The sequence below is a fragment of the Kribbella sp. NPDC048928 genome (assembly GCF_043197975.1).
Classification (GTDB): domain Bacteria; phylum Actinomycetota; class Actinomycetes; order Propionibacteriales; family Kribbellaceae; genus Kribbella.
In genome coordinates, this window is record NZ_JBICUC010000007.1 from 336835 (window position 1) to 450092 (window position 113258).

107 protein-coding genes, 1 tRNA gene, 2 pseudogenes, 1 riboswitch and 1 other annotated feature (2 of these 112 only partly in view) are annotated in these 113258 nt (G+C 66.7%); of the genes and pseudogenes, 54 read left to right on the top strand and 56 right to left on the bottom strand.

Features of this window, described 5'->3' with window-relative positions; genetic code table 11:
- On the bottom strand, window positions 1-735 hold the 5' portion of the coding sequence (locus tag ACGFI6_RS29835) for an ornithine cyclodeaminase family protein (protein ID WP_393124350.1). It extends 279 nt beyond the left edge of the window; 735 of the gene's 1014 nt are visible here — the first part of the coding sequence; its start codon is at window positions 733-735; the stop codon falls past the left edge of the window.
- Between the two features lie 65 nt (window positions 736-800).
- Between ACGFI6_RS29835 and ACGFI6_RS29840 the strand changes: the two genes are divergently transcribed.
- Window positions 801-1511 (top strand): hypothetical protein, encoded by a 711-nt coding sequence (locus tag ACGFI6_RS29840; RefSeq protein WP_393124352.1) that lies wholly within the window; start codon window positions 801-803, stop codon window positions 1509-1511.
- A gap of 325 nt (window positions 1512-1836) precedes the next feature.
- Here the strand turns inward: ACGFI6_RS29840 and ACGFI6_RS29845 are convergent, their stop codons facing one another.
- The 3 genes from ACGFI6_RS29845 to ACGFI6_RS29855 all read right to left on the bottom strand — a co-directional run bounded on the left by ACGFI6_RS29845 (window position 1837) and on the right by ACGFI6_RS29855 (window position 3440).
- On the bottom strand, window positions 1837-2223 hold the full coding sequence (locus tag ACGFI6_RS29845; RefSeq protein WP_393124354.1) for a pilus assembly protein CpaE: 387 nt from the start codon (window positions 2221-2223) through the stop codon (window positions 1837-1839).
- A 94-nt stretch (window positions 2224-2317) separates the two neighbouring features.
- Window positions 2318-2683: a hypothetical protein gene (locus tag ACGFI6_RS29850; protein WP_393124356.1), complete on the bottom strand. Its 366-nt coding sequence runs from the start codon at window positions 2681-2683 to the stop codon at window positions 2318-2320.
- A gap of 19 nt (window positions 2684-2702) precedes the next feature.
- A complete protein-coding gene (locus ACGFI6_RS29855; RefSeq protein WP_393124358.1) occupies window positions 2703-3440 on the bottom strand; it encodes a M15 family metallopeptidase in 738 nt (245 codons plus the stop codon).
- A 176-nt stretch (window positions 3441-3616) separates the two neighbouring features.
- Between ACGFI6_RS29855 and ACGFI6_RS29860 the strand changes: the two genes are divergently transcribed.
- The 3 genes from ACGFI6_RS29860 to ACGFI6_RS29870 all read left to right on the top strand — a co-directional run bounded on the left by ACGFI6_RS29860 (window position 3617) and on the right by ACGFI6_RS29870 (window position 7004).
- Window positions 3617-4975, top strand: coding sequence for a sensor histidine kinase (locus ACGFI6_RS29860; RefSeq protein ID WP_393124360.1), 1359 nt, complete (start codon window positions 3617-3619; stop codon window positions 4973-4975).
- Window positions 4972-5712 carry a response regulator gene (locus ACGFI6_RS29865; protein WP_393124709.1) on the top strand — a complete coding sequence of 247 codons (741 nt, stop codon included), beginning with the start codon at window positions 4972-4974 and terminating at the stop codon, window positions 5710-5712. Before ACGFI6_RS29860 ends, ACGFI6_RS29865 begins: the two co-directional genes overlap by 4 nt.
- 209 nt (window positions 5713-5921) lie before the next feature.
- Window positions 5922-7004 (top strand): winged helix DNA-binding domain-containing protein, encoded by a 1083-nt coding sequence (locus ACGFI6_RS29870; protein ID WP_393124362.1) that lies wholly within the window; start codon window positions 5922-5924, stop codon window positions 7002-7004.
- Here the strand turns inward: ACGFI6_RS29870 and ACGFI6_RS29875 are convergent.
- Window positions 7001-7369, bottom strand: a complete 369-nt coding sequence (locus tag ACGFI6_RS29875) for an MmcQ/YjbR family DNA-binding protein (RefSeq protein WP_393124364.1) — start codon at window positions 7367-7369, stop codon at window positions 7001-7003. The genes ACGFI6_RS29870 and ACGFI6_RS29875 overlap by 4 nt on opposite strands.
- Before the next feature lie 40 nt (window positions 7370-7409).
- On the opposite strand from ACGFI6_RS29875, the gene ACGFI6_RS29880 reads away from it, so the two are divergent.
- The 3 genes from ACGFI6_RS29880 to ACGFI6_RS29890 are packed head-to-tail and all read left to right on the top strand — an operon-like array spanning window position 7410 to window position 10441.
- Entirely contained in the window at window positions 7410-8486 is a 1077-nt protein-coding gene (locus ACGFI6_RS29880; RefSeq protein ID WP_393124366.1) for an alpha/beta hydrolase, read from the top strand.
- A complete protein-coding gene (locus tag ACGFI6_RS29885) occupies window positions 8446-9192 on the top strand; it encodes an esterase family protein (protein ID WP_393124368.1) in 747 nt (248 codons plus the stop codon). Before ACGFI6_RS29880 ends, ACGFI6_RS29885 begins: the two co-directional genes overlap by 41 nt.
- Window positions 9193-9202: 10 nt before the next feature.
- Window positions 9203-10441 (top strand): RimK family alpha-L-glutamate ligase, encoded by a 1239-nt coding sequence (locus ACGFI6_RS29890; protein WP_393124370.1) that lies wholly within the window; start codon window positions 9203-9205, stop codon window positions 10439-10441.
- On the opposite strand, the gene ACGFI6_RS29895 is transcribed toward ACGFI6_RS29890, so the two are convergent.
- The 3 genes from ACGFI6_RS29895 to ACGFI6_RS29905 are packed head-to-tail and all read right to left on the bottom strand — an operon-like array spanning window position 10421 to window position 12284.
- On the bottom strand, window positions 10421-10756 hold the full coding sequence (locus ACGFI6_RS29895; RefSeq protein WP_393124372.1) for a hypothetical protein: 336 nt from the start codon (window positions 10754-10756) through the stop codon (window positions 10421-10423). The two genes, ACGFI6_RS29890 and ACGFI6_RS29895, sit on opposite strands and share 21 nt — an antisense overlap.
- Complete coding sequence (locus tag ACGFI6_RS29900; protein ID WP_393124374.1) at window positions 10753-11793, bottom strand: serine hydrolase domain-containing protein; 1041 nt, start codon at window positions 11791-11793, stop codon at window positions 10753-10755. The genes ACGFI6_RS29895 and ACGFI6_RS29900 overlap by 4 nt, the downstream gene beginning before the upstream one ends.
- A 2-nt stretch (window positions 11794-11795) precedes the next feature.
- Complete coding sequence (locus ACGFI6_RS29905; protein ID WP_393124376.1) at window positions 11796-12284, bottom strand: ArsR family transcriptional regulator; 489 nt, start codon at window positions 12282-12284, stop codon at window positions 11796-11798.
- Between the two features lie 51 nt (window positions 12285-12335).
- Between ACGFI6_RS29905 and ACGFI6_RS29910 the strand changes: the two genes are divergently transcribed.
- On the top strand, window positions 12336-13202 hold the full coding sequence (locus tag ACGFI6_RS29910) for an amidohydrolase family protein (RefSeq protein ID WP_393124378.1): 867 nt from the start codon (window positions 12336-12338) through the stop codon (window positions 13200-13202).
- Window positions 13203-13211: 9 nt separating this feature from the next.
- Here ACGFI6_RS29910 and ACGFI6_RS29915 read toward each other — a convergent pair whose 3' ends face one another.
- Genes ACGFI6_RS29915 through ACGFI6_RS29930 form a run of 4 tightly spaced genes read right to left on the bottom strand, consistent with a single transcriptional unit; the run spans window position 13212 to window position 16150 of the window.
- Window positions 13212-14189: a phosphotransferase gene (locus ACGFI6_RS29915; protein WP_393124380.1), complete on the bottom strand. Its 978-nt coding sequence runs from the start codon at window positions 14187-14189 to the stop codon at window positions 13212-13214.
- Window positions 14190-14191: 2 nt separating this feature from the next.
- Window positions 14192-14854 (bottom strand): cation diffusion facilitator family transporter, encoded by a 663-nt coding sequence (locus tag ACGFI6_RS29920; RefSeq protein ID WP_393124382.1) that lies wholly within the window; start codon window positions 14852-14854, stop codon window positions 14192-14194.
- Between the two features lie 3 nt (window positions 14855-14857).
- Complete coding sequence (locus ACGFI6_RS29925) at window positions 14858-15202, bottom strand: ArsR/SmtB family transcription factor (protein ID WP_393124384.1); 345 nt, start codon at window positions 15200-15202, stop codon at window positions 14858-14860.
- Between the two features lie 9 nt (window positions 15203-15211).
- Window positions 15212-16150 carry a TRM11 family SAM-dependent methyltransferase gene (locus ACGFI6_RS29930; protein ID WP_393124387.1) on the bottom strand — a complete coding sequence of 313 codons (939 nt, stop codon included), beginning with the start codon at window positions 16148-16150 and terminating at the stop codon, window positions 15212-15214.
- Window positions 16151-16340: 190 nt separating this feature from the next.
- Between ACGFI6_RS29930 and ACGFI6_RS29935 the strand changes: the two genes are divergently transcribed.
- Both ACGFI6_RS29935 and ACGFI6_RS29940 read left to right on the top strand, forming a co-directional pair.
- Window positions 16341-17075: a class I SAM-dependent methyltransferase gene (locus ACGFI6_RS29935; protein ID WP_393124389.1), complete on the top strand. Its 735-nt coding sequence runs from the start codon at window positions 16341-16343 to the stop codon at window positions 17073-17075.
- A gap of 149 nt (window positions 17076-17224) precedes the next feature.
- Window positions 17225-19030 carry a glycoside hydrolase family 2 protein gene (locus tag ACGFI6_RS29940; RefSeq protein ID WP_393124391.1) on the top strand — a complete coding sequence of 602 codons (1806 nt, stop codon included), beginning with the start codon at window positions 17225-17227 and terminating at the stop codon, window positions 19028-19030.
- On the opposite strand, the gene ACGFI6_RS29945 is transcribed toward ACGFI6_RS29940, so the two are convergent.
- Window positions 19015-20049 (bottom strand): YeiH family protein, encoded by a 1035-nt coding sequence (locus ACGFI6_RS29945; protein WP_393124393.1) that lies wholly within the window; start codon window positions 20047-20049, stop codon window positions 19015-19017. The two genes, ACGFI6_RS29940 and ACGFI6_RS29945, sit on opposite strands and share 16 nt — an antisense overlap.
- A gap of 188 nt (window positions 20050-20237) precedes the next feature.
- On the opposite strand from ACGFI6_RS29945, the gene ACGFI6_RS29950 reads away from it, so the two are divergent.
- Window positions 20238-21017: a GntR family transcriptional regulator gene (locus ACGFI6_RS29950; RefSeq protein ID WP_393124395.1), complete on the top strand. Its 780-nt coding sequence runs from the start codon at window positions 20238-20240 to the stop codon at window positions 21015-21017.
- On the opposite strand, the gene ACGFI6_RS29955 is transcribed toward ACGFI6_RS29950, so the two are convergent.
- Window positions 21003-21926 carry a LysR family transcriptional regulator gene (locus ACGFI6_RS29955; protein WP_393124397.1) on the bottom strand — a complete coding sequence of 308 codons (924 nt, stop codon included), beginning with the start codon at window positions 21924-21926 and terminating at the stop codon, window positions 21003-21005. The two genes, ACGFI6_RS29950 and ACGFI6_RS29955, sit on opposite strands and share 15 nt — an antisense overlap.
- Before the next feature lie 110 nt (window positions 21927-22036).
- Between ACGFI6_RS29955 and ACGFI6_RS29960 the strand changes: the two genes are divergently transcribed.
- From ACGFI6_RS29960 to ACGFI6_RS29970, 3 genes are read left to right on the top strand one after another with little or no spacing between them, the layout of a single operon-like run.
- Window positions 22037-22741 carry an SDR family NAD(P)-dependent oxidoreductase gene (locus ACGFI6_RS29960; protein ID WP_393124399.1) on the top strand — a complete coding sequence of 235 codons (705 nt, stop codon included), beginning with the start codon at window positions 22037-22039 and terminating at the stop codon, window positions 22739-22741.
- A 2-nt stretch (window positions 22742-22743) separates the two neighbouring features.
- Window positions 22744-23079 carry a hypothetical protein gene (locus ACGFI6_RS29965; RefSeq protein WP_393124401.1) on the top strand — a complete coding sequence of 112 codons (336 nt, stop codon included), beginning with the start codon at window positions 22744-22746 and terminating at the stop codon, window positions 23077-23079.
- Between the two features lie 39 nt (window positions 23080-23118).
- Complete coding sequence (locus ACGFI6_RS29970) at window positions 23119-23904, top strand: arylamine N-acetyltransferase (protein WP_393124403.1); 786 nt, start codon at window positions 23119-23121, stop codon at window positions 23902-23904.
- Between the two features lie 107 nt (window positions 23905-24011).
- Here ACGFI6_RS29970 and ACGFI6_RS29975 read toward each other — a convergent pair whose 3' ends face one another.
- Window positions 24012-24614: a flavin reductase family protein gene (locus tag ACGFI6_RS29975; RefSeq protein WP_393124405.1), complete on the bottom strand. Its 603-nt coding sequence runs from the start codon at window positions 24612-24614 to the stop codon at window positions 24012-24014.
- 67 nt (window positions 24615-24681) lie between these two features.
- Between ACGFI6_RS29975 and ACGFI6_RS29980 the strand changes: the two genes are divergently transcribed.
- Entirely contained in the window at window positions 24682-25359 is a 678-nt protein-coding gene (locus tag ACGFI6_RS29980) for an ArsR/SmtB family transcription factor (protein ID WP_393124407.1), read from the top strand.
- Between the two features lie 63 nt (window positions 25360-25422).
- Entirely contained in the window at window positions 25423-25659 is a 237-nt protein-coding gene (locus ACGFI6_RS29985) for a hypothetical protein (protein WP_393124409.1), read from the top strand.
- Window positions 25660-25990: 331 nt separating this feature from the next.
- On the opposite strand, the gene ACGFI6_RS29990 is transcribed toward ACGFI6_RS29985, so the two are convergent.
- The 4 genes from ACGFI6_RS29990 to ACGFI6_RS30005 form a co-directional block, all read right to left on the bottom strand.
- Window positions 25991-26653, bottom strand: a complete 663-nt coding sequence (locus ACGFI6_RS29990; RefSeq protein WP_393124411.1) for an anti-sigma factor family protein — start codon at window positions 26651-26653, stop codon at window positions 25991-25993.
- On the bottom strand, window positions 26650-27159 hold the full coding sequence (locus ACGFI6_RS29995; protein ID WP_393124413.1) for a sigma-70 family RNA polymerase sigma factor: 510 nt from the start codon (window positions 27157-27159) through the stop codon (window positions 26650-26652). The genes ACGFI6_RS29990 and ACGFI6_RS29995 overlap by 4 nt, the downstream gene beginning before the upstream one ends.
- A 103-nt stretch (window positions 27160-27262) precedes the next feature.
- Entirely contained in the window at window positions 27263-28093 is an 831-nt protein-coding gene (locus ACGFI6_RS30000) for a hypothetical protein (protein WP_393124415.1), read from the bottom strand.
- A gap of 63 nt (window positions 28094-28156) precedes the next feature.
- Window positions 28157-28576 carry a MarR family winged helix-turn-helix transcriptional regulator gene (locus tag ACGFI6_RS30005; protein WP_393124417.1) on the bottom strand — a complete coding sequence of 140 codons (420 nt, stop codon included), beginning with the start codon at window positions 28574-28576 and terminating at the stop codon, window positions 28157-28159.
- 52 nt (window positions 28577-28628) lie between these two features.
- Between ACGFI6_RS30005 and ACGFI6_RS30010 the strand changes: the two genes are divergently transcribed.
- Complete coding sequence (locus tag ACGFI6_RS30010) at window positions 28629-29216, top strand: TIGR03086 family metal-binding protein (RefSeq protein ID WP_393124419.1); 588 nt, start codon at window positions 28629-28631, stop codon at window positions 29214-29216.
- Between the two features lie 3 nt (window positions 29217-29219).
- On the opposite strand, the gene manD is transcribed toward ACGFI6_RS30010, so the two are convergent.
- Window positions 29220-30452, bottom strand: coding sequence for a D-mannonate dehydratase ManD (manD, locus tag ACGFI6_RS30015; protein ID WP_393124421.1), 1233 nt, complete (start codon window positions 30450-30452; stop codon window positions 29220-29222).
- Window positions 30449-31450, bottom strand: coding sequence for a LacI family DNA-binding transcriptional regulator (locus tag ACGFI6_RS30020; RefSeq protein WP_393124423.1), 1002 nt, complete (start codon window positions 31448-31450; stop codon window positions 30449-30451). The genes manD and ACGFI6_RS30020 overlap by 4 nt, the downstream gene beginning before the upstream one ends.
- Window positions 31451-31627: 177 nt before the next feature.
- On the opposite strand from ACGFI6_RS30020, the gene ACGFI6_RS30025 reads away from it, so the two are divergent.
- Complete coding sequence (locus ACGFI6_RS30025; protein ID WP_393124425.1) at window positions 31628-33259, top strand: glycosyl hydrolase family 79 C-terminal domain-containing protein; 1632 nt, start codon at window positions 31628-31630, stop codon at window positions 33257-33259.
- A 3-nt stretch (window positions 33260-33262) separates the two neighbouring features.
- Window positions 33263-34861, top strand: coding sequence for a hypothetical protein (locus ACGFI6_RS30030; protein WP_393124427.1), 1599 nt, complete (start codon window positions 33263-33265; stop codon window positions 34859-34861).
- On the opposite strand, the gene ACGFI6_RS30035 is transcribed toward ACGFI6_RS30030, so the two are convergent.
- A complete protein-coding gene (locus ACGFI6_RS30035) occupies window positions 34858-35682 on the bottom strand; it encodes an alpha/beta fold hydrolase (protein ID WP_393124428.1) in 825 nt (274 codons plus the stop codon). The genes ACGFI6_RS30030 and ACGFI6_RS30035 overlap by 4 nt on opposite strands.
- Window positions 35683-35774: 92 nt before the next feature.
- Here ACGFI6_RS30035 and ACGFI6_RS30040 point away from each other — a divergent pair, with 92 nt between their 5' ends.
- Window positions 35775-36206 carry a MarR family winged helix-turn-helix transcriptional regulator gene (locus tag ACGFI6_RS30040; protein ID WP_393124429.1) on the top strand — a complete coding sequence of 144 codons (432 nt, stop codon included), beginning with the start codon at window positions 35775-35777 and terminating at the stop codon, window positions 36204-36206.
- On the opposite strand, the gene ACGFI6_RS30045 is transcribed toward ACGFI6_RS30040, so the two are convergent.
- From ACGFI6_RS30045 to ACGFI6_RS30060, 4 genes are all read right to left on the bottom strand, one after another.
- Window positions 36207-36527: a hypothetical protein gene (locus tag ACGFI6_RS30045; RefSeq protein ID WP_393124431.1), complete on the bottom strand. Its 321-nt coding sequence runs from the start codon at window positions 36525-36527 to the stop codon at window positions 36207-36209.
- Between the two features lie 41 nt (window positions 36528-36568).
- A complete protein-coding gene (locus ACGFI6_RS30050; RefSeq protein WP_393124433.1) occupies window positions 36569-37216 on the bottom strand; it encodes a response regulator in 648 nt (215 codons plus the stop codon).
- A complete protein-coding gene (locus tag ACGFI6_RS30055) occupies window positions 37213-38415 on the bottom strand; it encodes a sensor histidine kinase (protein WP_393124434.1) in 1203 nt (400 codons plus the stop codon). The genes ACGFI6_RS30050 and ACGFI6_RS30055 overlap by 4 nt, the downstream gene beginning before the upstream one ends.
- A gap of 70 nt (window positions 38416-38485) precedes the next feature.
- Window positions 38486-40015: an alpha/beta hydrolase gene (locus tag ACGFI6_RS30060; protein ID WP_393124436.1), complete on the bottom strand. Its 1530-nt coding sequence runs from the start codon at window positions 40013-40015 to the stop codon at window positions 38486-38488.
- A gap of 240 nt (window positions 40016-40255) precedes the next feature.
- On the opposite strand from ACGFI6_RS30060, the gene ACGFI6_RS30065 reads away from it, so the two are divergent.
- The gene (locus ACGFI6_RS30065) at window positions 40256-40600 is read left to right on the top strand and encodes a TraR/DksA family transcriptional regulator (RefSeq protein ID WP_393124437.1); all 345 of its coding nucleotides are present in this window, start codon (window positions 40256-40258) and stop codon (window positions 40598-40600) included.
- An 81-nt stretch (window positions 40601-40681) separates the two neighbouring features.
- On the opposite strand, the gene ACGFI6_RS30070 is transcribed toward ACGFI6_RS30065, so the two are convergent.
- Window positions 40682-42784, bottom strand: a complete 2103-nt coding sequence (locus ACGFI6_RS30070) for a glycogen debranching N-terminal domain-containing protein (protein ID WP_393124439.1) — start codon at window positions 42782-42784, stop codon at window positions 40682-40684.
- Between the two features lie 68 nt (window positions 42785-42852).
- Between ACGFI6_RS30070 and ACGFI6_RS30075 the strand changes: the two genes are divergently transcribed.
- Entirely contained in the window at window positions 42853-43608 is a 756-nt protein-coding gene (locus ACGFI6_RS30075) for an SDR family NAD(P)-dependent oxidoreductase (RefSeq protein WP_393124441.1), read from the top strand.
- 2 nt (window positions 43609-43610) lie between these two features.
- Here the strand turns inward: ACGFI6_RS30075 and ACGFI6_RS30080 are convergent, their stop codons facing one another.
- The 5 genes from ACGFI6_RS30080 to ACGFI6_RS30100 are packed head-to-tail and all read right to left on the bottom strand — an operon-like array spanning window position 43611 to window position 49601.
- Window positions 43611-45395, bottom strand: coding sequence for an alpha-galactosidase (locus tag ACGFI6_RS30080; protein ID WP_393124442.1), 1785 nt, complete (start codon window positions 45393-45395; stop codon window positions 43611-43613).
- Between the two features lie 11 nt (window positions 45396-45406).
- Complete coding sequence (locus tag ACGFI6_RS30085; RefSeq protein WP_393124444.1) at window positions 45407-46432, bottom strand: zinc-binding dehydrogenase; 1026 nt, start codon at window positions 46430-46432, stop codon at window positions 45407-45409.
- A gap of 8 nt (window positions 46433-46440) precedes the next feature.
- Window positions 46441-47775 carry an ABC transporter substrate-binding protein gene (locus ACGFI6_RS30090; RefSeq protein ID WP_393124446.1) on the bottom strand — a complete coding sequence of 445 codons (1335 nt, stop codon included), beginning with the start codon at window positions 47773-47775 and terminating at the stop codon, window positions 46441-46443.
- A 27-nt stretch (window positions 47776-47802) separates the two neighbouring features.
- A complete protein-coding gene (locus tag ACGFI6_RS30095; RefSeq protein ID WP_393124448.1) occupies window positions 47803-48642 on the bottom strand; it encodes a carbohydrate ABC transporter permease in 840 nt (279 codons plus the stop codon).
- Window positions 48639-49601: a carbohydrate ABC transporter permease gene (locus ACGFI6_RS30100; protein ID WP_393124450.1), complete on the bottom strand. Its 963-nt coding sequence runs from the start codon at window positions 49599-49601 to the stop codon at window positions 48639-48641. Before ACGFI6_RS30100 ends, ACGFI6_RS30095 begins: the two co-directional genes overlap by 4 nt.
- Before the next feature lie 123 nt (window positions 49602-49724).
- Between ACGFI6_RS30100 and ACGFI6_RS30105 the strand changes: the two genes are divergently transcribed.
- The 3 genes from ACGFI6_RS30105 to ACGFI6_RS30115 are packed head-to-tail and all read left to right on the top strand — an operon-like array spanning window position 49725 to window position 52640.
- A complete protein-coding gene (locus ACGFI6_RS30105; protein ID WP_393124452.1) occupies window positions 49725-50549 on the top strand; it encodes an IclR family transcriptional regulator in 825 nt (274 codons plus the stop codon).
- Window positions 50546-51691, top strand: a complete 1146-nt coding sequence (locus tag ACGFI6_RS30110; RefSeq protein WP_393124454.1) for a mandelate racemase/muconate lactonizing enzyme family protein — start codon at window positions 50546-50548, stop codon at window positions 51689-51691. Before ACGFI6_RS30105 ends, ACGFI6_RS30110 begins: the two co-directional genes overlap by 4 nt.
- Window positions 51681-52640: a hypothetical protein gene (locus tag ACGFI6_RS30115; protein WP_393124456.1), complete on the top strand. Its 960-nt coding sequence runs from the start codon at window positions 51681-51683 to the stop codon at window positions 52638-52640. The genes ACGFI6_RS30110 and ACGFI6_RS30115 overlap by 11 nt, the downstream gene beginning before the upstream one ends.
- A 510-nt stretch (window positions 52641-53150) precedes the next feature.
- On the opposite strand, the gene ACGFI6_RS30120 is transcribed toward ACGFI6_RS30115, so the two are convergent.
- Entirely contained in the window at window positions 53151-54008 is an 858-nt protein-coding gene (locus tag ACGFI6_RS30120) for a hypothetical protein (protein ID WP_393124458.1), read from the bottom strand.
- A gap of 47 nt (window positions 54009-54055) precedes the next feature.
- Here ACGFI6_RS30120 and ACGFI6_RS30125 point away from each other — a divergent pair, with 47 nt between their 5' ends.
- Together ACGFI6_RS30125 and ACGFI6_RS30130 are read left to right on the top strand one after the other, a co-directional pair.
- Entirely contained in the window at window positions 54056-54721 is a 666-nt protein-coding gene (locus tag ACGFI6_RS30125; protein WP_393124460.1) for a hypothetical protein, read from the top strand.
- Window positions 54722-55151: 430 nt separating this feature from the next.
- Window positions 55152-55949, top strand: a complete 798-nt coding sequence (locus ACGFI6_RS30130; protein ID WP_393124462.1) for a hypothetical protein — start codon at window positions 55152-55154, stop codon at window positions 55947-55949.
- Between the two features lie 48 nt (window positions 55950-55997).
- Here ACGFI6_RS30130 and ACGFI6_RS30135 read toward each other — a convergent pair whose 3' ends face one another.
- A complete protein-coding gene (locus ACGFI6_RS30135; protein ID WP_393124463.1) occupies window positions 55998-56327 on the bottom strand; it encodes a hypothetical protein in 330 nt (109 codons plus the stop codon).
- A gap of 626 nt (window positions 56328-56953) precedes the next feature.
- On the opposite strand from ACGFI6_RS30135, the pseudogene ACGFI6_RS30140 reads away from it, so the two are divergent.
- Window positions 56954-58241: pseudogene (locus ACGFI6_RS30140) on the top strand (IS3 family transposase).
- Window positions 57231-57395 (top strand) — a sequence feature (AL1L pseudoknot). It overlaps the preceding pseudogene by 165 nt.
- A gap of 31 nt (window positions 58242-58272) precedes the next feature.
- Here the strand turns inward: ACGFI6_RS30140 and ACGFI6_RS30145 are convergent.
- Window positions 58273-59540 (bottom strand): annotated as a pseudogene (locus tag ACGFI6_RS30145) (IS1380 family transposase); the annotation flags it as partial.
- Window positions 59541-59923: 383 nt separating this feature from the next.
- On the opposite strand from ACGFI6_RS30145, the gene ACGFI6_RS30150 reads away from it, so the two are divergent.
- A complete protein-coding gene (locus ACGFI6_RS30150; protein WP_393124465.1) occupies window positions 59924-60790 on the top strand; it encodes a DUF1837 domain-containing protein in 867 nt (288 codons plus the stop codon).
- The gene (locus tag ACGFI6_RS30155; protein WP_393124467.1) at window positions 60775-62901 is read left to right on the top strand and encodes a DEAD/DEAH box helicase; all 2127 of its coding nucleotides are present in this window, start codon (window positions 60775-60777) and stop codon (window positions 62899-62901) included. The genes ACGFI6_RS30150 and ACGFI6_RS30155 overlap by 16 nt, the downstream gene beginning before the upstream one ends.
- Before the next feature lie 40 nt (window positions 62902-62941).
- Here ACGFI6_RS30155 and ACGFI6_RS30160 read toward each other — a convergent pair whose 3' ends face one another.
- Window positions 62942-63634: a hypothetical protein gene (locus ACGFI6_RS30160; RefSeq protein WP_393124469.1), complete on the bottom strand. Its 693-nt coding sequence runs from the start codon at window positions 63632-63634 to the stop codon at window positions 62942-62944.
- Complete coding sequence (locus ACGFI6_RS30165) at window positions 63597-64121, bottom strand: hypothetical protein (RefSeq protein ID WP_393124471.1); 525 nt, start codon at window positions 64119-64121, stop codon at window positions 63597-63599. Before ACGFI6_RS30165 ends, ACGFI6_RS30160 begins: the two co-directional genes overlap by 38 nt.
- Before the next feature lie 974 nt (window positions 64122-65095).
- Here ACGFI6_RS30165 and ACGFI6_RS30170 point away from each other — a divergent pair.
- Genes ACGFI6_RS30170 through ACGFI6_RS30180 form a run of 3 tightly spaced genes read left to right on the top strand, consistent with a single transcriptional unit; the run spans window position 65096 to window position 71180 of the window.
- Window positions 65096-66841, top strand: a complete 1746-nt coding sequence (locus ACGFI6_RS30170) for an N-6 DNA methylase (protein ID WP_393124473.1) — start codon at window positions 65096-65098, stop codon at window positions 66839-66841.
- Entirely contained in the window at window positions 66838-68046 is a 1209-nt protein-coding gene (locus tag ACGFI6_RS30175) for a restriction endonuclease subunit S (RefSeq protein WP_393124475.1), read from the top strand. The genes ACGFI6_RS30170 and ACGFI6_RS30175 overlap by 4 nt, the downstream gene beginning before the upstream one ends.
- Complete coding sequence (locus tag ACGFI6_RS30180) at window positions 68046-71180, top strand: type I restriction endonuclease subunit R (protein WP_393124477.1); 3135 nt, start codon at window positions 68046-68048, stop codon at window positions 71178-71180. Before ACGFI6_RS30175 ends, ACGFI6_RS30180 begins: the two co-directional genes overlap by 1 nt.
- A 24-nt stretch (window positions 71181-71204) precedes the next feature.
- Here the strand turns inward: ACGFI6_RS30180 and ACGFI6_RS30185 are convergent, their stop codons facing one another.
- The 5 genes from ACGFI6_RS30185 to ACGFI6_RS30205 form a co-directional block, all read right to left on the bottom strand.
- Window positions 71205-71471, bottom strand: coding sequence for a hypothetical protein (locus tag ACGFI6_RS30185; protein ID WP_393124479.1), 267 nt, complete (start codon window positions 71469-71471; stop codon window positions 71205-71207).
- 456 nt (window positions 71472-71927) lie between these two features.
- Complete coding sequence (locus tag ACGFI6_RS30190) at window positions 71928-72497, bottom strand: GNAT family N-acetyltransferase (RefSeq protein WP_393124481.1); 570 nt, start codon at window positions 72495-72497, stop codon at window positions 71928-71930.
- A gap of 184 nt (window positions 72498-72681) precedes the next feature.
- Window positions 72682-73080: an Imm1 family immunity protein gene (locus tag ACGFI6_RS30195; RefSeq protein WP_393124483.1), complete on the bottom strand. Its 399-nt coding sequence runs from the start codon at window positions 73078-73080 to the stop codon at window positions 72682-72684.
- Window positions 73077-73814 carry a DddA-like double-stranded DNA deaminase toxin gene (locus ACGFI6_RS30200; protein ID WP_393124711.1) on the bottom strand — a complete coding sequence of 246 codons (738 nt, stop codon included), beginning with the start codon at window positions 73812-73814 and terminating at the stop codon, window positions 73077-73079. Before ACGFI6_RS30200 ends, ACGFI6_RS30195 begins: the two co-directional genes overlap by 4 nt.
- Window positions 73815-73989: 175 nt before the next feature.
- Complete coding sequence (locus ACGFI6_RS30205) at window positions 73990-74250, bottom strand: hypothetical protein (protein ID WP_329005405.1); 261 nt, start codon at window positions 74248-74250, stop codon at window positions 73990-73992.
- Window positions 74251-74359: 109 nt separating this feature from the next.
- Between ACGFI6_RS30205 and ACGFI6_RS30210 the strand changes: the two genes are divergently transcribed.
- Window positions 74360-74884, top strand: a complete 525-nt coding sequence (locus ACGFI6_RS30210; protein WP_393124485.1) for a hypothetical protein — start codon at window positions 74360-74362, stop codon at window positions 74882-74884.
- Window positions 74885-74917: 33 nt separating this feature from the next.
- On the opposite strand, the gene ACGFI6_RS30215 is transcribed toward ACGFI6_RS30210, so the two are convergent.
- A complete protein-coding gene (locus ACGFI6_RS30215) occupies window positions 74918-75760 on the bottom strand; it encodes a class I SAM-dependent methyltransferase (protein ID WP_393124487.1) in 843 nt (280 codons plus the stop codon).
- Window positions 75761-76847: 1087 nt separating this feature from the next.
- On the opposite strand from ACGFI6_RS30215, the gene ACGFI6_RS30220 reads away from it, so the two are divergent.
- From ACGFI6_RS30220 to ACGFI6_RS30235, 4 genes are all read left to right on the top strand, one after another.
- Window positions 76848-77969, top strand: coding sequence for a helix-turn-helix domain-containing protein (locus ACGFI6_RS30220; RefSeq protein WP_393124489.1), 1122 nt, complete (start codon window positions 76848-76850; stop codon window positions 77967-77969).
- A 16-nt stretch (window positions 77970-77985) separates the two neighbouring features.
- A complete protein-coding gene (locus tag ACGFI6_RS30225) occupies window positions 77986-78561 on the top strand; it encodes an HD family hydrolase (protein ID WP_393124491.1) in 576 nt (191 codons plus the stop codon).
- Between the two features lie 307 nt (window positions 78562-78868).
- Window positions 78869-82483 (top strand): MobF family relaxase, encoded by a 3615-nt coding sequence (mobF, locus tag ACGFI6_RS30230; RefSeq protein ID WP_393124493.1) that lies wholly within the window; start codon window positions 78869-78871, stop codon window positions 82481-82483.
- Window positions 82484-82605: 122 nt separating this feature from the next.
- A complete protein-coding gene (locus tag ACGFI6_RS30235; protein WP_393124495.1) occupies window positions 82606-82944 on the top strand; it encodes a DUF3024 domain-containing protein in 339 nt (112 codons plus the stop codon).
- 1699 nt (window positions 82945-84643) lie between these two features.
- On the opposite strand, the gene ACGFI6_RS30240 is transcribed toward ACGFI6_RS30235, so the two are convergent.
- Both ACGFI6_RS30240 and ACGFI6_RS30245 read right to left on the bottom strand, forming a co-directional pair.
- Complete coding sequence (locus ACGFI6_RS30240; protein WP_393124497.1) at window positions 84644-86074, bottom strand: helix-turn-helix domain-containing protein; 1431 nt, start codon at window positions 86072-86074, stop codon at window positions 84644-84646.
- A gap of 245 nt (window positions 86075-86319) precedes the next feature.
- A tRNA-Lys gene (locus tag ACGFI6_RS30245) sits at window positions 86320-86392 on the bottom strand.
- Window positions 86393-86837: 445 nt separating this feature from the next.
- On the opposite strand from ACGFI6_RS30245, the gene ACGFI6_RS30250 reads away from it, so the two are divergent.
- The gene (locus tag ACGFI6_RS30250; protein ID WP_393124499.1) at window positions 86838-87236 is read left to right on the top strand and encodes a G5 domain-containing protein; all 399 of its coding nucleotides are present in this window, start codon (window positions 86838-86840) and stop codon (window positions 87234-87236) included.
- 8 nt (window positions 87237-87244) lie between these two features.
- On the opposite strand, the gene ACGFI6_RS30255 is transcribed toward ACGFI6_RS30250, so the two are convergent.
- From ACGFI6_RS30255 to ACGFI6_RS30265, 3 genes are read right to left on the bottom strand one after another with little or no spacing between them, the layout of a single operon-like run.
- Window positions 87245-87751 carry a YceI family protein gene (locus ACGFI6_RS30255; protein WP_393124500.1) on the bottom strand — a complete coding sequence of 169 codons (507 nt, stop codon included), beginning with the start codon at window positions 87749-87751 and terminating at the stop codon, window positions 87245-87247.
- A gap of 31 nt (window positions 87752-87782) precedes the next feature.
- On the bottom strand, window positions 87783-88196 hold the full coding sequence (locus ACGFI6_RS30260; RefSeq protein WP_393124502.1) for a pyridoxamine 5'-phosphate oxidase family protein: 414 nt from the start codon (window positions 88194-88196) through the stop codon (window positions 87783-87785).
- Between the two features lie 33 nt (window positions 88197-88229).
- Complete coding sequence (locus ACGFI6_RS30265; RefSeq protein WP_393124504.1) at window positions 88230-88631, bottom strand: hypothetical protein; 402 nt, start codon at window positions 88629-88631, stop codon at window positions 88230-88232.
- Between the two features lie 18 nt (window positions 88632-88649).
- On the opposite strand from ACGFI6_RS30265, the gene ACGFI6_RS30270 reads away from it, so the two are divergent.
- The 3 genes from ACGFI6_RS30270 to ACGFI6_RS30280 all read left to right on the top strand — a co-directional run bounded on the left by ACGFI6_RS30270 (window position 88650) and on the right by ACGFI6_RS30280 (window position 90819).
- A complete protein-coding gene (locus ACGFI6_RS30270) occupies window positions 88650-89591 on the top strand; it encodes a DUF5937 family protein (RefSeq protein WP_393124506.1) in 942 nt (313 codons plus the stop codon).
- A gap of 144 nt (window positions 89592-89735) precedes the next feature.
- A riboswitch (TPP riboswitch) is annotated at window positions 89736-89846 on the top strand.
- On the top strand, window positions 89840-90043 hold the full coding sequence (thiS, locus tag ACGFI6_RS30275; RefSeq protein WP_393124508.1) for a sulfur carrier protein ThiS: 204 nt from the start codon (window positions 89840-89842) through the stop codon (window positions 90041-90043). It overlaps the preceding riboswitch by 7 nt.
- 2 nt (window positions 90044-90045) lie before the next feature.
- Complete coding sequence (locus tag ACGFI6_RS30280) at window positions 90046-90819, top strand: thiazole synthase (RefSeq protein ID WP_393124510.1); 774 nt, start codon at window positions 90046-90048, stop codon at window positions 90817-90819.
- Here ACGFI6_RS30280 and ACGFI6_RS30285 read toward each other — a convergent pair.
- The gene (locus ACGFI6_RS30285; RefSeq protein WP_393124512.1) at window positions 90794-92650 is read right to left on the bottom strand and encodes a DUF6807 family protein; all 1857 of its coding nucleotides are present in this window, start codon (window positions 92648-92650) and stop codon (window positions 90794-90796) included. The two genes, ACGFI6_RS30280 and ACGFI6_RS30285, sit on opposite strands and share 26 nt — an antisense overlap.
- 81 nt (window positions 92651-92731) lie before the next feature.
- On the opposite strand from ACGFI6_RS30285, the gene ACGFI6_RS30290 reads away from it, so the two are divergent.
- Complete coding sequence (locus tag ACGFI6_RS30290) at window positions 92732-93118, top strand: RidA family protein (protein ID WP_393124514.1); 387 nt, start codon at window positions 92732-92734, stop codon at window positions 93116-93118.
- A gap of 161 nt (window positions 93119-93279) precedes the next feature.
- Here the strand turns inward: ACGFI6_RS30290 and ACGFI6_RS30295 are convergent, their stop codons facing one another.
- Window positions 93280-94152 carry a serine hydrolase gene (locus ACGFI6_RS30295; protein ID WP_393124516.1) on the bottom strand — a complete coding sequence of 291 codons (873 nt, stop codon included), beginning with the start codon at window positions 94150-94152 and terminating at the stop codon, window positions 93280-93282.
- Window positions 94149-95021, bottom strand: a complete 873-nt coding sequence (locus ACGFI6_RS30300) for a LysR family transcriptional regulator (RefSeq protein WP_393124518.1) — start codon at window positions 95019-95021, stop codon at window positions 94149-94151. The genes ACGFI6_RS30295 and ACGFI6_RS30300 overlap by 4 nt, the downstream gene beginning before the upstream one ends.
- Window positions 95022-95407: 386 nt before the next feature.
- On the opposite strand from ACGFI6_RS30300, the gene ACGFI6_RS30305 reads away from it, so the two are divergent.
- A complete protein-coding gene (locus tag ACGFI6_RS30305) occupies window positions 95408-96208 on the top strand; it encodes an MBL fold metallo-hydrolase (RefSeq protein WP_393124520.1) in 801 nt (266 codons plus the stop codon).
- A 7-nt stretch (window positions 96209-96215) separates the two neighbouring features.
- On the opposite strand, the gene ACGFI6_RS30310 is transcribed toward ACGFI6_RS30305, so the two are convergent.
- On the bottom strand, window positions 96216-96950 hold the full coding sequence (locus tag ACGFI6_RS30310) for a GNAT family N-acetyltransferase (protein ID WP_393124522.1): 735 nt from the start codon (window positions 96948-96950) through the stop codon (window positions 96216-96218).
- 55 nt (window positions 96951-97005) lie between these two features.
- The gene (locus tag ACGFI6_RS30315; protein ID WP_393124524.1) at window positions 97006-98391 is read right to left on the bottom strand and encodes a PLP-dependent aminotransferase family protein; all 1386 of its coding nucleotides are present in this window, start codon (window positions 98389-98391) and stop codon (window positions 97006-97008) included.
- Between the two features lie 85 nt (window positions 98392-98476).
- Here ACGFI6_RS30315 and ACGFI6_RS30320 point away from each other — a divergent pair, with 85 nt between their 5' ends.
- Entirely contained in the window at window positions 98477-99763 is a 1287-nt protein-coding gene (locus tag ACGFI6_RS30320) for an FAD-binding oxidoreductase (RefSeq protein ID WP_393124525.1), read from the top strand.
- Window positions 99764-99770: 7 nt separating this feature from the next.
- A complete protein-coding gene (locus ACGFI6_RS30325) occupies window positions 99771-100271 on the top strand; it encodes a tetratricopeptide repeat protein (protein ID WP_393124527.1) in 501 nt (166 codons plus the stop codon).
- On the opposite strand, the gene ACGFI6_RS30330 is transcribed toward ACGFI6_RS30325, so the two are convergent.
- From ACGFI6_RS30330 to nhaA, 3 genes are all read right to left on the bottom strand, one after another.
- On the bottom strand, window positions 100268-101110 hold the full coding sequence (locus tag ACGFI6_RS30330; RefSeq protein WP_393124529.1) for an SAM-dependent methyltransferase: 843 nt from the start codon (window positions 101108-101110) through the stop codon (window positions 100268-100270). The genes ACGFI6_RS30325 and ACGFI6_RS30330 overlap by 4 nt on opposite strands.
- 104 nt (window positions 101111-101214) lie before the next feature.
- On the bottom strand, window positions 101215-101679 hold the full coding sequence (locus ACGFI6_RS30335; protein WP_393124530.1) for a rhodanese-like domain-containing protein: 465 nt from the start codon (window positions 101677-101679) through the stop codon (window positions 101215-101217).
- A gap of 89 nt (window positions 101680-101768) precedes the next feature.
- Window positions 101769-103649, bottom strand: coding sequence for a Na+/H+ antiporter NhaA (gene nhaA / locus ACGFI6_RS30340; RefSeq protein WP_393124532.1), 1881 nt, complete (start codon window positions 103647-103649; stop codon window positions 101769-101771).
- A gap of 118 nt (window positions 103650-103767) precedes the next feature.
- On the opposite strand from nhaA, the gene ACGFI6_RS30345 reads away from it, so the two are divergent.
- The 8 genes from ACGFI6_RS30345 to fdhF form a co-directional block, all read left to right on the top strand.
- Window positions 103768-104466: a GAF and ANTAR domain-containing protein gene (locus ACGFI6_RS30345; RefSeq protein ID WP_393124534.1), complete on the top strand. Its 699-nt coding sequence runs from the start codon at window positions 103768-103770 to the stop codon at window positions 104464-104466.
- Window positions 104467-104613: 147 nt separating this feature from the next.
- Window positions 104614-105759 carry an ROK family protein gene (locus ACGFI6_RS30350; protein WP_393124536.1) on the top strand — a complete coding sequence of 382 codons (1146 nt, stop codon included), beginning with the start codon at window positions 104614-104616 and terminating at the stop codon, window positions 105757-105759.
- Between the two features lie 144 nt (window positions 105760-105903).
- The gene (gene alr / locus ACGFI6_RS30355; protein ID WP_393124538.1) at window positions 105904-107040 is read left to right on the top strand and encodes an alanine racemase; all 1137 of its coding nucleotides are present in this window, start codon (window positions 105904-105906) and stop codon (window positions 107038-107040) included.
- The gene (locus ACGFI6_RS30360) at window positions 107037-108002 is read left to right on the top strand and encodes a D-alanine--D-alanine ligase (protein ID WP_393124540.1); all 966 of its coding nucleotides are present in this window, start codon (window positions 107037-107039) and stop codon (window positions 108000-108002) included. The genes alr and ACGFI6_RS30360 overlap by 4 nt, the downstream gene beginning before the upstream one ends.
- On the top strand, window positions 107999-108634 hold the full coding sequence (locus tag ACGFI6_RS30365) for a M15 family metallopeptidase (RefSeq protein ID WP_393124542.1): 636 nt from the start codon (window positions 107999-108001) through the stop codon (window positions 108632-108634). Before ACGFI6_RS30360 ends, ACGFI6_RS30365 begins: the two co-directional genes overlap by 4 nt.
- 1027 nt (window positions 108635-109661) lie before the next feature.
- Complete coding sequence (locus ACGFI6_RS30370) at window positions 109662-110144, top strand: NAD(P)H-dependent oxidoreductase subunit E (protein WP_393124544.1); 483 nt, start codon at window positions 109662-109664, stop codon at window positions 110142-110144.
- A gap of 95 nt (window positions 110145-110239) precedes the next feature.
- Complete coding sequence (locus ACGFI6_RS30375; protein WP_393124546.1) at window positions 110240-111715, top strand: NADH-ubiquinone oxidoreductase-F iron-sulfur binding region domain-containing protein; 1476 nt, start codon at window positions 110240-110242, stop codon at window positions 111713-111715.
- Window positions 111712-113258, top strand: partial view of a formate dehydrogenase subunit alpha gene (gene fdhF, locus ACGFI6_RS30380; RefSeq protein ID WP_393124548.1) — the 5' portion only. 1276 nt of this gene lie beyond the right edge of the window; the window shows 1547 of its 2823 coding nt (coding positions 1-1547); the start codon lies at window positions 111712-111714; its stop codon lies beyond the right edge, outside the window. The genes ACGFI6_RS30375 and fdhF overlap by 4 nt, the downstream gene beginning before the upstream one ends.

Below are 113258 nucleotides of genomic sequence, written 5' to 3' on the forward strand. Positions count from 1 at the left end.
GAGCAGATCCAGCTCGACCGCCGAGACCGTCCCGTACGGCACGACGAATGCTCCCGGCCGGACCGCCGCCGTACGGAGCAGCGGCTCGGGCTCGGTCAGCCGGGTCGCCTCCACCAGTACGTCGGCGCCGTCGAACGCCTCCTCCGCGGTCGCGCACACCCGGATCGGCGTGGACAGCTCAGCGCTGAGCTCGGCCGCGAACTGCTCGCGGGACTCCGGCCGCCGCGACGTCACGCGGATCTCGTCCAGGTCGAACAGGTCGTCGAGCATCGTGACGTTCCACCAGGCGGTCCCGCGGGCGCCGGCGTGCGCGAGGATCTTGCTGTCCCGGCGGGCGAGGTGCCGCGCGCCGACCGTCGTCATCGCGCCGGTGCGGGCCGCGGTGATCATCGTGGCGTCCAGCACCGCCAGCGGTACGCCGGTGGTCGGGTCGAACAGCGTCGCCATCGCCAGCTCGCTCGGCAGGCCCTTGCGGTAGTTCGGGACGAAGTCGCCGACCACCTTCACGCCGCTGACCCCATGCTCGCCGAGCCCGTCGAGGTGCCCGCGGAGGACGTTGAAGTGGCCGATGCCGCCGTTGTCCGGGGTGAGGTGTACGCGCGGCTCGAAGGCCGTCCGCCCCTCGCCGTGCTCGCGGACCGCTTCCTCGACGGCGTCGACGATCTCCAGCCGGGTCAGCCCGAGGGCGTCGATGTCCGGTCCGCTCAGGAAACGCAGCCAGATTCCGTCAGCCACACCAGGCTCCTTCGGTTGCCGTCGGTCGATACTTAAGTTTCGCCCGGCCACGTTACGTTCGGCGCATGGGGTCGACTACTGGGACGCCGGAGAGCACGGTGATCGGGCACTCGACCGGCGACAAGGTGCTGTTGTTCGGCGGGCTGCCGCTGGCCGGGCTGGTGCTCGGGTTCTTCCTGCCGCGGCTCGCGGACTGGGCGGCCGGCCTTTCGTGGGTTCCGTTCCAGGGGGTGTTGCGGCTGATCGCGGCCTGGGACAGCTGGTGGGTCGTGGTGGTCTGCGTCGTCGTCGGGCTGGTGGCCGGCGTCGTACTCGCCGGAATGGCGCTCGACGACACCTTGAAGGTGACGATCACCAGCAGGTCGGTCGAGTTCCTGAAGCACCAGAAGACCGTGACGGTGCCGCGGGAGAAGGTGTCGGTCGCGTTCCTGGACGGCAAGGAGATCGTCCTGCAGGACGCGTCCTCCCGGGAGCTCGCGCGGGAGAAGCACGATCAGCTGAAGTCCGAGACCCCGAAGATCGCCGCCGCCTTCCGCGCGCACGGCTACCCGTGGTCCGAGGCGGGCGACCCGCACTCGGCCGAGTTCCGGCGCTGGATCGAGGACAACCCGGACCTGCCGCCGGCCGTGAACGCGATCCTCAAGGTCCGTTCCAGAGCCTTCGACGACGGCGACAAGGGCAAAGCCGACCTCCGCGAACTCCGCACCGAGCTCACCAACCTCGGCTACACCATCAAGGACAAAGACCGCAAACAGTACTGGCGACCAACCCCCTAACCACCCACATCTCCACCATCGCAGGGTTGACCCCCGAACTGGTGGTCCGCGCCCGGCACACCACCACTGCTGCCCGCCCGCCTACCGCGGCCCGCCCGGCTGCACTGAATGCGCTTGAGCCGCACCGGGCAAACCCACCATCCGAGGGGTTGACCGCCCAGATGGTGGGTTGCGGCCCGGCAAGACAGCAGGCCAACCCACAATCTCAGGGGTTAACCGCCCAGATGGGGGACGGTGTGGTTGCCGGGGGGTGACGTGATGGCGGGGACGGCGCGACGCGGGGTGGCGCGGGGCGGGGCGGGGCGGTGGGTGGGGTTGGGGTGGGTTAGGCGCCGAGCAGTTCGATGGCTGCGGCGGCGTAGGCCTGTTCTGCGTCGGGGGCGGTGTGGGTGGTTTCGGTCAGGGTGATGCGGTAGCCGTCGGGGGTTGCTTCCAGGGAGCGGAAGTGTGGACCGAGGAGCGCGCGGAGCTGCTCCTCGCGCGGGAGCCAGATCACCTCGCGCTGCTCGATGCTGTCCAGGGCCCATTCCGTGGTGCCGTTGAAGCCGATCACCTTGCTGCCCTGGTAGTCGTGCACCTCGACGGTCATGTCGCTCACCACGAACACGTCCTCGTCCATGTCCCGGTCCGGTACGACGAAACGATCCCCGGCCGTGGGGCTCCACAGCACCCCGGCCTTGCGCAGTCGTCCGGCCTGCTCGATCGTGATCACGCTTCCATCCTCCCCACGGGACCCAAATCCCGCAGGTCCGCGCGAGCCGCCACCACCGAGTTGCGGCTCACGCGGGCTGTCTGAGGCGGGTCGGTCAGCGGTCGAGGGCGGTGCGGAGTTCGACGGCGCGGTGGGCGATCCGTTCGCGACACTCGGTGGTCAGCGGGAGGTCGATCAACGTCGTCGCCTGCAGCTGGCTGAGCCCGAACTCGGTCCGCAGCCCGCGGACGGCGGCGGGGCGGTCGGCAGCGGACCGCAGTACGGCCGCCACCTCGTCGCGACGCTCGAACGCGGCCAGGATGCCGTCGTAGATCTCCAGCTGGGTGTGCGCGGAACGGTCCGGCTCCCGTACCGGCTGCTCGCTCCTGCCGGTCCGGACCACCTGACGCCAGAGGGCGGGTACGGCGAGCCGGGCGCGGGTGTAGCGCCGGGTCAAAGGCTGGGCGTAGGTCATGGTCATCTCGGTTTCCCCCTAGTTGTCAGTCGGCCTTGGCCACCGCGTGCGGTTCGCGCGGCGGGCACTTCGTGCCGGGCGTTGTGAGCGCCTCGAAGTGCCAGGGTTCGTTGTCGTACCGGCGGCACACGCCGTACCGCCAGCCGTTCTTGTCCAGCCACGTCATGGCGGCCGCGGGCGCGATGTCCACGGCCTTGCCCTGTACGTGGGCGGAGTACTTCGGCGGGAGCACCCACCGCACCGCCGCCTTGTACGACCCGTACTTCTTGATCGCCTCGTTCAGCAGGCGCTGCTGCTTGGTCGCGCTGCGCTTGCCGGAGTTGATCCGGATCGGGACGCCGGCGGCGCGGGCGGCCGCGAACGCCCGCTTCAGGCGGGCCCGCAGGGTCGGCGAGAGCGCGTCGATGTTCTCCTCGCGAGACGTCTGCGTGGGCTTCTTGGTCGGGGTCTTCGCCGGGGTCTTCGTCGGGGTCCGGGTCGGCGTCGAGGACGTCTTCGGCGGAGTCACCGGTTGCTTCGTCGTACGGCGGGAGGGCGTCGGTGTCGGCGTGCCGGCCGTCACCGGCGGCGCACCGATCGCCGGCGCGTTCACCGTCGACACCACCGGCCGCTTGTCCGCGCCGAGCCCGAGGGCGTCCCCGACCTCCTGGTGCCACAGCAGCAGCGATCCGGCGACCGCACCGACCCCGACCACGCCGATCACGGACAGCAACCGCGTCCGCACCGCGCTCTTCCGGCGCGGCGGCAGGTGGTCCTCACTCATGGGGTACAGCCTTTCGGATCGGGGCGGGGAACACATCCGTCCCAGGGACCGTCCTGCAGTCCCCTCTGTAGCCCCTGAGTATCAGTTCGGACGCTGAGCCTCCTCCAAAAGTTGGAGAGAACGCCCCTCCGCTCAGATGAAGCTTCGGTAAACGGGAACTGACTACGCTGGGCGACGTGACTGGTGTGTGGCGGCGATTGTCTCAGGGGCAGCAGGATGTGCTGCTCGCTGTGGTCGTCGGGCTGGTCTGGTTCGTGGCCCTGAACCTCATCAACGACACCTGGCTGCGCCCGCACAACCCGGCGGTCTCGGTGGTCACCGGAGTCTTCCTGGTCGGTACGGTCGCCTTCGCCCGGCGAATCCCCCGCACCACGCTGCTCACTGTCTCGGTCCTGTATCCGTTCCTGTATGCCGCGGCCGGTACCGGTCTGGCCGCCCAGCTCGGGCTGACGATCTTCGGCCAGCCTGAGATCAGCAACGCGGCGCTGCAGTCGGAGATCCACCTGGTTCCGTTGCTCGTCGTCGGGTACCTGGCAGCGTCGGCCGGCGTCCGGCGGTTCACCTGCCTGTTCTTCACGATGGGCAGCCTGGCCGGCCTGATGATCGGGCTGCCGATCGTGGTGGCGTTCGTGATCAGTCACGTCAACCGCGACGTACTGCACGGCCCGCGCTACAAGGCTCTCCCCCGCGACTTCGGCAGTCTGTACAGCTATATCGACGTGTCACTGTTCGTGTTCGCGGAGGCACTGATCTGTGGGATGGTGCTGCTCGGCGCGGACGCGCGGCGGCGCCGGAAGTCGCTGGCTCTGCTCGAGCAGCGGAACGCGGAGCTCGTCCGGCTGCGCGCGGTCGAGGCCGAGCGGGCCGCGGTGGCGGAGCGGACGCGGATCGCGCGCGACCTGCACGACGTGATCTCGCACCACGTCAGCGCTGTCGTGATCCGAGCGCAGGCCGCGGACCGGGTGGCCGACCAGCGTCCCGAAGTACTGCGCGAGGCGATCCGCTGGATCATTGCCAGCGGCAAGGAAGCGTTGACCGCGATGCGGGAGACGGTCCGGGTGCTGAACACCGCATCGCCGCAGGTCGAGGGCGACACCGGCTCGGGCGGCGGGACCGCTCCGGTGCCGGATCTGGCCGACGTGGCGCGGATGGGCGAGCGGCTGAAGGCGGTCGGCATCGATGTGACGATGGACCTCCCGCCCCGGCAGCGGCAGCTCACGTCGGCGACCGACCTGACCGCCGTACGGATCATCCAGGAGGCGCTGACGAACGTGATGGTGCACGCGAAGGCCAGCGCGGCGCGGGTGACCTGGCAGAGTGGGCCGCAGGGCGATCTGCTGACCATCGACGACAACGGCAACGGCGGGCCGCCGCCGGTGAACGTGCTGGAGACGGCGCGGCGCAAGGAGAGCGGCCGCGGCAACGGACTGATCGGGATGCGGGAACGGGCGACAGCGGTCGGCGGCACCCTCGCCGTCGCGGCCGGCCCCCTGGGTGGATGGAGAGTGCAGGCATGGCTGCCGCCGCAGAACTGAACGAGTCGATCCGGATCCTGGTCGCCGACGACCAGGGCGTGATCCGGATGGGTCTGGCGATGATCCTCGACCACGAGCCGGATCTGACCACGGTCGCCCAGGCCGAGAACGGCGAGGAGGCGCTCCGGCTGATCGACCAGTACGACCCGGACGTCGTCCTGATGGACATCCGGATGCCGGTGATGGACGGTCTGGTCGCCACCGAGCGGATCACCACCGCGAACCGCGCCGCCGGGCGGGCGCGTCCCGCTGTCTTGGTGCTGACGACGTTCGACGACGAGGCGTACGTACTGGCGGCGGTCCGCGCCGGGGCCTCAGGGTTCCTGCTGAAGGACACCGACCCCGATCTACTCGTGTCCGCAGTGCGCGCGGTGTACCGCGGGGACTCTCTGGTCGACCCGGCCTCGACGCGAGTGCTGCTCGAGCGTTGCATGGAGCTGGAACGCCAGTTCGACGGCGGTACGGCGAACCCGGCCCCGGCCCAACCCGATCCGCGCTGGGTCGGGCTGCTGGCGAGCCTCAGCGAACGCGAGCGGGAGATCCTGGTCTGGATGGCGCGTGGTCTCTCGAACCGCGACCTGGCGACGAAGCTGTTCGTCAGCGAGACCACGGTCAAGACCCACGTCAGCTCAGTACTGTCGAAGCTCGGCCTGTCCAGCCGGGTCCAGGCGGTCGTCGTCGCCTACGAAGCCGGAGTCGTCCGGCCGGGTGAGGCCGACGTGCGCTGGGATTCCTAGGTCAACAGGAAGAACGCAGCGGCCCCCACGGCGAGCAGAATCAGAACGGTCACAGCTTGGCTCAGCGCCGACGCCTTCTGGCGCCGGGGTAGAAAGTCCCCAGTCATGTTTCCAGAGTGCGTCGCGAACGCGGCATACCCATCGGCCGTCGGGATGGTTCTGCAGTACTACCTCAGGATGAGCGGCCACGCCTTTCGTAGGCTGGCGCGATGAACGCACCGGTTCTCAGTCGCCGTCAGCTCAATCGGGCGCTGCTGGAGCGGCAGCAGTTGTTGCGGCGGGAGACCGGTTCGGCCGCCGAGCTGATCGAGCGGCTGGTCGGGCTTCAGGCGCAGGCGCCGTTGGCGGCGTACGTCGCCTTGTGGTCGCGGCTCGAGGGATTCGATCCGGCCGAGCTGGCCGAGCTGATGACCGCGCGGGAGGCCGTCCGGGCCTCACTGATGCGGGCGACGATCCATCTGGTCACCGCCGATGACTGTCTGCGGTTGTGGACGATCATGCATCCGGTCGCGGATCGTGGGCTGCGCGGTGCGTTCGGCAAGCAGTTGGCCGGGGTCGACATCGACACTGTCGTTGCCTTCGGCGCCGATCTGCTGGGCCGGGAGCCGTACAGCCGCAGCCGGCTCAAGGGCCTGCTCGGCGAGCGTTGGCCGGACTGGGACGCGACGGCGATGGCGTACGCCGTGAGCTACCTGACCGCGACCGTCCAGGTCACGCCGCGCGGCGTCTGGGGCAAGACCGGTCAGGCCGCGCTGCAGACGATCGAGAGTTGGCTCGGCCGGTCGCCGGTGGCCGATCCTTCGATCGACGAGGTCGTCCTGCGCTATCTGGCGGCGTTCGGTCCGGCGAGCGTTGCCGACGTACAGCAGTGGTCCGGCCTGACCAAGCTGCGTGAGGTCGTGGACCGGCTCCGGCCGGGACTGCGCGTGTACGCCGACGAGGACGGCCGGGAGCTGTACGACGTACCGGACGGCCCGCTGCCCGACGCTGAGACGCCGGCGCCGGTGCGGTTCCTCCCGGAGTACGACAACCTGCTGCTCTCACACGCCGACCGCCGACGCGTGAACCCGGCCGCCCGGCCCGTACCGCTGCCGCCCGGCAACGGCGCCGCGATGGGTACGGTCCTGATCGACGGCGACTACGCGGCCGACTGGCGCCACCACCGCGGCGAATCCCTGCAGGTCACACCCCACGGACCAATCACTCCCGCCACCCGCACGGCAATCGAGGCGGAAGCCATCGAGCTACTCGGCTTGATCGGCAGCCCTGACACGCCGGTCGTGGTGAGCTAAAGGGTTCCGAAGTACTCCCTGCGGACCTTCTGCGGGACGCACAGCGACCAGGCGTCGAGGATCAGTTCGCGGAGTTCGTCGTAATCGACGGCCGCGAGGTTGAGCTCGATCCACTGGAAGCGTTCGTCGGAAGGGCGCGGCGGGAGGAACTTGTCCGGCTCGGCGGCCAGGGCTGCGGCGCGTTCCTCGCGGGGGAAGCCGAGGCCGATGGTCTGCTCGTCGGCCGCGACCGCCAGATAGACGATCTGGCCGACGCGGAACTTGATCCGGTCGCGAACCAGCACCTCGTAGCTGCGCGGGAGGTCCGCGGTGATTTCGCGGATATCGGTGAGATCGACCACCTTCCCACGATAGAACGCAATCACTGACACCACCTGTCAGTGATTCCGTCAGTACCGTGGTGGGATGCCCGAATCAGTGAGCGCGGTCGAGGGGGCCGAGGTGGTGTTCCGCCTCGGTGACGCTGCGCATGCGTTCCCGGGCGTTCGGTTGTGGCAGGAGCTCGGCCTGCCCGCGGAGCTGCTCGAGTTCAAGCCGGTCGAGTACGGCTGGGAGCTGCGCCTGCCGCGGCCCTCGGTGCACCGGATGGAGTACCTGTTCGACATCGCCGACCTCGGGATGCGGACCGACCCGACGAACCCACGGGTGGTCGGTGGCGCGTTCGGCGAGCATTCCTGGCTGCCGCTGCCCGGGTACGTCGAGCCGGCCTGGATCGGCCTCGAACCGATCGCTTCCACGCTCACGCCGCTTGCCGTCGAGTCGCCGGTCGGCCAGGTCGACGTCCAGGTCTGGGCCCCGGACGGGATCGCACCGGCGTTCGAGCTGCCGCTGCTGCTGTCCCACGACGGTCCCGAGTTCGCGTCGTACGCCGGTCTGACGCACTACGCCGGGGCGATGATCGCGTCCGGCAGCCTTCCGCCGTTCCGGCTCGCGCTGGTACGACCGACGGCGCGCAACCTCTGGTACGCCGCCAACCCGCAGTACGCCACCGCCTTGACGCAGCACGTCGTACCGGCGGTGCAGGCGCAGTACCAGAGCCGCCGGCCCGTGATGATGGGGGCGAGCCTCGGCGCGCTCGCTGCGCTGCATGCGGAATGGGCGTTTCCGAACACGTTTTCCGGGTTGTTCCTGCAGTCGGGCTCGTTCTTCACGCCCGCGACCGATCCACAGGAGTCGAAGTTCGAGTACTTCGCCGAGGTCACGGCGTTCGTGGAGCAGGTGCTGACGGCAACCGCGGCCCCGAGTACGCCCGCGGTCGCGATGACGGCCGGGACCACCGAGGAGAACGTCCACAACAACCGCGTCCTCGCCGCGCGGCTGGCCGAACTCGGGCTCGACGCCGTACTCGACGAGACTCCGGACATGCACAACTTCACAGCCTGGCGGGATGTGCTGGATCCTGATCTGACGAAGCTACTGCGACAGACCTGGGGTGGGGCCGATGGAACGGGAACAGGTCGAGTTGGAGGCGCCGGGGCTTGACCGCCGCGGCACCGTGATCCGGTACGGCCACTTCGGCCGCCCGGTGCTGGTGTTCCCGAGCGAGCAGGGGCGCGCCTGGGACTACGAGAACAACGGCATGGTCGACGCGGTCGCGGACCTGATCGAGGACGGGCGGGTCAAGCTGTACTGCGTCGACTCCTACGACCACGTCAGTTGGTCGGACCGCAGCATCCAGCTCGAGCTGCGCGCGCGGCGGCACGAGCTGTACGAGTCCTGGATCGTGAACCAGGTGGTGCCGAGGATCGGCGCGGACTCGCCGGGTGCCACGGACATCATCACGACCGGGTGCAGCCTGGGGGCGTACCACGCGCTGAACATCGCGTTCAAGCGCGCGGACCTGTTCCCGATCGCGATCTGCCAGTCGGGCAACTACGACGCGGCCAGCTGGCACGCGTGGGGCGAGCGCGGCGACACGACGTACTTCAACAACCCGGCCGACTACCTGCCAGGCTTGACCGGTGAGCACCTGGACTGGTTGCGCAGCCGGCTGTTCATCCTGCTCACGGTCGGTCAGGGCGACTGGGAGACGCATCCGACCGGCTCGCTCCCGTCGGCCCGCGCGACCGCCGCGGTGCTCGAGGAGAAGGGCATCCCGCATGAGCTGGACCTGTGGGGGTACGACGTAGCACACGACTGGCCTTGGTGGCGGCAGCAGCTGGCCCATCATCTGCCCCGGTTCTGTTGAGGAGATTCACGTGAGTGATAGGTCGCGCCATCTCATCGGATTGTTACTGGGCGCGGAGGAGGACTGGCCGCAGGCGTTCGAGGCGCTGCTGCAGCGGGTCGGGCCGGTCACACTCGACGGGCGCGAGCACGAGTTCGGGTCCCGGCGGCTGACCATCGAGCCCTTCGACCTGAACGATCCGGTCCGGGTCGGGCTCGTCATCGACCGGCTCGCGTACTGGTACTACCACCCGCGCGAATGGCTGAAGAAGGCCGCCCTGATGAACGGGACGTACCTGCTGAACTCCCCGTTCACGTTCCAGTCGATGGAGAAGCATTCGGCGTACTGCGCGATGCTCCGGCTCGGCCTGAAGATCCCGCGCACGGTGCTGGTGCCGTACAAGAACCCTGTCGACAACGTGCGCTGGGCATACACCTCGGCGACGTACAACCGGCCGTTCGACCTGGACGCGATCGCCGCGGACCTCGGGTACCCGCTGTACATGAAGCCGTTCGACGGCGGCGGCTGGCGGGGCGTGTCCCGGATCAACAACAACGACGACCTGCACCGGGCGTACGACGAGTCCGGCGAGATGCTGATGCACCTGCAGGCGACCATCGAGTACGAGAAGTTCGCGCGGGCGCTGTCGATCGGCGCCGAGACGATGGTGATGGACTTCCGCCCGGACGAGCCGATGCACAACCGGTACGCGGTCTCGCACGACTTCCTGTCGCCGTCGGCCGGCCACCAGGCGGTGGCGATCAGCCGGATCGTGAACGCGTTCTTCGGCTGGGAGTTCAACTCCTGCGAGATGCTCGTCCAGGGCGATTCGGTGCACCCGATCGACTATGCGAACGCCTGCCCGGACGTCGCACTCACCTCGCTGCACTACTACTTTCCGTGGGCGATCAGCGCGCTGGTGAAGTGGTCGGTGTTCTCGCTCGCGACCGGCCGGCGCAGTAAGGTCGACCTGCACACCGAGCGGTACTTCGAGATCGCGGACGACCCGGACCTCGACTACGACGCGAAGCTCGAGGGGTACCTGGCGCTCGCGGACGAGTACTTCGAGACCACGAAGTACCACGAGTGGTGTGCCGCGCACCTGCCCGACTTCGACCTCCGGGTCCGCGACTGGGTCTCCGGCCCGGACTTCGCCAAGCTGCTCCGCGAGACCGTCGCCGCGACGTACCCGGAGCACGAACAGGAGAAGTTCCTCGCCCATTTCACGGGCCTGACCGGCCTGTGGCTGTCAGACCAGCAGGACCGCTAGGGCGCCGACCACCAGCAACTGCAGTCCTGTCCAGGTGATCCGGCGTTTGTGATGCCACGCCGTGAACCACGGCAGGCCTGCCGCTTTCCGGACGGCGGCGACGCTCGCAACCACGAACAACAGCAGGCCGATCAACCACACCCAGGGCGGCGCGGCGGTCCAGTCGACCGTCGCGCGCGCGAACAACAACAGCAGTGCACTGATGGCGAGCAGGATCCCGTGGTCGGCACGATCCCGCAGCCGGCCGCTGCGCAGCTCCCACAGCACGAGCAGCGGACAGCCGAGGGCCGGGATGAGCGGCAGGAGCTCTCTCATGCGTCACTCTCCAGTAGCTCGGTCGCGATGTCGTCGACATCGGCAGCGACGTCGGACAGCATCACCACGGCACGGCCGCGCTCCAGGTCCAGCCCGATGAACGACCGGTAGCCCCCGGTGCCGCCGTTGTGCCAGGTCATCGTGCGATCGGTCCCGGGCAACGATCTCGTGAACCAGAACAGGCCGATGCGATCCTCGTCGTCGAACTTCTTCCGCGGCGCCAGTGCGGCGGCGCCCTGCCCGGTGAGGAGCTTCTGCGCGAGGTGCGCAAGGTCCTCCGCACCGGCGACCACACCGCCCGCGGGCGCGTACCCCTCCCCGATCCAGGGCGCCTGTTTGCGACCACCCGAGCCGTACCCGTCCGGCGCAGCATCCTGCTTGCGCGCAGGGATATGCGCGCCGGTCATCCCGTACGGCGTGAGCACGCGCTCCTGCAGCAGCTCGGCGTACGGTTTGCCGGCCTTGCGGGCGAGAGCCTGTCCGAGGAGCGCGCCGCCGAGGTTGGAGTACGTCGACGTACCGCGGTGCCGGGTCTTTGCGGCACGGGCCTGGTCGAGGAGTTCGTCGATGCTGAACGGGTACGGGTTGGCGGCGCGGAGGTTCGCGAAGTACGAGCGCAGCGCGGCCGACGGTTTGTGCGAGGTGTTGGGCAGGCCGGACGAATGCGTCGCCAACTGCTCGAGTGTCGCGTCCGCGACGTCGGAGTCGCCGAGCGGCAGGAGCGTGCCGACCTGCTGGTCGAGCGTGACCTCACCACGCCGTACGGCGTCCGCGAGCAGGAGCCCGGCCAGCGCCTTGCTGATCGAGCCGACCTCGAACCCGTCCCGTTCATCGGCCCCGCGGCCGGCGTACCGGACTCCGTCCTTGGTGACGACGGCGATCGACAGCCGATGCCCGGGGATGTCGAACTTGTCGTCGATGAATTGCTGGAGTCTCGGATCGCCGGTGCGGCCCGCCTCCAGCGACGGCGGCTGCGGGCGGATGAACCAGCCCCCGACGAGCAGGGTGAGCGCGAGTAGAACAGCGACGGGTTTCATCGTTACTTCTCCAGGGCTACGAGGATCGCGAGCAACGGCACCACTCGGGCCACGGGCACGGCGAACACTCCACGGGAAGGACTGTGCAGCCAGCCTTCGGCGGCCAGTTGCCGGAGGTGGTGGTAGATCTGACCGCTCGTGCCGACGCCTTCGATCTCGCCGAGTGCGGCAACGGTCGTCCGGCCGCGGACGATCTCCTGGAGCAGGGTGAGGCGGACCGGGTTCCCCAGGGCGGCCAGTGCCGAGGCGCGGCTGGCCCAGTCCACGTCCAGCACCGCGTCCGTCGGTCGGCCGAACTGCCACTCGGCGGTCTGCCCGTCCGGAAGCGTGACGGCTCCCGTGTAGGCGACCGCTCCGGGCTCGTCGATCCGCTCCTTCAGCGCGCGCAGGAGGAAGAACGGATCCCCGTCGACGGCCGGAACGGGTCGCTCGCCGCCCTCCAGGGCCGTCACGCGCCGCTCGAGGTCGGTCAGCCGTTCGTCCATCTCCATGGTGGCCATATTACGTATTTACGTAGTTATTGCAAATATAAGCTGTCTCTCGTGCGAGACAGCGACGTACCGGCGTGGTGGCAGCGGCTTGGGCTCGACGGGATCGTGGACGTGCATGTGCACTTCCTGCCCGACCAGGTACTGAACGCGGTCTGGCGGTACTTCGACCAGGCGACCGAGCACTACGGGACCGCGTGGCCGATCACGTACCGGACCCCGGTCGAGGAGCGGTTGAAGACGCTGGATGCGCTCGGAGTACGGGCGTTTCCGGCGCTGGTATATCCGCACAAGCCGGACATGGCTGCCTGGCTCAACGCGTGGGCGCGCGACTTCGCCGCCGCGACACCGGGCTGCGTGTCGAGCGGGACGTTCTTCCCGGAGCCGGGCGCCGCCGACTACGTACGTGAGGCGCTGGAGCTCGGGACGTCGATCTTCAAGGTGCATGTCCAGGTCGGCGACTACGACCCGCGGTCCGGCGAGCTCGACGACGTGTGGGGCCAGTTGGCGGAGGCCGGCGTTCCGGTCGTCGTGCACTGCGGATCCGGCCCGATCCCCGGGCAGCACACCGGTCCCGGGCCGATGGGCGAGGTACTGCGGCGGCATCCACGGTTGACCGCGGTGATCGCGCATCTCGGGATGCCGGAGTACGCCGAGCACTTGGCGCTCACCTCGTACCCGAACGTGCATCTGGACACCACGATGGCGCTGACGCCGTTCGTCGAGGCGATGATGCCGTTCCCGCGCGACCTCGTACCGCGGCTGGCGGACCTGCAGGACCGGATCGTGCTCGGGTCGGACTTCCCCAACATCCCGTACGAGTACGGCGTCCAGCTCGCTGCGCTGGAATCCTTGGACCTCGGGGACGACTGGCTCCGCGCGGTCTGCCGGGAGAACGGCGCCCGGCTGCTCGGTCTCTGAACTGGTTGCCTAGAGCAATTTCTGGAGCGCGTCGGACCGGCCTGGGAGGTCACGCAGGGTGCCGGTGATCGCGGCCTCGACGGTCGCGGGGTCGCCCATCCAGCGCGCGGCGGGCTCTTCACCGAGAGCGGCCCGGATCTGTTCGGCCAGGACCTGGAGCTGATTCCTGCTCACGCTGAGGAAGAGATCCGGCCCGGCCCATCCGAGGTCACCGCCGGCCGCGACGTACGCGTCCAGGATCTCGCGGACCTGATCGCGCCGACCGGCTCCGAAGATGTACGCGACCCGACCCGCTTCGAGCGCGGCGCTGTCCGTACGGACGCTGTCCCAGTCCACCAGCACGGGGCCGGACGGCGATCGGACGGTGTTGTGGGTCTTGAAGTCGCCGTGCGTCGTCACGAGATCGGGGACGTCGGCGCACAACTCCGTGATCCGGGCACTGGCCGCGAGGATGTGCGGAAGAGCAGCCTGGCTCAGGTCCGCCCACGCCGCGCCTTGCTGGTGGGCCTTGGTGAACCAGCCCTCCCAGGTCTCGGGTGAGCGGACCGACGGCCGCCACCAGTCCGGGAGGCCGGCGCGGCCGAGTGGTTCGAGTTGGTGCACCTGGAGCATCGTCCGGCCGAGCCAGGACGCGACGTTGCTGTCGGAGTTGTCGTGCTCGATCCAGCGATGTACGCGGAACAGCCGGTCCTCGATGCTGACGGTCCATTCCAGGAACGGATCGGTCGGTGAGATCGGCTCCGGCATGTCGACACCGGCCTCCAGCGCGCGGCGCTCGAAGGCCATCGCGACCGCCAGTTGGTCGGTCAGATGCTCGCCGTTGAACTGCCCGCCGGTGGCCGGGAAGTACCCCTTCACGAAGTAGCTTCCGGTCGAGGTCTCGAGGCGCCAGGCGTCGTTGTCGCCCCGCCGTACGTGGACCAACTCGCCGCGCGGCACGCCCAGGTCGAACGCGAGCGCGATCTCTTCTGGCGTCGGAGTGTGCATCGTCAAACCTTGCACGGTCCGCCAAGTGGCGAGCAGCAGCCCTCACCTCGCCACGCCTCGACGCCCTCACGGACGGCGACGGCGGCGATGATCAGGCCGGCGATCGGATCCGCCCAGGACCAGCCGAGGGTCGCGTTCAGGAGGAGGCCGACGAGCAGTACTGCGGAAAGGTACGTACAGAGCAGGGTCTGCGTGGAGTCCGCGACCACCGCGTTCGAACCAAGAGCTTTGCCGGTCCGTCGTTGCGCCCAGGAGAGGAACGGCATCACGATCAGCGACGCGATCGCGAGGCCGATGCCGACCGTTGAGGTCTCGGAGTGGGCGCCGGTGACCAGTGCGCGGATCGACTCGAAACCGACGTATGCGGCGAGTGCGAAGAACGAGAACGCCAGCAGCCGAAGGGCTTTGCGCTCGCGGGACTCGGGCAGCGGGTGCCGGAACTGCCACAGGATGATCAGCCCACTCGACACCTCGACGACCGAGTCCAGCCCGAATCCGACAAGCGCGACCGAGCCGGCGACCAGTCCCGAGGACACGGCAACGACCGCCTCGATCACGTTGTAGGTAACGGATGCACCGGCCAGCAGTTGCGCACGACGACCCAGCCGTTTGCGCTCGGCGGGATCGACAACCCACGCTGAACCGATCTGGAGGGGCTCAGGCATGACTCACAACCCGTAGTTGGGGCAGAGTGCGACCGCGTCGCCGGTCAGGTCGAGGAGGCGTTCGGCCGCGGCAAGCAGGTCGAGGGTTGCCTGGGGATGCGTCAGGCTGAACATCGAAGCGCGGCCTTCAGGGCGGGACTCGACCAGACCGCAGTCGCGCAGGCAGGCGAGGTGCTTCGAGACCGTCGACTGGGCGAGGCCGAGATGTTCGGTCAGGTCGACCACTCGGTGCTCGCCCAGCGCGAGGTGCCGCACGATCGCGAGCCGCGACGCGTCGCTGAACCCGTGGAACAAGCAGCCGGCGACGGCCAACGCCGCCGACTCGTCGATCTCCTGACTCATCGCCATTGGACGATGTTATCGGTTGGTGGCTGTTTTGGACAGTCGGGGGCCGGTGAGGACGTACGCGGTCGGAGTTGCGCCGTTGTAGCGGAGCAGGCGTTCGCGGACGAGTTTGAGCGCGCGTTGCTGGTCGAGCGCCGTGCGGAGCAGGCGCTTGTCCTCGGTGAGCAGGACGGCGCGGCCACTGTTGGTGAGTAGGCGATCCAGCTCCTTGAGTACGACGGGATAGAGGCTGCGGTTGTTGCGATGGCTGCCGACCTGTTTGCCGAACGGGAGGTTGGCGATGACCCGATCGATCGTGGCGGGAAGAAGTGGGAGCGCATCCGCCGAGGACCGGATCAACGGGCAGGGCGGCTTGTTGAGGGATAGAGCGTGTGGGTCGTGGTCGATGCCGATCGGGTGGACCGTCGGCTCACGGCGGCGTACGGCTCGGAGAATCGTGCCCGTACCGCAGAACGGATCCAGGACGCGGTCGCCGGGGCGGAGCTTGGCCAGCCGTACCAGTACTTCGGCGACGATCAGGTTGGTTGACCACGGCAACCTTTCGACACGACCGAAGCGCCGGGTCCAGGACAGCGGGCCGAACTGGACGGGCCCGGATCGTTCGAGGTTGACGTCCCAGTCCGCCGGCCGATTCATCCAGCCGAATCGTTGCTCGATCGCGGCAATCGTCTGTTGCCGGCAGACCGGGTCGGGATCGCCGACTCTGAAGCGGACAGGCTGTTCGAGGGTGCTGAGTACGCCGGCCCGCAGCGACGTCTCGAGATCACACACCTCGACCGTCGAGTACAAGGTGCAGGCGGCAAGCTGATCGAGCGAACCGTCGAGCACACACTCGACGGTCTCGGCCGAGGTCTGGCGGACGCCACGGATGGTTGGCAGCGCGCGCAGTTCTTCAACAAGGAGGTCCGCGGCACCGTCGACGGTACGCAGGACAAGATGGTCGGTGAGCAAGAGGGCTCCTGAAGGCTCGCGATCGACAGAACAGTCGAAGCGCGGCGCAGAAACGCTGCATCGCGGACCATCCTAGAGCCTCGAGCCGTCCCCGATCACCTGCTTTTACGATGCGAAAGTGGAGGACGATCCTCGGGAGTTGCAGCCCGGAACCCTCTGTTTTGCAAAGGTTTTCGGGTAGAATTCAGTGGTGACGGCACCTAGGATTTTCACTGTTGACCAACTGCTTGACGTGCTCGACCAGGTGGTGGATGGGAGCGGTCGTGGCGACCGGTCCACCAAGTCTGCGGCGGAGTTCTGGACGGGGTTGCTGAGTACGCCGGGGCATCCGCTGGCGACGCAGCTTCCGGATGAGCCGTTGGTGGACTGGCAGGAGCGCGGCCTGCTCGGGGAGCTCGCCGGTGCTCGCGTTCTCGACGTCGGTTGTGGTGGCGGGCGGAACTCCCGCTGGTTCGCCGAGCAGGGTGCGACCGTCGACGGCATCGACCTCGCCAAGGACCTGCTCGACCAGGTCCGGCCGGGCATGCCCGGTACGGTCACCTTGACCGCCCTCGACGTACTGCGGGATCCGCTGCCGGATCGTACGTACGACGTCGTGTACGACTCCGGCTGCTTTCACCACATCGCACCGCACCGCCGGATCACCTACCTGCAGCGGATCCTGCCGCTCGTCCGGCCCGGCGGGCGCTTCGGCATCGTGACGTTCGCCGCCGAGCGGATGGAGACGCCGAGCGACCTCGACGTCGTCACCACCGGCGACACGTACGGCGGCATGACCTTCTCGCTGGACGACCTCCGCACGATCTTCAGCCCCCTCACCCCCGTGGACCTCCGCCCCGTCCGCGAAGACCGCCCCAACACCTTCGCCCCGGACTTCCTCAACGCCGCCCTCCTCACCCAGCCCGAGACCCAGCCCGACGCCTGACCCCCACAGCCGTCGACTCGTGGATTTCGGCCGGCGACACGCCGTGACGACCGACCAGGATCCACGACTCGGCGGACCTGTTGCCCGGGCTATTCCAACGTTGTAAAGTGCTCGTGTCCCCGACCCTGATGAGCATCACGGGAGAGTTCATGACGCAGCCTCGTGCGGAGTACCCGCGTCCGCAGTTCGTCCGGCCCGAGTGGCTGAACCTGAACGGCGAATGGCAGTTCGAGATCGACCGTTCGGACTCCGGACTGGAGCGCGGTGTCCGCGAGCGCGAGCTCGGGCAGCGGATCGTCGTCCCGTTCGCGCCGGAGACCGAGTTGTCCGGGATCGAGGACGTCGACTTCATGGAGGCGGTCTGGTACCGCACCACGGTCACGATCCCCGCCGGCTGGAACGACAAGGACGCGGTCCTGCACTTCCAGGCCGTGGACCACGACGCCACCGTCTGGGTGAACGGCGAGGAGGTCGTCCGGCACCGCGGCGGGTTCACCCCGTTCAGCGTGAACCTGCGGCACGTCGCCAAGCCCGGTGAGCAGGCCACGATCGTCGTCCGCGCCCGCGACACGCACCGCGGCCCGCAGGCCCGCGGCAAGCAGAGCCAGCTCTACGCGAACCACTCCTGCCTCTACACCCGTACCACCGGCATCTGGCAGACCGTCTGGCTCGAAGCGGTGCCCACGGTGCACCTGAAGCGGCCGCGGATCACCCCGGACGCCGCGGGCTCGAGCTTCCACCTCGAGGTGCCGGTCTCCGCGAACAAGGCCGGCTTCAAGATCAAGGCCACCCTGAAGGACAGCGACGGCGAGGTGACGACCGCCGAGGTGCGCGCCGACCTCGACCTGGCGCCGCGGCTCACGCTGCAGGTGCCGGCCGAGCGCGTACGCCTGTGGGACACCACGGATCCGCACCTGTACGACGTCCGCCTCGAGCTGATCGATGCAGAAGGCAACGTCGTGGACGGCGCCGACTCGTACGCCGGCCTGCGCTCGGTGAGCATCAACGGCAAGGCGATCCTGATCAACGGCAAGCACGTCTTCCAGCGGCTCGTCCTGGACCAGGGCTACTGGCCGGAGAGCCTGATGACGGCGCCGTCCGAGGAGGCGATCGTCCGCGACATCGAGCTCAGCCTGGCGGCCGGGTTCAACGGCGCCCGCCTGCACCAGAAGGTGTTCGAGGAGCGGTTCCTGTACCACGCGGACCGGCTCGGCTACCTGGTCTGGGGCGAGTTCGGCGACTGGGGCTCCGGCGTCGGCAACACCGACACGGACAACCAGCAACCGACCGCGTCGTACGTCGGCCAGTGGCTGGAGGCGGTCGAGCGCGACTACAGCCACCCGAGCATCGTCGGCTGGTGCCCGCTGAACGAGACGCACCAGCTGCTGCACGACCGGATCACGCAGCTCGACGACGTGACCCGCGCGATGTTCCTGGCGACCAAGGCCGCCGACACCAGCCGCCCGGTGCTGGACGCCTCCGGCTACAGCCACCGCGTGCCGGAGACCGACGTCTGGGACTCGCACAACTACGAGCAGGACCCGGTCGAGTTCGCCAAGCAGATGGCGGATCTGGTGAACGACAAGCCGTACGGCAACACTCGTCACGACGACAAGCCGATCTCCCTGGCGTACGACGGCCAGCCGTACTTCTGCAGCGAGTTCGGTGGCATCTGGTGGAACGCGGAGAAGGCGGCCGCCGGAAAGAGCGGAAATTCCGCGGATTCCTGGGGCTACGGCCAGCGGGTCGCGAGCGAGGAAGACTTCTACACCCGGTTCGCCGGCCTGATCGACGCATTGCTCGACAACGAGTTGATGTTCGGCTACTGCTACACGCAGCTGACCGACGTCTTCCAGGAAGAGAACGGCATCTACAACTTCGACCGCAGCAACAAGCTCGACGTCCCCCGGATCAAGGCGATCCAGGACCGTCAGGCTGCCTACGAAAAAGACTGAAGTACGAGGCTGCCGGTGGCGACCAGGATCCAGAGGATGGCTCCGAGGAGGAGCGGCCTGGGTCCTGCGTCGCGCAGCTCGCGGGGGCGCAGTGAGAGGCCGATCGCGGCCAGCGCGGCCGTGATGAGGGTGCTGCCGATGACGGTGAGTGTCGGCAGCCACCCTTCCGGTACGGCACCCGCGGAGCGGAGGCCGGCGGCCGCGATGAACCCGATCAGGAACAGCGGGACGAGTTTGCGCCACGGCAACGGCTTCCGGATCGACGCCGTGGAACCCTCGTACGAGCCCTCGCCCGCAGCATCGAGTGCGCGCGTCGCCCGGTTCTCGCGGCGGATCTTCAGTGCGACCAACGTCAGTACGATCGGGATCAGGGTCAGCGACCGGGTCAGCTTCACGACGATCGCCTGATCGCCGGCCGCCTGGCTGTACGCGTACCCGGCGGCGACCACGGACGAGGTGTCGTTGACCGCCGTACCGGCCCACAGGCCGAAGGCCTCCGAGCTGAGCCCGAGCAGGTGCCCGAGCGGCGGGAACGTCAGCACAGCAACGATGTTGAACGTGAAGATCGTCGCGAGCGCATAGGCGACCGACGAGCGCTTGGCGCCGATCGCCGCCGTCGCGGCCGCGATCGCGGACCCGCCACAGATCGCGGTGCCGACGCCGATCAGCGTCTGGGTATCACCTCGTACACCGAGGATGCGGCCGAACAGCCACGCACCGCCGAGGGCGAGCGCGAGCGTGCCGAGCATCACCGGCAAGGACGAGACGCCGACCCGCGCGACCTGCTGCAGCGACAGTCCGGTCCCGAGAACGACGATCGACAGCTGGAGCAGGGTCTTCGAGGCGAAGTCGTACCCGGGACGCAAGGTCTCGGAGCGCAGGACCGGGATCAGGCTTCCGGCGATCACACCGATCAGGATGCCGAAGACCGGGCCGCCGACGAGTGGTACGAGGCGCCCGAGAGGCACCGCGACCGCAGTCACGCCGAGCACGACCAACAGCCCTCGCAGTCGCAACACGACGGGGCCGAGGCGACGGGCGGGCCGGTGCAGTGCGGCGGACAGGCGACGGTGTCGCGGAGCGGCGGAGTCAGGTCCTGGTGGCCTAACCTCGAGCTGAACCACTAGCCGGTTCCCTCCTGCGAAAAATGTACGTACATTCAAAGTAGGAGATGACCGGACATTTGGCAACTCCGGAAGGGACCCGCGTGCGGAAGCTTGAGCGAGGGAGCGGCGAGCCGCTCTGGAAGCAGTTGCAGGCGGATCTCGTCCGGCGGCTGCGGTCCGGGGAGTTCGACGACGCCTTTCCCGGCGAGCTCGCGCTGGTCGAGGAGTACACCGTCAGCCGGCACACGGTCCGGCAGGCGCTCGGGCAGCTGCGGACGGACGGGCTGATCATCGCGGAGCGCGGCCGGCAGCCGCGGGTCGCGACGGCGCCGGAGATCCGGCAGCCGATGGGGGCGCTCTACAGCCTGTTCTCGTCGGTCGAGGAGTCCGGCCTGCCGCAGCGCAGTGCCGTACGGGCCCTCGACGTCCGCGCCGACGGCGTGATCGCGGCGCGCCTCGACCTGGAGGCGTCGATCCCGCTGCTGTATCTCGAGCGCCTCCGGTACGCCGGTGACGAGCCGCTCGCACTGGATCGGGTCTGGCTGCCCGCACAGCTCGCCGAACCGTTGCTCGACGCGGACTTCACGCACACCAGCCTGTACAACGAGCTCGCCACCCGCGCCGGCATCACGCTCGACCACGGACGCGAGGACATTCGCGCCGTCGTACCGACCCCGGCCGAACGCACGCTCCTGCACTGCCCGCCCGAGGCCGCCGCGTTCTCGATCAACCGCCAGGGCACGTCCCAGAACCGTCCGGTCGAGTGGCGGCACACGCTGGTGCGTGGCGACCGGTTCGCGCTGTCGGCCGAGTTCTCCGCCAACATCGGTTACCGCCTCACACCAGCGCCGAACGCGGGCGCCCTGTCACAGGCCTGGTAGCTCCGCTCGGAACGGATCGTCGGCCGGCAACCAGCAACCGCGCGGATCGAAGTCCACCGTCACGTCTCGCGTCAACGCATCGACTGCAGCCAGTACGGCGGGACGCGTCTCGTCCCGGCGGGACACCAGGGCCCACGTCCACACCGGCACCGGATCGACGACCTGGCGACGGACGAACCCGCGCGGGAGCGGGGTCGCGTCGCGCTTCGGCGAACTGACGACCGGGCGGCCGAGCCGCCGTACGTGATCGAAGAAGGCGGGGCCGGTGATGCCGTGGTCCTCGATCCGCTCCACCGTGGCGCCGGTGGCTCGCGCGAACTCGACCGCGTAGATGTTCCACGAGGCCCACGCCTCGGTGTCCGCGTCGACCAGTACGACCGTGTCGCGCGCCCGTACCGGTGACTCGTCGCCGACCGCGACCGCGAACAGCCGGTCCGCGCCGAGCAGCCGGCCGTTCAGCTCCTGCTCCGCGAGATCGGTCGCGCGGACCCACGCGATCGCCAGGTCCACGCTCCCGTCCGCGACCCGGGCAGCCTGCGTGTGTGACGGCATCACCCACGCGTCGACGAGCAGCTGCGCGACTCCTGACACCCGCTCTGCCAGGTCGGGCGGCCGCCAGCTCACGTACCCCAGTCGCACCGGCTCGCTCGCCGCGAATCCCCGGGCAGTACGCCGCAACGCGTCGGCCTGCTCGAGCAATGCGCGCGTCGGCGGCAGCAGCGTCTCGCCGTGCGGGGTCAGCGTCACGGTCCGGCGATCGCGCTCGAACAGCCGTACCCCGAGGTCCCGCTCGAGCGACTTGATCTGCTGCGACAACGACGGCCCGGCGATCCGCAACCGCGCCGCGGCCCGCCCGAAGTTCAGCTCCTCGGCCACCGCCACGAAGTACCGCAACTGCCGCAACTCCACGGGGTGAAGCGTAGTAGGTCAGGCCTCCTAGCTGGGAGTCAAGCGGTCGTGGAAAACGGCGGATTGTTCGACAACTATCGAAGTACATCCACTCGTTGAAAGAAGGAACCATGAAGAAGGTTGCCGTGATCACCGGTGCGTCGCAGGGCATCGGGGCGGGGCTCGTGTCGGCGTACCGCAAGCTGGGCTACGCCGTGGTCGCGAACTCGCGGAACATCACGCCCGCGGACGACCCTGAAGTACTGGCCGTGGCCGGTGACATCGCCGAGCCCGGCGTCGGCACGCAGGTGATCGAGCAGGGCCTGCAGGCTTTCGGGCGGATCGATGCCCTGGTCAACAATGCGGGCGTGTTCCTGGCGAAGCCGTTCACCGAGTACACCGACGAGGAGTACGAGCAGATCGCCGGCGTGAACCTGCGCGGGTTCTTCGACATCACGCGGCGGGCCGTCGAGGCGATGCTGGAGAACGAGGACGGCGGCCATGTCGTCAACATCACCACCAGCTTCGTAGAGCACGCCTACACCTCCGTACCGTCTGCGTTGGCCTCGCTGACCAAGGGCGGGCTGAATGCGGTGGTGAAGTCGCTGGCCACCGAGTACGCCGCTCGCGGGATCAGGTTCAACGCGGTGTCGCCGGGCGTGATCCGTACGCCGATGCACCCGGAGGAGACCCACGCGTTCCTGGCGGCACTGCACCCGATCGGCCGGCTCGGCGAGATCGAGGAGATCGTCGACGCGGTCACCTACCTGGAGAACGCCAAGTTCGTCACCGGCGAAGTTCTGCACGTCGACGGCGGCCAGCAGGCAGGTCACTGAGCATGAACACCCTCATCAACGCCCTGGAGCAGTGGAAGTCGGGCATCGACGACCACGATCCCGAACGCGTCGCAGCCCTCTTCACCGAGGACGCCATCTTCCAGGGTCTGCATCCGTACGGCGTCGGCCGGGACGCGGTCGCCGCGTACTACGACTCGCAGCCGCTCGGGCTGTCAGCGCAGTACAAGATCCTCGAGACCCGGAAACTGTCCGACGAGCTGGTCCTCGCGTACCTGCTCGTCGACTTCACGTTCACCGATCGCCCGACGCTCACCGTCAACCTGAGCGTACTGATCGCCGACGGCCTGATCGCGCACTACCAGGTCTCGCGGTTGTAGCTTGACCTCAAGTGGGGTCGAAGTGTTGAGGTGGTTCGCATGTGGAACATCGAGAGCCTCGACCTGGATGCGTACCTTGCCCGGATCGGCCACGAGCGGGTCGCGCCGTCGGCGGACGCGTTGCGGAGCCTGCATCGCGCGCATGTGCTGGCGATCCCGTTCGAGAACGTCGACGTCGTGCTCGGGACCCATCCGGGCATCTCGCTCGACGCGATCCAGGCGAAGCTGGTCGGGCGGCAGCGCGGTGGGTACTGCTACGAGCACGCGCTGTTGTTCGGTGCCGCGCTGGAGCAGCTCGGATTCGATGTCGTACGGCGGGTTGCCCGGGTGCAGCCGCACAAGGCCGGGCCGCGAACGCATGCGCTGCTGAAGGTCGGCGTTGACGGGCAGGAGTTCCTGGCGGATGTCGGCTTCGGCGCCGGCCAGCTGTACCCGACCCCGCTGAAGGACGACGTCGTCGTCGACCAGGCGGGCTGGGACCACCGCCTCACCCTCGACGGCGACGTCTGGACGCTCTCGAAGCAGACCGCCGACGGCTGGATCCCGCAACACGCCTCGAACGACGAGCCCGTCCGCCCGATCGACTACGAGGTCTACCACCACTACGTCTCCACCCACCCCAACTCCCCCTTCACCGGCCGCCCGGTCGTGATGCGCGTCACCGACGGCGTAGTACGCCGCCTGGTAGGCGAAACCCTCACCACCGAACACGCCAACGGCCCCACCACCGAACGCCCAGTCCCCCCATCCGCCCTCCCCGACGTCCTCGCCTCCCTGGACGTCCACCTGAGCGACGAGGAGATAGACCGCCTCCGCCTGATGTAGCGGCGTACCGAAGAGCGGGTAGTGGTCGTACTCAGCCGTCCTCTGCCCGCTCAGTCCAGCGGAGCCGCGCGTGTTCCGGCCGACCACTACCCGTTCTTCGGTCCACCTCAGCGTGGCGTTTCGGTGCGGAAGGATTCGCCTAGTTCTTGGCCCAGGGCGTAGTAGTGGCGGAAGTTGTAGATCAGGGGGGACCAGGCGGCGGGGTCGACGTGGGAGGTTCCGGGGACGACCAGATGTTCGGCGGCGTGCACTCGGAGGACGCGGGCCTGCGCGATCAGGAAGTTGCCCTTGGCATCCAAGTCGGCCTGCACCACGGTGGCCTCGAACTGCAACGGGCATTCGGCCACGCGCGGCGGGGTGACGAGATCAGAGGCAGTGGGCGTCAAGCCGGCCGCGGTGAACTTGGCGCGGTCGTGGTGGAAGCGGTCCTGTTTGTGGGCCGGCACCGGATGCGCGCCGGTCAGCGGCGCCAAGCGCTCGACGGCCTGCCACTGATCCGGCGACGGGTAGTTGATGACCACCTCCGGGCGCGTCTGCAGGTTAGATGCCGTCTGACCGGCCACGCCGACGCCGAGTACGACCACGTCGCCGAGCGCCCACGCGGAGGACATCGGCGCCAGGTTGACCGTGCCGTCCTCGTTCAGGGTGCTGAGCAGCGCAACCGGTGTGCCGACGTACAGGATGGAGGGTTCGATCGTCAGATGGGTCACATCGATCCACGCTAGGTACGGGACCGTTCGGCGCCGGCCTAACCGTCCGGACGGCATCATGGGCGGTATGACTGTCGAGGGCGAGGAGCTGGCCGGCTGGGCACGGATGCTCGCGGACGCGACCCGGGCGACCGTGTGCCTGGCGCTGCTCGACGGGCGCGCCTGGACCGCGAGCGAGCTGGCGAGCCTGGCAAAGGTGTCGCGGCCGACGATCAGCGAGCACCTCAACCAGCTCGTGGACGGTGGGCTGCTGACCGAGGTACGCCAGGGCCGCCACCGGTACGTGAAGCTGGCCGGACCGGACACCGCGGAGCTGATCGAAGGACTGGCCGCGCTGGCGCCCCGCCGGACCGAGGTGATGAACAGCCTGGCCGCCGTGAGCAAGCGGGACGCGTTCGCGCGGGCGCGTACCTGCTACGACCATCTGGCCGGCAAGCTCGGCGTCGCACTCGCCGACGCGATGACCGGCCGCGGCCTGATCGACTGGTCCGACGGCATCACGCTGACGCCGGAAGGCCAAGCCTGGTTGAAGGATCTCGGCATCGAGCTCGAGGTACGCCGGGGCCGTCCGGCGCTGCGTTCCTGCCTGGACGTGACCGAGCGCCGCCCGCATCTGGCCGGCGCGGTCGGCGCCGCGCTCTGCTCCCACGCACTGCACGAGGGGTGGGTCACCCGCATCCCCGGCGGACGCGCCTTGAAGGTGAACGGCGCCGTACAAGCGTTTGGACTCGAGTCCGGAGTCTGAGAAGAGTGTGACGGAACACGCTTTCAGGAGGCGATGCGACCGAATTGCACCTAGCCTTCGGCCATGACTGAGTTCGAGCCCGGCACCGAGTTGGTGTCCCGTCTCCCTCTGCCCAGCCATGTCGTCGTGCAGGCAGACGGCACCTGGCGTCGCGGCTGGCTGATCGGCCGCGACCACGAGGATTCGGGATGGACCGCTCTGGTGCAGTACGAGGGCGACGACGGCAACGAGCGGACGGAACGCCTGCCGGCCGACCGCATCGCCCTGCCGTCGTCCGAAGGCACTGAACAAGCGTCCTAGGGAGGGTACGCACACTGCAAAGGCCCCCCGGGTGGGCATCACCGGGGGGCCTTTGCACGTAACGCTGCCGGCGCCTCATAAGCAGTCGAGAATCCCGGCCCAGGCCCTTCGGGCGGACGACCTGGGACGGGATTCTCAGTGGCGTTACACACGGTGTATCGCCGGTGACGGCGCGGGTGTTACAACTTTGCCCGAAGTTTCTTGCAGCCGGATCACGGCGTACGGCGGCCCCGGTGCACGTCCCTGAACACCGGGGCCTGAACCAACAGCCTCTCGAGCGGCCGCCGTTCTTGATCTTTCAGGTGCCCTGACATGCCACAGATATGCGTGATCAGAACCGAACGGCGAGCAACACCCGTCCGGTCTCCGAGCTGCGGATGTCCAGAGCCTGGATCTCGTTGCGTTTCAGCTTGGTGGTGGCGGCCGGCTTCACGGTGGTCCCGGGCGCGGAGGTCCAGCTCGCGATCAGCTGAACCTTCCCGGACGTGTCGGTGACGTACAGCTCGTAGCCGCGGGCCCGTTCGCTCGGCGTCGCGAGCTCGTCGTACCGGCAGCTGATCTCGATCGTCGTACCCCACGGCTCGGGCATCAGCCGGGCGTCGGCGGACAGCTTGCTCGACACGGTCTGCGAGAGGACGACGTAGTCGCCCTCCGGGTCATCGTGCGCGAACGGGAGCACCAGCACTGCACCGATCACCGCCGCGGCGACAGCGACCGCGGTCGCGAGCGCACCGAACCGGATCCGCTGCCGGCGCCGGTCGCGCTGGACGTCCCGGACCAGACCGGGCAGCAAGTTCGGCGGGTCGGCGGTGACCGTGGCGAGCGCGCGCTCGGTCGGCAACGCGGCCAGCATCCCCGGAACACCGGCCAAGGATCCGACAGCGGCCGAACACTCGGCGCAGGTGTGCAGATGCTCCTCGTACGCGTGCCGGTCCTTCGCCGACAGTGCGCCAAGCAGATAGGCCGCGTCCCACTCCCGGTACGGGTCCGTCATTGGCTCGTGACCCCCTTCTCCTGCAGTGCGAGCTTCAGGGCTCGCAGGCCGTAGTGCAACCGCGATTTCACGGTGCCCGACGGGATGTCCAGCTCCTCGGCGATGTCGGTGACCGTACGACGGCCGTAGTAGGCACGAACGATCACCTGCCGGTGGTCCTCGGACAGTTGCGCCAGCGACTCCGCGACCAGCCAGGCATCCAGTACGGCGTTGGCGTGGTCGGCGCTCGGATTCTCCGGGAGCTCGTCGCTGGCGATCTCCCGGCTGACCCGCGCGCTGCGCCGGTCGTCGATGACGAGGTTGCGCGCCACGGTGAACAGCCAGGCCCGGGCGCCCGCCTCGTCCTCGGTCAGGATGTTCGGCCGGCGCCAGGCCCGCAGCAGCGTCTCCTGGACGACGTCCTCGGCCAGCCGGTCGTCGCCGGTCAGCCGGACGACGAACCGCCACAGCGCGGGCGCGTGCACGTCGTGCAGCTCGCGCAGCAGCGTCGCCCGGTCGTCGGCCATCGGCGCTCCTGCTCTGTGGAAGGTCGGGTGGACCCTATTCTGCCCAGCCGGTAAAGCGTCGTTGCCCTGTGCCTGGTTCGAACGATTGAATGGCCTCGATGGTTCAACTGTGCGTGACGCGAAGATCACACTGCGAATCGTTTGTCTTCCGGGTGGCGAATTGGTATCCGCGGGTCGCGGCGGTCAGCCCGGCACCCCAGATGACGTACGCCGGGACCGAGACCCAGAAGAAGCTGTCCGGCAGGCCGACGTCGCCGTACACCGGCTCGCCCTGGATCGCGGCCACGATCATTTGGATCAGCCCGACGCTGAAGTACGCCGTCATGCCGGCGCCGAGCAGGTAGCCCGGGAGCAGCAGCATCCAGCGCGGGAAGAAACGTCCGAGCCGGTGTACGAGCAGGAACGGCAGCAGCGTACCGACGAGCAGGAACCCACCTTCGAAGATGATCAGCGCCAGGCTCCCGGCGTACGGGGTCTGGTCGAAACCGACGACTGCCTGCGCCCCCAGGCGGATCAGGCAGCCGGCGGTCGCGAGACAGGCTCCCGCGGTCGCGACCCAGGCCGGCCAGGGCACGGCGGGCGCTTGGTGCTCTCGAGCCAGGAGACCGAGCAGTACGGCACCGACGATCGCGCCGAGACGGCTGAGCATCCCGAGCGCGTCGAACGGGATGCCGAGACCGGGCAGGATGCCCGCGACCACGTCGAGCAGGATGAACGCGGCCGCAGCGAGCCAGCCCGCCGCCAGTACCCACAGGACCCGCGGACGGATCCGGAGGACAGCGACCGCGGTGAGGAGGCAGGCGACCACGGACACCCAGTTCGGGATCAGCAGGTCGTCCCCCGGCAGCTTCCAGTCTGGCGCGTGGCCCGTCGCGTACCAGACCCGCAGCGCACCGTACGCCGCCGCCCACATCATCACCGCTCGCCTCGTCATGCAGCCAGTCTGTTGAGACGCCGCCGCGGACGGATCACCCGCGCGGGGGAACGCGGTCCACCCTCAGCGTGAAGCGTGCAGCTTCTGCAGGAGCTGGATGAAGGTCTTGCGCTCGGCCGGTGCGAGGCTGTCGAGGACCTGGAGCTCCTCGGACTGGATGTCCTTGCGGACTGCCCGGCGCACCTTCCGGCCCTGTGGCGTGATCGACAGCAGCCGGACGCGGCGGTCGTCCGGGTCCGGGGTGCGCTCGATCAGGCCGGCCCGCTGGAGCTCGTCGAGGGTCCCGATGATCCGGGACTTGTCCGCGCCGATCGCCTCCGCGAGCGCCGCCTGCGTACGGACCGGGGTGTCGTCGAGCGCCGTCAGCACCGAGTAACCCCACATCGCGACGTCGTGGGCGGCGAGCAGTGGCAGCTCGATCGCGAGGAGTTCCCGCACCAGCGGATACAGCATCGCTGCCAGGTCGGGGCGCTCGGTTGCCATGGTCGAAAAGGTAACACTGGCGCAATCATATGCGAGCGCTTACGATAGGCGTATGCCTACTATTGACTACGTGGCGCTCGACGCCGAAGCCGTCCGGGCCAGCATCGAACTGGCGAACACCGCGACCATTGCCGACCTCTCCAAGCCGACGCCCTGCCGGGCCTGGACGCTCTACGGGCTGCTCGCCCACATGGCCACCCAGCACTACGGGTTCGCGGCAGCCGCCCGCGGCGACGCCGAGCCGGAGACGTGGAAGCTCCGCGACCTCGGCGACGACCCGGTGAAGGCGTACGTCGAGTCCGCCGAGCAGGTCCTGGACGCGTTCGCACAGCCCGGTGTCGTCGACCGGACGTTCGAGCTCGCCGAGTTCGGCGCAGCGTTCCCTGGAGCGCAGGCGATCAGCTTCCACTTCATCGACTATGTCGTGCACAGCTGGGACGTCGCGAAGTCCCTCGGTACGACGGTCTCGTTCAGCCCGGCCGTTCTCGAAGCCGCCCAGGGCGTCGCACAGGTCGTGCCCAGCGGCGACATCCGTCAGGTCCCCGGTACGCCGTTCGCGGTCGACATCCCGTGGTCCGGCAACGACCCGCTCGATGGCATCATCGCGTACCTTGGCCGCAGCCCGTCCTGGCCGAACTGATCGTCACCAGTCGTGGACGGTGCCGTCGTTCAGCCGGTTGTACGGCAGGTAGGCCCGCTCGTACGGGAATTTGGCCGCCGCGTCCTCGTCGAGGTCGACGCCGAGACCGGGCTGCTCCCCCGGGTGCAGGTAGCCGTCTTCGAAGGTGAACGACTGGCGGAACACCTCACTGGTGAGCGCGCTGTGCGGCATGTACTCCTGGATCCCGAAGTTGTGGATCGCCAGGTCGAGATGCAGTGCGGCCGCCATGCCGACCGGCGAGATGTCAGTCGGCCCGTGGATGCCTGACTTGATCTGGTACTGCGCGGCGAAGTCGAGGAGCTTGCGCAGTGCGGTGATCCCGCCGGCATGGGTCACCGAGGACCGCACGTAGTCGATGAGCTGTTCGCTGATCAGGGACTGGTAGTCCCAGACGGTGTTGAACACCTCGCCGATCGCCAACGGGGTCGTCGTGTGCCGGCGTACGAGCCGCAAGGCTTCCTGGTTCTCGGCGGGAGTGCAGTCCTCGAGCCAGAACAGGTCGTACGGCTCGAGGCTCTTGCCGAGCTTGGCCGCCTCGATCGGAGTCATCCGGTGGTGGCCGTCGTGCAGCAGCGGCAGCTCCGGACCGAACTCGGCGCGGACTGCCTCGAAGATGGTCGGCAGGTGCCGCAGGTAGGCGCGGGTGTCCCAGTCCTCCTCGGCCGGCAGCGGACCGCGCTGCGCCGGCTCGTAGTCGTCGGCGCGTCCGCCCGGTACGGCCGGTTGCGTGGGCACGCCGTACAGGGTGCCGATGCCGGGGACGGCGGTCTGCACGCGGATCGCGCGGAAGCCCAGCTCGAGATGATGGCGGATCGAGTCGAACAGCTCCTCGGTATCGCGTCCGGACGCATGCCCGTACGCGGTGAGGCCGGTGCGGGACGCACCGCCGAGCAGTTGGTACAGCGGCATGTCCGCCGCCTTCGCCTTGATGTCCCAGAGCGCCATGTCCACCGCTGCGATCGCGGACATCGTCACCGGGCCGCGGCGCCAGTACGCCGAGCGGTAGAGGAACTGCCAGGTGTCCTCGATGTTCCGGGCGTCGCGGCCGATCAGCAACGGCACTACGTGCTCGGTCAGGTAGGACGCGACGGCGAGCTCGCGACCGTTCAGAGTGGCGTCGCCGAGACCGGTGAGGCCGTCGGCCGTGGTGATCTTCAGCGTCACGAAGTTGCGGCCGGGGCTGGTCAGTACGACATCGGTCGCGACGATCTTCATCGCGGCTCCTTCGGGTCGGTGGCGGGACCGGTCGTCTGCCGGACGAGCAACTCGGTCGGCAACTCGGTCGTGAGCGGGGTCGGCGCTGACGGGTCGGCGAGGTGCTGGAGAAGCAGGTCGACCGCTCGACGGCCGGCCTGCTCCTTGGGGATGGCCAGCGTGGTGAGCGCCGGGTGCACCATCGCCGAGGTCTGGATGTTGTCGATGCCGACGACACTGACGTCGCGGGGTACGGCGATCCCCTGCTCGCGGAGCGCGCCGAGCAGTCCCATCGCCATCAGGTCGTTGTGCGCAACCACGGCCGTCACGCCGCCGATCACCACCCCTGCGGCCGCCTCGGCACCACCCTCGAAGGTAGGCGCGAAGTTGCCGAGCTCGACCAGCTGGACGGGCACCTTCGCGGTCGCGGCGCGGAGGCCGCGCAGGCGCTCCTTGGTGGACCAGCTCTGTCGCGGACCGGCGACGAATCCGATCCGCTTGTGGCCGAGACCGGCCAGGTGCTCGACGATCAGCAGCGTGCCCTGGGCGTTGTCCGCGGAGACCGACGGGATCGAGGCGGCCCGGCGATTCACCAGTACGACAGGTGCCAGCTCGGCCGCATCGCGGAGCTCGGCGGGCTTCATCCGGGGAGAGCACAAGATGATGCCGTCGACCTGCTTGGCCAGCGAACGTACGAGCCCCAGCTCGGCCGACACCTGCTCGTCGGTGTCGACGACGAACACCTGGTAGTCGCCGGCGTGCGCCTGGCTCTGGATCCCCTTGACCACCGAAGGGAAGAACGGGTTCGCGAGATCGGGCAGGATCAGGCCGAGGTTCCCGGTGCGGCCGGTGATCAGACCTTGCGCGGCCCGGTTCGGCCGGTAGCCGAGATGATCGGCGACCCGCAGAACGCGCTCGCGGGTGACGGCGTCCACGATCTCGGGGGACGACAGGGCGCGGGACACGGTCGACGCCGAGACCCCGGCGACCCTCGCGACGTCGCGGATCGTTACTGCCATCTTGCCTCCTCACCTCAGTCTGAAACCGATTGCAGATCACGTCAATGCTCAGGGTGAAACATGCCTTGATCGGTGAATGTCCAAAAATACAACGGGATTCAACGGTTGCCGTACCGGCGAAACTCATGCAACCCTTTTCAGCGCCGATGGGGGCCGCCCTCTCGAAGGAGAAGCATCGTGAGAACCGTCCGAGCAGTCTGCTCAGTCGTCGCCACCGTTTCGCTCGTCACCGCCGCTGCTCTTCCGGCTGGTGCCCTTCCGGCCGGGGCTGTTCCGGCCGGGCCTGACGGCGCTGGGACTCCGGTCTCGCTCAGTGCCACCGTGGACGGGCGGAACGCCGTACTCCCGTCCGACCTGCAGGGGTTCTCGGTCGAGTCCGCGGACCTGGCCCACGGCTTCCTCACCAGCCGGCTCCTGGCCCGCCGGCTGAAGACGCTCGGCCCGCACGGCGTGATCCGGATCGGCGGCTACTCGATGGATCTGGTCTGGCCGGCGTTCGGCGCCTGGGCCGGCGCCCCCGCTCCGGCCGAGGCGATCGGCGGCACCGTCGACCAGTCGGACCTCGACAAGCTCGCGCAACTGGTCCGCGACTCCGGCTGGAAGGTCAGCCTCGGCCTGCCGCTGAAGAAGCTCATCGATCCCGCGAAGATCAAGGACCCGACCAAGGACCCGTCGCCCGCGGTGACGCTGGACCAGGCGGTCGCCGAGGTCCGCGCCGCGCACGCGACCCTGGGACGCGGGCTGGTCGCGGTCGAGGTCGGGAACGAGTACGACAACGTGACGACGCTGACCGCGAGCGAGATGTGGTCGGAGATGAAGCGCTTCCAGGCCGCCATCAACGTCGCGTTGCCGCACGCGGGTATCAAGGTGATCGGGCCGTCCGCGAACACCGCGGTGACCAACACCCGGCTCGAGGACTTCATGACGGCGGTCACCACCGACACCCAAACCACTTCCGGTCGGGTGCTCGAGGAGATCTCCTCCCACCTGTACCCGGGCAGCCACTGCGGATCCTCGACGACGACGATCGCGGCGCTGCTGAGTACGGCGAAGTACCAACAGGTACAGGGGAAACTCGACGGGATCACCGAGCTCGGGTCGCAGTTGCGGCACCCGGTTCCGATGACGATCAACGAGTCGAACAGCGCGTCGTGCAGCGGCATGCCGGGCGTCAGCGACAGCTACGCGATGTCGCTGTGGTCGCTGGACTACCTGCTGCAGACCGGGCGCGCCGGCCTCGACCGGCTGCAGTTCCACACCAACACGGCAGCGATCTGCGGTGACTTCAAGGCCCGTACGTCGCCCGACTACCCGATCTCGTACCGCTACTACGGCGCCTTCTGTGCGCCCGATCAGCAGCACCTGGACGCCGAGCAACTCGCCGCATCGCCCTTGTACTACGGGCTTTGGGCGTTCCACCAGGTGCCCGTCGGCCGTTACCTGGATCTGGATGTTCCGCAGGACCAGCTCGGTGCCGTACGGGCATACGCCGTTCAAGGACGCGACGGCAAGGTGACGCTCGTACTGATCAACTTGCAGGATCCGGCTGCGGCCGAGAGCACGACGCAGGACGTGACCGTGCAACTGCCGGGAAGGTTCGCGCGCGGGACCGCCGTCACGCTGACCTCCGCGGACGCGGCCGGCCTGGCGTCGCTCGACTCATCCGCGATCACGCTCGGCGGCCAACAGGTCGACCCGTCGGGAGCGGTCACCGGACACCGTACGAGTAAGCCGGTTGCGGTTGCAGGCTCGCGGGCGACGGTGAACGTCGCTCCGGGTACCGCGCAAATCGTCACCCTGGTGCGCTGAGCCATGCGCCGCGCCGTTCTCACCACACTGTGTCTGGGCCTCGGTGTCCAGCTCGTCGCGACGCTCGCCGCACACGCCGAACCCGACGCACCGGCCGCCCAGGTCATCGTCCCGCCCGCGCATCAGCCGGGCGGGACGATCGGAGACCACTTCGTCGGGCTCAGCGTCGAGTGGTCGCTCATCGAGCGCTATATGGGCCCTGGCGCCCGGCCGGCGTTCACCAACCTGCTCAGTAACCTCGACGGCGGCGTGTTGCGGATCGGCGGCTCCTCGCAGGACGTGATGCCGTTCAGCGCGACGGCGCCGAACACCAACCGCGTGATCACGCCCGATGACATCGCCGCGATCCGCGCCACGATCGACGGCACACACAAACCGGGCGCGACCGGGTGGGCCACGGTGCTCGGTACGGCGATGGCACCGGCCACGACCACGTACCCATTCCGGTCGCCCGAACACACGCGGGACTTCGTCGAGCAGGGCGTCCGACCCGGATTCGCCGGCGCGGAGGATGATGTCGCCGGCATCGAGTTGGGGAACGAGCCTGACCTCTCGTACAAGTACGACGCGGATCGGTACCTGGGCGACTTCACCCGTTGGCGCGACGCGGGCGGCACCACGCCGTACACGACGATCGTGCCGGCCACCAGCAACGCGATCGCGAGCTGGCAGAGCATCCGCGACCAGACCGTCGAGACGCGCTTCTTCCATGACTGGCGGCAGATCCTGGAGACCACCGCGCCGACCCAGCGGGCCACCGCCGGACCGTTGGGCGCGTGGGCGGCCGACCATTTCTACCCGCTGGCCCGCACCTGTGCGTCCGACCCGTACCGCTGCCCGTCGATCCCCGCGCTGCTCGATCCGGCGCGGCGCGACAACCTCGACTACATCACGTACCAGCACGCGAAACTGGCGGCCGCGAACGGACTCGGGTACCGACTCGAGGAAGTGAACACCGCCGCCGGCCGCGGTGCTGCGGGGGTTAGCGATGTCGCGGCGAGCGCGGTCTGGGCGCTGGACACGATGTTCCATGTGGCCTGCCCGAACCCACCGGACGCCCCGGGCTCGAACGCCGACTGCCGTACGGGCGGCGTCGGCGTCAACTTCCACAACGCCGAGGTTCGGGCCTTCTTCTATCCCGAGGAGGGCAACGGCTACTACAACGCGGTCCGGTACGACCCGACATCGGCCATGGGCGCACCGACGGCCGCGCCGGAGTACTACGCGATGCTGCTGTTCGCTCGCTTCGCCCAGGGCCACGACGGCCTCCGACCGGTGCAGCTCGACGGCGACGTGTCCGGCTGGCGGGTCAACAGCGGGCCCGGGCAGTCACGGCTGTTCCTGATCAACCGCGGCCAGGGATCGACCGACGTCCACCTGCGAGCACCCGGCGCACGCTATCTGCTGGATCGAATGACGCCGTACGACAGCACCGGCGCGGGCCGGACGCTCGACGCTCCTGAGGTTCGGATCGACGGCCGCCAGGTCGCAGCCGACGGCACCTGGCCAGGCTTCGCCCCCGAAACCGGCAGGGTCCACCAAGGCCGCATCGACGTACACCTGGGCACCGGCGAGGCCGTCGTCCTGAACGTCATGCCCTAATACGCGTAGAAGGCGAGGAGTGCGTCGGTGAGTTGCTGCGGGGCTTCCATGGCGACGTAGTGGCCGATGCCGTCGATGGTCGCGGCCGTCACATCGGTCGCGACCTGCCGCATGATCGCGGGCGTGAATTCTCCCGAGCGGCCGCCGATCGCCAGTACTGGGACCTTGGTCTTCTCGACCGTCAGCTCTCGGAACTGGTCTGCGTCGGCAAGCGCCGAGCGGTACAGGCCGGCTGCCCCCTTGAACCCATCGGGCCGGGCGTAGCCACGGGTGAACTCGTCGAGGTCCGCGTCCGTGAACAGCTCAGGCGTCGGAGTGAGCGACGGTATGGCGTACTCGGCAATGAACTGCCGCTCGCGACCTGCGAGCAACATCTCGGGGATCCCGGGCGCCGCGAGGACACCGATGTGCCAGGCAACCTCCGCCAGCTTCTCGAACCCGTACCCCGGCAGCGCGGTCTCGATCGCCGTGTAGCTCGCGATCAACTCGGGCCGCGTGGCGACGAGCCGGAACGTGGTCGGGCCGCTGATGTCCTGCCCGGTCAGATGCACCGGGCCGACCTGCAACTGCTCGATGAGTGCGGCGAGATCCGCGGCCGCGGTCGCACTGTCGTGGTCCGGACCGGCGGTCGCGGAGTCGCCGAAGCCGCGCAGGTCGACCGCGAACACGCGATGCCGCCGCGCGAGCAGCGGGATGACCTTGTGGAACGTCCACCAGCTCTCCGGAAAGCCGTGCACCAACAGAACCGGCGGACCGTCCGTGCCCGCCGCCACGTAGTGCAACGTGGTTCCGTTGACCTCGACTCGATGATGCTCGAACATGCCGAACTCCTCTTTGGACAACCAGGTTGTCTATAGTTTCGTACTCGACAACCAGGTTGTCAATAGAGCGCTGGGGCGCCTAGGCTCTCGCCATGGCACGATCCGCGGGAGCGAACCTGGCGATGCTGCTGCTCGGCGGCTTCGAGGCGATGGTCGACGAGGTCAGAGCGGGCCTCGCAGAGCAGGGGCATCCCGGCGTACGGGCCGGACACGAGTTCGCGATGACCGCCATCGAGGCCGGCGCCGACACCACGTCGGAGCTCGGCCGCCGGCTCGGCGTCTCCAAACAGGCCGCCGCGAAGACCGTCGCCGCGCTCCAGAACCTCGGGTACGTCGCCAGTGAGCCGGATCCGACCGATGCCCGCCGTCAACTGCTCCGCGTCACCGACCGCGGCCACGAGATGACCACCCTCGGCGCAGCCCTCTTCGACAAAGTCCGCTCCCGCTGGGCCAAACAGCTAGGGGGCGAGGCCCTAGCCACCCTGGAAACCAACCTGACCCAACTGATACGCCCCGAGAGTTAACTAGCCTTCCACACCCGTCTCACCAGAACCCATCGACTTGTCAAAGGCAACTGCCACATGACGACCGACATCCAGGCCGGCCAGAAGAGCAGCCGAGATGTTCGCGGTGATCCTGCCGTACTCGTCGGCAAGCCCAGCTGCAGCCAGTAGATCCGCGACCGCCTCGTTCGTCATCGCTCGGAGGTCCTCCCCCGGCGGCATCGCCTCACCGCGCGTCGCCGAGAACACCGGGATCGCCCCGCCGTCCTCGCGAAAGATCGTCAACGCCGGCACACCCGTCGTACTGCTGAACTCCCACCCCAGACCGTCGCGATCACTCACATCGCTAGCGACCACCGCAATCCACCGCTCGCGCCATCCCGTCATCGGACAAGGCCCGATTCCCACGCCCAGACAGCTACTTCGGTACGGTTCCGGGCGAGGATCTTGCGCTGCACCGAGGCCAGATGCGACTTCACCGTCGACAGCGAGATCATCAGCTCGGCAGTGATCTCGGCGTTCGTCCGCCCACGGGCGACGGCGCGTGTCACCTCGAGTTCGCGTTCGGTCAACGGCGGCTCGGCACGTCGGGTCTTAGCACTCGGCGTACTGAAATGAGCGAGCAACCTCGTCGTTATCGATGGCGATACCAACGACTCTCCGTTCGCGGCGGCATGCACTGCCTCGACCAGCAGCCGCGGACCGGCGTCCTTGAGCAAGAACCCGCATGCCCCGGCCTGCAAGGCCTCATGGACCAGCTCGTCGAGGTCGAACGTCGTGACGACCAGCACCCGCAGTGGATCGGCGACCGTCGGACCGGCGAGCAGCCGCGTGGCGGCGAGGCCGTCCATCTGCGGCATCCGGATGTCCATCAACGTCACGTCCGGACGCAGTTGCCTCGCGAGCGCGACGGCCTGCTTGCCGTCCTCGGCCTCACCGACCACCTCGATGTCGTCCTCGCGTTCGAGGATCAATCGGAACCCGGTCCGTACCAAAGCCTGGTCATCGGCGAGCAGAACTCGCAGTGTCACCGTGCTGTTCCTTCCTCTGCTGCCAGCGGAGCACCCGGCAAGGGCAACTCCGCCAAGACTCGCCAGCAGCGTTCACCGTGCTCGCCGGCGGTGAGGCTGCCGTCCAGCGCATGGATGCGCTCACCCATGCCGACCAACCCGTAGCCGCCGGCCGACCGCCTCGCCCGGCTACGTCCCGGGCGTACTCCGTCATTCTGTACGTCGACCCGCAACACGGCCTGCCCTCGCCCTGCGGCCGGCCCGACCGCGACCGCGACCGCGATGCTCTTCGCGTCCGGCGCATGTTTGCGGACGTTGGTCAACGACTCGAGTACAACGCGATGCACGGTCGACACTGTCTCCGGAGCAACCGTCAGATCATCCAGCCCGGGTGCGAGACGGAGATCAACGTTGGCCGTACCATCGACCGCCGCCTTAACCGCCTCGGTGAGACCACCGGAGGTGAGCGGGGCTGCTTGCTCGGGGCTTCGAAGCATCGTGACGAGACGCCGTACGGCAGCCAGCGCCTCGGCACCCGCCCCCTCGATCTCCTGGAGCAGCTTCTGTTCGGGGCCGTCGGCAAGCACCACCTGCGCCGCCTGCGTCCGTACCACCACCCCCGTGATGTGGTGGGCAACCAGATCGTGCAGCTCCCGCGCCAGCGCGAGTCGCTCCCGGTTCCGCGCCGCCGCGAGCGCAACCTCCCGCCGCGTATCAGCATCCCGCAGTATCAGCCCGATCGCGACGCTGCAGCCCCACAACACCGCCCACAGCACCGCGATCGTCAATGTGGTTGAGTTGCTGCCGTAGCGCAGGATCGGCGCCAGCACGATCGCCAATCCGCCGACGACCGCGACCACACCCGCCGATCGCGGACGCAGCCGATGGCAGCCGGCGCCGACCAGGAGCGCCAGGGCGACCGACTCACCGTCACCGGCGAGCGGCGCGGACGGCTCCGCGAGGAAGCCGACCGCGCTACAGGCCAACGAGAGCGCGATCGCGCCGGTCACGAGTTGGCCGGTCGCGCTCGAGTACCGACGCCGTAGCAGTGCTAGCGCCCCGATCACCAGGCTGGAGCCGAGGTACAAGATCCCACCGGCCTCGACCCGTTCGTGCAGGAACAACCGCCGTACGCTCTCGTCGACGTTCAACCCGACAAGCACGACCACCTCGAGAGCGATCAGTACCCGACTCAAGGTCCGGTTGGTTGTTCGGATCACGTCGTCCTTCCTGGCAGGCTGCTCTTTTCTTCGCAGTACCCATCATCGCGGCGCCGGCATCACGAACCGGTCAGCGTGGCGTTGCGTCCGCGGAACACTGATAGTCGCGCACCGGCAGCTTGCCGGTCATGAGGAACGTCGTACCCGCGGTGTTCGCGCACTGATTCTTGTTGAGCAGGTACACCCCGTGGCCGCCCTGGTCGACCGTCACCATCCGCGCCCGATCGCCGAACGCCTTCCGCAACTGCCTGGCGCCGGCGAGCGGCGTGGCAGGATCGCGGAGGTTCTGCAGCATCAGCACGTTCGACGGGCCCTTGTCACCGATCTTCACCGGCGCCTCGGCCGGCTTCGGCCAGTACGCGCACGGCCCGATGTTCGCTCCGGCCGCCCCGAACATCGGGTGCGTGATGCGGTCGATCGCAACGTTCCGCTGGTACGTCTTGAGCGACGTCGGCCAGCGCGAGTCGTTGCAGATCATGTAGTAGCGGGCTGAGATGAGGTTGTCCGTGTCTGTTGCCTTCGCTGCTACGGGCGGAGGTGGCGGCTGGTTCGCATCGAGCGACTTCCACACCTCGGCGAGCGTCGGCATCTGCGTCGCCCCGTACGAATACGCGAACGAGATCAACCGGAACACCGCGCCGGTCCACAACTGATCGGGCCCCTGCACAGGCTTCTTGTCCAACCGATCAGCCAACTCGAAGTACTTCGCCTTCACCTGCGCAGCCGTCCGACCGAGCCCGTACTCGCGATGGTTCGCAGCAACGTACTTCGCAAAATCCGGGAACCGATCCTCAACCCCCTGCGACCACAGCCGCTCACTCTCGTAATCCCAACCACCCGGCCCCATATTGCTGTCGAGCACGATCCGATCACTGCGCTCCGGGAACATGGTGGTGTAAACCGCCCCCAGATAAGTCCCCCAAGACGCACCAAGATACGAAACCTTGGCCTCGCCCAACGCACGCCGAACCTGATCCATATCCCGAGCCGTATTGGCAGCACTGATGTACGGCAACATCCCACCGGTCTCCGACCCAGCACACTGCTTCGCAACCTGCTCCGACTCAGCAGCCCGCTTCGCAACATCCTCCGCATCCTTCGCGTACGGCGGAATGTTCCCGAACGCCTGCTGCTCCGCCGTCAGATCGCACTTCACCGGCGTACTCCGCCCCATCCCCCGCGGATCCATCCCAATCAGGTCATAACTGTCCAACACCCCCTGCGGCACCTTCGCCGCCACCAACAACGCCAAGTACCCCAACCCCGGACTAGGCCCACCCGGATTAGTCAACAACACCCCGCGCCGCTTCTCCGGCTTCTTGCTGGCCAACCGCGAAACAGCAATCTCGATCGTCTGCCCATCAGGCTTCTTGTAGTCCAACGGCACCTTCAACGAGCCACACTGCATCCCCGCCGGCACCGGCAGCCCATCCCCCACATCAGGGTCACACGTCCCCCACGTGATCCCACCCGCCTCCCCAGCACCCACCTGCCCAGCACCCACCTGCTCGGCGCCCGACACCTCCGCCTGCGAAACCCCCGAACCCATCAAGGCAGCAACAACCCCAACCCCAACAGCGATGGCCAAAACCCTTCGCATCCGCCTATCCCTCCAGCCGACACAACCCTCTGACCACCCAAACCCTGCCAACCCCACCCCGCCCCCACATCCCGCCCGCGACTGGTTCCCCCTGGCCAGAAGTACTAGTCCGGTAAGCCCAGCTACCTGTTACCCGCGCTGCTCTGACGTCGCAACTGTCCGCCAGATCCGCCGATGCTCAACCGAGCCTTGCCCGGCGTAAGTCCGGCTTCCTGGAGGTGAGCGTGTCAGCATTGAGGGATGGATGGGGTTCGCGAACTGCTCGAGGCGGAACGACAGCAGGCGCTCCAACGGCTCTCGGGCCTGAGCGGTGACTTCAACGAGGTGGTCGCGGCTGCCCGGGACGCCAACGCTGACGACGAGCATGATCCTGAGGGTGCGACGATCGCGTTCGAGAGGTCGCAGGTCGCGGCGCTCGTGCTGCAGATCCAGCGTCACTTGGCAGAGGTCGGGGCGGCGATCGAGCGGTTGTCGGCCGGCACCTACGGGATCTGTGAGAGCTGCGGACGGCCGGTCGCGAAGGCTCGGCTTGAGGCGAGGCTCACGGCACGCACATGCATCAGATGCGCCTCTGCTGCACCCTGAGCCAGCGCCCCACCGCACGTCCGAGGTGGCCCAGGCTGCTATGTATTCGAGTCGGTGTCGTTGGGGGGCGAAGGGCACAAATCAGGCGGCGCCGCACGGCTCATTGGGGAGCCGAAGGCCGCCGGTCGCGAATCGGCGCGTGCGGATCAGATCCAGGCCGTCAAGGCCCTCGCCTGTGTGGCGGCTGACGGTGATGCGCCGCCCGGCGAGTGGCAGGCGGCGGATGCCGATTCCGGTGAGGTCACTGGGCTCGGTCGGCGGGTCGACGTAGACCCTGCCCGCGGGAATGTCGGGTTCGAGGCCGAGAACTGACCGCACCAGCAGGAACGGCGCCGCAGCCGCCCAAGCCTGAGGAGAACAGGACGTCGGATACGGCACCGGATTCCCGAACTCCGTCCGATCGAACCCGCAGAACAGCTCCGGTAACCGGTCGCCGAACGCCACAGCCGCCTCGAGGAGTGCACTCGAGACCCGTACGGCGTCCTCGACGAGCCCGTACCGGGCCAGGCCGGCGACGCAGATCGCCGTGTCGTGCGGCCAGACCGAGCCGTTGTGGTAGCTGACCGGGTCGTACCGGGTCATCGAGCGAGACAGCGTACGGATCCCCCAACCGGAGAACAACTCCGGGGAGACCAGGTGTTCGGCGACTCGGGCGGCGTACCGGGGATCAACCAATCCCGTCCAGAGGGCATGCCCCATGTTCGACGCCAGCGCATCTACAGGACGCTTGCGGCCGTCCAGTGCCAGCGCGTAGTACCCGTCGGACGGCAACCAGAACGCGTCGTGGAAGCGTCGCCGCAGCATGTCCGCACGATCGGCCCATTCACGGGCGACGGCGGGCGGGTCGAAGGTGGCAGCGAGTTCGCTGCGCGCGCGGAAGGCGCCGTACACATAGGCCTGTACCTCGGCCAGCGCGATCGGCCCCTCGGCGAGGGTCCCATCGGCGAAGGAGATCGAGTCGTGCGAGTCTTTCCAGCCTTGGTTCTGCAGACCTCTGTCCGTCGTGCGCTGGTACTCCACGAACCCGTCGCTGTCGCGGTCGCCGTAGTCGAGGATCCAGGTCAGGGCCCGGTCGACGTGCGGTATCAGCGGTGCCAGCTGTTCCTTCGGAACTCCCCAGCGATGGAGTTCGCCGACGAGCATGCAGAACAGCGGAGTCGCATCGGCGGTGCCGTAGTACACGCCGCTGCCCGGGCTGAGCGGGAAGGACGCTCCGTGCCGCACTTCGTGCAGGATCCGCCCGGGCTCTTCTTCCGTCGACGGGTTGACCTCATGGCCCTGCAGGGCGGCGAGCGCCCGCAGCGTCGACAGTGCGAGCTGCTGATCGATCGGCAACGCCATCCATGCCGTGAGCAACGAGTCCCGTCCGAACAGTGTCATGAACCACGGAGCGCCCGCTGCAACGATCTCGTTGACACGGCCGTTGGGGGCAGCGGTCCGGATCCGCAGCGACCCGATGTCCTGGATGCTGCGGTCCACCACCCCATCGAACCGCAGGCCGGGGAGTTCCACGACGGGACTCGACTCTTGCCACTCCCGCAGCCGGGTCGCCGGCATGCTGCTTTCCACCGGTTCGCCTCGCGGGTACGTTGGCTTCGACTCCTCGTGATCGACGAGCGGAAGCACCTCCATCGTGCCCCGCCACTGTCCACCGGCAGGAACCAGCAGGTCGCCGGCAACTGTCCTGGGTGCGGTCGCGATCAAACCGTCCAGACGGAGCCTTAAACCGCGCTGCCGGCCCGACGCTTCGGCCTCGGCCAGCAGCGAGTCACCCTCGAGCGTCCACTGCACCTCGCCGAGCGGAAGGGGTTTGCTGTCCTTGACGGAGAACAGGTCGGCGAAGTCGACGGTCAGTTCGACAGCCACGCGACAGGTGATGTCCTGGGTGCCGAGATTCCGCAGGATCAGATCCTCGCGCATCCCGTCCCCGACAAGGCGATGCCGCTCCACCAGTAGCGAACCACCGTCGCCGTCCCGACGGCCGAGGAAGGTGGCCTGGTACGGCGCATCCAGCTGAGCCGAGAGAGGTTGCGGCGGACGCCCGTCGACGAGCAGCCGCCACCCGGAGACGATGCGAGTGTCGTCGCAGTACAGGCCGTCGACGCTGTCCGCTCGCATGTCGCCGGTCGTGGCGGAGATCGCGAAACAGCTCCCTTCGACCAGAGTGATGACTGGATCGGTCACGGGTGTCATGACAGTGGCCATGGTCAGCAACAACCTCCGATGGTGATGGCGCGAATATGGTGGGGCCCGTGAACAACGCAGTGGTAGTGACCGGAGCGGCCAACGGGATCGGCGAGGCCATCGCCCGCCTGCTGGTCGATCGTGGCTGGGCAGTAGCCGGACTGGACCGGGACGGGCAGGGGCTGGAACGCCTGCGCCAAGAACTGGGGGCCGCCTTCGTGGGCGTCACCGGCGACGTCACCCGCCGCGCCGATCACGAACGCGCCAGGCAGGCGGCGGGCGAGACAGGACTCCTGGCCGGCTGGGTCAACAACGCGGGGATCGAGCGGCCGACCACTGCACGGACGCTCGACGAAGCGGACCTGCAGGCGATCGTTCAGGTCAATCTGATCGGGACGATGCTCGGCTGCGCGGTCGCTACGGAAGCGCTCGGCGGCTCCGGCGGCTCGATCGTGAACATGTCGAGCATCCACTCGCTGGCCGGCTTCCCTGAGTCGTTCGTGTACGCGGCGACGAAAGGCGGGATCGACGCGATGACACGGCAACTCGCGGTGGAGGAAGCGGCTCGCGGGATCCGCTGCAACGCGGTCCGGCCCGGAGCCGTGATGACGCCGTTGACCCAGTCCTTCCTCGATGCGGCCGACGATCCCGGCGCCCTGCTCGACGAGTACGCCGATCTGCATCCGATCCGACGCCTCATCGAACCGGTCGAGATCGCGCGCGTCGTCGCCTTCCTGCTCTCCGACGAGGCGAGCTTCGTCAACGGGGAGTCGATCACGGTCGACGGCGGCGCCACCGCACGCTGCTACCCGTACCCCGGCTGAGCTCAATCTTCCCGGCGCAGCAACCACAGGACCGACGTCTCTCCGCGGGCCACCAGCCCGCTCTCCGCAAGATCTTTGCCGGTCCGGCGCTCCAGCCGCCGCAACTCGGCACCATCCAGTTCCTGCACCGAGTACATCGCGATGGGATCCAGTCCGACAGGCTGGACCGGGTCCCACTCCCCCGCCGGCGGCAGCCGGAACGCGGCCAAGAGGTGACGGTCGTCCGAAGTCAGCTGGAAAGCGGGCTGACGCCAGCCCTTCTCCTCACGTAACGGCTGCTCGGACAACGGAATCAGTACGCCGGATTCGACCATCGGCCTGATCACCGACCGATAACCCTGCACGTGCTCAGCGAGTCGCTGCCGCAGATCCGGCCTCATCTCGGTGAGCCGGACAGACAGACCGAACCGATGCAGGAGCGCGGCCCGGATCTTGGTGTCGAACTGGGCCGGCGTGATCAACGTGCCCGAGTAGTCGACCTTCTGGAACCGGTGCTCACCGCGCCACTCGCTTTGCGGCCAGTGCAGCAACTGTCGAGGCGGTAGCAGCTGAGCCGCACCCCACAGACAGGCCAGGTGATGTTCGGTCCAGTCCGGGTCCGAGAGGAAGAACGCGTCGACATGGGCGGCCAATCCAGCGTCGATGCGCAGTCCGCCGGAAGCACATGCCTCCAGCACGGTGTCCGGATAGGCCGCGCGCAACTGGTCCAGTACGTCATACAAGCCGAGATAATGCCGCAGCAGGCCGTCCTCGGCAGCATGTCCGTGGTCCGTGCGGGTACAGCCGGCCCCAGGATCCAGATTGAAGTCCCACTTGATCCAACGCGCCCGGGTGGCATCAATGAGCCCGGACACGGTCGCGTACAGATGCTCTCGCCCGGCCGGTGAACCGAGGCAGACGTAGCCGAGTCCGGCGCCGGCATCGTCGGTGGCGAGCAGCTCCGGCCGCTCGGCTGCGATGGACGCTCGCAGGCCGACCGCTTCTGCCTCGATCCAGATGCCGAACTCGATGCCACAGGCGCGGGTTTGGTCCGCGAGCCACGCCAGCCCGTGCGGAAAGCGGGCTGTGTTGACCCGGTGCCAGTCTCCACGTTCGGCGTACCAATCGCTGTCAGCCTCGGGACGTCCGAACCAGCCTGCATCCAGGAGCGCGACCTCGAGTCCGAGTTCCGCGGCGACGGTCGCGTTGGCCAGGAACACATCCTCGGTGATGTCGGCATCCTCGTAGGGCCACCAGTGGTTCCACTCGGTCAGCATTGGTGGGCCGTGCGGGACCTGCTCGGCGAGGTGCCCCGCCAGGGCCGCGGCTGCCGAGGCCCGGGTCTCACCCCAGGCGATGCTCACCTCGGGCAGGGTGAAGGTTTCGCCTTCGCCGACAAGGATCCGCTGCCCGGCAGGGTGCAGGCCGAGATCGATCCGTACGCCGCCGCCGACTGCTGGTGTACTGCCGAGTCGCCAGTTTCCGCTCCAGTGCAGGGTCACGACGTACACGCCGGACCCGGACTCGATCGCCAGCCACGGTACGGCGCCCTGGGTGGAGCGACCCGCGGTGACCTCGATCTGGGCCGGCTCGTCGACCGGCAACCTGACCGGCTGGAACTCAAGCCCCCAACTGCTGGTGAACCCGTCGATCGACGTTGCCTGCGGCAACAGTATGGATCCGATCCAGGGATCCCACTCGCCGGCGGCCGAGACGGTCACCGCGTAGGTGACCGCGTTCGGATGCCGGCGGGTCGCTTGAACCTCGGCCCCGGTCAGGGCAGGCGTAAGTACCGGTGTCTCGATCACGATGACGTCCCTCAGTTGCTCGGTTGCAGTACGACCTTGCCGGCTGGATGGCCCTTGATCAGTTCCTCGTACCAGTGCTGACCGTCCGCGAGGCCGGCGCGGACCACCTCGCCGCGGAACACCAGCTCGCCGCGGCCGAGCAGCTCGACGGCCCCGGCGAACTCCTCCGGGCTGTACGCGAAGCTGGTGGTGCAGGCGATCTCGCGACGGATCAGGTCCCGCAGTGGCAGCATGCCGTCGGCTGAGTGCAGCCCGACGAAGCAGACACCTCCACCGGGCCGCGTGGCCAGGCATGCCGCCGTCCGGGTGTCCGCGCTGCCGACTGCGTCGAACACTGCGTCGGCACCCAGACCACGGGTGAATTCCTTCATCTGGTGCACGAGTTCGACCGGGTCATCGCTGAGCCGCGTCGCACCGCCGGCTTCGGCCGCGGCGGCGCGCCCTTCGACGCGTTCGGTGAAGAACAGCTGTTCCACACCTCGAGCCCGCAGTACCTCGAGCAGAAGCAGACCGATCGGCCCGGCGCCGAGTACCAGCGCAGACTCGCCGGCCGCGATCCGGGTACGCCCTACGGCACGTAGCGCACAGGCGGTCGGTTCGGCGAACACGCTGGAGCTGGGATCGGCCAGATGGTCGACCCGATGCACCGCAGTCGCCGGCACAACGACCAGACCGGCGTTGCTGCCGTTGACATGCCCCCCGAGCAACTGCCGTTGCGGACACACGTTTCCGTGCCCTGCCGCGCAGATCGGGCAGGTTCGGCAGGATCGGAGCGGGTTCGCGGTGACCAACGCTCCCAACGGCAACCGTTGCTCGGCGGGTACGCCCGGTCCGTACAGATCGATCGCGCCGACGAACTCGTGCCCGAAGACCAGCCCCGGCGCCCGCAGGCCGTCCATGCCGAGGAACCCACCGAGCTCGGACCCGCAGATACCTGACTGCGTGACGGCGATCCGGACCTCACCCGGTCCGGGTACCGGGTCGTCGAGCGTGACGAGGTCGAACTGCCGGATGTCGCTGAGTACCAGCGCCTGCATGATGCTCCTCAGCCGAGCAGTTTGGTGGCGGCGTCCTGCATCTTCTGAGCTGCATCCTCCGGTGTGAGTTTGTTGTTCAGCAGTAGGTCGAAGTTCTTGCCGTACACCTCATTGAAGATTTGCTGCATGTTCGCGGTGTAGATGTCGCCGATTCGCGCGTTCTGCAGGTTCTTCATCGCCGCCTCGAAGCCGTCCGGCATCCCCTTCAGCATGTCCTGGGACTGGCGGGCGGCGTTCTGCAACGGGATCCAGTCGTGGTCCTTCGCCATCTGCGGCTGGAACTTCGTGGCGCTCCAGGTCGCGAAGGCCTGCGCCGCGGACAGCGCGGCCGACTGCCGGGGAATCACCCACCCGCCGAGCCAGTACGGTGCCACGCTGTTGCTGCCCTGGTACTTCGGCAGCGGCGCCATCGCCCACTTGTCCTTCATCTGGGCGAAGGACGCGATGTTCCAGGTTCCGTCGGCGACCATCGAGTAGGCGCCGGACGCGAAACCGCCGTTGTTCTGGGCGACGCCGGCCCGCTCGTCCGGTCGCGGCGCAATGTGCTTGCTCCACATCATGTCCTGGACGTAGCGCATCGACTCGACCACCTTCTGATCGGTCATCTGGAACTTCGTCGGTTCCAGCGGCTTGTCGACGAACGACGAGCCCGCCGCCCACGCCAGCGACTGGATGCCCCACCAGATGCCCAGGGCACCGATGTCGAGACCCCACCGCGTCACCTTGCCACCGGCAGACTTCTGCAGCTTCGGAGCGGTCTCGATCACCTTGTCCCACGTCCAGGTCCCGTCCGGGTAGTCGAGCCCGGCCTGGTCGAAGTGGGTCTTGTTGTAGAACATGGCCATCGACTGGATGTTCTCCGGCACACAGAACAGGTTCTTACCGTCGAACTTCCAAGGGTCGTACAACTTGGTCGGGTATGCGTTGGCGTCGACCATCGGCGTGGTGTTGATGACCGGCTGCTCGTCGAACACCAGATTCTTCTTGTAGTGCGCGTACGCCTGCACGTCCCAGTAGTAGATGTCGAAGGGCTTGTGAGCGGCGTACTGGAGTTGCACCTTCTGCCAGTACTGGTCGTACGGCAGGAAGTTGATCTTGGCGGTGTACTTGCCGGCGAACTCCTTGTTGAACAGCGTGACCCGCTTGCGGAAGTTCGCGTCGATCGTCGGCCCGTTGGTCCAGGCGTAGATCTCCAAGTTGGTCTTGCCGACCAAGGCGGTGCCGGTCGGGGCCGGAGCGGCAGCTTGCCCGCCGCTCCCATCGCCGGAGCAACCGGTAAGGGCGGCGGCGCCGGCTGCGGTCAGGCCGCCCAGCAGGGTCCGCCGGCTGATGTCGTTCGGCATGGATCGTCTCCTTCGTGTGACGGCGGGCTACTTGTTCACGCCGCTGACGGCGATGCCCCGGATGAAGTAGCGCTGGGCCAGCAGGAAGACCAGGATCGACGGGAGCGCGGCGATCGTGGTCGCGGCCATGGTGAGGTGCATCTGCGGCCCGATCCGGGGCGAGCCGCTGAAGTACGACAGCGCGACGGCGATGGTGTATTTCGACTCGTCGGACAGGTAGATCACCGGGCCGAAGAAGTCGTTGTAGGTGCCGATGAACGTGAAGACCGAGACGGTCGCGATCACCGGCCAGCTGAGCGGCAGGAAGATCGTCCACCAGATCCGCAGGTAGCCGGCGCCGTCGATCCGGGCCGCCTCCTCCAGCTCCCTGGGGATGCCCATGAAGAACTGACGGAACAGGAAGACGAAGAACGCGGACCCGAAGAACGCCGGCAGGATCAGCGGCTTGAAGGTGTTCAGCCAGCCGATCCGGTTGAACACGATGTACGTCGGAACCAGGGTGACCGTGGTCGGCAGCATCAGCGTCGCCATCAGGGTCAGGAAGATCGCGTTGCGCCCGGGTGCCCGCAGCCGGGCGAAACCGTACGCACTGAACGAGCAACTGAGCAGCGTGCCCAGGACTACCAGGGCGACGATCGTCGCGGTGTTGAGGATGTAGCGCTGGAACGGAACCAGCTGGAAGACCTCGACGTAGTTGTGCCACTGCGGCTTGAAGAGCCAGATCGGCGGTGCCACGAACACCTGGTTCGGCGCCTTGAGCGACGTCAGCACCATCCAGGCGACCGGCATCAGCACCGCGAAGCAGCCGACCGACAGCAGGATCAGCCGGATCCAGGTCCCGACCGGCAGGCGGGTCCGGGTGTTCATCGCTCATCCTCCGTCTCGGTGTGGACCCACATCGGCATCGACCGGAAGACCAGCAGAGTGAGCACCAGGATGATCGCGAAGGCGACCCACGCGATCGCGGAGGCGTAGCCCATCTTGAGGTACTGGAAGGCGTTCTGGTACAGGTACACCGACAGCAGCAAAGTGGAGTTGTTCGGACCGCCCTGGGTCAGCACGAACGGCTCTGCGAACACCTGCAGGCTGTTGATGATGCCCATGATCAGGTTGAAGAACGTGACCGACGACAGCATCGGTACGGTCACGTGCAGGTGCTGCCGGAACGTCGAGGCGCCGTCGACCCGGGCGGCCTCGTACAGCTCCTTCGGCACGCCCTGCAGCCCGGCGAGGTAGATCAGCATCGTTCCGCCGAACCCCCACAAACTCATGAAGATCAGCGCCCGTAAGGCCCACCGCTCGTCGGTCAACCAGGACGGACCGTCGATGCCGATCTTCGCCAGCGCGGAGTTGATCAGCCCGTACTCGCCGTTGAACATCCACTTCCACACCATCGCGACCGCGACACCGCTGATCACACTGGGCAGGTAGTACGCGGAACGGAAGAACTTCAGCGCCGGCAGCTTGGAGTTGAGCATGATGGCCAGTACGAGCGCGAGGATCATGGTGGCCGGGACGCTCACCACGCCGTAGATCAGCGTGACGCTGAGAGCCTTGCGGAACACCGGATCCGCGACCAGCGCGCTGTAGTTCTGGCCCCCGATCCACACCGGATTCGTGAGCATGTCGTACGAGGTGAAGCTCAGCCCCAGCGAAGCCAGCATCGGCCCCAGGGAGAACAGCAGCAATCCCAGCACGGCGGGCGCGATGAACACGTAGCACCACAGCGCCTGCCGCCGCGTCATGGTGAGGCCGCGACGGGGCGATCTCTTTCGCGCAGCCGGCTCGTCAGCGACCGGACGGACCGCGACACCTTGTTGTGTCATAGACTCCCTCGTTCCAATTATCGGAACGCTGTTCCTGTCAGTGGGACTTCTGGCATAGTAGGAGCACAGCGTGGGGCGCCGTCAACCGTTCGGCACCAACGCATTTGCGAAGGTAGGGGGACGATGGCAACAGATGTGGGGCAGGTCGGCGGGGCGAGCGCGCTCACCGGTTCAGCGCGGGTGCTCGCGGTGCTGCGGCACCTGGCGGAGCACCCTGGCGGGTCACGGCTGGGGGAAGTCGCGGCGGCGCTCGACGCCCCGAAGTCCAGCGCGCACCGTGCTCTCGGCGCCCTCGTTCAGTCCGGGTTCGCCCGGCAGGACGCGGAGGGCGCCTACCACCTCGGCTTCGACCTGATGCGGCTCGTCTTCGGCTACCACGAGGCGCGGGCGCCGAGCCTCACCGTCGGACCGCTGCTGCGGCGGCTCGCGGAGGAGACCGGTGAGACCACGCACTATGGCGTACTGGTCGACGGCGACATCATCTATCAGGCAAAGGTTTCGCCCAGCCGGCCGACGTTCCAGATGAGTTCGGTGATAGGCGGCTCCAACCCGGCGTACCGTACCGGTCTCGGCAAGGCGCTGCTGATGCATGAGCTCACCGATCTGGCCGGCGTCGATCGGTACATCGCCCAGTACGGCCCGCTCGAAGCCCGGACACCGCACACCCTGCGGACGCCCGAGGCGCTGCACGACGCCTTCACCGAAGGCCGCAGCAACGGCTACATCCTCGATCTGCAAGAGAACGACATCGGCATCAACTGCATCGCGTTTCCGCTGTTCCTCGACTCTCCGAACCGGCCGACCGGTGCGATCAGCATCAGTGCGGTGGTCAGCAGGACCACGCCGCAGGATCTCGTCTCCTGGTTGCCGCGGATCCGCGAGATCGTCACCGAAGAGCTCGGCAGTGCGGTGCTGAACGCTCCAGAACCGGTACCGGAGGCCGAATGACCACCACGACAGCGGGCCAGGACCTGACCATCACCGACGTCGAAGCTGTGCACTTACGGCTGTCCTCGATCGACGCGGAGCGGTGCGACGGGACGCAGGACACGTTGCTGATCTTCGTGACCGCGAGCGACGGCACCGTGGGAGTCGGTGAGGTCGACTCGGCGCCGCTGGTCGCGAAGGCGGTCGTCGAGGCCGAACCGTCGCACCTGATCGCCCGTGGCCTGCGGTCGATCCTGCTCGGTCGCAATCCCCTGGACATCGACGCCACCTGGCACGCCATGGTGGAAGGCAGTCGATATTTCGCTGGTGGTCCGACGATGCACGCCATCAGCGGTGTCGACATCGCGTTGTGGGATTTGGCCGGGAAGGTGCTCGGGCTGCCGGTCGCCAGACTGCTCGGTGGTGCTCGCGTCGACAGGCTCACGGCGTACGCGAGTCTCGTCATGCCTGACACGCCGGCCCTGGCCGCGAAGGCTGCCGCAGCGCACGCCAACCAGGGCTATCGGGCGATGAAGTTCGGCTGGGGTCCGATCGGGCAGGACCTGGCGCTGAACGAGGAGTTGATCAAGCAGATCCGGCGCGCCGTCGGTGACGACGTCGACGTGATGATCGACGCGGGCCAGGTCTGGGACACGAAGACCGCGCTACGGATGGCGGCAATGTACTCGGACTACGGCATCGCCTGGCTCGAGGAACCCGTTGCCCCCGACAACATCACTGGGTATCGCGAACTCTCGCGCCGGACGTCGCTCACCATCGCCGGCGGTGAACAGGAGAGCAGCTACGCCGCCTTCGAAACGCTGATCGACGAAGGCGAGCTGGACCTGATCCAGCCCGACCTGGCACGCTGCGGCGGGCTGACGGCCGGACGGAGGCTGGCCTGGCTGGCGCACACCCGGCACCGGCGACTCGTTCCGCACGCCTTCAAGAGCGGCGTTCTGGTCGCCGCCTCGACCCATTTCGCGGCAGCCATCCCGAACGGCGGACTGATCGAGCACACGGTGTCGACCTCGCCGATCGCGCGCGACCTGGTCCGGCGCGAGATCGCTTTCGCCGACGGCTTCGTCAAGGTTCCGCTCGAGCAGCCCGGGCTCGGTGTCGAGATCGATCTCGATGTGATGGCGAAACTCCGTGTCGACTAGCCCACGCCTGTCGACCGAGTGGTCCCTGGCCGGCCAGCAGGCGGTGATCCTGGAGAACTCGGCAACCCGCGTCGTCGTCCTCCCGGGCCTCGGCGGCAAGATCATCAGCATCGTCGACAAGCAAGCCGACTGCGAGCTCCTCTGGCGCAACGACCGCGTCCCGCTCCGGCCGGCGGCCTTCGGGTCAAGCTACGACGACCAGTTCCTCGGTGGCTGGGACGAGCTCTACCCCAACGACATGCCGGAGGAACTAGCAGGTGAACCGATGCCGGATCACGGTGAACTGTGGGCCGTACCGTGGACCTGGACCGCCGGGTCCACGCCCGACCAGGCCTGGATCGAGCTGACAGTCCGTGGCTCGATCACCGGAACAGAAGTGGTCAAACGACTAACCCTCGGCAACGCGCCGGAACTGGTCACCGACTACCGCATCACCAACACTGGCCGAATCGACCAGCCGTACCTCTGGAAAACCCACGTCGCAGTCGTACTCCACCCGGACACAATCATTGACATGGCCGCAGGCGACGTCTTCCTGCACGAGTTCGGCAACCCCAGAGCCCGTCCGCACTCCAACACCTTCACCTGGCCCCGATTGCGAGCAAAAGGCGTCGACCACGACCTACGAACTATGCCGGACACAACCCACCGGGGCATCTCAGAGTTCCTACTGGCCACCACCCTCAACGACGGCCTCTGCGAAGTCCGCCATCCCACCGCCCAGACCGGACTCCGCCTCTCCTGGAACCCCGCCGACCTCCCTTCCTGCTGGCTCTTCGCCTCCTACGCCGGCGGCTGGCGAGGCCTGAACGTCCTGGTCCTGGAACCCTGCACCGGCCATCCCCTCTCGGTAACCGAGGGCATCAACTCAGGAACCCACCAAGTCCTCCCAGCCGGCACAACCACCACCTGGCAACTAACCACCCAAACAGGCCAACCAACCACCTAACAGCCCACCACCCCGCAACCACCCACAGCCCCAGCAGAGCCCGCTCAGCCGCGCGAGTCCAGCCCAACTACGCATATCGGCGGAGTAAATGCAGCCCTGAAGACCGCGACCCAGACGCCGACCTGCGCTGACCTAGGAAAACACCAGGCCCGCTGATCTCCGAACCCACAACCCGCGGAAACTGGCAAGAATGCACTTATCGTTTGTCATCAATTACCAAATTGACCCGTGACTGGCGGATACGCAGCGCCAGCCTTCTCATCGGTGATCATGCTCAGCCAGCGTCGCCCGTTCATTTTGCTGAGTAAAGGCGGACAACTCAAGACTGTCGGGATCCACCGGTTGGCTGCAAACATATTCGCCGGTCGCGGGACTTGCGGTAGCAGGCGAAACAAGGTGGAGCGATGGCGTCAGCAGGGCAAGAGGTTCGGAGCGCGACCAGCGCCATCTGCCAAGGCCGCGACGTGACCTCCCGAGCAAGCAGTCTCGGCGAGTGCCACCAGACCACACCTAGCTGTCATCGAGGAGGTCGAAGCGGAGATCTTCCACGATGCTCCGCAGTTCGATCCCATTGGCATCGCAGTAGCCGCTCAGAGTATCCCAGGCTGGATGCAGCGGGCGCCGACGCGTAGACGCAACAACGAACTGCCCGTTGAACCCGTACACGTCCGGCTCCTCGTACTCTGTCCACACGAGATCGCGGTCCTCGAGTTGCCCAACTCGTGCAAGTACCTCGGACGGCGTCATCGCACTTGCGTCCTCGAGCTCCTGAAGAAGTACGCCGTACTCGCCGCCTTCACGGATCCTCGACAACAGTCGCCCTCGGGTGAGGATGAGCATCAGCGTCTGGCGTGCCGGGTGGGTGAGGCCACGCAGCAGCTCCGCGAACTCCATGACGGCCGCCAGTTCGGCGGCGAGCTCGTCTGCGGTCAGAGCCAGACCGTTGTGTCGGAGGAAAGCACCGAGATTCTTCGGGGGCGTGATCCTGTTGTCGTCGGTCCAGTCGCGGACGCTATTGACCAGCCGATCGAGCCCGTTAAGGTACCTCCGCTCGTGATCCCGCTTGATCTGCCGCATCCGATCGACTGGATACTCGTCAACATCGTCGGTCATCTTGTGATGTGGATAGCAGAGCACCATGAGGTTCTCAAAGGCGCGCCGGTCCTCCTCGGCCATCGAGGCGTTATACCGTTCGCCACCAGGCATCGCGGCCTCGATGTGCACGATCTGCGCGACGACAGTCCCGTTGTCCGAGATGATCGGCTGCCGGCAACCCGGAAACGCGCACTCGTTCCCGGACAACAAGTACAGCTTCTGAACCGTTTCGCCGAGCGGCCCGAGCCGCCTGGGCTTCCGAAGATCTTCCACGAACATGATTCTGCCGGTACCAACAACCGGGCTGGAAGGAGACGCGTTTGTCGCCGGACATCGAGGTCGTGACAGCGACGGTGAGCGGCATCGCAGCAGCGATCACTACCGCCGCCCTACTAGCCGTGCTCGTATCCTTCCTGTGGCCGCTCGTGGCGGCGGTCCTTGCCGACTACGACAGTGCGAGGTCTCCAGACGTCGCGGATTGGCGCCTAGCACTTACGCGGGGTTCAGCCCTGCGCTATCTGTGCGTCATCGGGCTGATCCTGTGTCTGGCGTGCGGTTCCCTACTCCATTCGCTCGTAAGGTTCGACGCGTGGAGCGGCACGATCTCTATCACAGCCGTCGTCACTCACTCGATCGCTGCGGTGGTCGTCGTCGCCAAGGCCATGCACCGCAGTAGCGACTCTGGCCACTGGCTCCGCGAGCACGGGCTGACCAGCTTCGAGATCGGCGTTGTCGAGAAGGCCCGCGCACTGTCAGTGCTAACGGTCTCGGGGCTGTACATCTCCTGGGCCGTGGCGGTCGTCGTACCGCTGCAGCTCTTGGCCGGCGGCCACGCGGCCGGAGTGTTGCAAGCGATTGTGGTCAGCGGTGCCGTGATCACTCCACTGGTTCTGGGCGGAGAAGTTTGGGCATGCCCCGTTTTGACGGACCATGCCCACCCGGCGCAACTCCAGGATCTGCGCTCGACCGCGGCGTCCATCTGGTGAGGAGACGACGACGGTCGCCGCGACCGGGCCGCCACCCCGGCCAGACACTCATCTTCGTAACCCCGCAGCCAGGCGTGCACGCTCTGGCCGTTGACCTGCATGTATGCGCGTTCATGCATGCCGTCCGTCCTCGATAGTTCCTGGTGGTTCCCGTCCAAATCCACGGGGTATCTCATGGACCATCTCGGGAGCTGGCCGGCCGGACGGTCGCGGTGGGGACAGCACACCACGGCCGGACCTCACCAACGCCCCTGGTGTTGCCGCCACTCTCCGCATGGTGCCCGAGCAGCAGGCAACCCGAGTGAACCCCCGGAGCGGATCGCTTGGACAGTTGGCCCCTCGCCGACCTCGGTTGTGTCCTACCGTGTAACAAGCGCTGGCGAAGGAGCGATGTGCCATCCGTTAACCAGCGGACTTTAAGGGAGGGTTCGTGGCGGAGAGTGATCCGGCGCGCAAGGAGAGCGAGCTTCCATCGAGGCCACTGTCCAAGGGCCAGCGCAGGACGTCAATTGTGCTTGGTGTGCTCACTCTGGGAGCTGGCGCAGTCGGATCGTTCCTTGATGGAACCAACTCGATCGGAATCCCAGCACTAGTTGTAATCGGCGCCGCGTTGACATATGTCGGGATTACGGGCCAGACGCTCACCCGCGTCAAGATCGGTGATAATGAACTCGCCTTAGCGAAGCAAATCGTAACGGACGAGTCTGCGCCAGACAATTTGCGAGTTGCCGCCGCCGAGGTCCTCGAGGAGACGGATGTGCCGCTAGCCCGCACTACGAAGCGGGCAGTGGAAGAGGTTCTGGGCAACTTTCAGAGCGGCAGAGATTATGAAGTCGCAGTAATCAACGAAATCCTAGCCAACTTGCCCAAGGGGACAATCCTGAGCTCTCCGGAGGGAACGCCGGAACGGAACTTCATCGTCGAAACGACGGATGGCGGCCAGTCGATCGCGGTCGAGATCAGATATATTGCGTCTACGACCGCTGCAGAGCACATCTCTCGACGGATACGCGACCTGCGGGCGCGCACGTCGTTTTTCCCCGTGAACGCGAGGCTAATGATCACCAATGCGGAAGTTCCGGAGCGCACCATGCAGTTCCTGCGACTGTCTAAGCCCGAAAGCGAGCGGATCGGAGCAGTGACATGGCGAGGATCATCAGATACACCCCAGTTGGCCGATGCACTCAACGAGATGATTCGGCCGCAAGAAGGCCACGAATCGGGCTGATCCCTACCGTCACTGTCCCGCCTCATTCTCCCGAGAGCTGCGCCGGGCCTACGTTGGCGGCAAGTCCCCGGGCAGCAGACGAGCGCCGCTGCCTGTCAACCGAGCGCTCGCCTCGGCCACCTCGTGACGGACGGCATCAACCTCGGCTACTTCATCAGCCGTCATGAGGACGTGTCGGGCCGGATGATCCAGCACGCTAATGGCGCGGGAGGCGCGCCGAGCTGATTGGAGGGCCCAGCTCGCCCAGTGCTCTTGTGCTGTGCCGACCTCATCATCCTTCCAACGGACGGGCCCTTCCGCGATGTCAGCGCGTATCCGCGATACGGCGTCGCGGAGGGTGGCCAGAGACTGAACGACGTCATGCTTGAAATAGTCCACGCTGCGAGGCTAGATCGGGCAACCGACTAGTGTCGCGTCGGCGTAACCCCACGTCGCCGAACCCATGACTCAGTCGCGACCGACCTCGCCGCGCGAACGCCTGGGATACCGCTCACCCGAGCCTGTCCCAGGCGTCTTCCGAGGTCACGCAGCGTTAGGACAGTGGAACACATGGGACAGCACGCCAGCTGCGCTGGCCTATGCTCTTCGGTTCGACAGCGGTCCAATCACGCACATCAAATCCACATCTCCAGCGGATCTCCGTGTCGGCCTACCACGCCCGCCGGCGTTAGCCTCGGTCTTTCGTTAGCCGTTGAGGTTGAGCGGGGGTTCGGGCTGATGGCCGGGCGGGTGTCGGGGCGTGAGGGATCGGCCGGCTTGCCGGTTGTTCCGTTGTCCTTCGGTTTGTGGGCGGGCAGGGTTGTTCGGGGTTCAGGTGTGTAGCGGGTGCGGGATCTGGGTGAGTCGTTGGAACGCGGTGGCCAGGTCTCGGGCCCATTTCCAGTGCTGGGCCAGGCGCAGGTAGGTGCGGCGCTGGCCGTGGGTGATGCGGGCGGCGGTGTGCAGGAGCCGGTTGAATCGCCCCGGGTCTGATGGAGGCTCTCAATCCATGGAGGATGAGAGTTATGGCAGCACCGAGGAAGTACGGCGACGAGTTGCGTGAGCGGGCCACTCGGATGGTGGTGGACGCGCGGAAGGACCCGGCGACGAGGCGGGGGCGATCCCGCGGATCGCGGAGCAGCTCGGTGTGCACCGTGAGACGTTGCGCGGGTGGGTCCGGCAGGCCGAGATTGACGAGGGGACGCGTGCTGGGACCACGACCAGCGACGCGGATCGGATCGCGCAGCTGGAGCGGGACAACCGTGAGCTTCGGCGGGCCAACGAGATTCTCAAGACGGCGTCGGCTTTTTTCGCGGCGGCGGAGCTCGACCGCAAGATCAAGTAGCCGGTGAAGTAACTCGGGTGCCGACGGCGGTGCTGGTCGAGTTCATCGACCGGCACCGCGACCGGTTCGGGGTCGAGCCGATCTGTAAGGTCCTGGCGGCTGCTGGGATCAAGATTGCCCCGAGCACCTACTACGCCGCCAAGAGCAGGCCGCCGTCTGCCCGGGCGGTCAGGGACACCGAACTGGTCTCGATGATCTGCCAAGTGCACAAGGACAACCTGGGTGTCTACGGTGCGCGGAAGGTCCACGCCGAGCTGAACCGAGGCGGTATCGAAGTCGCCCGGTGCACTGTCGAGCGGCTGATGCGCGCCGAGGGCCTGCGGGGCATCACACGGGACAAGACCCGCAAGACCACGCAGACCGAGGGCGCTGAGTCACCACGGCCGGCCGATCTTGTCGAGCGGCGGTTCGTCGCCGAGGCTCCCAATCAGTTGTGGGTGGCGGACCTGACCTACATCCGCACCCACTCCGGGTGGGTCTACGCCGCGTTCGTGATCGACGTGTTCTCCCGGCTGGTGGTGGGCTGGCAGGTCTCGACCAGCCTGCGCACCGACCTGGCCCTGGACGCCCTCGACATGGGACTGTGGGCCCGGCAGCGAGCCGGCCACGACGTCGGCGGGCTGATCCATCACAGCGACCGCGGAGTGCAATACCGAGCTGTCCGCTACACCGAGCGGCTCGCCGAGGCCGACGCCGTCGCGAGCGTCGGCAGCAAGGGTGACAGCTACGACAACGCGATGGCCGAGGCGTTCAACTCGCTGTTCAAGGCCGAGCTCATCCGCAACCCCGTCATCCGTCCGATCGGCGGCTGGAAGAACGTGGCCGACGTCGAGATCGCCGTCGCCGAGTACGTCGACTGGTTCAACCACCGACGCCTGCACGGCGAGATCGGCCACATCCCACCCGCCGAGTTCGAAGCCAACCACTACAGTGAAATCCCCGTCCTCTCCGAGGCCGGATCCAAGTAACCGAGCCTCCATCAGACCCGGGGCGATTCAGGTAGCGCAGTGCTTTGGGTTCGCAGTTGGCCAGGTCGCCGTGGAGGAGTAGGTGCTGGGTCCAGGCGATCAGGTCGATGCCGGTGAGTGCGAGTTCCAGCCAGACGGCATTCAGCGCGAACAGTCTGGAGGGAAACCTGCCGATGCCGGTGTCTTTGGCTTGCCTGATCCGTCTTCGACGCGGGCGTGGGCGCGGTGTCTGGCTTCGAGATGGGCAAGTTGGCCAGTCGGGGTGTCGGTGGCGAAGGCCTGATAGCGCATCCCGTGGTGCTGGTCGAACAGGGACAGTTGGGCGCCGGGGTGAGGTCGCTCACGGCGGACGATCACCCGCATCCGGTCCGGCCACCCCGCGGCGGTCAGCCCGTTCAGGAAGCCGGTGATCTCGGCGATGTCGGCGCCGTCACGCACCGATCCGTCGGCTTCGATCGCGGGCGTCCACGCCGCTTTGGGCAGTGCGTCTATCGCGGTCTGGACCGCGGCAGTCATGGTGAACCCGACCGAGAATTCCACATCCAGATCCTGATCACGCAGTCCGCGCAGATGCCTCAGCCAGTCCCTGGTGGCACCCGCTCCATCGGCACGGACCAGGATCGGGCAACCGTAGCGTTCGGCATCGGGGATCTGGGCCAGCGCGAGATCAGTCACCGCGATGTGGTCGGCCGCGGTGTTGCTGCCCGCGTTGCCCGGGCGCAGCAGCCCGGCCAGCGCCTCACCGGTGTTGTCCAGGAACGCCAGCAAGGGGTGATACTCGAACCCGCCCTTGAACGTGGCCGCGGCCGATTCCTTCTCGCTGTGACAAGTCACCAGCGACGCGTCCAGATCGATCACCAGACCGGGCAGGACCCGGCCACCCGCTGTCGCGGCCGGCAACTCTCGCCCGAGTTCGGCCCGCGCCAGCCAGGCACGCTCACGAGCCAACCCACGCGCTCGGCGCAACCCCGCCAAGACAGTGTCATCGACACCGTCCAGAACCCGCCACGCCGTGGCCGTTGAGGCCACCGGCCCGAACAGTTCCGGCTGGTCCCGCAGCACAGCCAGGTCCGAGATCGCTACGCCGCCATCGGCCAGCATCACCGCGAGATCAACCAGCACCCTGCCCGGATCGTGCCTCGAACGCCGCCGCCGCAACCCACCCAGCGCCTCATCGAAGGCCACCGGGAGACCGGTGACCTCGGCCAGATCCACCAGCAGCCGCGACCCACCATGCGACGCGACACCCCGCCCATCGGCCGTCACACAAACCACCGGACGCGTCGTTGTATTCTGCACCTACGAAGTGCCTTCCCGCTCGGATCATTCTGGGACCTTAGTCAAGTCCAGAATCCCTTGCAGGCAAGGCACTTCCCTACATCTACGACGCGTGTCGACCCCCGCGATCACATCGTTACTGCAAAGCCAGGGTTAGCCGTTGCGGTCGCCTTGCCCGGAGCTCCGCTGGCACTGACGACTCGCATCCCTCGTGCTCGCGTACCGTCCCCGCGGACTCGACACTCCGTAACAATCGACGACCAGCACGCGATACAACAGGCTGGAGTCATGGGACGCGGAGACGATCGGGTCGGTCTCGGGGAGGGGAACATGCGTAAAGGCGGGTTGCCATTAGGGAGAAACGGAACAGCGTCGCACGCCGACACGCCAGATTGGGCAGAGTCATGACCGAGACAGCGGCCGGCCTAGATATGCCTAAGCCGTTCCTGGAGATCGTAGTTCACGAGGTCGATCCTGACCCGAGCTTGACTGCACTGTGTGTCTGCTACGAGCTGGGCACCTGGAGAAGCCGAGAGTTCGCAAAACATCTCTTCGAATGGCTGCCCGAGTTCGCGCTGAGCTGGCCAGAGCGGCAAACGTTTAAGGACAGCACATCGGTGGAGCTGCTCCGCAAAGCCGCCGCGGTCGTATATGAGAGCGAAAAATACCAGAAGCGCGGCGAGTTTGGAGAGTTGATTTTGCACATCATCGTGCGGCAGGTCTTTAAGAGTGAGCCAGCGATCAGCAAGATCTTCTTCAAGGACTCGGTCAATATTACGGTCAAAGGGTTCGACGCTGTTCACGTAGTTGCTGCTGGTGATGAGCTGGAACTTTGGTTAGGCGAGGCGAAGTTCTACAACAACATAAGCAAGGCAATATCTGACGTTGTGGAGGAACTCAAGGAGCATTTTCAAGCGGACTATTTGCGAACGGAGTTTGGTCTGATCGTAAATAAACTGCCCGAGGGGTGGTCGCACACGCAAAGCATCAAGGCCCTGCTGCACCCGAACACCTCCCTAGATACGGTATTCAAAACGATAACTGTCCCTGTGCTGCTGACTTACGACAGCCCGACTGTCTCCTCTCACGACAAACATGAAGCGCAGTATGCCGAAGAGTTCGAGTCTGAAGTCCGGAAGCATTGGGCGACATTCGCGGGTAAGGAATTGCCAACTAACGTTCGGATACGCCTGCTTCTTCTGCCCCTCTATGAGAAGGCGGCGCTATTGAAGGAACTGGATGGATTGTTGAAGACATGGCAGAATATCTGACGACGGAACAAGTTCGCGACCGCCTTCAAGATCCCGAACCGTTCGATCTCGACGGGTTCGATCTCCTGCGTTTTATTGCCCACAGCATTGATCCTGAGGCACAAGAACAGTCGGGTGATCTTCTTGACCTCGTGATACGCGTGCTTGAGAGGCGCCAGGAATTCGAGCCGCTTGACGCGCTCATCGAGGCAATCACCAGGCAGGTTGGACTGTATCCATACCTGTACCCTGAACGCTTGGCTGTGGCGGATCAGCTGGCATTTGAGGCGCACAGGCCGAGGCATATGTCCGACCTTGTGTTTCATAGTGCTCAGGGCAAGCTCTATCGGAGACTCCTCGCGGGTGAGAATCTGATACTGAGTGCTCCGACGAGCTTCGGAAAAAGCCTGATTGTCGACGCGCTGCTGTCCTCCGACAACTACACAAATGTTGCTATTGTCGTGCCCACCATTGCGCTCATCGACGAAACGCGGAGACGACTGTCAAGATTTAGGGCGCGTTTCAAGCTCATCACGCATCCATCGCAGCGTCCCGACTCGTCGAATATCTACGTTATGACGCAGGAGCGCATTCTAGATCTGCAGGAGATCCCCGCAGAACTCGAACTGTTTGTGATTGATGAGTTCTACAAGCTTGACACTCGTCGCGACAATGAGCGCAGCGGTCTATTGAATAGCGCCTTAGGCCGCCTACTGAAGACTGACGCACAGTTCCTGTTCATTGGCCCGAGCATCGAATCCGTGACGGAATCTCTTCCAGCAGATTTCAACGCTTCGTTTGTGCACACAGACTTCAAGACGGTAGCGGCAGACGTCGTGCAGTACCCCACTCCGACGAGAAAGGAGGAGAGGGGTCAGTTGACTCCTGTCATCGAAGGGCTTGAAGGTGCGACCTTGATATATTGCCGGTCGCCAAACCGAACGCGGCAGGTTGCGACATGGATAAATGAAGATCTTCGGCTCGATGCCGATCCTGAACTGGAGTTCGTTGCTTCATGGCTCGGTGAGAACTTTCATCCTGAGTGGTATGTCGTCGAGGCTATTCGGCATCGCATTGGGGTTCATCACGGCCAACTGCCACGCTCAATCGCCCAATGGATGGTGCGAGCGTTCAACGATGGACGACTAACGCATCTGGTGTGCACATCGACCCTGATCGAGGGCGTCAATACGAGAGCGAAGAATGTCGTTATATTTGACCGGACGATAGCAATGCAGGCCTACGATTTCTTCACATTCAACAACATTCGTGGTCGCTCTGGTCGGATGTTCCATCACTTTGTAGGCAAGGTCATACTCTTTCACCAGCCGCCGGCACCAGAGCTCCCGATCGTCGATATACCAGTCCTCAGTCAATCGGAGAACGCGGATGATGCTCTTCTGCTTCAGTTGGACTCGACGGATCTCACGAGCGAATCGCGAGATCGCCTAGCGCCGTACATGGATCAGGATGATCTAAGCGTCGAGACAATGCGCGAGAACACAGGAATTGACCCGGAACGCCAGTTGCAATTGGCTCGGCGGCTCCTCAATGACAGGTTGTTGTCGCAGACTCTTGCGTGGAACGGCTACCCGACATACGAACAGCTTGTTACGGTTTGCACCTTGATAGTTCAGGTGCTTCGGCAACAGCGCGGAATGTCGGCCGGCGTCGCGTCAGGACGGCAGCTGGCTTTTCTTCTCAACCGCCTGTCACAGCAGGCCGGTGACGTGCGCAACATCATCGATCAGCGGCTTTCTGACGGAGAAGAGATCGACAACGCTGTGGAGAACTCCCTTGACTTCATAAGATACTGGCCCGGTCACAACTTCCCTCGTTATCTGATGACGATAGATCGCATCCAGAAGGAGATCCTTCCGAGACTCGGGATGATCCCGGGAGATTACCGGTTCTATGCGTCAACGGTTGAGAATCTCTTTCTTCCGCCGCCACTTCAGACGCTAGAAGAGTACGGTGTCCCGATACAGTTAGCAGTTAAGTTGCAGAACCTACTTGTACCGGATAACGACATAGATGCGCTGCTCGAAAGGCTAGCAAGTCTGGAGATAGGTGAACTTGAGCTGCATCCGTTCGAAAAGGAGATGCTGAGCGACGCCCAGCAATTCCTATAGAATCCGCGATAGGGCCGGAAGAGCAATTCGTCGTGTCGAGTCAGTCTCTCTCCGTTCTTGCGATCCTCTTCGCCGAAGCCTTGCGCTTCCTCTTTGCCTTCTTCTCCGAATTGGAAGATACGGCAAGCATCCGTGGATTATGCTCCACGGGCACGTTCTCTTCGAAGTCGCGCGCGGACTCTACCGGAACGTTGCGCCACGGCGTCGTCCTCTCGCGATTACCGCCCAGGTCGAAAATGACGCGCGCCCTCGCCGCCTGAAAGGCAACTTTTTCCTGAATGGTCTCCAGGCTGAAGTACCAATCTGCGGAGTGGAGGCCCGCCAGGGTTAGCGGGACGCTCGGCCCTTGTGAGGGCTCGATCATGGAAACGACTGTGTACTCGGGAACTTCGATAATCCACATCATGCTGCCAACACCAACTGAAGCCAAGCCTTGATTGCTAAGACGCACTGCCACCGAGCCCGGAAATAGTTGATCGTTGGCGTCTAGGGCAGGCTCGTGAATCTCGAGTTCCAGGGTGACGAGAGCTCCCTGGCGTCGATGGCTTCGCCACGACAGAACGGTGGCCACGCACGACACAGCAAGAGCGAGACTTGACAGGATCAGTGAGATAGTGCCTTCGCTCATCATGCTCCCAAAAGCCGTTTCAGGTATGGGCTCGTCCAGCGTGATGCGGTCTGCCCAATACGTTTCCTCAAAGCTGACGAAAGATCCACTCCCACTTGAATCCATCTGTGACCTCCTCACCCTTACCCGAGGCCTGGCTCAAGGACGTACTTGAGCCATCGTGAGGGTCGACGATTCGGACGCCGCCGTAGCGGAGGACGGCTAGGTACGCAAGCCAGGCGGGATGATCAGCCAGATCGTGTTTGGCGAAACGGACTGCAGCGATCGGCGCGTGAGCCCCCAAGGCCGCGCAGCGGATGGTCAGTGGGTCGGTGCCGGCGTTGCCGTTAGCCCATGCGTAAAGCGAGTTGAAAGTGGTCGGGACGACGGCTATGGCATCGGCCTTTGGAGTGCGCTTTGGCTCGCCCGGCTTGCGATTCCCTGTCAGGACAGGGACGCTGGCCAGGTCTTGGCCCTCGAGCCAGGGGAGGGCTGCGTCGGTAGGGATGACGTAGGGGATCCAGCCGTGCTCGCGGGCGGCGCGTACGCCGTCGCCGACGCGGGAGGCGAGTGGGGCGCCGCAGGTGACGATGTAGAAGGTTCGGTCGGTCACGCTAGGACTCCTGCGCGGGTTGCGATTGCGGTTAGGCCTGGGGTGAGTTTGCGGGAGCGCCACGCAGCGATTGCACCCTCATCCACAACCTCGATCTGGCCTGGCTGGCCGAGGACGAGCGGGTTAGGACGCGCTGCGCCGTGACTTCAAGGCGGCTCATCCAGCCGTGGTTGCAGTCACCACACACATCTCGCCCCTTCTGACGGAATGGTGGGCGCATGCCTAGATCCCGTCCAATCCGGTTCAGCCAACCGGCGCCGTGCGGCACCGGACCAAGGGCAAGGCCGATCCTGCTCAGCCAGTCCTCGAGGACGTGCTCGCCGGTCAGGGTGTGACTGGATCCGCAGGAGACGCAGGCGCGGGACACCGTCCGAGACAGGTCGGCCGCGACCCGGGCTAAAGGACGCTGAGCGGATAGGCGCAGGAAGCGCTCGACGTGAGAGCGATGCTTAGTCAGCTGCCGCTCCGCAGTCGCCAGCTCATCATCACGAAACAGCTCGCTGTGCCACTGCAGCGGGACGAACACTTCGCGACTCACCTCCGGTCGACCATAGTCCCACAAGGTGAAGCCGTCGGAGGCGTCCCGCAGGCTGGCTGTAACAGATCGATGCCTGAGTCGATAAGTACGTGCGCGGGTGCACGACTGTCTACCGCCGATCCAGCATCGGAGCCCGCGCCACCGAATATCGAACATGGGGGAACGACGAGGTGCAAGCTCATCGCATGGTCGTCGGACGAATCAAAGCCGAGGAAGACATCGCTGCCGGTGTCCACAACGACGTTGCAGTGTCCGCAACGGATTTCGATAGGCCGATCGCTGGCGCCGACTTCGTGCACTCGCGGGGGCGTGATGCGCAATGATGCTCTTCTGACGCACCGGCTGCTGCGGACCGTGCGCCGCGTGTACGGGCGGTGCAGCCGGGCTCAGGCTGGGTGTCCGGTATTTGTTGTCGAGTTAGCTAGTAAGGAGCCTTGTGAGCACCCTCGGTAGTTTCATCTGGTCGATCGCGGATCAGCTTCGGGGACCCTACCGGCCGAATCAGTACGGTAACGTGATTCTCCCGCTCACGATCCTGCGTCGCCTCGACTGCATCCTCGAGCCCGACCTGGACACGGTGCGCGAGCTGGCGGCAAAATACCCCAGCCCCGGCCGGCTCAAGGTCGAGGTCAAGAAGGTCACCGGGCGACCCTTCTACAACACGTCGAACTACTCGTTCGCCAACCTCCTCGAAGACGCTGACGGGCTGGCGGACAACCTCGTCGACTACATCGACCGTTGGTCTCCCGATGTCGACGTGTTCGAGTACTTCGACTTCAAGAAGGAGATCCTTGCCCTGGAAAAGGCAGGGCTGCTGCGCCAGGTCATCACATCGTTCAAAGCCGTCGACTTACACCCCGATGTGGTTTCCAACGCCGACATGGGCGATGCGTTCGAGTACATCATCCGCAAGTTCAACGAGGCTGCGAACGAGACGTCCGGCGACCACTACACGCCGCGGGACGCGATCCGACTTCTCGTTGACCTACTCTTCGCTGAGAAGGACGTCGATCTGACCGAGGCCGGTATCGTCCGCACGCTGTATGACCCCACCGCGGGCACCGGCGGCATGCTCGCGCTGGCCGAGGAGCACCTGCTCGCGCAGAATCCTGATGCGAAGCTGAGCCTGTATGGTCAGGAGTACAACCCGCAGTCGTACGCGATCTGCAAGTCCGACCTGCTGGCGAAGGGCCACGACGCGTCCAACATCGCGTTCGGCAACACGCTCACCGACGACGCATTCAAGGGCCGCCAGTTCGACTTCTGCATGTCGAATCCGCCGTACGGTGTGGACTGGAAGCAGTATGCCAAGGCGGTCACCGAGGAGAAGGCGTCTGCGGGCCCGTATGGCCGATTCGCACCAGGCCTGCCGGCGACCTCCGATGGGCAGATGCTCTTCCTCCTTCATTTGGTTCACAAGATGCGTGCGCCGGAGGACGGTGGCGGGCGGGTCGGCATCGTGATGAACGGCTCACCGCTCTTCAACGGCGCCGCCGAGTCCGGCCCATCCAACATCCGCAAGTACTTGCTGGAGGAAGACCTGGTAGAGGCGATCGTCGCGCTACCGAAGAACATGTTTTTCAATACAGGCATCGCTACCTACATCTGGATCCTGGACAACATCAAGCATCCCGACCGTCAGGGCTTCGTCCAGCTGATTGACGGCACCTCGTTCTGGACCAAGATGCGCAAGAATCTCGGCTCCAAAGGTCGTGAGATCAGCGATGCCGACCGCGCTAAGGTCGTACAGCTGTACAACGACTTCACCGATGCTGACCTGGACTACTCCAAGGTCATGCGGAACGATGAGTTCGGCTACTGGACCGTCACCATCGAGCGGCCGCTCGTCGACGACGATAGAGGTGCGATCGTTGATCGCAAGGGGAAGCCCAAGCCAGACCCGAAGAAGCGCGATACCGAGAACGTCCCGTTCGCCTACGGTGGGTCGACCACCGGGGCGGCCGGCAAGGTCGAGGTCATCCAGGCGTACTTCGACGCCGAGGTGGAACCTCACGTCCTTGACGCCTGGATCGACTGGGGCAAGGTCAAGACCGGCTACGAGATCCCCTTCACACGCAACTTCTACAGTTACGTCCCACCTCGCCCCCTCGCCGAGATCGACGCAGACCTGGAGAAGCAGGTCGCCAAGATCCTCGACTTGCTGCGGGAGGTCGAGAAGTGAGGACGACGGTCGTGTCTCAGCCGTGGACAACGACCCGACTCGGCTGGATGTACCAGCCGGTCTCTGATCGCGGTCACGAAGACGAGACGGTCCTCAGCGTCTATCGCGACTACGGCGTGATCCCAAAGGACAGCCGCACTGACAACTTCAACCGGACGCCCGAGAACCTGAGCAATTACCAACTCGTGCAGCCCGGCGACCTCGTCGTGAACCGGATGAAGGCATGGCAGGGGTCACTCGGAATCTCCGAGCACCGGGGCATCGTCAGCCCCGACTACGAGGTACTTCGGCCAACCATCCCCGAGCACGACCGCCGCTTTCTCCACAGTCTTCTTCGTTCTCGCGCCTTGATCGAACAGTACGCCCTTCGTTCCACGGGCATCCGTCCGTCCCAGTGGCGCCTCTACTGGTACGAGATGAAGACGATCGAGATCTCCCTGCCCGCAGCCGAGCAGCAGCGAGCTATCGGCGACTACCTCGGCAGCGAGACAGCCCGCATCGACATGCTCATCGAGGAGCAGCAGCGCCTGATCGAGATGCTCCGTGAGCGGCGGCAGGGTGTGTTGTCTCGTGCGTCAGACGGGGATTGGCCGACGGCGAGCCTTGGCCTCCTGCTGGAGGGAATCAAGGACGGGACACATGGGTCGTTCTCACGAACCGCTCCCGGCGAGGGGATGCCACTTCTTGGGGCGCGGAACGTCATGGGCTCTCGGGTCGTGATGGACGGCGCCGAGTCGTTCATCTCTGAAGAAGACCACTATTCAATTGTGGCGAACGGGTACCCCGCGAAGGGGGATGTCCTGCTCGTCATTGTCGGGGCCACGATCGGCAAGACGGCGGTGTACGACCTGGACACTCGCCATGCATTCCAGCGCAGTGTCGCCTTCCTCCGACCCACTGATCGCTTCGAATCAAAGTTCTTGTGGTACCAGATCCAAGCAAGCCGGTTCCAAGATGAGTTGACGTTGCGAGCGAAGACTTCGGCGCAGCCAGGGATCTATCTGGGCGACGTGACTGCGATCCCCGTCGTCGTCCCGGCCCATGAGGAGCAGCGTCAGATCGTTGCGCATCTCGACGAGCAGATCGCGAAGATCGACACGTTGATCGAAGAGACGGAGCGGTTCATCAAGCTCGCTCGCGAGCGCCGGACGGCGTTGATCACGGCGGTTGTGACGGGGCGGATCGACGTACGGGAGATGGTGTGATGGCCGATCACAAAGAAGTCGTCTTCGAGTCTGAGATCTGCGCGTATCTGGAGTCCCACGGGTGGCTGTACTCGGTGAACGACGCCGGCTATGACCGTGAGCGGGCGTTCTTCCCCGAGGACCTGTTCGCCTGGTTGCAGGAGACCCAGCAGGCGGCATACGAGAAGGCTCTGAAGGCGGCGGGGTCCGAGGCGAAGTTCCTTGACGTGCTGGCCGCGGCGCTCGACAAGCCCCTCGAACACGGCGGTGGAACGCTCAACATCCTGCGCAACGGCGTGCAGTACATCGGTGGCGGCAGGTTGAAGGTGGCGCAATTCCGCCCCGAAACCAGCCTGAACGCAACCACGAACGAGCAGTATGCGGCGATGCGGGTGCGGGTGATGCGGCAGGTGCGCTTCTCCACCGCTGATCAGCGCAGCATCGACCTGGTGTTCTTCGTCAACGGGCTCCCGGTCGCCACGGTGGAGTTGAAGACCGACTTCACCCAGTCGTTGGACGAGGCGATTAACCAGTACCGCAAGGACCGGCATCCGCTGACCAACGGGCGGCCGGAGCCGCTGTTGTCGCTCGGGCATCGGGCGCTGGTGCACTTCGCGGTCTCCAACGACCTGGCCGCAATGACCACCCGGCTCGAGGGCGAGAAGACGCACTTCCTGCCGTTCAACATCGGTCATGAGAATGGCGCGGGGAACCCGCCGGGTGACGGGAGGTGGTCGGCGACGGCATACCTGTGGGAGCGGGTTTGGGAGAAGCACGCCTGGCTGAACATTATCGGCCGGCTCATGATCGTGGAGACCAAGGAGGAGTGGGACGTCACCACGGGCACGTCGGTGCGGCGTACCAGCATGCTCTTCCCTCGCTTCCACCAGTGGGAGGCCGTGACGAACATCGTCGCCGCGGTGACCGAGGAAGGCGTGGGGCAGCGCTACCTGATCGAGCACTCGGCAGGGTCGGGCAAGACCAACACCATCGCCTGGTCCGCGCACCGGCTCGCACGACTGCATGTGAACGACGAGAAGGTCTTCGACTCGGTGATCGTGGTCGTCGACCGCACCGTCCTCGACGGGCAGCTCCAGGACGCGATCCGGCAGATCGACGGCTCGGGGAAGATCGTGGCTACGATCAGCCCGGAGGACGTCCGTAAGGCGGGGGCGAAGTCGAAGTCCGGGTTGCTGGCGACCGCGTTGAAGAACGGGGAGCTGATCATCGCGGTGACGGTGCAGACCTTCCCGTTCGCCCTCGACGAGATCCGGGCCGACTCGTCGTTGAAGGGACGGCGGTTCGCGGTGATCGCTGACGAGGCGCACTCCTCGCAGTCCGGGCAAATCTCCTCCAAGCTCAAGTCTGTGCTGACCGCGGAGGAGGTCAAGGAGATCGAGGAGAGCGGCTCCGTCGACGTCGAGGCGATCCTGGCCTCGGAGATGACCGAGCGGGCCGAGTCGGAGAACATCTCCTACTTCGCATTCACGGCGACGCCGAAGAACAAGACGCTGGAACTGTTCGGCCGCAAGGGCCCTGATGGGAAGCCGGTCGAGTTCCACCTCTACTCGATGCGGCAGGCGATCGAGGAGGACTACATCCTCGACGTGCTCAAGGGTTACCAGTCCTACGACACCGCGCTGAAGATCGCTGGCAAGGCCGAGAGCGGCGACGGCGGCGAGGTGGAGGAGGCCGCCGCTCGTAAGGGACTGATGCGGTGGGTGAGGCTGCACCCAACCAACATCAGCCAGAAAGTGCAGATCATCGTCGAGCACTTCCACGCCAACGTCGCCCATTTGCTCGAGGGCAAAGCGAAGGCGATGGTCGTTACTGACTCACGCAAGGCCGCGGTGAAGTACAAGAAGGCGATCGACGCCTACATCGCCAAGCGGGCCGCCGAGGACGCCTCGTACAGCTACCGCACCCTGGTCGCCTTCTCCGCATCGGTGACGATGGCCGAGGACGAGGAGTGGGTCTCAGACTGGGGTCCTCAGCCGAGCAAGGACGACGAGTTCACGGAGGCCAACCTGAACCCTGGCGCCGGCTCGGACCTTGCCGCCGCCTTCAAGAGCACGACCTACAAGATCATGCTGGTCGCCAACAAATTCCAGACAGGTTTCGACCAGCCGCTGCTCTCAGCGATGTACGTCGACAAGAAGCTCTCCGGCGTCACCGCCGTGCAGACACTGTCCCGACTCAACCGAACCCACCGCACCGCGGGCGGAGAGCAGAAACGCAAGACATTCGTCATCGACTTCGTGAACAAGCCCGAAGACATCCGGGAGGCGTTCGAGCCGTACTTCACCAACGCCACACTGGAGACCGAGACCGACCCGTACGTCGTCATCCACCTCGCCACCAAGCTCGCCCAGGCGGGAATCTACACACAAGAGCAAGTGCGTGAAGTCGCCGAACTGTGGGTCACACGGAAGGGTAACAACGCTCTCTCGGCTGCGATCAGCCCGGCCAAGAACGATTTCGCCCGCCGCTACGCGGCTGCGATCGAGGCTGACGACAAGGTCACCCTCAACACCCTAGATCTGTTCCGCAAGGACGTCTCTACCTACGTCCGGCTCTATGACTTCATGAGCCAAATCGTCGACTATGGCGACCCATACATGGAGATGCTGTCCATCTTCCTGCGGCTCCTCGAGAAGGTCATCGCAGACTCGTCCTGGACTGCGGAGGTCGACCTCTCTGACGTGGTCCTGGTCGGGGTCAAGCACAGTAAGGGAATCGCGGTCAACATCTCGCTGACCGGAGACGGCGAACTCAAGGGCATCAGCGGCGCGGGCACGGGGGCCCGGAAGGAGCCCAAGTACGTCGCACTCCAGGTCGTCATCGACAAGATGAACGACCTCTTCGGTGCTGAATCCTTTGCCGAGTCTCAGATCCGTGAGTTCGTGCAAGGGCTGGTGCAGCGGTTGCTCGCATACCCCGACCTGGTGAACCAGACCAAAGTGAACTCGAAGAAGCAGTTCATGGAGTCGCAAGACTTCCAGGCAGCGGTCACCGAGGCGGTTGTCGACAACCAGGAAGCTCACAACACGATGGCCGACTACTTCTTCAGCGACGGACCTGGCATCAACGCTGCCGTCGTCGCGCTCGCAGACGCCTTCTACGAGGCCGCGATCGATCAGCCGACTGGTACATGAGCAGCCAGGTCTGAAGGCCTCAGCTCAGCGGACCTGCCACTCTTCCTCCGGGATGTAGCTTTCCTGGATGTCGCCGCAGCGGCCGGACCATTGCCAGCCGACGAAGACAGGACGGGTGAGGAGGCGATCGCCCCCTCGTTGCGTGCGGATGACGAAGCCGAGGCGGTCGGACGACGGGTCACCATGCTGGTTGATGACATAGTCCGCCTGTAGTCGCTCGAAATTGTCGCCGTACCAGTCGGCTACCTCCGACGGTGGCCGGCCGACCAACTGAGCACCTTCGAACCTCACGTGTGGACCTACACAGCCGTCGATTGCAACCGCGTGCAGATGTCCATCCTCGTAGTACGCGTGAATCCCTGACTGAAGCTTGCACTGCTAAGTCTGTCGCCCCAACGACCCAGGCTCGCTCGATGTCCGACCGCCTGCTCCACCTCGTGGTGCTCCATCCAGAAGATGAGTGGTCCCACAGCCGCCAGCGGGCTGAAGTCCCAGACCTCTCGCTCGGAGTCGGGCTTGATCGCCCAAGGATCCCAAGTCATGTTCCGGCTCGTTTCTTCCTGCTCAGCCGACGTGGAAGACTTCAGAACGCCGCAACTGTGCCCCGATCTGTTCCTCCGTTGCCGTACTTCGGGCACCGAACTCGTGACCGGAACCTACACCCTTGATGAAGCCAGTTCGTTCGCTACGGCAGTTTCGTCCGCAAGCGCGCGAAAACTGCATCCGCGATCCCGAACCGGTGATTGCTCACGATCGTGATCCCTTCCTCGAGAGGTCAGAGGTCTTGCTGTTGTGCAAGGGGAGCACGTCTATGTCCTCAACGGGCCAGTGCGGGTACGTCTGCGTTGTTCCAACCTTCTTCCATCCCCAGCGTTGATACATCGCATGAGCCTGTGCACCTGGGCGGGAGATGAGACTCGCGAAGGGCTCTGGACGGCCGGCGAGGAGAGCGTCGACAAGCTGGCGGGAGAAGCCGCGGCCACGGAAGTCGGTGTGTACGCCGAGCTCGATCACCGCGAACAGAGGGCCTGAAGCAACGTCTGCAGGAGGCGGATCAGTCTTGACACCGGTCCACCATCGTCCAGGCGGGAAGGTAAATCCGTACGAGAACCCGACGAGGCGCCCGTCGAGCTCCCCGGCGACGAGAACGAAGCCGTCCAGGCCGGCATGTTTCGTGATCCGGAACTCGAACTGTTCGATGTCTTCCTCCGACATCTCGTACGGAGATTCGGAGTAGGCGTTCGCGTAGAGCGGTTTTAGTCTCGGGACGAGTTCAAGCGTCTCGGTCCCCGTACGGCGGATCAAAGTCAGGGTCATGGTCGCTCCCTGTCGTAAGCCGCTGGCACCCTTGAGTCAGGTATCAATGGTTGGGCCGGAAGCCAGATGTGCCCCCGTCCCGAGCGATCAGCCAATTGCTCGCAACCATTGGCGGCAGTTCGGCAGGACGAAGTCTCGACCGGCCACACCATACGCGTATGTTCTATCTTCGCCATGGGAGCGCTTAGTCGGCTGCCAGCTCCCAGGCCACCAGCTCAGGACGTCTGCCAGTGGCGAAGAACTCGGAAACCGCTGCACGAGCCTCCTTCACGGTGATCGCGCTGCCTTTGCCCATGGTCGTCGGCACGCCGCCATAGTCGAAGGTGGCTTCCTGCGGCTCGGCGAGGGTGCCGGCTGAGCGGTACTTTGCGGAGCCATCGACGTCGTCGTAGAGCGTCAAGGAACTGAAGGCTGCGCCTAGTCCAATGTTCATCGTGGTGAGCTCGTCCGCACTGACCAATTCGACCCAGGTCGGCCGCGGCAGACTTGCGACTCGGTCAAGCAGCTCGTCGAGCGCGGCCTGGCTGCCTATGCGCTGCTGTCCCGCGTCATCGTCGTAGTAGGCCGTCAAGAAGTCGTTCATGCGAGTCCTCTCCCATCACCGATGTAGACCTTATAGCCGCCTGGCCAATAGACCGTCAGCTTGGCACCGGGTGGCAACTGCCACGGCAACGTGTTGTCGCAGCCGTACCGTCCACCGCAGGGACGCTTGTTCACGTACAGGGTCATTTCTCGAGGCATTCCAGCCCGCCGCATGAGTGCTGCCGCGTGGCCCTCCGCGTGTTCTCGCGCAGAGTCGAGGCTGGCGGTTCGGCCGCCGAGACCTGGCGCCGTACCTCCGGGTCCTCGCGTCCCGCTGCGCACATGAATCACGCCTCCACCGTCCGGCCTGGTCAGAATTCCGGATGTCGGCCCGACGTCTCCCGGCCGCTCGGGTAGTCGCCGAAAGATCCGCTCGATGAACGGAGCGGGCTCCGGCTGATCTCCAGCCTGATCACTGGCGCCACTGTCCTGCGGTCGATCGTCGGCGGTGCCCGGCGAAGGCGGTTCATCTTCCTCTGCGCTCATCTCATCGCCGGCCCGCGCGGGCTCGTCCGGCTTGTTGGCTTGCGGTTCGTCGTCACGGTCGTCACGCCGCCGGTCCGCGGGAGGGGTGCTGCCACCTGGCCCTAATCGTTCACCCCTCAAGCCACCGCTCGGCTCGGCGGCTCGAACGCCGTTCACCATCTGCTCGACCCACTGCTTCGCTCGAGACTCGGCCTGAGACAAGTAGTGAGCTGCCTCTGCGCAGCGCCTTCCCGCTTCATCGAGTTGCATGGCGGCGATTCGGGCGCTTGGGTTGTTACTGGTGCTCCCGATCCATGCCGCGGCTTCGCGGCACTTTCTCGCTCGGTCATGCAGGTAGCCGACCGCCCGCGGAGTCTCGTTCAGGCAGGCGAGCAACTGTTCAGCGACCCGCTGCAGCTCGGATGGCACGCGCTGCCTCGGTTGGCTAAATCTGGTCGGCGTAGCCGCGACATCCGGCTTCGGCGATTTGCAGCGACTGGACGGCTTGGTCGACCGACTTCGCGGCGGCGTCCAGCATCGTCGCGATGTCCTGGTCGGCGCGGGTTGCTGTGCCGCGGATGAGGGCCTGCACCTGCTGGCTGGACTGTTCGAAGCGCTGCTTGAAGCCAGCCAAGCTGGCTGCGCCCTGCCTCGACTGATCAGCCAAACCGTGCAGTTGCATCTTCATCTGTTCGACTTGGGACATGTACGGCTCCTCACTTGGTTAGACAGTCAGCGATCTGCTGAAGTCCGGATTGACAAGCCGCGCGGTGGCGCGGCAATGATGTTCCCGATACGGGAGGACGATCAGGCAGATGATTCGACGCAAGAACGCCTTGTTGGACACAGCTCTCGCCTGCGTGGAGCGTGATATTCCGGTGCAGGCGGCAACTATCGCGGGCACGCCGGACGGTGACTGGATCACCGATGCCGATGCTGCCTGCGCCGTCTGGGACGTCGCCGAGCCACCGAACCTGGCGGTCACGTCGTGCCCGACCGTGGCGATCTGGCGCCTGCCGCGGATCGCCGGCGCTTACGGCAAGCGGCTGTACGAGCAGGATCGACCTGGGATCTGGCCGCCGACGATGAAGCTGCCTGACGGCAACTGGATCACCTGCACACTCCAGCCCGAAACCAACCTCGGCCCGTTGGCTACCGGCGTTGAGTACGTCGAGCCTGGGATACCCGTGGTCATCCCACCGTCGACGACCACGGATGGCCGGCTGAGGTGGGACGGGTCGAACTTCCCGCTCCATCCACTGCCGAGCGCCGACGCGGTCCTGTCGAAGGTGCTGCGTGCCGAAGAGGAGTACGTCGAGCTGCACGGCCGGCTCGGCTGAGATCACGCCAGCCGTGCAGCAGGACACGACGGCTCAGCCCTTCTGGCCAACGGCCAGGAACAACGAACTGGCCGCCACCAGCTCGGGCATCCGGTCTGCCATGCGAGAGCACTCCAGCGCCGTGTCGAGCGGGTCGTGCTCGGCCAGCTTGCCGGTGTAGGGCTGGTTCTTGAAGTGGGCGTCGAGCATGACCGTCAGCCAGCCGCCCGGACCGGTGAGACCGAAGATGTTGACCGGCCGCAGCCCTGCGCTGATGAGTTCGCTGCGTAGCTCGCTTTCGCGGTGGTAGTAGCAGTGCGCCATTCGCTCGTTGTCGGCGCTGTGGCCGGTCTCCAGGATGTCGCGCACGATGCCGTGCCGAGTCAAGAGGGTGTTGGCGAGCGTGGAACCAATCAGGTTCGCTGCTCGGTTGATCGCCACCGCAGCGAGCACGCCACCAGGACGCAAGACCCGCAAAGCCTCGCGAAGTGCCAGGCGGCGGTCGCTTGCCTCCGGCAAGTGGTAGAGCGGTCCTGCCATCAGTACGGCGTCGAACGACTGGTTCGACCATGGCAGTCGGCGGCCGTCGCCAAGCTGGGCGGTGATGCCTGCCGCGTTGGCCTGGTCGACGTGACGCTGGACCGGGTCGAGCAACACGACGTCGTGCCCTTGATCGCGGAGCCAGCCAGCGTGGACACCGGGACCGCCGCCGATGTCAGCTACGCGGGCGGGTGCCGGCGGGAACCACTGCCCGAGGAAGTCATAGAGGCGGGCCTGCTCCAGTCGGCCCTTCACGGTGGAACTCAACCGGGCCGACTCGTCCCAACGACTCGAGTAATGCGCGTCGATCGCGGGATTGATGGTTGGCCTATCCAGCGGGATTACGGGCGTATCCACTGCACTCCTATCGTCGGGGTAGAACAGCGGGCGGGCGTCCGCTCTGCAGGCAGTGCGCCTGCCCGCTGGTCTTGAACAGCGGTGGCTGGGTAGCTGCTCGCCCGGGCGCTACGCACCAACCGCCCAGCCAACCGACACCGAAGCACCCGTCCGTGCCTCGGTGCTGAGCGGCTGACACAGAACGGACTCGCTTTCGCGTCCCGTGCCAGCCGGCATCTGAACGACCCCTGGCCGAGCCCTCCACAGGGGAAGGAAGACGCGAGCAAGGACCGCGATGTGGCGGGACCAGCAGCTCACGGCGATCGCTCCGCGAGCTGACGGCCAAAGGAGGACCGTTGCCGGCCCCACCAGATCATCTGCCGTTCCCTGACTGACTGCGGTCAGAGGCAACTGCCTGCGGCATTGCGGGCTCGTTGGAGATCCGAAGACTGATGAATCGCCCGCGCATGCCCGACTCGTAAGCGGCCGCATCGTCCGGGTCGCCGACGTACTCCGCGATGAGGTGCGGACCGAACCAGACGCACACGCGGCGATCCGTCGGATGCGACCGCGGGTTAGCGCTCATTTGTCACTCACGTCCTGGTGCGCAGGCTCGTCAGCGTCACACGTCGAGCGTACTTGGAGCCCGTTGGAACAGCGGGCGGGCGCAGGTGCAGGGACCGGTACGCCCGCCCGCTGGCTTGAGGAGACAAGGTCAGGCGACGAGCCGACGGGCTCTAACCCGTCAGGTGGAGATAGATAGATGACCTCGCTGGCACCACGGTGACCGTGCACGGCAAGGACCGCGCGCACCCCCGCCTCGTAGAACGTCGTCGAAGCATGCTCGTGGCGCCATCGGAGGGACACGGATCCGTCCGTCCACTCGGTTCCCTCCGCGACGATGCCCGTGCCACTCACACCGGACACATCAACGTGTCGCAGCAGAAAGAAGACCCTGGGAACTCTTGATCGCATGTCCGCAGTCACCATCCGCAGATCCAGATCCATCGGCATGTCGACAACGATGACGCGGCGTTGACCTATCCTGAACTCACTGTGAGTACGGGTGGTTCGCGTGATGTAGCGCGGCTTGAGGGAAGGCTCGCCGGTGCGTGGTCCTGAAACACAGACCGACATGCCGGGTTTCTCGATGCCTGGGGATCACCACGGTGTGATTTCGGGCTATGTCCTCAAGATGCTGCGCGGCTCGATCGGCATGACTCAGACATCGCTCGCGGAACGACTCGGGGTCGACGTCAGCACCGTCCAGGGCTGGGAGACCGGCCGCCGGTCGCTGACCTCGCTGCGAGTCTCCGGCTTCCGGCGGCTGCAGACACGTCTGGCGGCGTTTGGTGCACCTGCCGCAGGTGTGGCCTCGCTGCACGATGCCGTCGAAGCGGACGAACTGCTCGGCCAAATCACGAGCGGCGAGCTGGGCAACGCCGACGTCCAGCAGCATCCACTGGCCTCGACTGTCCACCGGCGGCGCCTGGTGAACCTGGTGACCTGGCCGTTCACGGGAATCACACCTCCGCAGCTCCGCGACCTGCCGGCCAAGCCGGGCCGAGGACCTGTGGCATCGCACCCGGTCCTCACCATCGCGGCTCAGCATGAGTTCTTCGATCAATTACTGAGTGTGGCGGAACAGGCATCGCCTGAGGACATGCCCGTCCTGCGACGGCAGGCGACCTACCTGCTCGGCTTCGACAAACGCCAGGAATCTGCCGACTGGCTCGCGGCGCATCACAAACATGCATTCAACGGCAGCACGACGGCGAATCTCACCGGTGGCATCGCGGCACGCTCAGCGGCAGTCGCACTAGCCAGACACGGCGACGCGGATCCGCTGCGCTACTTCATCGACAACACGCTGAGCGACGAACGACATGCAGCCGCGAACCTCACCTACTGGGCCTACTGGCTCGGAGAGATCAACGAGGCTCATGCCGATGACTCCTACCTGATCACCGCGAAGTCGACTCGAAGATGGTCAGGAGCGCGGCTAGCGAACCACCTGCTCGAACATCTGACAGATCAGGTGAATGCTCCGCTGAACATCCACAGCCTCTGGCAGCTGGTGCTCGCACGTCCGGAGCTGTTGGAGTACGACAGAGAACTACGGCAACGAACAGGCGAGCGGGTCGAAGCAGCGCTGGACGACAGACCCGCTGACAGCAGCACCGTAGAGTTGAACAATCTGCGGTGCGCTGTGCAGTTGGCCAACCGATGATCGAAACGGAGTAATCGTGACCGATGACGCTACCGACCGGGACGCAGCAGGAGTCGTCGCCTTCGCCTACGAGATGGGCGTACTCAAGCGACTCCGTCGGGCCGGATGGTGGCATGTCGGCGTCCGCGACCCCGAGTCCGTCGCAGAGCACAGCCTGCGCGTTGCCCAGCTCGCAGCGCTGATCGCCAGCGAGGAGGGCGGCGATCCGGTACGGGCGGCGTACCTCGGGATGTGGCACGACTCGCAGGAAACACGCATCGGCGACATCCCACACAGCGCCAAGCCGTACATGGATGTCGCAAGCAACGAACGCATCACCGAAGACCAGGTCGCCGTACTTCCCGAGGCGGCCGCCAAGAGCATCCGCGAAGCCGTCACCGAGTACGAGGCCGCCGAAACGATCGAGGCACGCTGCGCCAAAGACGCCGACCGCCTCGAATGCCTCATGCAAGCCGTCGAATACGGCGAAGCCGGCTACAAGCGTGTCACTGGCTGGATCGAGTCCTCCCGCGCCCGCATCCAGACCGACTTCGGCCGCCGGCTTGCCGAGGCAGCTCTTCAAACCTCACCACTCGCCTGGCGAGACCGCTGACACTCCCATTCATGGGCGGGTCACCGCGCAACGCCATGCCAGCCGTCGCTCGTCCTCCCCGAGGGCTGCGGTGATTTGTCAGGTCTCGACGAATAAGTGAAGGCGCTGACTCCGAGCGCAGTAACACCGCAGCGGGTCGACGAGGGTCGCTGGCCATGAAACGACAGCCTCGATCCGATCACACCTCTTGCATGCTCGGCGCGCCACCGCGAGCGCTGCAGCGATCAAACCATTGACCGCTCATCCGTTGAGCTTGCATGCGCGAACTAGCGAACCCATTCAACCGCCACGTTCCGGGCGGGCAGCTGTGCTGAGTATCCACCGGTTGAACGCCGGAGAGGGGTACCTGTACCTGCTTCGGCATGTCGCCGCAGGGGACGTTGATCGGCGGATGGCTACGCCGCTGACGGCGTACTACACCGCGTCGGGATACCCACCCGGCCGTTGGATGGGCCAGGGCCTCAGCGGTCTGGGCGACGGCGAGTTGTTGCCCGGAAGCGAGGTGAACGAGGTGCAGATGGCCGCACTGTTCGGACGTGCGGAAGATCCACTGACCAGCCGGACACTCGGCGAGCCCTACCGTGTTTTCAAAGGTCCGGAAGAGCGGATCCAGGACCGGATCCGCGATCTCGACCCAGCCCTGCATGCCGCCGAACGCGACCGTGCGGCCGCGCGGATCCGGCGCGAGGAGATGCGGAAGAAGTCACGGCAGGCAGTCGCCGGGTTCGACCTGACGTTCTCGCCGGTCAAGTCCGTCTCGGCGCTGTGGGCGACCGCCGATGTGGGAACCCAGGAGCAGATCGTCGCCGCCCATCACGAGGCGGTCGCCGACGTGTTGTCGCTGATCGAGCAGCACGCGGCGTTCACCAGGAGCGGTGATGGCGGCATCGCGCAACTGGATACCCGCGGGCTGATCGCCGCGGCGTTCGATCACTGGGACAGTCGCAGCGGCGACCCGCAACTGCATACCCACGTGGTCGTCGCGAACCGCGTACAAGGCCCCGACGGCGCGTGGCGGACCCTGGATGGACGGGTGCTGTACCGGGCCGCAGTGGCGATGTCGGAGATCCACAACGTGCTCCTCGCCGACCATCTCACCCACCGTCTCGGCGTGAACTGGGAGCTGCGCGAACGCGGCCCCCGGCGGAATCCGGCGTTCGAAATCGACGCGATTCCCGACGACCTGATCCGCAAATTCTCGGCCAGAACCGCACAGATCGAAGCCAACCTCAGCGACCTTCTCGACGACCGTGCCGACCAGATCCACCCGCCTAGCCGCAGCGAAATGTACGCCCTACGGCAGCAAGCAACCTTGATGAATCGGCCGTCCAAGCATCTGGCTCAACCCCTCGCCGCACTCATGTCGCAGTGGCGAAATCGCGCCGACCAGGCCATCGGACACGACGCCGTTGCCGCCATCCAACGCTCCCTAGACGCAGCCGGCCATCGCCTCTTGGCGGCAGCGGACCTGAGCACCGAGACGCTCGACGCGTACGGTGCCGCGACGGTCCTGACTCTGCAAACCAAACGGGCGACCTGGACGCGCTGGAACCTCCTCGCCGAGGCCGCACGCCAAACACGGCTCCTCCGATTCGTCTCCGCCACCGACCGGTTCGCCACGCTGCAGGCGATCCTCGAACGCGCCGAGCAGCTGTCGATCAGCCTCACCGCACCCGACCTGGTGACCAGCCCCGTCACCCGTGCCAGCGGCGACAGTGTTTTCACGATCCACAACGGCCAGATCTACACCTCGCCCGTGATCCTCGGCGCCGAAGCAGTTCTGCTCGACCTGGCCCGCGACACCAACGGACCCGCCATCGCCCCAGGCGCGATCAACTCGACTGGTCTGAGCGCCGACAAGGCTCACGCCCTCCGCAGGATCTCGACCAGCCGCCAGAAACTCGAAGCCCTCATTGGTCCCGCCGGCACCGGCAAAACCAGCCTCTTGTCCGCTCTCACTGCTAGTTGGGAATCGGTGCATGGCGAAGGATCGATCATCGCTCTCGCACCATCTTCTGCTGCCTCAACAGTCCTGTCCGACATGATCGGCGTACCGACCGAGAACATCGCCAAGTGGATCTACGAGTCCGCCGGCCTCGGCGCCGAACAACGCCGCGAACAGATCCTGCAGACCGAGCACGCCACCAACCTCGCGGACCGGGCGCGGCGCCGTGCCCGGCATCAGCGACTTACGGTTCAGCTCGCAATGCTCAGAGCCGATCGCGATCGGTGGAGTTTCCGGAAGAACCAACTCGTCATCATCGACGAGGCCTCCATGGCCAGCACCATGGAACTCGCCACCCTCGCCCGCGCCACCAACGCCGCAGGCGCGAAACTCGTCCTGGTGGGCGACGACGCCCAACTCTCCGCCGCCGATACCGGCGGCGCCTTCCGCCTCATCGCAACAGACACCCAAGCCGCCGAGCTCACCGACGTCTGGCGCTTCACCAACCCCTGGGAACGAGACGCCAGCCTCGCACTGCGCCGCGGCGAGCTCAGCGCCATCGACGTGTACGACGATCACAACCGGCTCGCCGCCGGCTCAAGTGAGGCCATGGAAGACGCCGTTTACAAGGCCTGGCTCAAAGACACACGGGCGGGCAGGACCAGTCTGCTGGTCGCCGCCGACAACACGACCGTCGCTCGCCTCAACGCCCGCGCACGACTCGACCGCATCACCACCGGCGAAGTCGAACCCGACGGCATCGAACTCCATAACGGCAACCACGTCGGCCTCGGCGACCACATCGTCACCCGCCTCAACAACCGCCGCCTCCACTACGGCGCCAAGAACTACATCAAGAATGGCGACCACTGGACCGTCATCCGCCGCTGGGCCGACGGCTCCCTCACCGTCCAAAACCACACCGGCGACACCGTCGCCCTGCCCAGCACCTACGTCCAGGAATCCGTCGAACTCGCATACGCCACCACAGCCCACCGAGCCCAAGGCGCGACCGTCGACACCGCCCACCTACTAGTCACCGACCAACTCAACCGAGCCCTGACGTACGTCGGGATGACCCGCGGCCGCGACGCCAACAACGCGTACGTCGCCACCCACCAAAGCACCTCAGACCCCCACGAACCTCACCCCGAACAGAGCATGCAGGATGTCCTCGAAGCCGTCCTCAGCGACCCCGGAGTCGAGCAATCAGCGCACGAAGTCATGCGCCAAGAACTCGACAACGCGACCCGCCTCGACCGCCTGATCCCCATCCACGAGCACCTATGCCAGCTCGACGCCAAGAAGCGCTACCAACCCGCCATCACCGCCTCCGGCCTCGATCGAGCCGACCAGGCAGCACTTCAAGCCTCCCCCGCCTATGGCCCGCTCATCGCCGAACTCCGCCGCGCCGAAAACGCCGGCCTGAACATCACTGACCTACTCCACCGCGCCGTCAACCAATCACCACTCACAACCGCCAATGACCTCGCCGCGGTCATCCACCACAGAGCGCAACGCCTGACCGCCCGCGCACTACACAAGACCGGCCGCCGCCCAGCACAGATCGCCGGCCTCATCACCCCCGCCACCCACGTCAGCGACCCCACACTGATCGGGCCACTCCGCGAACTCGAATCCCAGATCATCGAACGCACCAACTGGCTCGCCGACCAGCTACTCCGCAACCCACCCGGCTGGTACCGCGACTTGCATCGCACAGCCGGCGAGCCTCCAGACCAGAAACTCGCCGAGCTCGTCCGCGAGATCGCCGCCCACCGAGAGCGCTACCAGATCCAGGGCCACTCGATCGTCGGAGATCCCCCGCCACCCAACGCAGTCGAGCGACGCCGCCAGCACTTCCGGCTCACGAACATGCTTGCTGACTTCTCAGCAGACTCTGCCCAACGGGCGGCGGACGGCGCGGGATTCGCGGAGGTGCCGACACAGCCCATCCCGCCACTACAGGCAGACTGACATCGCCAGTCAGGTGATTGGCGAGAATCTAGCCAAGCGTGGTCGGTAGGGTCTGAGGAGAGACGATCGCCCACCGGCGTGCGTCCATCAAGACGCCGGCCAGCCAACGGATGATGATCTGAATGGCTCTCCCCGAACTGGACATCGCGCGTGTACAGCGGTGGTGTGCCACACGGGTCCCAGCGCACGCCCGCGAGCAACTGCACCTCGAGTGCGAACTCGCCCAGCGCCACCTGACGATCGTCGAACGGCGACTGCCATGGCACGAGGACCTCGGGCCAGATTGGACCACCTCTCCGATCGCTCGCCTGCGCTACAACGCCACCGACAAGTCCTGGACGTTGTACTGGAGCGACCAGCACCAACGCTTCCACCTCTACGACCGACTGGCCCCATCACGAAGCATCGACGACCTACTGGCCGAGATCGACCGCGACCCCGTTAGCACCTTCTGGGGCTAACTGCACTCCTCCGCAAGGCTGCCCTGTTCCGACGCGACACACTGGTTGAGCAGCGGACCATTGCGCGCTTCGTGTGTCACTGCGGCTTGCCCCGGACGGTGCCGGTCGGGAGCCCGCTGGCTGCCAACGACCCGCTGCGGCGTACCGAGTCCGACTCACCCAAGGAACCACAACCGGCCAGCCACGTGCTGCCCTTACTCCAGATCACCAGCCAGCGTTGGTGACGTGGCCAGCACCGAGTCGATCGCCGCGGCCCGTGGATCTCGGCAAGGCCCTGCCGCCAATAACGCCACCGCGTCCAGCCAGACAGTGGCGTCGGCGTCGAGGGACCGCGTGCACCAGAGCCGCCAGTCCACCGGCTCCGCACGATCGATCTCGCACAGAGACGTCGGTCGCGCGCGCCCTGCGATCCAATTCGCGGCCGCCCAGCACTGTCCAGCGTCGGGCAAGGCCCCCAGCAACCGTGCCCGCGCGCGTCCCATCGGCAATCATCCGCACGATCATCCGCACGATGCCTCCAGGACGGCGTCGCTCTCGCCGCCACTACAGGCAGAATATGATGTCCGTCACACACCCATGTGGCGGCCACGCGTGCCAGTACCCGTATTCATCGCTCAATGTCACTCTGCGTAGATGTCGGGGCTAGCCCAGCCGTAACCCTCCGGAGCGACGGAATGCATTCCCAGGGCCACTGGTAAACCAGCGGACTAACGCGTCGTATATCCTTATCGGAAGGTGGCCAGCGGCGCCTGGGAAACCAGGATCCGTCCACCTCGGAATCGCAGTCACTTGCCCCCTTTGGGGCGAGCGCCGGCCTCGAGATTTCTCGAGACGTGGCGCTCCCTCAAAGGAAAGTAGGTGATGAATGTGACCGAGTTGGATGGCCCCCAGTCAGACGATCCGGACAACGAGAAGCCGTCCCGGTGGCGCCGCGCTCTTGAGCTTGTGACTCAAGCGGCACTCGCCGGAACGGCTCTCGTAGGCCTGTACGCCGCAATCCGTGGTCTGACTGGCCAGTAGTACTGTCAGGGGCCTTGCTCGACTGCCATCGAGTGAGGCCCCTGACTGACTTAGGTGGGACCTAACCGGCTCCTGACAACCTCTACTGTACACATGCTTAGTGTTGCGACATAGACGAAGTCTAAAGTCTTGCCGTTATTATGCATCACGAAATCGTCGGAAAAGATGCCCTTACTAAGCCTACTAGTAGCTAGAAAGTTCCCACTGCTAGTCCTACTAGTGGCCCGAAAGATGACCGACTTCTTTGAAAGATGTGTGTACCGCGCTTAGCGTTCGCGACCCGCACAAGGCGTGGAGCTAGCTGCATGCAGCATGTTGGTAGTCGCGTGCGAGGTTTCGGCGACTTCTAAAGTCAGATCACTAACCACCCGTCAGGCTCGCAAGTTGCTAACGCTGCGCAACATCAAGTGAGTGATGCTCCGCCCGTTGATCTGCGGCTCGCGGGTGTGCAGGCTCCCAGGCGAGGACCTCCGCAGTGTCTGAGGGCACGCCAGCGCTAGTCCGGCGAGCCCTCAGATCGATCATGCAACGGAGATATCTGCCGGTCTTTCTAGAGAAGGCGTCATACGCGGCAGGATGTGATTGACGCCTGCAACGGAAGCGATCGACATCGACATCTGGTCCCAGGCCGACCCGGCTGCGACTGCCGCCGTCTGACTCTGGCGAGGCGATGCTGTTCTCACCAGAGGTTGAGGTCGGTGAACTCTTGGTCGAGGGCGGCTGCCGCGGAGGGGTTGTGGATTCGGCGGCCCATGTAGACGTCTTGGGTTATGGAGACTTGGGCTTGGCCTAGGTGGTCGGCTATCTGGCGGGCGGATTGACCTCGGCGATCTAGGGCGGTGGCGGTGGTTTTGCGGAAGGTGTGGGAGCGGATCCAGGTGAGGGCGTCTGAGGGTGAGGGTTGGGCTGCTTGGTCGACTTGGGTGCTGAGCGCGGGTGATTTGTCGAGGTTTATGCGGTAGGTCTTGACGAGGGTGGCTACGAGTTCGCGGTCGAGCTTGATGCGGCCGGTCTCGATCAGCTCGAGTCTGGTCTTTGGCCAGCCGAGTTTCGTGGCGACCTGTTTGCGGGTGAGGCCGGCTTCGAGGCGGATGGATCGGAGGGTCTCACCTAGGTCGCGGCGGGCGGTGCTGGCTACGGGGGACAGTGCGCGGCGGAGGGCTCGGCGGACGTTGGAGGGGTCTCGGAAGCCTCCGAGGGAGTCGGCGAAGATCGGTTCGTCGGGGAGGATGCCGGCTGCGTGGCGGCGGCGGAGCATGGTGACGGCCCAGTCTGGGAGGGGTAGGGCGCGTTCGCCGGCCTTGGACTTCGGGGCCTTCCGGAGCAAGCCTTGGCCTGGGACGCGAACCATTGTGTGAGTGATCTCGACTGCGCCGGACTCGAGGTTGACCTGTGACCAGAGGACGGCGAGCGACTCGCCGATTCGGACGCCTGTTCCGAGCATGAAGAGGACCAGGTCCGGCAGGTCAGCTCGTACGGCGGTTTTGTCGGTGGTCAGGAGTTGCCGTAGGCTGGCGATCTCTTCGTTGGTGAGTGAGCGGGGCGGGTCCTTCGGGCGGGCCTCGATCGCTTCGACCTCGCGGACCGGATTGACGGTCAGGGCGCCATACCGGACGGCTAGTTGCATCATGCCGGAGACGACTGCGCGGCAGGTCTTCGCTGTGGATCGACCGGCAGTGCGCTTGATGGTACCGATGACTCTGTCGATGCGTGGCGTGGTGGCCTCACAGATCAGCAGTTCACCAAGGGCAGGGCGTACGTGGTTCTTGATGGCTGTGCGGTACGTCGTGAGGGTCGTCGGTGATCGACGGCCGTCTTCGATGCGTTCCTCGAACTTCTCGATCCACAGGTCGATGAGGTCGTTGATCTTGTCCGTCGGGCTCAGCTCGCCGTACTGCGTGAGCTTGGCCCGGTCTCTCAGCTTCGTGACTAGGCGGTGCTCGGCTGCGCCCTTGGTCTTGGCGGACGCGGTGACCTCACGCGTACGTCCGTCGTGGTCACGGAAGTACGCGGACGCGCGCCAGGAGACCACCTTGCCCTCGGCGTCCTTCCTCTCAGCACGAGATCGGACGTGGCCCCACGTTCCGATCGGAAGGTGCGGTCTGCTCATCTCGGCCCTCCACAGTCCAGCTGCACGTGGCGGGTCAACGGCTGGGCGGGCCGGGGATCGGACGAAACGAGAGCAGTGCGACAGGTCGCGATACGTCGCTCAACAACGCGCAGCCTGCTGGCTGCGCGGAGCCGCCGATCCCCCGCAGACGGGCATGCATCGGCCACTGTGAGTATTGGCAGAGTTTGCGCAGACACGACTTTCACGGCCGGGGCGCCGATGTGCGCCTGACCTGCGGAAACTTGTAGGCCCCGTGGGACTCGAACCCACAACCCGCGGATTAAAAGTCCGCTGCTCTGCCAGTTGAGCTAGAGGCCCTCAGGTGGTGTGGGGAACAGTGTGTCAGGTTTGGTGGGGGTTTGCTTGGTGGGGGGCGGGGTGAGGGGTTGCGTGGTTACGGGGCGTGGTGGTACAGATCGGAATTCGCCCGGGTGGTCCGGGCGCTGACAATCCTGCCGCGGGGGGAACCGACGGCGGGTTGGGGGGATACATCGTGGTGTTGTTTCGTGTTGCGCTGGGGTCGGTTGCGCTGGTTGTGGCGGCTGGGGGGTGTGGGGCGGATTCGGGTACGTCGGCTGTTGGGGAGCCGGCCGCGCCGATCAGCTCGCAGACCACTGCTGTGCCGAGTTCGGTCGCGACGGTTGATCCGGGTACTACTCCGAGTGCGGGTGGGAGTGTGACTCCGGCGGAGGCGGGTGGTACGCCGGCGGTGACACCTCGGACCTCTCGGAAGCCGACGCCGCGGCCGTCGGTGAGGGAAGTTGTGGAGTTCCGGGTGATTCCGTTCAAGAAGAAGACGGTGACGGATGACTCGGTGGCGAAGGGTGAGAAGTCGGTGCGGACCTCGGGGGTGAACGGGACTCGGCGGCTTACGTATCGGGTGACGTACGTGAATGGGGCTCAGACGGCGAAGAAGCTGGTCAAGCAGGAGGTGGCCAAGGAGCCTCGTACGCAGATCACCGTCGTTGGGACGAAGGTTGATGAGCCGGCTTCGGGCCGTGGGTGCGATCCGAACTACAGCGGGTGTGTGCCGATCGCTAGTGATGTTGATTGCTCGGGTGGGAGTGGGAACGGGCCGGAGTACGTGCAGGGTCCGATTCGGGTGACTGGTTCCGACATCTATCGGCTTGATGCCGATCACGACGGGATCGCCTGCGAGTAGACCGCGGCTCAGTGGTGGCGGGTGGCGAGGATGTCCAGGTCGAGTTGAACGTCTGCGCGTACCAACGCGGTCGTGAAGGCGTTCCAGTTGGCGTTCCACGCGTGGCGGTCGATCGTGAGGGACGCGGTGAAGCGGAGGTCGTCACCCGCGGCGGCCAGCTCGAACGGTACGGTCAGCGAGCACGTCGTACCGCGGATCGTCAGGTCGCCTGTTACGTCGTGGCGTTGCTTGGCCACCTCGATGACCTTTGTCGTCACGAACGTGATCGCCGGGTACGTCGTGGCGCCGAGGAAGTCCTTGGCCAGTTGGGCGTCTCGGCGGTGGTTGCCGGTTTCGATGCTGGCTGGCTGGACTGTTAGGCGGGCGGTCGACTCGGATGGGTTGGCGTCGAGGTGCGCGGTGCCTTCGAAGTCTTTGAAGTGCCCGCGAACCTTGGCGCCGCCTCGGTGGGCGGCGATGAAGCCGATCCGGGTCCGGTGCGGGTCCACGACGAAGTCACCATTCAGCTCAGCCATACCCGGTACGACGAGGCAGCCCGCCGAAGTGTCAGCCGATGACGCCGGTGGTGACGTGTTGGGGGGTGATGTTGAACATTGCGTCCTCTGGTGGGTTGGCCAGGTACGCGGCGCGGGCCTCTTCGGGGAGGTATTTGGTGACCATCACGTGGAGCAAGGCGTCGTCGAGGGGCAGCAGTTCGGCCACACCTTGCATGTTGACGTAGCGGGCGGTGGGGCCGTCGGCGGTTTGGACGGAGAGGGATAGCTGGCCGGAGCCGGTTCGGTGTAGGCGGGTCTTTTTGGACTTGGCCGGGGTCATCACCTGGAACTTGCCGGGTAGGTGATGGAACCAGACTGGCGTGACGTGTGGCGCCCGGCCGGGGTCGTCGATCGCTAGGACCGCCACCAAGGGGCGTGCGAGGAATTCGGCTATTTCGTCGTCGGTCATTGTGCGGAACGCCATGGTGCCTCCCTGTTCGTGCAGGAGACTCTCCCATTAGCCGCCGACAGTTCGGGTTGCCAGAGAAGCGGCGACTTCGAGGAGGGCGTCGTGGTAGTCCTGGCTCGTTAGGTCGGTGAGGGTGGTGGGGAGCCAGAAGCCGGCGCGGCCGGCTCGGACTCGTTCGATCTGGTGGAGGGCTGCGGGGCTGTAGACCGCCTTGACGCGCCAGTTGGTCAGTTGGTGGGTCTGGACCTTCGCGGCCACGTACCGGGCGGATCCGCGACCGCGTCCGACCACCTCGACGGTCTCCCAACCCATGCCGCCGAAGCCGTCGGGGACGTAGAGCTTCGCGCCTGCCGAGAAGATCTTCAGGCCGCGACGGGTCTCAACGCCACCGGGTCCGTACGGGCGTTCCTCGGCGACGTTCGCGACAATGCACCAAACGGCGACGGTCATCCAGCTAGCCTAAGTTCGGTGCTCACGTACGTCCTGAATTCGCAGGATCTTGCCGATGTCCGGTTCGCGGTCTCGCCGGTATCGGAGATGGTGCTGTCGTTGCGGGCGCTTCGCGATCCTGGGCGCTTCCCGTTGCAGCTCGGGTGGGTACGGGCCGTTCAGCCGCAGGTCGCCGGCCTCGACTGGGACGTACTGCGCTGGCTCGTCAACGACACCATGGGCAGCCCGGACTTCCTGACGCCGCGGCCCACGTCGCCACTCACCCAGCTGTCCGATGAGCTCGACCTGATCGCGCAGGTCGACAGCACCACCTTCCGCAACCAACTCGTCGCGGTGAACGGCGAACTCCCGGACGACCTGAGCATCGACAAGATCATCGAGGCCCTCAACGAGTACTGGCAGACCATGATGGCGCCGTACTGGAACCGCATGCGCACCCTGCTCTCCGCCGACATCAGCTATCGCGGCCATGTCCTCACGCAGCAAGGGACCGGAGCGATGCTGAACGGACTCGGGCCCGCGATCAGCTTCGCGGACGGGCGGCTCAAGGTCGATCGTGTCGCGGCGCTGAGTCGTACTGAGGAGATCAATGGGCGTGGGCTCGTACTGCAGCCGACCCTCTTCGGACCGCATGCCGTGATCCCGTTCGATCCCGGTGCAGATCCGCTGCTCGGCTACCCGCCGCGCGGGCAGGCGCACTTGTGGTCGGTGGTTGCGCCGCCGTCGCGGCACGATCTGGCGCAGTTGATCGGTACGCCGCGGGCGCGCATCCTCGAGCTGCTCACCCATCCTCGTACGACGACGGATCTGGCCGGTGAGCTGAAGGTCACGCCGTCCGCGGTCAGCCAGCACCTCCAGCTGCTCCGTCGCACGGGCCTGGTGGAATCCGAACGCACCGGCAAACAGGTCCTCTACCGCCCCACCGAACTCGCCGACCTCCTCACCGGCGCCGGCGCCTGAGCCAACGGACAGCTCGACAGGACGTATCGCCCAGTGAGCCTCCGATCGGACCGCCGCCAGGCGTGCGAGCGGACGTAGTAGACGTACACGTCCTGTCCAGCTGCACGACGTGAGCTCGTGTGGGACGGAGGCGTGAGCTAGAGTCGAGGTGTCCGCGGGAGCTCGCAGGGAGTGGGCTGAGAGGGTGACTCGCCGTCACCGACCGCTGAACCTGAATCGGGTAATTCCGGCGTAGGGAGGAGGCCCTGATGGAGTCCGTGTGGGTGAACGGTGCGGCGGTCGACGTGCCGGCCGGCAAGTCGGTGGCCGAGCTGATCTCGGAGTATTCCGACCGCACCACCGGGATCGCAGTCGCGGTGAACCAGAACGTGCTGACCAAGTCCGAATGGGCGCAGACCACGGTGCGTCCGGGCGACCGGGTCGAGATCGTCAGCGCGACGCAGGGAGGCTGAAGATGGACGATCCACTGGAGCTCGGCGGGCGCACCTACAATTCCCGTCTCATCATGGGGACCGGCGGTTCGGCCAACCTTGAGGTGCTGGAGGAGGCATTGATTGCCTCCGGCACCCAACTCACCACGGTCGCGATGCGCCGCCTCGGCACCGGGCACGAGGGCTCGGTCCTGGACGTACTCAAGAAGCACAGCATCGACGTACTGCCCAACACGGCCGGCTGCCACACCGCCGCCGAGGCCGTACTGACCGCCAAGCTCGCCCGCGAGGCGCTGGAGACCGACCTGATCAAGGTCGAGGTCGTTGCCGACGACCACCTTCTCCTGCCCGACCCGATCGAGCTGCTGGATGCCGTGGATGCCTTGGTGGCGGACGGTTTCACTGTGCTGCCGTACACGAACGACGACCCGATCCTGGCCCGCCGGCTGGAGCAGGCGGGGTGCGCGGCGGTGATGCCGTTGGCCGCACCCATCGGTTCGGCGCTCGGCATCCGGAACCCGCACAACCTCGCGCTGATCGCCGAGGCTGCGAAGGTCCCGGTGATCGTCGATGCCGGCATCGGTACGGCTAGTGATGCCGCGCTGGCGATGGAGCTCGGCTGCGATGCGGTGATGCTCGCGACCCCGGTGACGCGCGCCGAGAAGCCCGCGCTGATGGCCGCCGCGATGCGCGACGCCGTCTCCGCGGGGCGGAACGCCCGTCTGGCCGGTCGAGTGCCAAGAAGATGGCAGTCGGCGCTCGCATCCTCGCCTACAACTGGCCTGCCAGCGTTTTAGCCTCGTCCGCGTCCAGCGCCCGATCGAGCAGTACTGCGGTCAAGGACAGCGACAGCTCCTGGTTCGGTGGCAGCACCAACGGTTCGTCCCACGCCAGCGCCGGACACGCTCCGACGTACGCCTCCGTCCGCAAGAACCACGGCCAAACCCGCTCCGGCTGCACCAGTAACAGGCTGACCTCGCCCTGGACGAAAGCGAGCCACGGGCTGGACGACCCGAACGCCGCATCCAGCCCGTCACCGTCAGCGCTCAGTACGGTGGTCGCGGCAACAGGCAGTCGCCAGAAGATCCCCCCGTACGCCGCCCCTTCGCGCCCCGACGTTGCGGGGCTGTCGATCTGGATCGGGCCGTAGCGGGCCGTCAGCACACTGCGCCAATCGAGCCGCCAGCCGCCGAAGGCCAGGGCACTGGTGAGGCGCCGGCGCTCGACCAGTTGCGGCCGGCCCTGCTCGTCGTACCAGGTGATGTCGTCGGTCAGCTCGCGGTCGTCGATCGTGACGCCGCGGCTGCGTTGCTGACCGTGGTTCCGCAGCAGGGTCGGGCCTTGGCCGCGGATGTACGTCCGCGCACCCCAGTGCGAGGTGCCGTTGACCTGCGGGATCGCGAGCGAGACGCCGTAATGATGCCGATGATCGACTGGGCTGGCCTCGGTCAAGCGATGCCCGCCGAGGGTCCGTACGGGATGCAGGTACGGCCGTGGGGCGTGCACCTGCGGCATCCGCCGGCCGAACTCGTACCGCGCGAGCAGCCCTGCCGAACTGCCGAGCTCGAAGATGTCGCCCTGCTGCTGCCACCCGATCCGGTCGTCCCCTGTCACTGGCCGCGGCTCCTGCGGCACCGGACCGGTACTCGCCCGCACCGCCAGCCGCAATTCCGGTACGCCGTCCGCCCCGTCCGCAGCACCGCCGATCGACGCGAGCAACCGCTGCCACGCCAACTCCCCCAGGTCCTTTTGCGGCACCCGCACGGTCGTCAGCGACGGTACGGCGAACCGCGCCAGCCCGATGTCGTCCATCCCGGTGACCGACAGATCGGCCGGTACGGCGACGCCGACCTCGTTGAGCCGCGCCAGCAACCCGAACGCGACCAGATCGTTGAACGCGACGACCGCGGTCACCTGCGCCTCGAGCACCCGTTCCACGGCGGCGTACCCGTCCTCGATCGACCGGCCACACTCCAGCCGGACGAGGTCCAGCCCCGGGATCTCCCGCTCAGCGACCTCAAGCGCCTCCAACCGCAGCCTGTTCGACGAACTCGCCGCGGGACCCGACAAGAACGCGAGCCGCCGATGCCCGAGGCCGACCAGGTGGTCGACGACGATCCGTACGGCGCGGCCGTAGTCGACGACCACCGACGGGACCTCGGGAGGCCCTTGCCGGTTGACGAGGATCACCGGCTGCACCTCGGGCAGCAGTTCGAGCAGCCGTTCCTCGTCGATCCGTGGCGAGACCATGATCAGCGCGTCGCAGCGCCGTCGCGCCTCGCTCGCGATCGCCGCCTCGGCCTCCGGGTCCTCGTCGGTCTCGGCGACCAGGACCTTGTAGCCGGCTGCAGCCGACGCGTTCGTGATGCCGCGGAGGATCTGCTGGAACAACGGGTTGCCGAGGTCCGGGACGACCAGGGCGACCATGTTCGTCCGGCCCAGCGACAGGCTTCGCGCCAGGTCGTTCGGCCGGTAGTTGAGCTGCTCGGCCGCGGCACGCACTCGCGCGACAATCTCGGGTGCGACACTGAGACGGCCGTTCATCACCCGGGACACGGTCGCCCGCGACACCTCCGCCGCCCGCGCGACGTCGGCGATCGTGATCGTGTCCTTCGGTGTCCGGCCCACGCCCGTATCCTCTCGCGATGGAAACCGGTTTCTCAACCCTCGGTGTGATCGGATAGGGCCCTACCCGAAACGGAGGAACAGGTGACTCGACTGGAGTATCCGCAGGTCCAGGGCGTTGCCCCCGGCAACGGCTACAGCCATGTGGTGACCGGAACCGGCCAGTGGGTCGCGGTCTCGGGACAGCTCGCACTGGACCTCGACGGCAAGCTGATCGGGGTCGGTGACCCTGGCGCGCAGGCCGAGCAGGTCTTCGCGAACCTCGAACGCTGCCTCGCGACGGTCGGCGCCACCTTCGAGAACGTCGTGAAGCTGACGTTCTTCCTCACCGACGTCGGCTACCTGCCGGCGATCCGTACGGTCCGCGACAAGTACATCCCCGGACCGAAGCCCGCCAGTACGGCGCTGCAGATCGCCGCCCTGGCCGTCCCGGACGCCCTGATGGAAATCGAGGCGTACGCAATCGTCTGACGCTCGAGCTAGCAGGGCTAGTCGGGCTAGCGGCGCTCGTGGGGCTAGCAGTGCTCGTCGGGGTAGCAGTGCTCGTCTGGCTAGCGGCGCTCGTCGGGCTAGCGGTGCTCGTCTGGCTAGCGGTGCTCGTCTGGCTAGCAGGGCTCGTCAGGCGAGCAGTGCTAGCGAAGTGTGTCGACGGCGAGGCGGGCGGCTTCGCCGATGGCGGTGTCGACGCGGGGCTGGCGGACGTCGCCGCGGGCCGCGAGCGTGAAGACCGCGATCGCGTACGCCGATCCGCCGGGCAGCGTGATCACGCCGACCTCGTGCCGCAGCGCGCCGAACGTCCCGGTCTTCCCCGCGACCCGTACCTCGTCGTACGGGAATCCGGACGCCAGCCGGTGCAGGAACACCTGCCGATGCATCGTCGCCTTCACGAACTCGGTCTGCCCGGGCGACAGCAACTCCCCCGCCCACAACCGGCGCAGCAGCGACGTCATGTCCCTAGCGGTGCTCGCCGACGCGTTCGCCGCCTCGTAGACCCCAGCCGGATCGGTCCGGTCGTTGTCCGCGAGGACGGCGAGTGCCGCGTCCGGGTCGTTCGTTCCGGTACGTCTTTGGAGATCGGTCAGATTGCCCGCGGTCCCGCGACGTACCCACGTCCGCTGCAGACCGAACTCCGTGAGCATCCCGGCCAGCCGCCGCAGCCCGACGAGATCCAGCAGCGCGTCCGCGGACGCATTGTCGGAGACCGTCATCATCGACAGCGCGAGGTCCCGCAACGACGCCGTCACCGGGTCCGCGAACGCCGACAGCCCGGTCGGCCCGGCGGTCCGCGCGGACGGGTCGAGCGTGAGCTGCTGCCGCGGGTCGAGCTCACCGAGATCGACCAGTCGGCAGAACCCAGCCAGTAGCGGGAGCTTGTAGACCGACGCGAGCGGCACGATCCCGTCGCCGTCCACCTGGACGGTCGACTCCGGCTCGTCCAGCGCCACCGCATGCAGCCAGCCGCGGACGCCGGCATCTTCGAACACCGTACGGATCCGGGCGTTCACGAGGCGAGCGCTTCCGTGAGCTGTGCCATCACGTCGTTCGGGCGGAGGAACGGCGTCCGTGTCCTCGACCAGACGAGCCGCAGGCGTAATGGCAGCGGATCGTCGGCCAGCCGATGGCGCGTGACGCCGGGCGCGGCGAGCAGCGGATCCGCGGTCACCATCGCCGCCTGCCCTGCGGCAGCCATCGCCAAGCCCGCGCGTTCGTCGGTCACCACGACCGTCCCGCCCGTGGGTCGGTGCAGTGCGAGCGTGTCGAGGAAGAGGTCGCGCGCCGCCGGTGCCTCGGTTCGTGGGCGTACGGCGATCGGCAGACCGCCCAACTGCCGCAACCGGACCACGTCGGCATCCGCAACACCCGCTGGCAACAGGACCCACGTCGGGAGCAGAGCGACCGGGCCCGCCTCCAACCCGTCGAGCACGGTGGGATGCGCGACGACGGCGAGGGTCAGACGTCCCGTACTGACCTGATTGACCAGCGAGCTCGTCGGCGCGGTCACGACGGAGACCCGACTGCCCGCAAGCACCTCGCCGGAGGCGGCGGCCACCGCAGCACCGGCCGATGGTGGGACCTCCGGCGCCAGGCCGATGCGGATCTCCGGGCCTTCCGGGTCGCGCTCGACTGCCGCCTGGTGGAGTTCCTCGATCGAGGTCAGGGCGCGGCGCGCGTACGGGAGCAGGGCGACGCCGGCCGGCGTCAGCTCGACGCCGCCGGCACCGCGTTCGAAGAGCTTGGCGCCGACCAGCGCTTCGAGTCGGCGCAGGCCCTGGGAGAGCGGCGGCTGGGTGATGCCGACGATCCGCGCCGCGTCGCCGAAGTGCTGCTCCTCGGCGAGGGCTACGAAAATCTGCAGATGCCGTTCGGTCAGCATGGACCCGGCTGACCTGCGGTGATATCTCTAGACAATCGGCTCATGCCCGAGAGCATATTCGACAGGCGGTCGGCGGCTCACCTTGACTGGGGGTCCAGTCGAGCAGAGGAGACAGCGTGAAGGTGAGTCGGAGAGGGATGCTGGCGGGCGCGGCGGCGGCCGGCGCCGCGGGTGTGGTCGGAGCGATCGGACTCGAGGGGCAGAGCGACGCAGCAATCACGCAATCAGCCGGCACAGCCAGGTCGGGCGGAGCAGGCGGAGCGGCCGGGTCAGGCGGAGCAGGCGGAGCGGCTGGATCGGGCGGAGCAGGCGGAGCAGGCGGAGCAGGCGGAGCGGCTAGATCGGGCGGAGCAGGCAGGGGCGAGGGCCGGGCGGTCCGGGAGCCGGTGGAGCTGACGTGGTTCGGTACGCACGCGTGGCAGCTCCGCTGTGGGAAGAGCGTCGTCCTGACCGACCCGTGGCTGACCCGCTTCAAGACCGGGACGTTCACCCCTGAGGGCGCCGACCCGAAAACCAAGCTCGTGATCAAGCCAGAGGTGATCGACAAGCACCTGAGCACCGCCGACGCGATCCTGGTCCACCACGGACACTACGACCACATGACCGACGTCCCGTACGTCGCGAAGAAGACGCAGGCGACCGTCCTCTGCACCGAGACGCACGCGAACCTGCTGCGCGCGATGAAGACGCCGAACGAGGTGCTCTCACCGGTCCGCGGCGGCGAGTACCTGCCGTTCGACGGCTTCACGATCGAGGTGTTCCCGTCGCTGCACTCCTGCAGCGGCAAGCGGCACGCGTACGCATACCCGGGTTACCGGTACGAAGTGCCGCCGCGGCCCCGGGTGATCGAGGACCTGGTCGAGGGCGGCACGCTCGCGTTCGTGATCACGATCGGCGGCCTGCGGATCCTCAGCCTGAGTACGGCGAACTTCGACCCGAACGCGCTCCGCGATCTGCAGGTCGACGTGGTGTTCGCGGCGCCGGGCGGCGAGCCGGGCATCACCGACCGCCTGTTGCAGACGATCAAGCCGGTACGGAAGGTGATCGCCACGCACTGGGACGACTTCGACAAGCCGCTCGACGACCCTGGTGTCCCGTGGACCGATCTCGCTCCGCTCCGGGCATCGGTGGAGAAGACCGGCGCCGAGCTGATCGTCCTCGATCACCTGCAGAAGGTCACGCTTTGACAGAAGGTCACGCTTTGACGCGGTAGTGGTAGCGCGAGACGGTCTGGAAGCCGAGGTGGTCGTACAGCCTGCGGGCCGGCTCGTTACTCTCCAGGACGCTCAGCCAGACCCACTCGGTCGTTGCCGCCTGCAACAAACCGCGGATGATCGCGGAGCCGAGGCCCTGGCGGCGGAAGCGTTCGTCGACGGCGAGGCAGTACAGCCCTGCCGTGTCGTCGACGAGCGCGAGCCGGCCGATCGCCTTCGCCTGCAGGCCGTCCGGGACGGTCGCGTAGAGCGCCTTCCCGCGGGCCAGGATCTGCGCCGCAGCAGCGCGCGTCTCGATGCCGCCGCGACCGTCGACATTCCACCAGCAATCCATCCAGCTCTCGGACGGCGTGCTGGAAATATTCACCTCAACGTCGGCCGCCGGCAGCTTCGCCAGTACGTCGGTGGTCGCGGCGCACTGCACCAGCGTCGGGTTGCGCACGGCGTACCCATGCGCTTCCAGGTACGTGTCCAGGTCGCTCGGTTGCACCGCGGAGCTGATCTGGAACGACGGCGCAATGTCCTGCGCCGCGTACAGATTTTCCACGTATTCCAAGGCTTTGCTGAGATCGAACGGCGCGCTCTTCGGCAGCACCGAGTTGGCTCGCAGGGTGACGCCGGCGTTGTGGCGGACCAGCCAGCCGTCCAGCTCGGTGCTGTGTGCGGCAGGCCAGCCCTGGTTCATCAACGAGTCCATCTGCGCTGCGGCGATCATTCCGCCAAGCGTAGAACCAGCCGGATCGAATTGCAATCGAATGGATAGTTATTCACTAGGAGCGGATCGCCGCCACCACGTCCGCGAGCAGATCGATGCCCTCGACAACTTCCGCGCGGCTCAGTGATCCGTAGCCGAACACCAGCCCGGCCGGCCCGTTCCCGCCGACCCAGTACGGCGCCAGCCCGTACACCCCGAGCCCACGCTCCAGCGCCGCCGCCCGCAGCTCGTTCTCCGCGAGATCCGGCGGCAGCCACGTCAGCACATGCAGGCCGGCCGACACCCCGACCGGCTTCAGCTCCGGCAGCCGCGCCGCGAGCCGCTCGACGAGCGTGTCCCGCAGCGTCCGGTACCGCGGCCGCATCCGCCGCAGGTGCCGGTCGAACTCGCCGCGCGCCACGAAGTCCGCGAAGGCCAACTGGTCGAACACCGGCGACCCGCGATCGTCCATCAGCTTCGCCTCCGCCATCGGCTCGACCAGCGACGGCGGCAGGACCAGCCACCCCAGCCGCAGCCCCGGCGCCAGCGTCTTCGACGCGGTCCCGGCGTACGCGACCCGATCCGGCGCCAGCCCCTGCAGCGCGCCGATCGGCTCCCGGTCGTACCGGTACTCCGCGTCGTAGTCGTCCTCGATCACCAGCCCGCCCCACGCCGCTAGCGCTGCTCGCGTCTCCGCCGAAGCCACCGCGCCCGTCGGGAACTGGTGTGCAGCAGTGACGAGTACGACGTCAGCGCCGGAACGCTCCAAGGCGCCCACGTCGATCCCGCTGTCGAGCATCGGTACGCCGACCACCTGCAGCCCGGCCGCTTTCGCAACATCGCGCAGGTCGTTGTCGGACGGATCCTCCACCGCAAGACACCGGCGCCCCTGCGCCGCCAGCACCTGCAGCAAGAGCCGCGAGCCTTGCGCGAACCCGTTGCAGATCAACATGTTCTCCGGCCGCGCTGCCGTACCGCGAACCCGGTTGAGGTAGTCCGACAGCGCGGTCCGCAGCTCGATCGTCCCGCGACCATCGATGTAGGCCAGGCTGCGGTACGGCGTCTCGTTCAGCACCCGGCGTACCGATCGGAGCCAGGCGGCGCGCGGGAACTGGGACACGTCCGGACGGCTGTAGCGGAAGTCGATCCGGGGCGGACCGGTCGGTGTCTTCGGAGCGGCCGTCGGCTCGACCACGGTGATGTCGGCCACCTGTGTGTACCCGCCGCCGCGGCTGATCAGGTAGCCCTCGGCGACGAGTTGCTGGTACGCCTCGACGACCACGCCGCGGGACAGGCCGAGGTCCTGCGCGAGCGCCCGCGTCGACGGCATCACGGTCTCGGCGCGCAGCAGTCCGGCCCGGATCCGGGTCCGGATGCCGCTCTCGAGCTGCTGGTGCAACGGCACACCGTTCTCACGGTGCAGCTCGACCAGGAGCTCGCCGGTTCCGGAACTGGTCCTCATTCGGCTCACGGAACTGGACCTTATCGACGGACCGCTGCGCTGTCAGGCTCATAAGCCACACCGATCCACCAGGGAGTTGACCACGATGACCGAACTGCTGCGGACCGGCGACGCCGGCTACGACGAGGCCCGCACCGTCTGGAACGCGATGATCGACCGGCGCCCGGCCGCGGTCGCACGGTGCTCGACCACCGCGGAGGTGGTGGACGCGATCCGCTACGGCCAGGAGCACGACCTGGAGATCGCGGTCCGCTGCGGCGGGCACAGCATCGCCGGGCACGCGGTACCGGAGGGCGGGCTGATGATCGACCTGACGCCGATGAACGCGGTCCGGGTGGATCCGGTCGCGCGGCGCGCCTGGGTGCAGGGCGGCGCGATGCTCGGCGAGCTGGACAAGGCTGCGCAGGAACATGGCCTGGCGACCACGGCCGGGAACGTCTCGCACACCGGCGTCGGCGGGCTGACGCTCGGCGGCGGGATGGGTTGGCTGGCGCGGCGCTTCGGGCTGGCGTGCGACAACGTCATCTCGTACGAGGTCGTGACCGCGGACGGTTCCGTGGTGCGGGCGAGCGCGGACGAGAACGCCGAGCTGTTCTGGGGCCTGCGGGGCGGCGGCGGGAACTTCGGGGTCGTCACCTCGTTCGAGTTCCAGCTGCACGAGATCGGGACGCGAGCGCTGATAGTCGAGGTCACGTACGCCGCGGACGGCGCTTTCGATGCGCTGCGGGGCTGGCGGGAACTGAACGCCGACGCGCCGCGGGAGGCGACCTTCACTGCGTACATCTCCGGCGACACCGTCACACTCGGGTACATCTGGGTCGGCGACGGTGGGTACGACCTGCTGCCGGCTTTCCGCGCACTCGGAACGGTCACGGGCGAGGTCGTCGAGGAGACCACGTACCTGAAGCTGCAGACGCGCGACGACAACGTGCAGGGGCACCGCTTCCGGCGGTACTGGAAGGGGCACTACTTCAAGTCGCTGCCGGACGAGGCGCTGCTAGCACTGCTACGCAACCCGGGCGTCGGCGCGAGCCTGCAGGCGTACGGTGGCGCGATCGCGGACGTACCGGACGAGGCGGCTGCGTTCAGCCATCGCGACACGCTGTTCGAGCTGGTGACCGCGATGCGCTGGGAGGACCCGGCGGAGGACGAGACGTGGATCGGCACGTTGCGCGAGTACGCCGCGACGCTGGCGCCGTACGCGAGCGGTGCGTACCTGAACACGCTCAACGGCGACCCGATCCAGCGTGCCTTCCCGCCCGCGAAGCTGGACCGCCTGACCGCGCTCAAGACGACGTACGACCCGGGCAACGTCTTCCACCTGAACCAGAACATCACGCCTGCCGTGCTCGACGGGACCGGCGCGGCATGATGGGGGTGTGACAACCGAACTGACGCCGGAGCTCGCTGCGACGATCGAGGAAGGGTTCGCGCGGCGGGATCGGGCGAACATGGGGCCGACGATCGCCTTCTTCGAGAAGCTGCTGAGCGAGCACCCGGACAACCCGTACGTGCTGTACGAGGTCGGCGGGTCGTACGACACCGCCGGGCTCGAGGAGAAGGCGATCGGCTATTACGAGCGTGCGCTGCCCGGGCTGAGCGGGGAGACGCGGCGCAAGTGCCTCCTGCAGTACGGCAGCACGCTGCGCAACCTGGACCGGTTCGACGAGTCGCTCGCGCTGTTCAAGAAGGCCTGCGCGGAGTACCCGGAATCGGACTCGCTCCGGGTCTTCAAGGCGCTCACGCTGCACGCCGCCGGACAGCACGACAAGGCGCTCGCGACGCTGCTGCTGGTGATCGCGGACAAGGTCGACTCCGCCGAGATCAAGCGCTACGAAGCCGCCATCCGCGGCAACGCCGACTACCTGGCCAACCTCTAACGCTTACGTCCGACGCCGCCGTAGATGGCGTCGCGGACCCCGGCCTCGGGTTCTTCCTCGGGCCGGCCGCCGGGCACGTGCCAGTCGACCAGACGCACGACGCCCGGCTCGAGGATCTCCATCTCACCGAACAGCGACGAGATCTCCTCGACGGTCCGGAACGCCAGCGTCGGGAACGCGTGTCTGACCTTGTCGGCCAGCTCGGTCACCAGCACGTCGACGGGACCGCCGTCCCCCGGGTTGCAGGCGTGCGTGATCGCCAGGAAGGACCCGGGCGGCAGCGCGTCGACGTACTCCCGGGCGATCTCGCGGGTCTGCTCGTAGTCGGCGATGTGGTGCAGCATCAGCGCCATCACCAGCGCGACCGGCTCGCCGGGAGCCAGCAGCTGCCTGATCGCCGGGTCGGCGAGCACGTCGGCCGGCTTCGTCAGGTCGGCCGCGACGAAGCGCGTCCGGTCGTTGTCGAGCAGCAGCGCCCGCCCGTGCGCGACCACCGACGGGTCGTTGTCGACGTACACGACCTCAGAGGCCGGCTTCACCCGCTGGGCGATCTGGTGGGTGTTCTCCGCGGTCGGCAGCCCGGAGCCCGCGTCGATGAAGCGCCGGACGCCGCGGTCCTCGGCCAGCCAGGTGACGACGTCCTTGAGCCAGCGCCGGTTGGCGCGCGCCCACTCCGGGGCCTCCGGCGCGATCTTCATGATCTGCCGGTACAGCTCCCGGTCGGCCTCGTAGTTGTCCTTGCCACCGAGGAAATAGTCGTAGACCCGGGCGACGCTGGGTCTGGTGGTGTCGATCCCGTGCGCGACCAGCCCGGTGTCGTACGTCGGCTGATCGGTCACACCGTCTCCTCACGTCGCAGGTCCCTACGAGCCTAACCTACAGAGAGTCAGCGTTTCAGCACCGCGAGTTTAATCTGTGTAAAACCTCAACATTCACAGGGGTTTCAGCACGCGCACGCCACACCGCGAGGCGCCACCAGCGGGTCGGACTCGCGGCGCTCGACGCCGTCCGCGGTCTCGATCGGGCCGCCTTCACGCACCCAGTACTCGAACCCGCCGATCATCTCCTTCACCGGGTATCCCAGCTTGGCAAACCCCAGCGCGGCCTGCGTCGCGCCGTTGCACCCGGGACCCCAGCAGTACGTCACCACTGTGGAGCCGGGCGGTACGACCTCCGCGGCCGTCTGCTCCGTGATGTCGGGATGCGGCAGGTGGATCGCACCGGGCAGGTGACCCTGGTCCCAGCTCGCCTGGCTGCGGCTGTCGATCAGCACCCAGCCGGTCGCGCCGGCGCCGATGTCCGCGGCGACGTCGGCCGCGTCCACCTCGAACGACAACCGGCCGGCGAAGTGCGCCACGGCGGCGTCCGGTGCGGCGGCAGCGGTCCGCAGTACGGCGGAGGTCTTCATCTGGTGCTCCTTCAGGATCGGGGAGCCACCAGCGTCAGGGTTCGAGCCGGTACGGCAACAGTGGCAGGAATGCCCTAGTACATCAAGATTCAGCCACGGGTGATCTTGGCCCGCGCCCGCGCCACCTTGATCGCCTGCTTGAGCGTCTCGACGTCGTACGCCCCGTAGTGGCGCTGCCCGTTCACGAAGAAGGTCGGCGTACCGGACACGCCGCTGGTGTCCGCCGACTCGACGTCCTGCGCGACCCGGGCCGCCGCGACGTGCCGCTTCACCTCGTCGTGCACCCGATCGGTGTCCAGGCCGAGCTGCTCCGCGTAGCCGATCAGGTCCTTCGGCTCCAGGTCCTGCTGGTTCGCGAGCAGCAGGTCGTGCATCTCCCAGAACGCTCCCTGGGCGGCTGCCGCCTCCGCGACCTCGGCCGCAATCTGCGCCTGCGGGTGGACGTCGGACAGCGGCAGGTGCCGCCAGACGTAGCGCAGGTCGTCGTCGTGCAGCAGGTCGCGGACCACCGGCTCGGCCAATCCGCAGTACGGGCACTCGAAGTCGCCGTACTCGACCAGCGTCACCGACGCCGTGTGCGGACCGCGGATGTGGTCACGCTCCGGATCGACCGGGTCGGTCAGGTCAACGAGTTGCTCCGCGTCGCCGAGCAGCGCCATCGCCTTCTTCGCCGGCGAGAGCAGCTTGGCCGCGCGGAACACCACCCAGGTGATGGCCGAGGCCACGATCACCGCGGACAGCAGACCGACCTTCGCCTCGGCCAGCTGCGTACCGTCGAACGCGATGGTTGCAATCAGCAACGAGACGGTGAAGCCGATGCCGGCGATCGTCCCGCTGCCGAGGACCGCGGCCCAGCCCACGCCCGGGCGGATCCGGCCGCCGCTGAGGCGTTCGAGCAGCCAGGACACCGTGGTCACCGCCAACGGCTTGCCGACCACGTACCCGAGCAGGATGCCGAGCGTGATCGGCGACGTGAACGCGTGCGCCAGGAACTTCCCGTCGATCGCGACGCCGGCGTTCGCGAGGCCGAAGAGCGGGACGATCAGGTAGCTCGTCCACGGGTGGTACAGGTACTGGAGGCGTTCGTTCGGCGAGATCGTGGTGGTCAGGCCGACGGTCGCGGAGCGCGCCAGCTCAGGCGTCGGCTGCTCGCGGAACAGCCGGAACAGCCCGGTCGCCTCCTCGAGCTCCTCCCGACCGGGCGAGTACGCCGGCGCGGTCAGCCCGATCGCGAGACCGGCGACGACCGGGTCGACGCCGCTCTTCAGGAGCGCGGCCCACATCAGTACGCCGAGGAAGACGTAGATCCAGGCCTTGCGGACCCGGAGCACCGATAGCACCAGGACCAGGACGAACGCGACGATCGCCGGCACCAGCGGCATCAGCTCGACGTCCTCGCTGTACACGACCGCGATCACGACCAGCGCGAGCAGATCGTCCACCACGAACACGGTCAGCAGGAACACCCGCACCCGGTCCGGTACGCCCCGGCCGACCAGCGCGAGCAGACCGAGCGCGAGTGCTGTGTCCGTCGACATCGCGACGCCCCACCCGTGCGCCCCCGATCCGCCGGCGTTGAACGCCAGGTAGATCAGCACCGGCGCGATCATCCCCGCGATCCCGGCGAGCATCGGCAGCACGAACCGGGTCCGGTCCCGCAGGTCCCCGAGGTCGAACTCCCGCCGCGCCTCCAGCCCGACGACCAGGAAGAACAGCGTCATCAGCCCGCTGTTGATCCACTCGCGCAGATCCAGGCTCAGCTCGTCGTGGCCGAGCGCGATCGACAGATCGGTCCGCCAGACGTCGTCGTACAGCCCCGGGGCCACGTTCGCCCAGACCAGCGCGACGACGATCGCCGCCGCCAGAACACCTGAACTCCCCGCCTCGGTCCGCAGGAACGCCCGCAACGGCGCCGCGAACTCCCGCCGCCAGTCGGTCCGCCCACCCAACAGACCAGCCACGTCCGCCATACCCCGAACTCTAGTCTGTGAACCTCGGGATGTTGGTTTCCTGGGTCGGCTACCACTCGGGCGCGGTTGGGCTGCATGATGTGCGTGCCCTACTGCAGTCCATGCCCTGGAGATTCCAGTGACCGAGCCCGATCTCGACAAACCGGCGGACACGTTCGCGCGGCTGGCGATCGAGCTGCACGATGCGCCTGGCGTCGATGAGACGATCGATGCTGTTGTGCAGTTCGCCCAGCAGGCGCTGAGTTGCACGTACGCCGGCGTGGCGCTGTACACCCGCGGTTCGCAGGCAGAGATCGCTGCCGTGACCGACCCGGTCGTGACCACGTTCTACGAGCTGCAGATCAGCACGGAGAGTGGTCCACTCATCACTGCGCTGCGGGACCGCAGTACGGTCCTGATCGGCGACACCGGTACGGACGACCGCTGGCCGGACCTCGGCGTCAAGGTCGCCGAGCTCGGGATCCGGAGCGTTCTCGACGTACCGCTCGCGACCGGTGACGCAGCGCGACGTACGGTCGGCGTCCTCGGGCTGTACAGCTCGGAGCCGGACGCGTTCACGACCGACGACGAGGAGATCGCGCAGATCCTCGCGCAGCACGCGTCGGTCGCGGTGGCGTCCGCGCGGCACGAGGAGACGATGGCGCAGGCGGTCGACGCGCGGAAGCTGGTCGGCCAGGCGATGGGCATCCTGATGGAACGCTTCGACGTGGACGGCGATCGTGCGTTCGCGATCCTGAAGCGCTACTCGCAGGACACCAACACCAAGTTGCGGGACGTCGCGCAGCAGCTCATCGACACCCGCAAGCTCCCGCACTGAGCAAATCTGACACCGTTGTCCTGGTCCGGGTGGTGGCGATCCGTTGCATACTGCGAGGTGAGCCTGGCGCCGGGACTTGTGCGGCCAGTACCGCGGACCGGGTCACGTCCCGGCGTCACAAGCCCGGGTAACGCGTAATCTGGCGTCATGGGTGGGTGGCAGCCGTTGGCGGGGCCCTCGCGGCAGGTGGCGTTGGAGATCCTGCTGGACGGGCCGTTGTCGCGTGCCGAGCTGTCCCGTCGCGTGGGGCTGTCGCCCGGCAGCCTGACCCGGTTGACGAAGCCGATGGTCGAGTCCGGCCTACTCGTCGAGGTCGAGGGCGGTCCCACGGATGCCCGCGTCGGCCGCCCGTCGCAGCCGCTCGACCTCGACTCCAACGCCCATCATTTCGTCGGGATCAAGCTCACGGCCGACTCCGCGATCGGCGTCCTCACGACGCTGCGCGCCGACGTACTCGCAAGCATCGAGCGCCCGATCACCGACCCGACGCCGTCCGCGGTCGCCGATCTGGTGCTCGAGCTCACCGACGAGCTGGCGGTACAGGTCCCTCGTGGTACGCCGATCAGCGGGCTCGGGGTCTCGCTCGGCGGTCGGGTCGCGAACCGTACCGAGGTCCGCTGGGCGCCCTACCTGAACTGGGTCGACGTACCGTTCGGCGAGCTGCTCGCCGCGCACACGAGCGTCCCGACCGTGATCACCAACGACCTGACCTCGCTGGTCGAGGCCACCCACTGGTTCGGCGCCGGCCGGAACTCGGACCGCTTCGTCCTGCTCACGATCGGCGCCGGCGTCGGGTACGGGCTGGTGGTCCACAACCGGGTGGTCGACAGCCCGGACGTCACGCTCGGCCTGATCGGCCACCACCCGTTGCTCCCGGACGGCCCGCTCTGCGACCGCGGGCACCGCGGCTGCGCGATCAGTCTGCTGACGGTCCGGGCGATCACGGACCAGGTCGGTACGGCGCTCGGGCGGCCGGTCGAGTACGACGAGGCGCTCGACCTCGCTGCCAAGGGTGATCCGGCCGCGCGGGAGGTGGTCGGCCGCGCCGGTCGCGCCCTCGGCAAGCTGATCGCGGCGTCGATGAACTTCACCACGCCGGAGCTCGTCGTCCTCGGCGGTGAAGGCGTTCGGCTCGCCGAGGTCGCCCACGAGGACCTGCTCGCCGGACTGCACGCGGACCGGCACCCGTCGGCCGCCGAGCTCCCGATGGTGCTGCAGCCCGCCGACTTCGGCGAATGGGCCCGCGGCGCCGCCGTGGTCGCCATCCAGACCTTCGTCCTCGGCACCGAATAACTCGGCTCACGCGGATAGTTCGACGATGCGGGCGATCTCATTCGACTGGATGAGGGCCGTCATACCATGGTCGTAGACGTCGCCGGAGCACATCGTTCTGCGCTCCGATGACCGCGATCGTTGCCGGAAACAACAATGACTGGTATGTACCTCGTCCAGTCCCACCACCGCCCGGAGACACGTGGGATCGCCGGTCTGTCGGAGGCGGTCGTCGACCTGTCGGCCGTCCGCGACAACGTTCGGAAATTCCAAGAACGTATTCCGCAGCAGGTGATGGCGGTCGTCAAGGCGGACGCGTTCGGCCACGGCGCCGTACCGGTCGCCCGCGCGGCCCTGGAGGCCGGCGCGACCTGGCTCGGCGTCGCGCACGCCGACGAAGCGCTCCAGTTACGCGCGGCCGGCCTGCGCGTACCGATCCTGGCCTGGCTGTACGACGCCGCGGAACTGATGCTGCTCGGCGATGTCGACGTGGACGTCAGCGTCTCGACCGTCGCCGAACTCCAACGCGTCGTCTCCACCCCGTCCGTCCACTACGTGCACCTCAAGCTGGACACCGGTTTGCACCGGTCCGGCAGTGCACCTGACCAGTGGATCGAACTCACCCGAACGGCGGCGCACTACGAGGCGCTCGGCGCCGTCACGGTCCGCGGGATCTGGTCGCATCTCTCACACGGCAGCTCCGCCGACGCCGTCCAGAGCACGCGGCAACTCCAGCTCCTGCGGACCGGGGTGAGTCTCGCGCGGCGGGCCGGGCTCCGTCCCAGCGTCGTACATCTCACCAACTCCGCCGGCGTACTCACCCTCGACGCACCCGACACCGACCTGGCCCGGATCGGAGCCGGTCTGTACGGGATCGACGAGCTGGGTATCGGGCTGCGCCCCGCGATGCGGCTGGTGAGCAAGCTGACCCAAGTACGCCGGATCCGTGCGGGCGAAGGGGTTTCGTACGGGCACGACTTCGTCGCCGACCGGGACACCACGATCGGCCTGGTCCCGCTCGGGTACGCCGACGGTGTACCGCGGGTCGCCGCCCAGCACGCGGGCGTGCAGTGCCACGGCGTACGGATGCCGATCATCGGACGCATCGCGATGGACCAGTTCGTCGTCGACGCGGGCGACCGCGCGGTCGAACCGGGCGCACCGGTCACGATCTTCGGCGACGGTACGGCCGGCGAACCGACCGCCGCCGACTGGGCGGACTGGGCCGGGACGATCCCCCACGAAATCTACTGCGGCATCGGCAGCAGGGTGCCGCGCCGTTATGAGGAGAGCGAACGATGAAGGTCGCAGTCGTGATGGGTGGCGCCAGCCCGGAGCACCAGGTATCGGTTGCCAGCGGCAAGGGAATCGTCAAGGCGGTCGAGCTTCTCGGCCACACAGCGATTCCGCTGGTGATCGATGCTGCGGGCAACTGGCAGGACGGGCAGCACGAGGCGATCGAGATCCTGCAGGCGTGCGACGTCACGATCCCGGCCCTGCACGGCGAGGGCGGCGAGGACGGCAGCCTGCAAGGGTTCTTCGAGCAGCTGCACATCCCGTACGTCGGAAGCGGCGTCGCGGCCAGCGCCGTCGGGCTGGACAAACACCTGACCAAAGCGATCCTGAAGGCGCACGGCATCCCGGTCACACCCGGCGTCACGTTACGCGGCACCGAACTGACCGACACCGAAGCGATGCTGCAGCAGCTGAAGGTGACTGGTCTGGACTTCCCGCTGTTCGTGAAGCCGGCGAACGGCGGTTCGAGCTTCGGCGTCACCCGCGCGACAAACCTTTCGTCGCTCCTCGCTGCGGTCGCGGAAGCCGCCGCGCTCGATCCGCAGGTCCTGGTCGAACGCGAGATGCTCGGCCGCGAGATCGACCTTGCGGTGCTGGAATTCCCGGACGGGCGGGTCGAGACGGCGCCGGCGCTGGAGATTCATCCCGACCCGGCGCAGCCGTTCTTCAACTCCACCGCGAAGTACGGCAGCAGTTCGACGCGGTTCGACGTACCGGCACCGATCGATCCGGAGCTGGCCGTACGGCTGAGCAATACCGCGATCCAGGTCTTCGAGGTCCTCGGCTGCGCGGGACTGGCGCGCGTGGACTTCTTCGTACCGCGCGACGGCGAGCCGGTGGTGAACGAGATCAACACGTTCCCGGGATTCACGCCCGCGTCGCAGTTCCCGCGGATGTGGGCGGCGGCCGGCCTCTCGTACGCCGAGGTCGTCGACACCCTGATCCGTACGGCGATGGCGCGCGGATGACCGTACTGCTCAGCGACGACCGGATCACCAGCATCCCCGCGATCGAGAACGGCGAGCCGCTGGTCGACCTGTGCACACGGGACCTGTTGACGACCGGGCGGCAGTTCGCTCGTGAAGGTGTGGCCGATCGGCTCGCGCTGGCGGACGCGTTCCTGCCCGTCGGTGTCCGGCTGCACATCGTCGAGGGGCTGCGTCCGGTCGAGAGCCAGCAGGAGATCTACGACGGGTACTGCGCCGAGCTCGAGCGGCTGCACCCCGGCATCGCGGAACCCGATGTCCGCGTACTGGCCAGCCGGTTCGTGTCACCGATCGAGGTCGCCCCGCACGTCGCCGGCGCGGCGGTCGACCTGACGCTGATCGGCGCGCACGGCCCGCTCGACCTCGGTACGCCGATCGACGCCACCCCCGAGCAGAGCGACGGCGCCTGCTTCTTCGCCGCCACCAGCATCTCCCGCGAGGCCCGAACAAACCGCGCCCTGCTCGCCGACGTACTCACCGCCGCCGGCCTGGTCAACTACCCCACCGAGTGGTGGCACTGGTCCCACGGCGACCGCTACTGGGCCTACACCACCAACCACCCCACAGCCCTCTATTCCCCACCAACCCCCCAAACCAACCCGCCCCACCCCTAACCACCCTGACCGCATGCCCAGCTCAGGGGGTTGACCTCTCGTGCGCGCAGGTCCGCACGCCGCGCCGCGGTGGCTTCTCGTGCCAGTTCGACAGGTAGAGCACCTCGAGACACCGTACGCAAAATGCACAGTCACGCTCAGGTGCACTACCCACCAGCCCGACACGTCCTGTCGAGCAGCAGCTCACCAGACCCGAGCCAGCCCGCCGTCCCCCTCAAGCCCCCCCCGCCCCCCGCCCCACCCCGCCCCTCCCACCGCATGACCGACAGACCGGTTATCCCCTCGCGTTGAGGGTTCTCTACTGGTGTGCGAACGAAGAACCCCCAAGAGCAGCGGATATCCACCCCTTCCAGCGCATCTGTTTCGAGCGCAACTGTGGGTGTGCGCCCTGCCGGCCCTCGACCTGTCGACCCGCCGTGCGGCAGTTACCCACGCTTTGTCGAGTCGTGGAGTTTGGCGGCGAAATGCGCCCCGCTGCAGCCTCGATCCACGACTCGGCGATCCAGGGTCCAGCCAAACACCACGACTCGCCGCAATCGAGAGGGCACGGGTGCCGGTGGTGGGCTTGGGGGGCTCGGGATGGAGTCGGTGGGGCCGGGGATGGGCGTGGTGGGGTCGGGGTGGGGTCGGTCGGCTCGGGGGTGGGCCGATGGGCGCGGGGTGGGCGCGGTCGGCTCGGGATGGGCCGGCGGTGGGCTCCGGGGGGCTTGGGGGGGTTCGGGGATGGAGTCGGTGGGGCCAGGGATGGGCGCGGTGGCGCCGGGTGCGGGCGCGGTGGGGCCGGGTGCGGGCGCGGTGGGGCCGGGTGCGGGCGCGGTGGGGCCGGGTGCGGGCGCGGTGGGTCGGGGTGGGTTCGGTCGACTCGGGGTGCGGCCGGCGGTGGGCGCGGGGTGGGGTCGGTCGGCTCGGGGGTGGGGCCGGTGGTGGGCGCGGGGGTGAGGCTGTGGGGTTGTTGATAGGTGGTGGCTATTAGGTGATAGGTAGCGTTGCTTTGACTGGGCGGGATTGGCGACGGAATGTTGTATACATGACGAGTGAGGTCGTGGCTGTTGCCCCTGCCCGTGCGCAGCGCGTGCGGGAGATCACCGAGGAACTCCGCGGTCTGCGGGGCGCCCTGATACCGATCTTGCACGCGGTGCAGGAGGAGCTCGGGTACGTCGATCAGCCGGACGTCGCGGTGATCGCCGATGTCCTGAACATCGCGGTCGCCGAGGTGCACGGCGTGGTCACGTTCTACAAGGACTTCCGGCGTGCGGCGCCTGGACGTACGACGGTGGCGATCTGCCAGGCCGAGGCCTGCCGCGCGGTCGGCGCGGTCGAGCTCGCCGAGCATGCGAAACAGTCCATCGGTTGTCCGTTCGGCGAGACGACGCCCGACGGCCGCATCACTCTCGAAGAGATCTACTGCTTCGGCAACTGCGCCCTCGGCCCGACGGTCCAAGTCGCCGGCAAACTCCACGGCCGCGTAACCCCCACCCGCCTGGACGCCCTCCTCGGAGAGACCCGATGACCACTCCCTACACCCCTTCCGCGCGGCCGACTTCGTCCAGCACTTCCGCCGCGCCTACGCGTGTGTATGTGCCGGTCGACTCTGCTGCTCGGTCTGTGGGGGCGGATGAGGTTGCCGAGCGGATCAGTGCAGCCGGGGTCGAGGTCGTACGGACCGGGTCTCGCGGGATGTTGTGGCTCGAGCCGTTGGTGGAGGTGGAGACGGCTGCCGGGCGCGTCGGGTACGGGCCGGTCGCACCCGAGGACGTGGACGGGCTGATCGCGGCCGGGATGCTGCGAGGCGAAGGCGGCAGCGACGGACTCGGGCTCGGGCTGGTCGAGGAATTGCCGTGGATGAAACGCCAGCAGCGGTTGACGTTTGCGCGGGTCGGCGTCGTCGATCCCCAATCGACTGACGACTACGAGGCGTACGGCGGACTCGCAGGTCTTCGCGCAGCGTTGAGCATGGAGCCGAATGACGTGGTCGAGGCCGTCGTCGACTCGGGGCTGCGTGGGCGTGGTGGCGCCGGCTTCCCGACCGGGATCAAGTGGCGGACCGTACTGAACGCGGCCGCCGACCTGAAGTTCGTCTGCTGCAACGCGGACGAGGGGGACTCCGGTACGTACGCGGACCGGATGCTCATCGAGGGCGACCCCTTCACGCTCATCGAGGGCATGACTATCGCCGCGTACGCCGTCGGTGCCGCGGAAGGGTACGTGTATCTGCGCTCGGAGTACCCGGACGCCGTCGCCACGCTCAAGGCGGCGATCGAGCATGCACGCGGCGTGGGCTGGTTGGGGCCGGACATCCTCGGCTCAGGGTTCGGCTTCGACCTGCACGTCCGCGTCGGCGCCGGCGCCTACATCTGCGGCGAGGAAACCTCCATGCTGGAGAGCCTGGAGGGCAAGCGCGGCATGGTCCGCGCCAAGCCCCCGATCCCTGCACTGGAAGGGCTTTTCGGCCGTCCGACGATCGTCAACAATGTGTTGTCGTTGGCAACGGTTCCGACGATCCTGGCGCACGGCGCGGCGGCGTACACGGCGTACGGGACCGGGCGCTCGCGAGGGACCAGCGTCTTCCAGCTCGGCGGGAACGTGGCGCGTGGCGGCATCGTGGAGACCGCGTTCGGCATCTCGCTCGGCGAGCTGGTGAACGACTTCGGCGGCGGTACGTCCTCGGGTCGCCCCGTCCGCGCCGTCCAGGTCGGCGGGCCGCTCGGTGCGTACCTGCCGGTCGAGCAGTTCGACCTGCCGATGGACTACGAGGCGTTCGCCGCGGCCGGTGCGATGGTCGGGCACGGCGGGATCGTGGTGTTCGACGAGAGCGTGAACATGGCTTCGATGGCACGGTTCGCGTTCGAGTTCTGCGCCGCCGAGTCGTGCGGCAAGTGCACGCCGTGCCGGGTCGGCGCGACCCGCGGGGTCGAGACGATCGACCGGATCGTGGCCGGGACCGAACGCGACAAGAATCTCGTGGTCCTCGAGGACCTGTGTGAACTGATGACCGACGGCTCGCTGTGTGCGATGGGCGGTCTCACCCCGATGCCAGTCCGCAGCGCCGTCCGCCATTTCGGAGAGGACTTCACCGTATGACGCTCCTGAAGGAACCAGACTTCGGTACGCCGGCCCGCGCCGGTGCCGCAACCGTCTCGCTCACGATCGATGGTGTGACCCTCAGAGTGCCACCCGGTACGTCGGTGATGCGGGCCGCGAAGGAAGCGGGCGTCGACGTACCGAAGTTGTGTGCGACCGACAACCTGGAGGCGTTCGGTTCCTGCCGGCTGTGCGTGGTCGAGATCGACGGTGTCAAAGGCACTCCGGCCTCCTGTACGACGCCGGTCGCCGACGGCATGGTGGTCCGTACGCAGAACGAGCGTCTCGGGAAGCTCCGCCGCGGTGTGATGGAGCTGTACATCTCCGACCACCCGCTCGACTGCCTGACCTGCTCCGCGAACGGGGACTGCGAACTGCAGGACATGGCCGGTGTCACCGGGCTGCGCGAGGTCCGCTACGGCTCCGGCGTCGAGGCCGGCGCGAACCACATGGACCTGCCGACCGACACCTCCAACCCGTACTTCGACTTCGAGGCGTCCAAGTGCATCGCCTGCTCGCGGTGCGTCCGCGCGTGTGACGAAGTACAGGGAACCTTTGCACTCACGATCGAGGGGCGCGGGTTCGAGTCGAAGGTCGCGGCCGGTGCTGGTGGGTCGTTCTTCGACTCCGACTGTGTGTCGTGCGGGGCGTGCGTCCAGGCTTGTCCGACCGCGACGCTCGAGGAGAAGACCGTCGTCGAGCTCGGGATGCCGACGCGGACCGTGCTCACCACGTGCGCGTACTGCGGGGTCGGCTGCTCGTTCAAGGCCGAGCTGCGCGGTGACGAGCTGGTCCGGATGGTCCCGTACAAGAACGGCGGGGCGAACGAGGGGCACTCGTGTGTGAAGGGCCGGTTCGCGTTCGGGTACGCGAGCCACCCGGACCGGGTGCTCGAGCCGATGGTGCGGAACACGATTTCCGACGACTGGCAGACGGTGTCCTGGGACGAGGCGATCGCGTTCACCGCACGCCGGCTGCTGGAGATCCAGCAGCAGCACGGTCAGGGCTCGATCGGCGCGATCACGTCCTCGCGGACCACGAACGAAGAGGTGTACGCGGTCCAGAAACTGGTGCGTGCCGGTTTCGGAAACAACAACGTCGACACCTGCGCCCGGGTCTGCCACTCGCCGACCGGGTACGGGCTGAAGCAGACCTTCGGGGAATCGGCCGGAACCCAGGATTTCCGTTCCGTCGACGCCTCCGACGTGATCCTGGTGATCGGGTCGAACCCGACCGACGCGCACCCGGTGTTCGGGTCCCGGATGAAGCAGCGGATCCGGCAGGGCGCCAAGCTGATCGTGATCGACCCGCGCCGGATCGACCTGGTCCGCTCGCCGCACGTCGAGGCGGCGCACCACCTGGAGCTCCGGCCGGGGACGAACGTCGCGATCATCAACGCGCTCGCGCACGTGGTGGTGACCGAGGGCCTCGTCGACCGGGAGTTCGTGAACAGCCGGTGTGAGGACTTCGAGACCTGGGAGTCGTTCATCGCCCAGCCGGAAAACAGCCCGGAAAGTGTTGCGGAAATTTCCGGCGTACCGGC

What these genes read in the sequence shown, in the direction of transcription:
- ACGFI6_RS29840 (WP_393124352.1), top strand. Translation starts at nt 801, where the DNA reads ATGGGGTCGACTACTGGGACGCCGGAGAGCACGGTGATCGGGCACTCG.
- ACGFI6_RS29850 (WP_393124356.1), bottom strand. Translation starts at nt 2,683, where the DNA reads ATGACCATGACCTACGCCCAGCCTTTGACCCGGCGCTACACCCGCGCC.
- ACGFI6_RS29855 (WP_393124358.1), bottom strand. Translation starts at nt 3,440, where the DNA reads ATGAGTGAGGACCACCTGCCGCCGCGCCGGAAGAGCGCGGTGCGGACG.
- ACGFI6_RS29870 (WP_393124362.1), top strand. Translation starts at nt 5,922, where the DNA reads ATGAACGCACCGGTTCTCAGTCGCCGTCAGCTCAATCGGGCGCTGCTG.
- ACGFI6_RS29880 (WP_393124366.1), top strand. Translation starts at nt 7,410, where the DNA reads ATGCCCGAATCAGTGAGCGCGGTCGAGGGGGCCGAGGTGGTGTTCCGC.
- ACGFI6_RS29885 (WP_393124368.1), top strand. Translation starts at nt 8,446, where the DNA reads ATGGAACGGGAACAGGTCGAGTTGGAGGCGCCGGGGCTTGACCGCCGC.
- ACGFI6_RS29895 (WP_393124372.1), bottom strand. Translation starts at nt 10,756, where the DNA reads ATGAGAGAGCTCCTGCCGCTCATCCCGGCCCTCGGCTGTCCGCTGCTC.
- ACGFI6_RS29900 (WP_393124374.1), bottom strand. Translation starts at nt 11,793, where the DNA reads ATGAAACCCGTCGCTGTTCTACTCGCGCTCACCCTGCTCGTCGGGGGC.
- ACGFI6_RS29905 (WP_393124376.1), bottom strand. Translation starts at nt 12,284, where the DNA reads ATGGAGATGGACGAACGGCTGACCGACCTCGAGCGGCGCGTGACGGCC.
- ACGFI6_RS29915 (WP_393124380.1), bottom strand. Translation starts at nt 14,189, where the DNA reads ATGCACACTCCGACGCCAGAAGAGATCGCGCTCGCGTTCGACCTGGGC.
- ACGFI6_RS29920 (WP_393124382.1), bottom strand. Translation starts at nt 14,854, where the DNA reads ATGCCTGAGCCCCTCCAGATCGGTTCAGCGTGGGTTGTCGATCCCGCC.
- ACGFI6_RS29925 (WP_393124384.1), bottom strand. Translation starts at nt 15,202, where the DNA reads ATGGCGATGAGTCAGGAGATCGACGAGTCGGCGGCGTTGGCCGTCGCC.
- ACGFI6_RS29940 (WP_393124391.1), top strand. Translation starts at nt 17,225, where the DNA reads ATGACGCAGCCTCGTGCGGAGTACCCGCGTCCGCAGTTCGTCCGGCCC.
- ACGFI6_RS29960 (WP_393124399.1), top strand. Translation starts at nt 22,037, where the DNA reads ATGAAGAAGGTTGCCGTGATCACCGGTGCGTCGCAGGGCATCGGGGCG.
- ACGFI6_RS29965 (WP_393124401.1), top strand. Translation starts at nt 22,744, where the DNA reads ATGAACACCCTCATCAACGCCCTGGAGCAGTGGAAGTCGGGCATCGAC.
- ACGFI6_RS29970 (WP_393124403.1), top strand. Translation starts at nt 23,119, where the DNA reads ATGTGGAACATCGAGAGCCTCGACCTGGATGCGTACCTTGCCCGGATC.
- ACGFI6_RS29980 (WP_393124407.1), top strand. Translation starts at nt 24,682, where the DNA reads ATGACTGTCGAGGGCGAGGAGCTGGCCGGCTGGGCACGGATGCTCGCG.
- ACGFI6_RS29985 (WP_393124409.1), top strand. Translation starts at nt 25,423, where the DNA reads ATGACTGAGTTCGAGCCCGGCACCGAGTTGGTGTCCCGTCTCCCTCTG.
- ACGFI6_RS29990 (WP_393124411.1), bottom strand. Translation starts at nt 26,653, where the DNA reads ATGACGGACCCGTACCGGGAGTGGGACGCGGCCTATCTGCTTGGCGCA.
- ACGFI6_RS29995 (WP_393124413.1), bottom strand. Translation starts at nt 27,159, where the DNA reads ATGGCCGACGACCGGGCGACGCTGCTGCGCGAGCTGCACGACGTGCAC.
- ACGFI6_RS30000 (WP_393124415.1), bottom strand. Translation starts at nt 28,093, where the DNA reads ATGACGAGGCGAGCGGTGATGATGTGGGCGGCGGCGTACGGTGCGCTG.
- ACGFI6_RS30005 (WP_393124417.1), bottom strand. Translation starts at nt 28,576, where the DNA reads ATGGCAACCGAGCGCCCCGACCTGGCAGCGATGCTGTATCCGCTGGTG.
- ACGFI6_RS30010 (WP_393124419.1), top strand. Translation starts at nt 28,629, where the DNA reads ATGCCTACTATTGACTACGTGGCGCTCGACGCCGAAGCCGTCCGGGCC.
- manD (WP_393124421.1), bottom strand. Translation starts at nt 30,452, where the DNA reads ATGAAGATCGTCGCGACCGATGTCGTACTGACCAGCCCCGGCCGCAAC.
- ACGFI6_RS30020 (WP_393124423.1), bottom strand. Translation starts at nt 31,450, where the DNA reads ATGGCAGTAACGATCCGCGACGTCGCGAGGGTCGCCGGGGTCTCGGCG.
- ACGFI6_RS30030 (WP_393124427.1), top strand. Translation starts at nt 33,263, where the DNA reads ATGCGCCGCGCCGTTCTCACCACACTGTGTCTGGGCCTCGGTGTCCAG.
- ACGFI6_RS30035 (WP_393124428.1), bottom strand. Translation starts at nt 35,682, where the DNA reads ATGTTCGAGCATCATCGAGTCGAGGTCAACGGAACCACGTTGCACTAC.
- ACGFI6_RS30040 (WP_393124429.1), top strand. Translation starts at nt 35,775, where the DNA reads ATGGCACGATCCGCGGGAGCGAACCTGGCGATGCTGCTGCTCGGCGGC.
- ACGFI6_RS30060 (WP_393124436.1), bottom strand. Translation starts at nt 40,015, where the DNA reads ATGCGAAGGGTTTTGGCCATCGCTGTTGGGGTTGGGGTTGTTGCTGCC.
- ACGFI6_RS30065 (WP_393124437.1), top strand. Translation starts at nt 40,256, where the DNA reads ATGGATGGGGTTCGCGAACTGCTCGAGGCGGAACGACAGCAGGCGCTC.
- ACGFI6_RS30085 (WP_393124444.1), bottom strand. Translation starts at nt 46,432, where the DNA reads ATGCAGGCGCTGGTACTCAGCGACATCCGGCAGTTCGACCTCGTCACG.
- ACGFI6_RS30090 (WP_393124446.1), bottom strand. Translation starts at nt 47,775, where the DNA reads ATGCCGAACGACATCAGCCGGCGGACCCTGCTGGGCGGCCTGACCGCA.
- ACGFI6_RS30095 (WP_393124448.1), bottom strand. Translation starts at nt 48,642, where the DNA reads ATGAACACCCGGACCCGCCTGCCGGTCGGGACCTGGATCCGGCTGATC.
- ACGFI6_RS30100 (WP_393124450.1), bottom strand. Translation starts at nt 49,601, where the DNA reads ATGACACAACAAGGTGTCGCGGTCCGTCCGGTCGCTGACGAGCCGGCT.
- ACGFI6_RS30105 (WP_393124452.1), top strand. Translation starts at nt 49,725, where the DNA reads ATGGCAACAGATGTGGGGCAGGTCGGCGGGGCGAGCGCGCTCACCGGT.
- ACGFI6_RS30110 (WP_393124454.1), top strand. Translation starts at nt 50,546, where the DNA reads ATGACCACCACGACAGCGGGCCAGGACCTGACCATCACCGACGTCGAA.
- ACGFI6_RS30150 (WP_393124465.1), top strand. Translation starts at nt 59,924, where the DNA reads ATGACCGAGACAGCGGCCGGCCTAGATATGCCTAAGCCGTTCCTGGAG.
- ACGFI6_RS30155 (WP_393124467.1), top strand. Translation starts at nt 60,775, where the DNA reads ATGGCAGAATATCTGACGACGGAACAAGTTCGCGACCGCCTTCAAGAT.
- ACGFI6_RS30160 (WP_393124469.1), bottom strand. Translation starts at nt 63,634, where the DNA reads ATGGATTCAAGTGGGAGTGGATCTTTCGTCAGCTTTGAGGAAACGTAT.
- ACGFI6_RS30180 (WP_393124477.1), top strand. Translation starts at nt 68,046, where the DNA reads ATGGCCGATCACAAAGAAGTCGTCTTCGAGTCTGAGATCTGCGCGTAT.
- ACGFI6_RS30190 (WP_393124481.1), bottom strand. Translation starts at nt 72,497, where the DNA reads ATGACCCTGACTTTGATCCGCCGTACGGGGACCGAGACGCTTGAACTC.
- ACGFI6_RS30195 (WP_393124483.1), bottom strand. Translation starts at nt 73,080, where the DNA reads ATGAACGACTTCTTGACGGCCTACTACGACGATGACGCGGGACAGCAG.
- ACGFI6_RS30200 (WP_393124711.1), bottom strand. Translation starts at nt 73,814, where the DNA reads ATGCAACTCGATGAAGCGGGAAGGCGCTGCGCAGAGGCAGCTCACTAC.
- ACGFI6_RS30205 (WP_329005405.1), bottom strand. Translation starts at nt 74,250, where the DNA reads ATGTCCCAAGTCGAACAGATGAAGATGCAACTGCACGGTTTGGCTGAT.
- ACGFI6_RS30210 (WP_393124485.1), top strand. Translation starts at nt 74,360, where the DNA reads ATGATTCGACGCAAGAACGCCTTGTTGGACACAGCTCTCGCCTGCGTG.
- ACGFI6_RS30235 (WP_393124495.1), top strand. Translation starts at nt 82,606, where the DNA reads ATGGCTCTCCCCGAACTGGACATCGCGCGTGTACAGCGGTGGTGTGCC.
- ACGFI6_RS30240 (WP_393124497.1), bottom strand. Translation starts at nt 86,074, where the DNA reads ATGAGCAGACCGCACCTTCCGATCGGAACGTGGGGCCACGTCCGATCT.
- ACGFI6_RS30255 (WP_393124500.1), bottom strand. Translation starts at nt 87,751, where the DNA reads ATGGCTGAGCTGAATGGTGACTTCGTCGTGGACCCGCACCGGACCCGG.
- ACGFI6_RS30260 (WP_393124502.1), bottom strand. Translation starts at nt 88,196, where the DNA reads ATGGCGTTCCGCACAATGACCGACGACGAAATAGCCGAATTCCTCGCA.
- ACGFI6_RS30265 (WP_393124504.1), bottom strand. Translation starts at nt 88,631, where the DNA reads ATGACCGTCGCCGTTTGGTGCATTGTCGCGAACGTCGCCGAGGAACGC.
- thiS (WP_393124508.1), top strand. Translation starts at nt 89,840, where the DNA reads ATGGAGTCCGTGTGGGTGAACGGTGCGGCGGTCGACGTGCCGGCCGGC.
- ACGFI6_RS30280 (WP_393124510.1), top strand. Translation starts at nt 90,046, where the DNA reads ATGGACGATCCACTGGAGCTCGGCGGGCGCACCTACAATTCCCGTCTC.
- ACGFI6_RS30300 (WP_393124518.1), bottom strand. Translation starts at nt 95,021, where the DNA reads ATGCTGACCGAACGGCATCTGCAGATTTTCGTAGCCCTCGCCGAGGAG.
- ACGFI6_RS30310 (WP_393124522.1), bottom strand. Translation starts at nt 96,950, where the DNA reads ATGATCGCCGCAGCGCAGATGGACTCGTTGATGAACCAGGGCTGGCCT.
- ACGFI6_RS30315 (WP_393124524.1), bottom strand. Translation starts at nt 98,391, where the DNA reads ATGAGGACCAGTTCCGGAACCGGCGAGCTCCTGGTCGAGCTGCACCGT.
- ACGFI6_RS30320 (WP_393124525.1), top strand. Translation starts at nt 98,477, where the DNA reads ATGACCGAACTGCTGCGGACCGGCGACGCCGGCTACGACGAGGCCCGC.
- ACGFI6_RS30335 (WP_393124530.1), bottom strand. Translation starts at nt 101,679, where the DNA reads ATGAAGACCTCCGCCGTACTGCGGACCGCTGCCGCCGCACCGGACGCC.
- nhaA (WP_393124532.1), bottom strand. Translation starts at nt 103,649, where the DNA reads ATGGCGGACGTGGCTGGTCTGTTGGGTGGGCGGACCGACTGGCGGCGG.
- ACGFI6_RS30350 (WP_393124536.1), top strand. Translation starts at nt 104,614, where the DNA reads ATGGGTGGGTGGCAGCCGTTGGCGGGGCCCTCGCGGCAGGTGGCGTTG.
- alr (WP_393124538.1), top strand. Translation starts at nt 105,904, where the DNA reads ATGTACCTCGTCCAGTCCCACCACCGCCCGGAGACACGTGGGATCGCC.
- ACGFI6_RS30360 (WP_393124540.1), top strand. Translation starts at nt 107,037, where the DNA reads ATGAAGGTCGCAGTCGTGATGGGTGGCGCCAGCCCGGAGCACCAGGTA.
- ACGFI6_RS30365 (WP_393124542.1), top strand. Translation starts at nt 107,999, where the DNA reads ATGACCGTACTGCTCAGCGACGACCGGATCACCAGCATCCCCGCGATC.
- ACGFI6_RS30370 (WP_393124544.1), top strand. Translation starts at nt 109,662, where the DNA reads ATGACGAGTGAGGTCGTGGCTGTTGCCCCTGCCCGTGCGCAGCGCGTG.